93 protein-coding genes and 3 pseudogenes (2 of these 96 running past the window's edge) are annotated in these 115,343 nt (G+C 70.2%); 47 read left to right on the forward strand and 49 right to left on the reverse strand.

Annotation, left to right across the window (positions count from 1 at the left end; genetic code table 11):
- Nucleotides 1-1,215 carry the 3' portion of an aromatic acid/H+ symport family MFS transporter gene (locus tag PV396_RS11770; RefSeq protein WP_319203388.1) on the forward strand. Its footprint begins 174 nt before the window's first position, so only the last 1,215 of its 1,389 coding nucleotides appear in the window; the start codon falls outside the window, past its left edge; its stop codon occupies nucleotides 1,213-1,215.
- A 436-nt stretch (nucleotides 1,216-1,651) separates the two neighbouring features.
- Here PV396_RS11770 and PV396_RS11775 read toward each other — a convergent pair whose 3' ends face one another.
- The gene (locus tag PV396_RS11775; RefSeq protein WP_319203390.1) at nucleotides 1,652-2,011 is read right to left on the reverse strand and encodes a hypothetical protein; all 360 of its coding nucleotides are present in this window, start codon (nucleotides 2,009-2,011) and stop codon (nucleotides 1,652-1,654) included.
- 48 nt (nucleotides 2,012-2,059) lie between these two features.
- Here PV396_RS11775 and PV396_RS11780 point away from each other — a divergent pair, with 48 nt between their 5' ends.
- From PV396_RS11780 to PV396_RS11815, 8 genes are all read left to right on the forward strand, one after another.
- Entirely contained in the window at nucleotides 2,060-2,500 is a 441-nt protein-coding gene (locus PV396_RS11780; RefSeq protein ID WP_319203392.1) for an Lrp/AsnC family transcriptional regulator, read from the forward strand.
- A gap of 77 nt (nucleotides 2,501-2,577) precedes the next feature.
- Nucleotides 2,578-5,550 (forward strand): aminotransferase, encoded by a 2,973-nt coding sequence (locus PV396_RS11785; protein ID WP_319203394.1) that lies wholly within the window; start codon nucleotides 2,578-2,580, stop codon nucleotides 5,548-5,550.
- 111 nt (nucleotides 5,551-5,661) lie between these two features.
- Nucleotides 5,662-6,954, forward strand: a complete 1,293-nt coding sequence (locus tag PV396_RS11790) for a helix-turn-helix transcriptional regulator (RefSeq protein WP_319203396.1) — start codon at nucleotides 5,662-5,664, stop codon at nucleotides 6,952-6,954.
- Nucleotides 6,955-7,080: 126 nt separating this feature from the next.
- Entirely contained in the window at nucleotides 7,081-8,493 is a 1,413-nt protein-coding gene (locus PV396_RS11795) for a WD40 repeat domain-containing protein (RefSeq protein WP_319203398.1), read from the forward strand.
- Nucleotides 8,439-8,822 carry an alpha-L-fucosidase gene (locus PV396_RS11800; RefSeq protein ID WP_319204075.1) on the forward strand — a complete coding sequence of 128 codons (384 nt, stop codon included), beginning with the start codon at nucleotides 8,439-8,441 and terminating at the stop codon, nucleotides 8,820-8,822. The genes PV396_RS11795 and PV396_RS11800 overlap by 55 nt, the downstream gene beginning before the upstream one ends.
- Complete coding sequence (locus PV396_RS11805; protein ID WP_319203400.1) at nucleotides 8,800-10,215, forward strand: RICIN domain-containing protein; 1,416 nt, start codon at nucleotides 8,800-8,802, stop codon at nucleotides 10,213-10,215. The genes PV396_RS11800 and PV396_RS11805 overlap by 23 nt, the downstream gene beginning before the upstream one ends.
- 253 nt (nucleotides 10,216-10,468) lie before the next feature.
- Complete coding sequence (locus PV396_RS11810; protein WP_319203402.1) at nucleotides 10,469-12,079, forward strand: hypothetical protein; 1,611 nt, start codon at nucleotides 10,469-10,471, stop codon at nucleotides 12,077-12,079.
- A gap of 226 nt (nucleotides 12,080-12,305) precedes the next feature.
- The gene (locus PV396_RS11815; protein WP_319203404.1) at nucleotides 12,306-12,965 is read left to right on the forward strand and encodes a ribosome-inactivating family protein; all 660 of its coding nucleotides are present in this window, start codon (nucleotides 12,306-12,308) and stop codon (nucleotides 12,963-12,965) included.
- A 52-nt stretch (nucleotides 12,966-13,017) separates the two neighbouring features.
- Here PV396_RS11815 and PV396_RS11820 read toward each other — a convergent pair whose 3' ends face one another.
- On the reverse strand, nucleotides 13,018-13,992 hold the full coding sequence (locus tag PV396_RS11820) for an alpha/beta hydrolase (RefSeq protein WP_319203406.1): 975 nt from the start codon (nucleotides 13,990-13,992) through the stop codon (nucleotides 13,018-13,020).
- A gap of 158 nt (nucleotides 13,993-14,150) precedes the next feature.
- Between PV396_RS11820 and PV396_RS11825 the strand changes: the two genes are divergently transcribed.
- Complete coding sequence (locus tag PV396_RS11825) at nucleotides 14,151-14,636, forward strand: MarR family winged helix-turn-helix transcriptional regulator (RefSeq protein ID WP_416071380.1); 486 nt, start codon at nucleotides 14,151-14,153, stop codon at nucleotides 14,634-14,636.
- A gap of 205 nt (nucleotides 14,637-14,841) precedes the next feature.
- On the opposite strand, the gene PV396_RS11830 is transcribed toward PV396_RS11825, so the two are convergent.
- A complete protein-coding gene (locus PV396_RS11830; protein WP_319203409.1) occupies nucleotides 14,842-15,510 on the reverse strand; it encodes a hypothetical protein in 669 nt (222 codons plus the stop codon).
- On the reverse strand, nucleotides 15,507-15,896 hold the full coding sequence (locus PV396_RS11835; protein WP_319203411.1) for a hypothetical protein: 390 nt from the start codon (nucleotides 15,894-15,896) through the stop codon (nucleotides 15,507-15,509). Before PV396_RS11835 ends, PV396_RS11830 begins: the two co-directional genes overlap by 4 nt.
- 135 nt (nucleotides 15,897-16,031) lie before the next feature.
- On the opposite strand from PV396_RS11835, the gene PV396_RS11840 reads away from it, so the two are divergent.
- The 8 genes from PV396_RS11840 (at nucleotide 16,032) to PV396_RS11875 (ending at nucleotide 24,916) form a co-directional block, all read left to right on the forward strand.
- Nucleotides 16,032-18,176 carry a tetratricopeptide repeat protein gene (locus PV396_RS11840; RefSeq protein WP_319203413.1) on the forward strand — a complete coding sequence of 715 codons (2,145 nt, stop codon included), beginning with the start codon at nucleotides 16,032-16,034 and terminating at the stop codon, nucleotides 18,174-18,176.
- Complete coding sequence (locus PV396_RS11845; RefSeq protein ID WP_319203416.1) at nucleotides 18,161-18,604, forward strand: CHAT domain-containing protein; 444 nt, start codon at nucleotides 18,161-18,163, stop codon at nucleotides 18,602-18,604. Before PV396_RS11840 ends, PV396_RS11845 begins: the two co-directional genes overlap by 16 nt.
- Nucleotides 18,605-18,629: 25 nt before the next feature.
- Entirely contained in the window at nucleotides 18,630-19,223 is a 594-nt protein-coding gene (locus PV396_RS11850) for a tetratricopeptide repeat protein (protein ID WP_319203418.1), read from the forward strand.
- A 335-nt stretch (nucleotides 19,224-19,558) separates the two neighbouring features.
- Nucleotides 19,559-20,968 (forward strand): family 2B encapsulin nanocompartment shell protein, encoded by a 1,410-nt coding sequence (locus PV396_RS11855; RefSeq protein WP_319203420.1) that lies wholly within the window; start codon nucleotides 19,559-19,561, stop codon nucleotides 20,966-20,968.
- Nucleotides 20,969-21,011: 43 nt separating this feature from the next.
- Complete coding sequence (locus PV396_RS11860; protein WP_319203422.1) at nucleotides 21,012-22,331, forward strand: family 2 encapsulin nanocompartment cargo protein terpene cyclase; 1,320 nt, start codon at nucleotides 21,012-21,014, stop codon at nucleotides 22,329-22,331.
- Nucleotides 22,332-22,336: 5 nt separating this feature from the next.
- Complete coding sequence (locus PV396_RS11865) at nucleotides 22,337-23,239, forward strand: geranyl diphosphate 2-C-methyltransferase (RefSeq protein ID WP_319203424.1); 903 nt, start codon at nucleotides 22,337-22,339, stop codon at nucleotides 23,237-23,239.
- 546 nt (nucleotides 23,240-23,785) lie between these two features.
- Entirely contained in the window at nucleotides 23,786-24,451 is a 666-nt protein-coding gene (locus tag PV396_RS11870) for a Crp/Fnr family transcriptional regulator (RefSeq protein WP_319203426.1), read from the forward strand.
- A 141-nt stretch (nucleotides 24,452-24,592) separates the two neighbouring features.
- Nucleotides 24,593-24,916: a hypothetical protein gene (locus PV396_RS11875; protein WP_319203428.1), complete on the forward strand. Its 324-nt coding sequence runs from the start codon at nucleotides 24,593-24,595 to the stop codon at nucleotides 24,914-24,916.
- A 619-nt stretch (nucleotides 24,917-25,535) separates the two neighbouring features.
- Here the strand turns inward: PV396_RS11875 and PV396_RS11880 are convergent.
- Complete coding sequence (locus PV396_RS11880) at nucleotides 25,536-27,590, reverse strand: alpha-L-fucosidase (RefSeq protein WP_319203430.1); 2,055 nt, start codon at nucleotides 27,588-27,590, stop codon at nucleotides 25,536-25,538.
- Between the two features lie 385 nt (nucleotides 27,591-27,975).
- Here PV396_RS11880 and PV396_RS11885 point away from each other — a divergent pair, with 385 nt between their 5' ends.
- Nucleotides 27,976-29,847 (forward strand): alkyl/aryl-sulfatase, encoded by a 1,872-nt coding sequence (locus tag PV396_RS11885; RefSeq protein ID WP_319204078.1) that lies wholly within the window; start codon nucleotides 27,976-27,978, stop codon nucleotides 29,845-29,847.
- Here the strand turns inward: PV396_RS11885 and PV396_RS11890 are convergent.
- Nucleotides 29,837-31,060 carry a helix-turn-helix domain-containing protein gene (locus PV396_RS11890; RefSeq protein WP_319203432.1) on the reverse strand — a complete coding sequence of 408 codons (1,224 nt, stop codon included), beginning with the start codon at nucleotides 31,058-31,060 and terminating at the stop codon, nucleotides 29,837-29,839. The genes PV396_RS11885 and PV396_RS11890 overlap by 11 nt on opposite strands.
- 142 nt (nucleotides 31,061-31,202) lie before the next feature.
- On the opposite strand from PV396_RS11890, the gene PV396_RS11895 reads away from it, so the two are divergent.
- Nucleotides 31,203-32,576 carry an MFS transporter gene (locus PV396_RS11895; protein ID WP_319203434.1) on the forward strand — a complete coding sequence of 458 codons (1,374 nt, stop codon included), beginning with the start codon at nucleotides 31,203-31,205 and terminating at the stop codon, nucleotides 32,574-32,576.
- A gap of 35 nt (nucleotides 32,577-32,611) precedes the next feature.
- Here PV396_RS11895 and PV396_RS11900 read toward each other — a convergent pair whose 3' ends face one another.
- The gene (locus PV396_RS11900) at nucleotides 32,612-35,821 is read right to left on the reverse strand and encodes a glycosyl hydrolase family 95 catalytic domain-containing protein (protein ID WP_319203436.1); all 3,210 of its coding nucleotides are present in this window, start codon (nucleotides 35,819-35,821) and stop codon (nucleotides 32,612-32,614) included.
- Nucleotides 35,822-36,064: 243 nt separating this feature from the next.
- Between PV396_RS11900 and PV396_RS11905 the strand changes: the two genes are divergently transcribed.
- On the forward strand, nucleotides 36,065-36,817 hold the full coding sequence (locus PV396_RS11905; RefSeq protein WP_319203438.1) for a sulfite exporter TauE/SafE family protein: 753 nt from the start codon (nucleotides 36,065-36,067) through the stop codon (nucleotides 36,815-36,817).
- A gap of 122 nt (nucleotides 36,818-36,939) precedes the next feature.
- On the opposite strand, the gene PV396_RS11910 is transcribed toward PV396_RS11905, so the two are convergent.
- The gene (locus PV396_RS11910; protein WP_319203440.1) at nucleotides 36,940-37,932 is read right to left on the reverse strand and encodes an aldo/keto reductase; all 993 of its coding nucleotides are present in this window, start codon (nucleotides 37,930-37,932) and stop codon (nucleotides 36,940-36,942) included.
- 120 nt (nucleotides 37,933-38,052) lie between these two features.
- Between PV396_RS11910 and PV396_RS11915 the strand changes: the two genes are divergently transcribed.
- Nucleotides 38,053-38,688, forward strand: a complete 636-nt coding sequence (locus tag PV396_RS11915) for a TetR family transcriptional regulator (protein ID WP_319203442.1) — start codon at nucleotides 38,053-38,055, stop codon at nucleotides 38,686-38,688.
- Nucleotides 38,689-38,877: 189 nt separating this feature from the next.
- Here PV396_RS11915 and PV396_RS11920 read toward each other — a convergent pair whose 3' ends face one another.
- From PV396_RS11920 to PV396_RS11975, 12 genes are all read right to left on the reverse strand, one after another.
- On the reverse strand, nucleotides 38,878-40,347 hold the full coding sequence (locus PV396_RS11920; RefSeq protein WP_319203444.1) for a CoA transferase: 1,470 nt from the start codon (nucleotides 40,345-40,347) through the stop codon (nucleotides 38,878-38,880).
- A complete protein-coding gene (locus PV396_RS11925) occupies nucleotides 40,344-41,795 on the reverse strand; it encodes an aldehyde dehydrogenase family protein (RefSeq protein ID WP_319204080.1) in 1,452 nt (483 codons plus the stop codon). Before PV396_RS11925 ends, PV396_RS11920 begins: the two co-directional genes overlap by 4 nt.
- A gap of 33 nt (nucleotides 41,796-41,828) precedes the next feature.
- Nucleotides 41,829-43,364 carry an aldehyde dehydrogenase gene (locus PV396_RS11930; RefSeq protein ID WP_319203446.1) on the reverse strand — a complete coding sequence of 512 codons (1,536 nt, stop codon included), beginning with the start codon at nucleotides 43,362-43,364 and terminating at the stop codon, nucleotides 41,829-41,831.
- A 24-nt stretch (nucleotides 43,365-43,388) separates the two neighbouring features.
- Nucleotides 43,389-44,633, reverse strand: a complete 1,245-nt coding sequence (locus PV396_RS11935; RefSeq protein WP_319203448.1) for an NAD(P)/FAD-dependent oxidoreductase — start codon at nucleotides 44,631-44,633, stop codon at nucleotides 43,389-43,391.
- A gap of 19 nt (nucleotides 44,634-44,652) precedes the next feature.
- Nucleotides 44,653-44,976 carry a 2Fe-2S iron-sulfur cluster-binding protein gene (locus PV396_RS11940; protein WP_319203450.1) on the reverse strand — a complete coding sequence of 108 codons (324 nt, stop codon included), beginning with the start codon at nucleotides 44,974-44,976 and terminating at the stop codon, nucleotides 44,653-44,655.
- Nucleotides 44,977-45,041: 65 nt separating this feature from the next.
- On the reverse strand, nucleotides 45,042-47,336 hold the full coding sequence (locus tag PV396_RS11945; protein WP_319203452.1) for a CoA transferase: 2,295 nt from the start codon (nucleotides 47,334-47,336) through the stop codon (nucleotides 45,042-45,044).
- Complete coding sequence (locus tag PV396_RS11950; protein ID WP_319203455.1) at nucleotides 47,336-48,139, reverse strand: enoyl-CoA hydratase/isomerase family protein; 804 nt, start codon at nucleotides 48,137-48,139, stop codon at nucleotides 47,336-47,338. The genes PV396_RS11945 and PV396_RS11950 overlap by 1 nt, the downstream gene beginning before the upstream one ends.
- On the reverse strand, nucleotides 48,136-48,549 hold the full coding sequence (locus PV396_RS11955; RefSeq protein ID WP_319203457.1) for an OB-fold domain-containing protein: 414 nt from the start codon (nucleotides 48,547-48,549) through the stop codon (nucleotides 48,136-48,138). Before PV396_RS11955 ends, PV396_RS11950 begins: the two co-directional genes overlap by 4 nt.
- Nucleotides 48,550-48,556: 7 nt before the next feature.
- Nucleotides 48,557-49,693 (reverse strand): thiolase family protein, encoded by a 1,137-nt coding sequence (locus PV396_RS11960; RefSeq protein ID WP_319203460.1) that lies wholly within the window; start codon nucleotides 49,691-49,693, stop codon nucleotides 48,557-48,559.
- A gap of 204 nt (nucleotides 49,694-49,897) precedes the next feature.
- On the reverse strand, nucleotides 49,898-50,758 hold the full coding sequence (locus tag PV396_RS11965; RefSeq protein WP_319203462.1) for an SDR family NAD(P)-dependent oxidoreductase: 861 nt from the start codon (nucleotides 50,756-50,758) through the stop codon (nucleotides 49,898-49,900).
- Nucleotides 50,755-52,002 (reverse strand): cytochrome P450, encoded by a 1,248-nt coding sequence (locus tag PV396_RS11970; protein WP_319203464.1) that lies wholly within the window; start codon nucleotides 52,000-52,002, stop codon nucleotides 50,755-50,757. Before PV396_RS11970 ends, PV396_RS11965 begins: the two co-directional genes overlap by 4 nt.
- Nucleotides 52,003-52,049: 47 nt before the next feature.
- On the reverse strand, nucleotides 52,050-52,718 hold the full coding sequence (locus PV396_RS11975; protein ID WP_319203467.1) for a GntR family transcriptional regulator: 669 nt from the start codon (nucleotides 52,716-52,718) through the stop codon (nucleotides 52,050-52,052).
- A 193-nt stretch (nucleotides 52,719-52,911) separates the two neighbouring features.
- Here PV396_RS11975 and PV396_RS11980 point away from each other — a divergent pair, with 193 nt between their 5' ends.
- Together PV396_RS11980 and PV396_RS11985 are read left to right on the forward strand one after the other, a co-directional pair.
- The gene (locus tag PV396_RS11980) at nucleotides 52,912-53,874 is read left to right on the forward strand and encodes an NADPH:quinone oxidoreductase family protein (protein ID WP_319203470.1); all 963 of its coding nucleotides are present in this window, start codon (nucleotides 52,912-52,914) and stop codon (nucleotides 53,872-53,874) included.
- Nucleotides 53,875-54,221: 347 nt separating this feature from the next.
- Nucleotides 54,222-54,809: a 3'-5' exonuclease gene (locus PV396_RS11985; RefSeq protein ID WP_319203472.1), complete on the forward strand. Its 588-nt coding sequence runs from the start codon at nucleotides 54,222-54,224 to the stop codon at nucleotides 54,807-54,809.
- Nucleotides 54,810-54,891: 82 nt separating this feature from the next.
- On the opposite strand, the gene PV396_RS11990 is transcribed toward PV396_RS11985, so the two are convergent.
- Both PV396_RS11990 and PV396_RS11995 read right to left on the reverse strand, forming a co-directional pair.
- A complete protein-coding gene (locus PV396_RS11990; RefSeq protein WP_319203474.1) occupies nucleotides 54,892-56,751 on the reverse strand; it encodes a ricin-type beta-trefoil lectin domain protein in 1,860 nt (619 codons plus the stop codon).
- Between the two features lie 90 nt (nucleotides 56,752-56,841).
- Nucleotides 56,842-59,073, reverse strand: a complete 2,232-nt coding sequence (locus PV396_RS11995) for an alpha-L-fucosidase (RefSeq protein WP_319203476.1) — start codon at nucleotides 59,071-59,073, stop codon at nucleotides 56,842-56,844.
- A 666-nt stretch (nucleotides 59,074-59,739) separates the two neighbouring features.
- Between PV396_RS11995 and PV396_RS12000 the strand changes: the two genes are divergently transcribed.
- Nucleotides 59,740-60,621 carry an amidohydrolase family protein gene (locus PV396_RS12000; RefSeq protein WP_319203478.1) on the forward strand — a complete coding sequence of 294 codons (882 nt, stop codon included), beginning with the start codon at nucleotides 59,740-59,742 and terminating at the stop codon, nucleotides 60,619-60,621.
- 220 nt (nucleotides 60,622-60,841) lie between these two features.
- On the opposite strand, the gene PV396_RS12005 is transcribed toward PV396_RS12000, so the two are convergent.
- The 11 genes and pseudogenes from PV396_RS12005 to PV396_RS12050 form a co-directional block, all read right to left on the reverse strand.
- Nucleotides 60,842-63,073: a beta-galactosidase gene (locus PV396_RS12005; protein ID WP_319203480.1), complete on the reverse strand. Its 2,232-nt coding sequence runs from the start codon at nucleotides 63,071-63,073 to the stop codon at nucleotides 60,842-60,844.
- Nucleotides 63,070-64,617 carry a glycoside hydrolase family 43 protein gene (locus PV396_RS12010; protein ID WP_319203482.1) on the reverse strand — a complete coding sequence of 516 codons (1,548 nt, stop codon included), beginning with the start codon at nucleotides 64,615-64,617 and terminating at the stop codon, nucleotides 63,070-63,072. The genes PV396_RS12005 and PV396_RS12010 overlap by 4 nt, the downstream gene beginning before the upstream one ends.
- A gap of 108 nt (nucleotides 64,618-64,725) precedes the next feature.
- Nucleotides 64,726-66,780 carry a PKD domain-containing protein gene (locus PV396_RS12015; RefSeq protein WP_319203484.1) on the reverse strand — a complete coding sequence of 685 codons (2,055 nt, stop codon included), beginning with the start codon at nucleotides 66,778-66,780 and terminating at the stop codon, nucleotides 64,726-64,728.
- Nucleotides 66,781-66,955: 175 nt separating this feature from the next.
- Entirely contained in the window at nucleotides 66,956-67,825 is an 870-nt protein-coding gene (locus tag PV396_RS12020; protein ID WP_319203486.1) for an ATP-binding cassette domain-containing protein, read from the reverse strand.
- Entirely contained in the window at nucleotides 67,822-69,588 is a 1,767-nt protein-coding gene (locus PV396_RS12025) for a dipeptide/oligopeptide/nickel ABC transporter permease/ATP-binding protein (RefSeq protein ID WP_319203488.1), read from the reverse strand. Before PV396_RS12025 ends, PV396_RS12020 begins: the two co-directional genes overlap by 4 nt.
- Nucleotides 69,585-70,526 (reverse strand): ABC transporter permease, encoded by a 942-nt coding sequence (locus tag PV396_RS12030; protein ID WP_319203490.1) that lies wholly within the window; start codon nucleotides 70,524-70,526, stop codon nucleotides 69,585-69,587. Before PV396_RS12030 ends, PV396_RS12025 begins: the two co-directional genes overlap by 4 nt.
- A gap of 66 nt (nucleotides 70,527-70,592) precedes the next feature.
- A complete protein-coding gene (locus tag PV396_RS12035; protein ID WP_319203492.1) occupies nucleotides 70,593-72,107 on the reverse strand; it encodes an ABC transporter substrate-binding protein in 1,515 nt (504 codons plus the stop codon).
- A 395-nt stretch (nucleotides 72,108-72,502) separates the two neighbouring features.
- Entirely contained in the window at nucleotides 72,503-72,955 is a 453-nt protein-coding gene (locus tag PV396_RS45085) for an alpha-L-rhamnosidase C-terminal domain-containing protein (RefSeq protein WP_416071381.1), read from the reverse strand.
- Nucleotides 72,956-72,991: 36 nt separating this feature from the next.
- Nucleotides 72,992-73,264, reverse strand: a complete 273-nt coding sequence (locus PV396_RS12040; protein WP_319204082.1) for an alpha-L-rhamnosidase C-terminal domain-containing protein — start codon at nucleotides 73,262-73,264, stop codon at nucleotides 72,992-72,994.
- A pseudogene (locus PV396_RS12045) lies at nucleotides 73,250-73,924 on the reverse strand (hypothetical protein); the annotation flags it as partial. The gene PV396_RS12040 and the pseudogene PV396_RS12045, both read right to left, overlap by 15 nt.
- 228 nt (nucleotides 73,925-74,152) lie before the next feature.
- The gene (locus tag PV396_RS12050) at nucleotides 74,153-75,226 is read right to left on the reverse strand and encodes a LacI family DNA-binding transcriptional regulator (RefSeq protein WP_319203494.1); all 1,074 of its coding nucleotides are present in this window, start codon (nucleotides 75,224-75,226) and stop codon (nucleotides 74,153-74,155) included.
- A gap of 147 nt (nucleotides 75,227-75,373) precedes the next feature.
- Between PV396_RS12050 and PV396_RS12055 the strand changes: the two genes are divergently transcribed.
- The 5 genes from PV396_RS12055 to PV396_RS12075 all read left to right on the forward strand — a co-directional run bounded on the left by PV396_RS12055 (nucleotide 75,374) and on the right by PV396_RS12075 (nucleotide 83,806).
- Nucleotides 75,374-76,420, forward strand: a complete 1,047-nt coding sequence (locus tag PV396_RS12055; RefSeq protein ID WP_319203496.1) for a LacI family DNA-binding transcriptional regulator — start codon at nucleotides 75,374-75,376, stop codon at nucleotides 76,418-76,420.
- Between the two features lie 297 nt (nucleotides 76,421-76,717).
- Nucleotides 76,718-79,531: a glycoside hydrolase family 78 protein gene (locus tag PV396_RS12060; protein WP_319203498.1), complete on the forward strand. Its 2,814-nt coding sequence runs from the start codon at nucleotides 76,718-76,720 to the stop codon at nucleotides 79,529-79,531.
- A 31-nt stretch (nucleotides 79,532-79,562) separates the two neighbouring features.
- On the forward strand, nucleotides 79,563-81,962 hold the full coding sequence (locus PV396_RS12065; protein ID WP_319203500.1) for a glycoside hydrolase family 3 N-terminal domain-containing protein: 2,400 nt from the start codon (nucleotides 79,563-79,565) through the stop codon (nucleotides 81,960-81,962).
- Nucleotides 81,955-83,022: a family 43 glycosylhydrolase gene (locus tag PV396_RS12070; protein ID WP_319203502.1), complete on the forward strand. Its 1,068-nt coding sequence runs from the start codon at nucleotides 81,955-81,957 to the stop codon at nucleotides 83,020-83,022. The genes PV396_RS12065 and PV396_RS12070 overlap by 8 nt, the downstream gene beginning before the upstream one ends.
- A gap of 88 nt (nucleotides 83,023-83,110) precedes the next feature.
- Nucleotides 83,111-83,806, forward strand: a complete 696-nt coding sequence (locus PV396_RS12075) for a type 1 glutamine amidotransferase domain-containing protein (RefSeq protein ID WP_319203505.1) — start codon at nucleotides 83,111-83,113, stop codon at nucleotides 83,804-83,806.
- Nucleotides 83,807-83,917: 111 nt separating this feature from the next.
- On the opposite strand, the gene PV396_RS12080 is transcribed toward PV396_RS12075, so the two are convergent.
- Together PV396_RS12080 and PV396_RS12085 are read right to left on the reverse strand one after the other, a co-directional pair.
- Nucleotides 83,918-85,672 (reverse strand): DUF5605 domain-containing protein, encoded by a 1,755-nt coding sequence (locus PV396_RS12080; RefSeq protein WP_319203507.1) that lies wholly within the window; start codon nucleotides 85,670-85,672, stop codon nucleotides 83,918-83,920.
- Nucleotides 85,673-85,745: 73 nt separating this feature from the next.
- The gene (locus tag PV396_RS12085; RefSeq protein WP_319203509.1) at nucleotides 85,746-86,735 is read right to left on the reverse strand and encodes a sugar phosphate isomerase/epimerase family protein; all 990 of its coding nucleotides are present in this window, start codon (nucleotides 86,733-86,735) and stop codon (nucleotides 85,746-85,748) included.
- Between the two features lie 166 nt (nucleotides 86,736-86,901).
- Between PV396_RS12085 and PV396_RS12090 the strand changes: the two genes are divergently transcribed.
- The 5 genes from PV396_RS12090 (at nucleotide 86,902) to PV396_RS12110 (ending at nucleotide 91,679) form a co-directional block, all read left to right on the forward strand.
- A complete protein-coding gene (locus PV396_RS12090; protein WP_319203511.1) occupies nucleotides 86,902-87,783 on the forward strand; it encodes a transketolase in 882 nt (293 codons plus the stop codon).
- Nucleotides 87,780-88,808, forward strand: a complete 1,029-nt coding sequence (locus PV396_RS12095; protein WP_319203513.1) for a transketolase family protein — start codon at nucleotides 87,780-87,782, stop codon at nucleotides 88,806-88,808. Before PV396_RS12090 ends, PV396_RS12095 begins: the two co-directional genes overlap by 4 nt.
- Nucleotides 88,805-90,304, forward strand: coding sequence for an FGGY family carbohydrate kinase (locus PV396_RS12100; protein ID WP_319203515.1), 1,500 nt, complete (start codon nucleotides 88,805-88,807; stop codon nucleotides 90,302-90,304). The genes PV396_RS12095 and PV396_RS12100 overlap by 4 nt, the downstream gene beginning before the upstream one ends.
- Nucleotides 90,305-90,345: 41 nt before the next feature.
- Complete coding sequence (locus PV396_RS12105; protein WP_319203517.1) at nucleotides 90,346-91,335, forward strand: sugar-binding transcriptional regulator; 990 nt, start codon at nucleotides 90,346-90,348, stop codon at nucleotides 91,333-91,335.
- 170 nt (nucleotides 91,336-91,505) lie between these two features.
- On the forward strand, nucleotides 91,506-91,679 hold the full coding sequence (locus tag PV396_RS12110) for a hypothetical protein (RefSeq protein WP_319203519.1): 174 nt from the start codon (nucleotides 91,506-91,508) through the stop codon (nucleotides 91,677-91,679).
- Nucleotides 91,680-91,713: 34 nt separating this feature from the next.
- On the opposite strand, the gene PV396_RS12115 is transcribed toward PV396_RS12110, so the two are convergent.
- Entirely contained in the window at nucleotides 91,714-92,664 is a 951-nt protein-coding gene (locus tag PV396_RS12115) for an AraC family transcriptional regulator (RefSeq protein WP_319203521.1), read from the reverse strand.
- Between the two features lie 117 nt (nucleotides 92,665-92,781).
- Here PV396_RS12115 and PV396_RS12120 point away from each other — a divergent pair, with 117 nt between their 5' ends.
- The 4 genes from PV396_RS12120 to PV396_RS12135 all read left to right on the forward strand — a co-directional run bounded on the left by PV396_RS12120 (nucleotide 92,782) and on the right by PV396_RS12135 (nucleotide 96,624).
- The gene (locus tag PV396_RS12120; RefSeq protein ID WP_319203523.1) at nucleotides 92,782-93,672 is read left to right on the forward strand and encodes an NAD-dependent protein deacetylase of SIR2 family; all 891 of its coding nucleotides are present in this window, start codon (nucleotides 92,782-92,784) and stop codon (nucleotides 93,670-93,672) included.
- 48 nt (nucleotides 93,673-93,720) lie between these two features.
- Nucleotides 93,721-94,590 (forward strand): SDR family oxidoreductase, encoded by an 870-nt coding sequence (locus tag PV396_RS12125; RefSeq protein WP_319203525.1) that lies wholly within the window; start codon nucleotides 93,721-93,723, stop codon nucleotides 94,588-94,590.
- Between the two features lie 84 nt (nucleotides 94,591-94,674).
- A complete protein-coding gene (locus PV396_RS12130) occupies nucleotides 94,675-95,436 on the forward strand; it encodes a nuclear transport factor 2 family protein (protein ID WP_319203527.1) in 762 nt (253 codons plus the stop codon).
- Between the two features lie 162 nt (nucleotides 95,437-95,598).
- The gene (locus PV396_RS12135; protein ID WP_319203529.1) at nucleotides 95,599-96,624 is read left to right on the forward strand and encodes a macro domain-containing protein; all 1,026 of its coding nucleotides are present in this window, start codon (nucleotides 95,599-95,601) and stop codon (nucleotides 96,622-96,624) included.
- 138 nt (nucleotides 96,625-96,762) lie between these two features.
- On the opposite strand, the pseudogene PV396_RS12140 reads toward PV396_RS12135, so the two are convergent.
- A pseudogene (locus tag PV396_RS12140) lies at nucleotides 96,763-96,858 on the reverse strand (GntR family transcriptional regulator); the annotation flags it as partial.
- A 229-nt stretch (nucleotides 96,859-97,087) separates the two neighbouring features.
- Here PV396_RS12140 and hisC point away from each other — a divergent pair.
- Both hisC and PV396_RS12150 read left to right on the forward strand, forming a co-directional pair.
- Entirely contained in the window at nucleotides 97,088-98,134 is a 1,047-nt protein-coding gene (hisC, locus tag PV396_RS12145; RefSeq protein WP_319203532.1) for a histidinol-phosphate transaminase, read from the forward strand.
- 5 nt (nucleotides 98,135-98,139) lie between these two features.
- Nucleotides 98,140-99,837, forward strand: coding sequence for an aldehyde dehydrogenase family protein (locus PV396_RS12150; RefSeq protein ID WP_319203535.1), 1,698 nt, complete (start codon nucleotides 98,140-98,142; stop codon nucleotides 99,835-99,837).
- Between the two features lie 12 nt (nucleotides 99,838-99,849).
- Here PV396_RS12150 and PV396_RS12155 read toward each other — a convergent pair whose 3' ends face one another.
- Nucleotides 99,850-100,350, reverse strand: coding sequence for an Lrp/AsnC family transcriptional regulator (locus tag PV396_RS12155; protein WP_319203538.1), 501 nt, complete (start codon nucleotides 100,348-100,350; stop codon nucleotides 99,850-99,852).
- Nucleotides 100,351-100,470: 120 nt separating this feature from the next.
- Here PV396_RS12155 and pdhA point away from each other — a divergent pair, with 120 nt between their 5' ends.
- The 6 genes from pdhA (at nucleotide 100,471) to PV396_RS12185 (ending at nucleotide 106,900) form a co-directional block, all read left to right on the forward strand.
- Nucleotides 100,471-101,592: a pyruvate dehydrogenase (acetyl-transferring) E1 component subunit alpha gene (pdhA, locus tag PV396_RS12160; RefSeq protein WP_319203540.1), complete on the forward strand. Its 1,122-nt coding sequence runs from the start codon at nucleotides 100,471-100,473 to the stop codon at nucleotides 101,590-101,592.
- Nucleotides 101,593-101,597: 5 nt separating this feature from the next.
- The gene (locus tag PV396_RS12165; RefSeq protein WP_319203542.1) at nucleotides 101,598-102,617 is read left to right on the forward strand and encodes an alpha-ketoacid dehydrogenase subunit beta; all 1,020 of its coding nucleotides are present in this window, start codon (nucleotides 101,598-101,600) and stop codon (nucleotides 102,615-102,617) included.
- Nucleotides 102,614-103,987 carry a dihydrolipoamide acetyltransferase family protein gene (locus tag PV396_RS12170; RefSeq protein WP_319203544.1) on the forward strand — a complete coding sequence of 458 codons (1,374 nt, stop codon included), beginning with the start codon at nucleotides 102,614-102,616 and terminating at the stop codon, nucleotides 103,985-103,987. The genes PV396_RS12165 and PV396_RS12170 overlap by 4 nt, the downstream gene beginning before the upstream one ends.
- 95 nt (nucleotides 103,988-104,082) lie before the next feature.
- Nucleotides 104,083-105,264 (forward strand): acetyl-CoA C-acyltransferase, encoded by a 1,182-nt coding sequence (locus PV396_RS12175; RefSeq protein WP_319203546.1) that lies wholly within the window; start codon nucleotides 104,083-104,085, stop codon nucleotides 105,262-105,264.
- Entirely contained in the window at nucleotides 105,261-106,037 is a 777-nt protein-coding gene (locus tag PV396_RS12180; protein WP_319203548.1) for an enoyl-CoA hydratase/isomerase family protein, read from the forward strand. The genes PV396_RS12175 and PV396_RS12180 overlap by 4 nt, the downstream gene beginning before the upstream one ends.
- Nucleotides 106,034-106,900: a 3-hydroxyacyl-CoA dehydrogenase family protein gene (locus PV396_RS12185; RefSeq protein WP_319203550.1), complete on the forward strand. Its 867-nt coding sequence runs from the start codon at nucleotides 106,034-106,036 to the stop codon at nucleotides 106,898-106,900. Before PV396_RS12180 ends, PV396_RS12185 begins: the two co-directional genes overlap by 4 nt.
- 18 nt (nucleotides 106,901-106,918) lie before the next feature.
- Here the strand turns inward: PV396_RS12185 and PV396_RS12190 are convergent, their stop codons facing one another.
- From PV396_RS12190 to PV396_RS12235, 11 genes and pseudogenes are all read right to left on the reverse strand, one after another.
- Complete coding sequence (locus PV396_RS12190; protein WP_319203552.1) at nucleotides 106,919-107,440, reverse strand: NADase-type glycan-binding domain-containing protein; 522 nt, start codon at nucleotides 107,438-107,440, stop codon at nucleotides 106,919-106,921.
- A 108-nt stretch (nucleotides 107,441-107,548) separates the two neighbouring features.
- Nucleotides 107,549-107,785 (reverse strand): annotated as a pseudogene (locus tag PV396_RS45090) (zinc ribbon domain-containing protein); the annotation flags it as partial.
- Nucleotides 107,786-108,269: 484 nt separating this feature from the next.
- Nucleotides 108,270-108,593 (reverse strand): hypothetical protein, encoded by a 324-nt coding sequence (locus PV396_RS12195; protein ID WP_319203554.1) that lies wholly within the window; start codon nucleotides 108,591-108,593, stop codon nucleotides 108,270-108,272.
- 80 nt (nucleotides 108,594-108,673) lie between these two features.
- Nucleotides 108,674-109,237: a phage tail protein gene (locus tag PV396_RS12200; protein ID WP_319203556.1), complete on the reverse strand. Its 564-nt coding sequence runs from the start codon at nucleotides 109,235-109,237 to the stop codon at nucleotides 108,674-108,676.
- Nucleotides 109,234-111,204: a putative baseplate assembly protein gene (locus tag PV396_RS12205; RefSeq protein WP_319203559.1), complete on the reverse strand. Its 1,971-nt coding sequence runs from the start codon at nucleotides 111,202-111,204 to the stop codon at nucleotides 109,234-109,236. Before PV396_RS12205 ends, PV396_RS12200 begins: the two co-directional genes overlap by 4 nt.
- Nucleotides 111,204-111,626 carry a GPW/gp25 family protein gene (locus PV396_RS12210; RefSeq protein ID WP_319203561.1) on the reverse strand — a complete coding sequence of 141 codons (423 nt, stop codon included), beginning with the start codon at nucleotides 111,624-111,626 and terminating at the stop codon, nucleotides 111,204-111,206. The genes PV396_RS12205 and PV396_RS12210 overlap by 1 nt, the downstream gene beginning before the upstream one ends.
- 46 nt (nucleotides 111,627-111,672) lie before the next feature.
- On the reverse strand, nucleotides 111,673-111,990 hold the full coding sequence (locus PV396_RS12215; protein ID WP_319203564.1) for a PAAR domain-containing protein: 318 nt from the start codon (nucleotides 111,988-111,990) through the stop codon (nucleotides 111,673-111,675).
- Nucleotides 111,991-112,056: 66 nt separating this feature from the next.
- A complete protein-coding gene (locus PV396_RS12220) occupies nucleotides 112,057-113,889 on the reverse strand; it encodes a VgrG-related protein (protein WP_319203567.1) in 1,833 nt (610 codons plus the stop codon).
- A 42-nt stretch (nucleotides 113,890-113,931) separates the two neighbouring features.
- Nucleotides 113,932-114,654: a LysM peptidoglycan-binding domain-containing protein gene (locus PV396_RS12225; RefSeq protein WP_319203569.1), complete on the reverse strand. Its 723-nt coding sequence runs from the start codon at nucleotides 114,652-114,654 to the stop codon at nucleotides 113,932-113,934.
- Between the two features lie 85 nt (nucleotides 114,655-114,739).
- Nucleotides 114,740-115,165: a phage tail protein gene (locus PV396_RS12230; RefSeq protein ID WP_319203572.1), complete on the reverse strand. Its 426-nt coding sequence runs from the start codon at nucleotides 115,163-115,165 to the stop codon at nucleotides 114,740-114,742.
- A 48-nt stretch (nucleotides 115,166-115,213) separates the two neighbouring features.
- A protein-coding gene (locus PV396_RS12235) for a hypothetical protein (RefSeq protein WP_319203574.1) crosses the window boundary here: on the reverse strand, nucleotides 115,214-115,343 show its end. The gene runs 179 nt beyond the window's last position; 130 of the gene's 309 nt are visible here — the last part of the coding sequence; its start codon lies off the right edge, out of view; the stop codon is at nucleotides 115,214-115,216.

The raw sequence follows: 115,343 nt of genomic DNA on the forward strand, positions 1-115,343 counted from the left end.
GGTGCCGGTCTGATCGGTTCCTTCGCTCTCATCGGCATGCTCATAGGGGCCACGACCGTGGGCACGCTCACCGACATACTGGGCCGGCGCAGGATGCTGATCAGCTGTCTGGCCTGGTTCTCGGTGATGACCGGCCTGTGCGCGACCGCCACCTCCCCGGAGGTGTTCGGCATCTTCCGGTTCCTCGCCGGCCTGGGCCTCGGTGGCGTACTGCCGACCGCCTCCGCGCTCAGCGGTGAGTACTCGCACCCCAAGGCACGCAACCTGGTCTTCGCGATCATCTTCAGCGGCTTTCCCGTGGGCGGCATCATCGCCGCCTTCACCGGGATGTTCGTGATACCCCGGTTCGGTTGGCAGGCGATGTTCCTGCTCGGCCTCGTCCCGCTCGTCCTGATCGTGCCGGTGGCCCTGAAGTTCCTGCCCGAGTCGATCGCCTTCCTCCAGGCGAAGGGCAGGCACGCCGAAGCGGAGAAGACAGCCCGGCGCTGGAACATCCCTGTGGGAGACACCCAGAAGGCAGTTCCCGCGTCGGCGCAGGCTCCCACCGGAACCGACTCGGACGGCATGTCGCCGGTGAAGGCCCTGCTCTCACGCAACTACATTCTGGCGACCCTGTGTTTCCTGGTGATGTCCTGCCTGTGCCTGTTCATGATCTACGGATACAACACCTGGCTGCCGGAGATCATGCGCCGGGCCGGCTACTCCTCCGGTTCCGCACTCGGCTTCCTGCTCATGTTCAACCTCGGCGCTGTCGTCGGCCAACTCCTCATCTCCCTGGCCGCCGACCGGCTGGGCTCGAAGCCGATCATCGTCACGACCTATCTCCTGGCCGGCGTGGCCGTGATTCTGCTCAGCCTGCGGCTGCCCACGGCGGTGCTGTACGCGGCCGTCGCGCTGGGCGGTGTCGGGGCCATGGGGACGCAGACGTTCGTCCTCGCCTACGTCTCCAAGTACTACCCGGTGCGGATGGGCGCCACCGCGATGGGCTGGGCGCTCGGTTTCGGCCGCATCGGCTCGATGCTCGCCCCGCCCCTGCTCGGGCTCATCATCGGGGCGGGAGTGGCGCTCCAGTGGAACTTCTACGCCCTCGCCGTCCCCGGCATCCTCGGTGCCGCACTGATCGGACTGGTTCCCCAGGCCCCCGGCGACGGAGCTCCGGTGGCAGCATCGCGCGCGGACGAGACGACGGTGCGCTCCCTGCCTGAGCCGACCTGAGCAGCGGACTCAAGTCCGTGAGGCGCTCGTAGTCGAACCAGTCGAAGGGAACGGTTCCAGCCGAGGTCCACGGACCGATGAGCCGCCGGTGAAGCCGCCGACGACCACCTCCGTGGACAGGCACCGGCCGTCGAGCGACGACGAGCTCGACGAACGTGCCCTCGGGTCGTCGAGCGGCTCTTCGCTCGCTGGTCAACTGCGTGCGAGCCGTGTACCACCAGCAGACGAAGAACCTGCTGGTGTCGTACTCGCCGAAGAAGCTGGGCTTCTTCCAGAGGCACGAAAAAAGGCGCCTGAACTGGGCTTTTGCCCACCAGGCGCCTTCCTCTCGGCCCACCCAGAGCACGGACCGACCTACGCCATAACTCCCAGTTCCTCCCACCGCTGTCCCGCTCCTGACCAGTACTTCCGGACCAGTCACGGACCAAACCCCGCCTCACCCTTCAGACTCCGCGCTCTGGCTGACGCGGTCCCACTCCTGCATGGACTCCTCAATGAGGCGGTTGGCCTGCTCTCGAACGCCGTCCCGGAACGTGGCGTAGTGGCGGAAGAGGACCTCGATACCCTGGCCCGCGCGACGAGCGCACTCGGCAGGGTCCACACAGGCGGCCGCTTCCACAAGCGCCCGCAACGCGAGGTGTACGAGCGTCCGTTCGCCCCGGCGGAACAGGCGTCCACCGCCTGACCCGCCGCACGGCAACCTGCGGCCGGCCAACAATGGATCGAGCCTGCCCACCCACGCGTGATTCAACATCCAGAACACGCGTTTCGAGTGCTGCGGGAAGTCATTGCGCACGATTCCATCGCATGGTTTGCTGCTTGAGCACATCGGGAGGTGAGGACTGTGGACGAAATCGACGGGGCGATCCTTCGGGAGTTGCAGGCGGACGGGCGGATCCCGTACGCCGACCTCGGGCCGAAGGTCGGGCTGTCGCCCTCGGCTGCGCGCCAGCGGCTGCAGCGGATGATCGACGCCAAGGTGGTGCAGGTCGTCGGGGTCACCGACCCGATGAGCATGGGCGGGCAGGCCATGGCCCTGCTCGGCCTACGCGTGGACGGTGATCCCCGTGCGGTGGCCGACGAGCTCTCACGCCATGACGAGGTCGTCTACGCCGTGCTCACTTCCGGCACCTTCGACCTGTTCGCGGAGGTCGTGTGCCGCCGTCCGCATGACCTGCTGGACTTCGTCAACGACGTCGTGCGCCCCGTCGAGGGCATCGCGGCGGTGGAGAGCTTCCCGTACTTCGGGATCCACACCCACCGTTTCCTGTGGGACGTCACCTGAGCACGTCGGCCTGATGTCACGAGTGGCCGGCCGTCATGCATTCATCCCCTCTCCTTCCCAACAGCCGAGGATCCGGCATGACGTACGACAAGTCACCCACCGTCGATTTCTTCACCCACGAGGCCCTGCCGGCCCCGCGGCTGACGGCCGACGAGGCCGGCCGGATCGCCGCCGAGCACTTCGGTCTCACGGTCCGGGCCGAGTCACTGGGCAGCCAGCAGGACGCCAACTTCCTGCTGACCGCACAGGGGACGCCCGTAGCGGTTCTCAAGATCGCGAACCCGGCTTTCACCGCGACCGAGATCGACGCCCAGGACATGGCCGCCGACCTGATCGCCGACAGTCAACCCGGTCTGCGCCTGGCGACCGTACTGCGCGACGCAGGGGGCAAACGCCGGATCGCCCTCGTGCCGGCCGACGGCGGCCCGGTCACTGCCCGCCTTCTGCGGTACCTGCCCGGTGGGACACTCTCGGGCCCGCGCCATCTGTCTCCCCGGACGGTTGCGGCCATGGGCCGCGTCGCGGGCCAGGTGAGCAACGCCCTCCGGTCCTTCGAGCATCCGGGGCTGGAGCGGGTCCTGCAGTGGGACCCCCGCCACGCGGACCGAGTGGTCGCGCGACTCCTGGACCACGTCGCAGAGGCCGAGCGCAGGTCTGCCGTACTGGCGGCGACCACGGATGCCTGGGCCGCTGTGGTGGAGGTCGCCGACCGGCTCCCTCGCCAGGCCGTGCATCTGGACCTCACCGACGACAACCTGGTCCGCTCCCCCGACAGCACCCTGCCGCTGCCCGACGGGATCATCGACCTGGGTGACTTGACGGACAGTTGGGCCGTGTGCGAGCTGGCTGTATCGCTGTCCTCGGTTCTCCACCACGACGGCGTGCAACCGCACAACGTCCTGCCCGCAGTCCGCGCCTTCCACGAGATCCGCCCGCTCTCCACCTTCGAGGTCGCCGCTCTGTGGCCCCTGGTCGTACTCCGGGCGGCCACCCTTGTGGTCAGCGGCCGTCACCAGGCCGCCGTCGACGGCGACAACGCCTACGTCCATGCCGCCCTCGACCGGGAGTGGCGCATCTTCCAGCAGGCCACCGCCGTACCGACCGCGGTGATGACCCACCTGATCACCGAGGCGCTCGGCCTGATCCACGACCGGGTCACCCCGGCAGAGCCCGCACTTCCTGTGCTGGCCGAACTGGACCCCGCGGGTATCGCAGTGCTCGACCTGTCCGTCGGGTCCGACACCACGGACCACGGCGCCTGGCTGGCCGAAGCAGCCGACGACCACCTCGCAGCTGCCCTGCTCTCCGAGGGCGCTGCCACCGTCGCCACCCACTACGGCCAGGCGCGGCTCACCGCGGCCCCGGCCCTGTCCACCGCCTCACCCGCCACCATCGCCACCGGTGTCGACCTGTGGCTCGACGGCCCCGCCGTCCTGCAGGCGCCAGGCGACGGCGAGTTGCTCGCGGCAGTGCCCGGCCACGCGGCCGTCACGTTCGGCCCCCACGTGCTGCACCTGTCCTTCCCCGACACCGTCGCCCCCATCCCGCCCACTGACATTCCCCTGCGCGCAGGTGAACCGCTGGTCGCCCTGCCCGCAGGCGCCCGTGTCCACGTCTCGCTGCAGGAGCCCGGCGCACCCACGGTCCCGGCGCTCGTGCGGCCCGAGTACGCCGCCGGCTGGCTCGCGCTCACCGCCGATCCCACCCCGCTCATCGGGTTGCCCGCCGCCGGTAGCGCGCCGGATGGCGACCTGCTCGCGCGGCGCGACGCCGTATTCGCCACGGTCCAGGAGCACTACTACGACAACCCGCCGCGCATCGAACGCGGCTGGCGGCACCACCTGGTCTCCACCGAGGGCCGCTCATATCTGGACATGGTCAACAACGTCACCCCGCTCGGCCACGCCCACCCCCGCATCGAACAGGCGGTCGCGCGGCAAGTGCGCAAGCTCAACACCAACTCCCGCTTCCACTACGCCGCCGTCGTGGAATTCGCCGAGCGCCTCGCCGCGCTGCTGCCCGACCCACTGGACACGGTGTTCCTGGTCAACTCGGGCTCCGAGGCGGTCGACCTGGCGATTCGGCTCGCCATCGGCGCGACCGGGCAGCACGAGGTCGTCGCCCTGCGAGAGGCCTACCACGGCTGGACCTACGCTTCCGACGCCGTCTCCACCTCCCTCCAGGACAACCCCAACGCACTCGCCACCCGCCCGCGCTGGGTCCACACCGTCGACTCGCCCAACTCCTACCGGGGGCGTTGGCGCGACGAACAGGCCGGCAACTACGCCCCCGAGGCTGTCCAGGTGATCGACAGGATGGCCGCCTCCGGTCACCCGGCGGGCGCCTTCCTCAGTGAGTCCTTCTACGGCAACGCCGGCGGCGTCGCCCTGCCCGACGGCTACCTCCAGCAGGTGTACGCGGCGGTGCGGCGACATGGGGGACTCGCCATCGCCGACGAGATCCAAGTCGGTTACGGCCGCCTGGGCAGCTGGTTCTGGGGCTTCGAGCAGCAGCAGGTCGTCCCCGACGTCGTCTGCGTCGCCAAGGCCATGGGCAACGGCCATCCCCTCGGCGCCGTCATCACTACCCGCGCCATCGCCGACCGCTATCGCGACCAGGGCTACTTCTTCTCCTCCACCGGCGGCAGCCCCGTCTCCAGCATCGCCGGCCTCACCGTCCTGGACACCCTCCGGGACGAGGACCTCCAAGGCAACGCCGTGCGCACCGGCGCCCGGCTCAAGGACGGGCTCCAGGCTCTCGCGACCCGCCACGGAATCATCGGCGCCGTCCACGGCTCCGGTCTCTACCTCGGTCTCGAACTCGTCCGTGACCACACCACTCTGGAACCCGCCACCGAGGAGACCGCCGAACTCTGCGACCGCATGCTCGACCTCGGTGTCATCGTCCAGCCCACCGGCGACCACCTCAACATCCTCAAGATCAAGCCGCCGTTGTGCATCGACCCCACCGCCGTCGACTTCTTCACCCACACCCTCGACCGTGCCCTCACCGAACTCGCCCACGACGGCACAAGTGAGCACACCCCCTGAGCGACACCGGAGTTCCTCGCTTCCGCGTCGGGGGCCGAGGATGCCTGCCTAGCGCGAGCCATCTTGGACCGCTGATCAGCATGTTTTCTTGTAGGTGAAAGAGGCTTCGCGATGGGACGTCCCGAACTACCGGTCGACCCGGCAGCCGGTCCCGTGCAGCGACTGGCCCACGATCTTCGGGAGCTGCGTTCCTCGGCGGGGGGCGTGTCGTATCGGACCATGGCGAAGAAGGCCGGCTTCTCGGTGACGACCCTGGCGAAAGCGGCGAGCGGCGAGCGACTGCCGTCGTTGGCTGTGTTCCAGGCGTACGTCCGGGCATGCGGGGTGGATCCCGCTCCGTGGGAGGCACGGTGGGCGGAGGCCGAGGCGCTGGTTGGAGAGGGAAGGCAGGAGGATGCCGACGCCGCACCGCCCTTCCGTGGCCTCGCACGTTTCGAGCCGGACGACCACGCGCTGTTCTTCGGCCGGGACCGACTGATCGACGAGCTGAGAGAGCCGGGGTGCGGGTCCCGTTTCGCCGTGGTGTTCGGGGCGTCCGGCAGCGGCAAGTCCTCTCTGCTGCGGGCCGGTCTGATCCCCCTGCTGCGGGAGAAGACCGCGCAGGAGGGGAATCAGGCGGTGCTGCGGATCCTCACCCCGGGAGCTCGGCCCGCTACGACCTACGGACATCTGCTGACGCCGAAGGCCGACGATCCGGAGAGCTGGGTGGTGGTGGATCAGTTCGAGGAAGTCTTCACTCTCTGCCGCGAACGCGCCGAGCGGGACCGCTTCCTCGACCTTCTGCTCACCGCGCGCGACCCGGAAAGCCGACTGCGCGTGCTCATCGCCGTACGTTCCGACTTCTATGCGCGGTGCGCCGAGCACCCGCGACTGGCGGAGGCGCTGCACGGGAGCGGGCTTATGGTCAGGTCCATGACCGCCGACGAACTGCGCGAAGCGGTGATCGGTCCCGCGCAGGCGGCCGGGCTCATCGTGGAGCGGACACTGACCGCACGGATCGTCGAGGACGTTCTCGACGAGCCCGGCGGACTGCCGATGCTGTCCCACGCCCTGTTGGAGACCTGGCGGCGGCGCAAGGGACGGATGCTGACCCTGGCCGCGTACGAAGCGGCCGGCGGGGTGCGCGGCGCGATCGCGGTCAGCGCCGAGGAGGCGTACGGAGAACTCTCACCGGCGCAGGCGCACGCTGCCCGGCACCTGCTCCTGCGGATGGTCGAGCCCGGCCAGGGCAACGCCGACACGCGCCGCCCGCTCAGCTGGGAGGAGATGGCGGGATGGGAGGACCCCGAAGTACGAGCCGTCACCCGGCGGCTGACCCAGGCGCGGCTGCTGACCAGCGACGACGGCGGAGTGCAGCTCGCCCACGAGGCGCTCATCACTGGCTGGCCGCGGCTGCGCGAGTAGATCGACACGGACCGGGAGCGGCTGCGCCACCACCGGCAGCTGACCGATGCCGCCCGCACCTGGCTGGAGCACGACCGCGACCCGGGCACGCTCTACCGGGGCACCCGCCTGGCGCGGGCCGAGGAAGTGTTCGCGGGCGACGGACGCGGCTACGACGGTCTGACGTCCGAGGAGACGGCTTTCCTCGTCACCGCGGCGGAGCAGCGGACGACGGAGGAGCGGGCCGCCACCCGGGCCCGGCGCCGGAGCCGCACACTCACGGCCTCGCTCTGCGCCGTGCTGGCGGTGGCCCTGGTCGTCGGCCTGATCGCCGTGCGACTGCGTCAGGACAGTGAGAGGCAGACCACCGACACGGCGGCCCGCCGGGTGGCCGCGGTCGCTGACGCGCTGCGTACCACCGACCCGCGCACCGCGATGCTGCTCGGTGTCGCCGCATGGCGCGTTTCTCCGCTGCCGGAGTCCCGCCGCGGCCTGCTGGGCGCACTGGCCCAGCCCGAACTGGACAACTTCACCGACCCGGCGCCCGGTGACACCCCGAGTCGGTTCCTCGACTCATCCGGGCGCACCCTGCTCAGTACCAGCGACAACAGCACCTGGCGGACGTGGGATGTGGGCACCCATCGCCGTATCGCCTCGGGGCCGGTACCGCACGGGGCGATACTCGCCGCGGGGCCGGGCAACCGGGTGCTCGTCATCCAGGGCGCCGACAGGACCCAGCGGCTGTGGAACACCCGAACGAGGCGCTGGATCGGGGATCCCCTGCCGCCCATGTACACCGTGAGCTTCGGGGCGAGTGGCCGCACCTACCTGGCGAAGAACCTGGTCGACGGCCGGGTTGAGGTGTACTCCGTCGCCGACGGCCAACTGGTCTTCCGGACGCCGTCGGCCGGCGGTGCGCGGCGGCTCGCCGACGCGGCGGGCGACGGCGACCGGCTGCTGGCCGTCTGCCTGCGCGGCCGGTCCCCGCAGCTCTGGGACACCTCCACGGGCAGGGTGCGTCCCGGTGCCTGGTCGAGCGCTCGCGGCGTCTGTGGTGACAGCACCAGCCTCAGCCTCAGCCTCTGCAGCGGCCGGCTCGTCGCTCTCACCGAGGGCCGCCGCGCGCGTGTCTGGGACACCACGTCGGGGCGAGAGCTCGCCGACGTCGCCCACCCGGGTGTCCTCGGGGCTGTCGTGAGCTCGGACGGCTCGTTCCTGGCGACCGGCGGCGGCCAGGACATCAGAGTCTGGCGTCTGCCCAGCGGCGGCGCCCCCGTTTTCCGGCACTCCCTGGACAACGAACTGCTCTCCGGTCTCGCCTTCGACTCCTCGCGGCCCCTGCTGCGATATCTCGAAGGGGGCACGGTCCACACCCTCGACCTCGCCTCGACGCTCACCCGCGCCTGGCGCACGAATCCGCTCGCCGGGGTCCTGACCAACCCCGATGGCACAACGCTCGCCACCGCCGAACCCACCCGAACGCCTGGCACGCCGGGCAGGCCCCCCTGCAGAAGGACTTCGTCGGCCAGTACGTCACCGCCGTACGCGATGCCGGACTGAAGGTGGGCCTGTACTTCTCCCCCCTGAACTGGCGCTACCCCGGCTACTACGACGTCCGCGGCACCAACTGCCTGCCCAACGCCTGGGGTTACACCACCGATCCCGCACACAAGGAGAACGCGCGGATCATGAAGAACGAGGTGTACCAGCAGGTCAAGGAGCTGGTCACCCAGTACGGCAAGATCGACGACATCTGGTGGGACGGCGGCTGGCTGGGCCAGCAGGGCTCCGATGCGGACGCCGCCTTCTTCTGGGAGCCCGGCAAGTTCCGCGACATGGCCAACGAGTGGCGATGCCGTCACCACTATGCGCGCGGGCTGGATCGGTGACTTCGCCAGCGAGGAGGGCCCCTCCGTCCCGAGCGGCGCCATTCGCACCGGCAAGGTGTCGGAGAAGACGTTCACCATCGGCGGCGCCTGGGGCTACCGGGCCGGCTCCGGCGTCATGAGCTTCGGCAACGCCATGAACATCCTGGTCAACGCCTGGGTGCGTAACATGACGTGCCTGGTCAACATCGGCCCGGACCGCACGGGCGCCGTCCCCAGTGCCCAGCAGTCCCTGGTACGGCAGATCGGTTCCTTCCTGACCACGTGCGGGGCGGCCGTGTACGGCACCCGCGGCGGCCCGTGGAACCCGGTCGACGGCCAGTACGGCTACACATACAAGGACAAGACCTTCTACGTCCACCTGCTGCCCGGCTACAGCGGCACTTCCTTCACCACCCCTCAGATCGGCGACGCGACGGTCACCCGGGTCTTCGACGTGGCGTCGGGCACCGACCTGCCGTTCAGCGTGGACGGCAGCGGCAAGGTGACCGTCACCGGCATCAACCGCACCCGCATCCCCGAGGACAGCGTCGTCGGTGTCACCCTGGACCGGACGGTCCAGCCGGCCGACATCGCCGCCGGCAGGACCGCCACAGCGAGCAGCGAGGAGACCTCCAAGGGCAATACGGCTGCCAAGGCGGTCGACGGCTCCACCTCGAGCCGCTGGTGCGCGGGCAACGGCAACACCGGGAACTGGCTCAAGGTGGACCTGGGGGCGACCAGGTCGCTCACCGGCGCCCGGATCGCCTGGGAACTGGACGCCACCAACTACCGGTACAGGATCGAGGGCTCCACCGACAACAGCAACTGGTCCATGCTGGCCGACCGAACCGGCACCACCAGCACCAGCCAGGTCCAGGTCGCCATGTTCAGCGCCTCGGCACGGTACATACGGGTGACCGTCACCGGGCTGCCCTCCGGGGCCTGGGCCTCCATCCGCAACCTCGAGGTCCACGACCGGCCCTTCGCCGCGGACCTGGGCACGTTCAAGGTGGTCAACCGCAAGAGCGGCAAGGTACTGGACGTCAACGGAGCCTCCAGCGCCGACGGGGCGGCCGTCATCCAGTGGCCCTCGACCGGCGGCACCAACCAGCAGTGGAAGCTGCTGGCCAACACCGACGGCTCCTACCGGCTGTCCAACGTCCGCAGCGGCAAGGTCCTGGACAGTCCCGGCGGCTCCGCCCAGGGCGCGGCCCTCGACCAGCCGAGCGACACCGACTCCGGCAACCAGTGGTGGAACCTGGTCCCCGCGACCAGCGGCTACTACCGCCTGGTCAACGTCGGCAACGGCTGGTGCGCCGACGTCAAGGACGCCTCCACCGCGGACGGCGCCGCGATCGTCCAGTGGCCCAACACGGGCGGGACCAACCAGGAATGGCAGGTCGTCGCCCTGTAGCCGGCGATGTGCGAAAGGGCCGGTGTCACAGCGCACCGGCCCTCAACCTCCCCAACGCGGAACGCAGCAGAACAGCCACCACGACAGCCGCGTGGACACTCTGTGTGACCAGCATCAGAGGTGGGTCGCTAACCGAGAACCGTCCACAGGATTGTCTGACCTGGTAAAAGAGGGGTGCCAAACAACTTTCCGGTTGCCAGTGTCGGTGCGGTCAGGCCGGATCCCGGCACTCTGAGCCACCGAGGAAAAGCGTATGTCCTCCCCCGAAGCGATGATCTCCGCAGCGGAAACGCAACAGCCACCACCCGGCCCGGCCGACGGGCCGGGCCGGATGAACACGGATCGCGCGGTGGCCTCGGCGCAGCGGATGCTGTGGATCGTGGCCGCCGGGTTCTGTCTGCTGTCGGCCGTCCTCGTGCCGCTCACACTGCGGCTCGGCTGGGACGAGCTCGTGTACGCCAGCCGCTTCGGACCGTACGGTCCCGCGACCCCCTTCAGCGCCCCGCGTACCCGCGGGGTCCCCCTGCTGCTTGCTCCGATCGCCTCGTGGAGCAACTCGACGGTGCTGCTCAGGGTGTGGCTGCTTCTGCTGGCCGGCGGAGCACTCTGGCTGGGATTCCGGCCCTGGCTGCGGATCGTGCGTCGCCCGGCGGCGGTGTGGGTGGCGGCCGGACTGTACGGCAGCCTGTGGATCACCTTGTTCTACGCCGGTTCCGCGATGCCCAACCACTACACCGCGACGGGTGCCACCGCCGCGGTGGGCTGTTTCCTCGCGCCGCGCCCCCGGTACGCGGGTGTCGCGGCAGGCCTGGCGATGGTGACCCTGATGCGACCCAATGACGGGGTGGCCGTCGCCGTGCCGCTGCTCCTGGCAGCCCTGCTGATGCCCACACTGCGCGGCCACGGCCGCCTCCGGGGGCGTCTGTCAGCCGTGGCGGCCGGACTCGTGGCAGGTGCGCTGCCATGGATCGTCGAGGCGGAGGTGCGGTTCGGCGGAGTGCGGAACCGGCTCGCGGAGGCCGACGAGGTCCAGGGCGGCCTGCGGGCCGTCTTCACCCTGGGCGCCCATCTCACCGCGCTGGACGGCCCGCTGCTGTGTCGCCCCTGCACGGGCGACAGCGTACGGCTGCCTGTGACGGAGTGGTGGGTGCTGCTGCCGCTGCTGGTCGGCCTGGGACTGTGGGCGGAGCGCCGGGCGCGCCGGTCCACCGCGCCGCTGTGGCTGGCGGTGGCGGTCGCGGTGGCCGCGGCGGCGCCGTATCTCTTCCTCGTCCCCTACGCGGCGCCACGGTTCCTGCTGCCGGCCTACGCCCTGCTGGCGCTTCCCGCCGCTGTCGGGCTCCTCGCCGTCGTCCGCCGGGCCCGCGCCCGCCGCTCGCTGCCGACAGCCGCGGTGCTCACCCTGGCACTCCTCGGGCATGTGGGCATCCAGGTCGATCTCGTCCACACTCATGCGAGCATCCAGCAGCGGGCCCGCGGCGACTGGAAGAGGATCGCCGCCGTGCTGCGCGAACACGGGGTTCACCCGCCATGTGTCCTCGCAGGGAACACCTCGACGATTCCCATCGCCCACACCGCGGGCTGCACTGTCTCTGAGACGGTTTCCCCGGCGCGACCCAGTGCGCTGGTCCTCCGCTTGGGGAAGCCACCGCGCTGGGCGCGCGACTGGCAACGTTTCCCGGTGCCGAACTCCTACAGCCCCGGATGGATGGTCGTCGTTCCACGACAGCCGACCATGCGCCCCGGGACCGGTAGGGCGATACGGCCCCCGAGATCCATCGCGGCGCGGACGGCTCCCGAGGTGCCTTCGCGTCCGGGCCCGGGTATGGAGCGCGCGTGGCTCGACCTGCTGCCGCGCGAGTGACTCCTACACCCTGCTTCACCCTGCCGTGGCCTGACCGCCGCCGTCGCTCCGCGAAACGTGCGCGGCGAGCCGCGACGTGAAGCAGCTGCCGCCCTAGATTCGGGCAAATGGCCCCTAAACCGGCTTCTTTATTTGTACGCGGCGGCAACAGGGGCCTGCCAAACAACCTTTCGGCGGTGAGTGTCGGTCGTGACACCCCAGCGCGTCGAACAACCCGGAGCACTCCATGCCCACCAGCGTCCTCATCACGGTCGCCTTGTCCGTCCTGCTCGGATTCCTGGTGATGGCGCTGCCGACCGGGGGTACCGAGACCGTCGCCGGCAGGAAACGCGTCAACTTCCCACAGGTCTGCTGGGACATCAACCGCGGCTCGGACACCTATCTGACAATGCTCGACCAACTGCGGAACCTCGCCGAGACCTCGACCGACGGCCGCGGTTTCGCCGACATCGTGATCAGCAGCGGCAACACGGTCCCGACTCTGCACGCGACCGTACGGCTCAGCGACTTCCGCGTCGTGCGGTTCGTCTCCAGCGACACCCCGCACGACTTCGCCCTGAACCTCGTCTCCGACGTCCCCGACAAGGAGGACGTCACCGACGACAACTGGTTTCTCGGCAAGCAGGGCTACGACGCTCTCGCCCGCGTCGCGAACCAGTCGCTGACCGCCGTCGACCTGAGCGGGTCCGGCCTCGAGGAGAGCCTCAGGGACCTCGGCGTCCGCGGCACCGACCGCACCGCCCAGGCGCGCGGCATGCTGCGCTTCGTCATCGCCATCACCGAGGCCTCCCGGTTCCGCCCCATCGCCCACCACATCATGACCGGCATGGACAGCGGGTCCGACCTCTTCCTCACCGCACAGCAGGTCGGTCTGATGCGTCCCTAGATGTCCTGCCCAGGCAGCCGGAGCGGCCGCCATACCTGCGATTCGCGGTGGTTCACATCCGGCCGGTGGTACCGAAGGCCGTGCGCAAGGTGAGGATCGCCTGGTTGATCGCGGCCTCGGCGGCCTGGGTCTCGCGCAGGGCGTTGAGCATGACGAAGTCGTGGATGATGCCCTGGTAGCGGACCGCGGTGACGGGTACGCCGGCCTGGCGGAGCTTGTTGGCGTAGGCCTCGCCCTCGTCGCGCAGGACGTCGGCCTCGGCAGTGATCACGAGGGCCGGGGGCAGCTCGCGCAGCTGCTCGGCGGAGGCTCGCAGAGGGCTCGCGGTGATCTCGTCGCGCTGCTTCTCGTCGGACGTGTACTGGTCCCAGAACCACTGCATGGCGTCGCGCCGCAGGAAGTAGCCCTCGGCGAACTGGTGATAGGAGGGCGTGTCGAAGGCCGCGTCGGTAACCGGGTAGAACAGCACCTGCTGTACCAGTGGGACGTCACCCCGCTCCTTGGCCATGAGCGTGAGCGCGGCGCTCATATTGCCGCCGACCGAGTCTCCGGCCACGGCGATACGGGTGGCGTCGAGGCCCTTGGCGGCTCCGTCGGTGACGATCCAGCGGGCGACTGCGTAGTTCTGCTCGATGGCGACCGGGTAGCGGGCCTCGGGCGAGAGGTCGTACTCGGGGAAGACCACGGCCGCGCCCGCGCCGACGGCGAGTTCACGCACCAGGCGGTCGTGGGTGTGCGCGTTGCCGAAGACCCAGCCCGCGCCATGGATGTAGAGGATCACCGGGAGAGTGCCGGTGGCTCCGGCCGGGCGGACGACACGGGCGCGGACCCGGCCGGTCGGCCCCCCGGAGACGGTGACCCACTCCTCGTCGACGTCCGGCTTGGCGATGTCACCGGACTGGACCTCGTCGACGGTCTTGCGGCCCTCGACCGGACCGAGGTCGAACAGGTACGGCGGGTTCGCGGTGGCCTCGACGAAGGACTGGGCGGCGGGTTCGAGCACGGGACGGGCGTTGGTGTCGGTCATGGCGACCTCCTGGGTACGGGTGCCGCGGAGCACTCCCGACGGTAGTCCCGGTCGGAAGCGGTGGCACAAGCAGAAGAGTAGCGAGCCATTAGATCGTGCGCAACTTATTAGGGCTCGATATAATCGAGGAGACTTGGACGGTAACGTGGTCGACGTCGATGATCAGCACGGACACCAGGAGCCGCATCGTGGAACAAACCGCCGCAGAACGGCCCGAGGGGTCGCTGATCCTGGACGACCAGGTGTGCTTCGCCCTGTACGCCGCCTCCCGGGCGGTCACCGCCCGCTACCGGCCTCTGCTCGACACGCTCGGACTGACCTACCCGCAGTACCTGGTGATGCTCGTCCTCTGGGAACAGGACTCGATCTCGGTGAGCAGCCTGGGGGCGGCCCTCCAACTCGAGTCCAGCACACTGTCACCGCTCCTGAAGCGCCTCGAGGCGGCGGGCCTGCTGCGACGCGAGCGGCGTCCCGATGATGAGCGTTCTGTCGCCATCCACCTCACCGAGGCCGGTATCGAACTCCGGGACAGGGCCCGCACGGTTCCTGTCGCGATCGGTGACGCGATGGGCCTGAGCGCAGAGCAGGACGCCACCATCAAGCAACTGCTCCGAATGGTCACCGCCAACGTGACCGGCCAATGATCACGCGGTCGACTCCCCGCCGAGAGAGGCTGACCGGCAGGCTGAGTGCGGCCCGGTGAGGGCTGGTCGCGCAGTTCCCCGCGCCCCCAAGAGCAGGGGCTGCGCCCCGTGCTCTTGTCTTTCAGGGGCGCGGGGAACTGCGCGACCAGCCACAACGCACTCTGCGGCGATCGACGCTGTCCTGCTCGTCGTCGGACTGGCCTCCTCAGCCGCAGGCAGTCACCACGGACAAGTTGCTCACCTGCGCCATCGGGATGACGGCGGCGATGTGCCTTCCCGCCACCGTCAGGCGGAGCATCCCGCCGTCGGCCGATCTCAGGACGCCGCAGGTTGCCGTGGAGCCGTGTTCGACCTTCAGGTAGGAGGGCGGGGAGGCGGCGGCCGTGGGTGCGGGGGCCCACCATGTCAGGCCGACCCCTGCCAACAGGCACACCAGGCCCACGGCCACGGCGGCACGGGCGACGTCGAGCCTGGCCCCGGCGCGGCGGGCGGCGGCGACCCGGAGGGCCCGGACCGATCCGTACCGTTCGTGGACATCGGCCAGGGTCAGCGTCAGCCAGCGACCGCCCGCCTGGGCGGCCAGCGCCTGCCACAGCCCGATCACGCTGGCGGCGAGGCCGAGCGCGACCAGCGTCGTGATGGCGATCCGCCAGCCGACGGGCATGTCGCCGACCACGTCCCGTCCCTTGATGACAAAACCGGTGGTCACCAGGGTGATGAACGCGGCAAGGCCGTTGCGCCACTTCTCCGCGCTGTCCTGCACCCGAGGCAGTGAGTCGTCGATGAGCCGCTCGAACTCGGCCCGTTCGGTCAGATCGGAGGGCGTGGGCGGGCGGTCGGGCAGCAGGGCCCGGTAGCGCGGCGGCATGCTCATGGGGCCGCCTCGTCCGGATCGTCCGCGTCGAGCACCAACTGGACCCGGAAGGCGACGCCGCATCCCGTGACCTGCTCGGGTGCGCCTTCGTGGGGCTCGCCGCAGCCACAACTGACGTCGATGACCACTGTCGGCGGCAGGGGCTCCGTGCCGTGTCCGCCCCTCACCGGGGTGACCGCCTGGCCGACCTGCCGGTCGACGAACTGATGCCCGCACCGTGGGCACGGGCCACCGACGGTCGCCGTCACCACTCCCCCGCCGACGACCACGCCGGCCCGCATCCCTCCCGACTCGATCAGGCGGAAAGCACGTTCGGTCCACCGGTACGCCGTGCTCACCTGGTAGGGCACATCGACTGTCTCGGCGGCGGCCGGCTCGCTCGGCATCAACCTCGTCCTCCCCCGCATACGTGGAACTTCACCAGTGTAGTAACGGATGATGGCAATATGATCGGTGTGCGCGACTGGGTGGCACGACTGACTGGGCGGCCACGCGCGGGAGTTGAGGCGCGCGAGTCGTCTGTGGCATCGCGGCCGGTCGTCGATCCGGCCCGACTCGACGAGTTCGTGGCACGGCAGCGAGCACTGAGCGCGGGCCCGGCCGCCGGCCCCACCGACATGATGCGCCTCGCCGAGGCTCTGGTCACGCGGTTCGAACTCGCCGGGCGGCCCGAGGACCTCGACGACGCCATAGCCGCCGGCCGACGGGCCCAGCCGGGCTTCCCCGCCGACCACCCGCGCTGGGCCGAAGTCACCGGCAGGCTGCGGCAGTTGCTGTCGGTCCGCCACCGGCTGCGCGGCACGCCCGAGGACCTCGACGAGACGATCGCGCTCACCCGCCTGCTGATCACCGCACGTCCGGCCCGCGTGGAACTGGCGAGCCTGCTCGACGACTTGAGCGGGTTACTGACCACGCGGTACGAACGAGCAGGTGCGATCACCGACCTGGACGAGATACTGAAGGCGAGCAGGCAGGCGGTCAACAAGACCGCCACCCACGATCCGGACTGGGCGAGCCGGATGGCGAACCTCGCCATGGCCCTGCGCCTGCACTTCCTCCGGACCGACAAGGACGCCGACCTCGACCTGGCCATCCACACCGCCGAAGTGTCCGTCGAACATCTGGACCCTGGCCGCTCCGCATACGGGCCCGTCCGCTCGAACCTCGGAGTCCTCCTGCACGCACGCTTCGAACGGTCCGGCGACCGAGATGATCTCGACGGAGCCATCCGGCTCTACAGGGAGGCCGTCGAGCGTGACGCGGGGGATCCGCTGGGCCGGTCCGTCGTGCTGTCCAACCTCGCGTCCGCCCTGCACGACCGGTTCGAACACGCCGGGAACGACGCCGACTTGGACGAGGCGATCACCCTGGTGCGCCGTGCGGTCGACCTCACCCCGCCGCACGATCCGGCGATGGGACGGCATCTGACCAATCTCAGCAACATCCTGCTGCGCAGGCACGACCGCGACGGCGCTGACGCCGACCTGGCCGAGGCCCTCGAAGTGCTCCGCGCCGTCGTCTTCTCGACCACGGCGGCGCCGAGGCTGCGGCTGACGACGGCGCTCGTCTGGGCGGGGACGGCCGAACGCCGGGGCGATGCCGACGCGGCCCTGACCGCGTTGCACACCGCGGTCGACCTGCTGCAGGTCATCGCCTGGCACGGCCTGGACCGGGTCAGCCGCGAATCGGCACTGGAGAACGTGCGCGGCCTGGCGAGCGTGGCAGCGGCCGTCGCGGTACGCCTGGGCAGGCTGGAAAACGCTGTCGAAATGCTCGAACAGGGCACTTCGGTGCTCTGGGGCCAGAGCCTGCGTCTGCGGTCCGACCTGTCGGAACTGGCAGTGACCGCACCTGAGTTGGTGGACCGACTGCACGCCGCGCGCCGGGGACTGGACGGCGACACCGCGGACGACGAGGAGCGGACGCGGCTGAGCAGGCTCTGGGACGTGACGGTGCAGGAGGTGCGCGGCCTCCCCGGCTGGACGGACTTCCTGACCCCCGTGCCCTTCGACCGGCTGCGCCACGCCTCCGACGAGGGCCCCGTTGTCTGGCTCAACGTCGCCGAGGACCGCTGCGACGCGCTGGTGGTGGCGGACGGGCAGGTGACCCTGGTGCCCCTGATCGGGCTGAGCCACGAGTCCGCGCTGGAGAGGTGCAACACCTATCTGGAGTCCCTGTCCTACGCGGCTCAGTTCAGGGGTCCGAAGGACTTCCTCGTGCGCGAGCGCTTCCGCGAGGAACTGGTGGACATGCTGGCCTGGCTGTGGGACACGGTCACCGAGCCCGTGCTCGACGCACTCGGGTTCACCGGCACGCCGGCGGAACCACTGCCACGCCTGTGGTGGTGCCCGACGGGACCGCTGACCTTCCTGCCGGTGCACGCGGCCGGTCACTACGGTTCCGGCGCGGATCCGACCCGGTCGGTGCCCGGACGGGTCGTGCCCTCCTATGTCTCCGGGCTCAGCGCGCTGCTGCGTGCCCGGCACAACCCGGACACGGCACCCGCCCGTGTGCTTGCCGTCGGGGTGGCCGAGGGAGACGGGCGGCAGCCCACGCTGCCCGAGGTACGCCAGGAGCTCGCCGGGCTCACCGCCGTGGTGCCGCCCGAGCGGCTGACGTCCGGACGGGGTCACAAGCCACCCGCACCGCGGTGTTGCGGGCGCTGACCGAGCACTCGTGGCTGCACCTGGCCGGGCACACACAGCCTGATCCCGAGCGGCCCCTGCACACCGGGATCGTGCTGTCGGATGGTCCGCTCACCGTTCTCGATCTCGCCGACCGGCGCCTGGAGGGGGCGCAGTTGGCGTACCTGTCCGCGTGCATGACGACGTTGGGCAGCGGCCGGCTCATCGATGAGGCACTGCACCTGTCGGCGGTCCTCCAACTCGTCGGCTACCGGCACGTGGTCGCGACCCAGTGGCACATCGAGGACCGGTACGCCGCGCAGATGGCCGAGGCGGTCTACTCCCGGCTTTCCCGCAGCGGCGAACTGGACGCCGACAGCGCGGCGCGCGCTCTGCACGAGACGCTCGACGAGCTGCGTGAGCGGGCCCACCCTGTGGACTGGGCAGCGTATGTGCACCGAGGACCGTGAGAGCCGGAGACCGACAGGGGGATGAATGAACAGGAAACTGCGCAAGGAAGTCAGAGACATCGAGAAGCTGATCGTGGACAGCGGGCGCCGCGCCGCGGCAGATCCGGCGCGGCTGGCCGACCATGCCGATGTCCTCGTGCGCGCCGGGGACGTCTATCGGTCGGCGGACCGGCTGCCGGAGGCGTACGCCGTCCTGACCGAGGCTCTTGACGGATACCGGCGACTCGATGACCTGTCCGGCGAGATGCGCGTCCTGTCCGGTATGTCGTTCGTCCTGCGCGCCCAGGACCGGTTCGCCGAGGCCGCGGAGTGCTGTCGCCGCTCGCTCGACATCGCGACAGGTCTGGGCTGGGAGGAGGTGCGGGACGCGCTCCAGTGGCGGATCGCCGCGATGGAGGCGGCCGACCGGGCGGGCATCGACGTGCCTGACGAACTGGTCAAGGCAGCCCTGCACGGCGAGCCCGGCGAGGACTGGGTCTACGAGATCGACGGGAAACGGGTCAACGGCGACCACGCACCCCCGGAAGCCATCATCCGGGCCTGGCAGGTCGGCCCCGACCGACTGCTCACCGGTGTGGTCATCCCCAACGCCGACTACCGACCCGGCAAGAAGCGGTAGGAGCCGACGCCCGAGCGTTCAAGACGGCCTGGGGGTACGGAACTTCCGCGGCACCTCGACACGCGGTCCCCAGCGTTGCAGCCGACCGGCCGCTCGCCGGGGCCACGCCGCCCGTCACGTCGGCCGAACCCTGTCGACGGCCGGGCAAACATCGTGCGGGGCGCGATCATCGTATCGAGTTAACGTCGCCCGCTTTCCTTGGTCCACAGGACGAAGTGGCCACTACTGTTCACCTGGATCTGGACGGATTCCCCCTTGAATACCCCCTTTTCTCCTGTTGGTCCGACGAGCCCATACAGGTGCCCTCACCGCCCTGAGCAAGGAGAGCTCGCCCGATGACTGTTGACTCGAGCCCGGAAGCGCAACTGGAGCCGCCCCGGCAATCCCTGGGCACGGCGGCCGCCCGCAACCTCGCCACCACCACCAAGTCCGCCCCGCAGATGCAGGAGATCACCTCTCGCTGGCTGCTGCGGATGCTCCCCTGGGTGGAGGCCAAGGGCGGGGCCTACCGGGTGAACCGTCGCCTGACCTACACCGTCGGCGACGGGAGCGTGGAGTTCGTCCAGGACGGCGCCGATGTCCGGGTGATTCCTCGTGAACTCGGTGAACTGGCCATGCTGCGCGGCTTCGACGACGTGGAGGTACTGACCGCCCTCGCCGATCGGTGCGTCCAACGGGACTTCCGGGTCGGCGAGACGCTGGTGGAGCGCGGCGCCCCCGCGGACCGACTCCACCTGATCGCCCACGGCCGCATCAGCCGGACCTCCGTCGGTGGGTACGGCGACGAGGTCGCCCTGGACGTACTCGCCAATGGTGACCGGTTCGGCGACCACGCCCTGCTGGACGGGCACGCCCCCTGGGAGCACACCGCCACCGCCGTGACCTCGGGCACCCTGCTCACCCTGTCGCGCGCCGACTTCGAGGCCGTGCTGTCCATGGCGCCGGCCCTCCGGGACCACATCGAGAGGTTCAGGTCCCTTCCCCGCCAACGGCAGAACCACCGCGGCGAGGCGGAGATCGCGATGTCGGCCGGCCACACCGGCGAGCACGATCTGCCCGGCACGTTCGTCGACTACGAGGTGAAACCCCGCGAGTACGAACTCTCGGTCGCGCAGACCATCCTGCGGATCCACACGAGGGTCTCCGACCTCTACAACGAGCCGATGAACCAGACCAAGGAGCAACTCAGGCTCACCGTCGAGGCGTTGCGCGAGCGCCAGGAGCACGAGCTGATCAACAACAGGGAGTTCGGTCTGCTCCACAACGCCGACTTCAAGCAACGTATTCAGACGCGCTCCGGCCCGCCGACCCCGGACGACATGGACGAGCTGCTCTGCCGCCGTCGCGGGTCGAAGTTCTATCTCGCGCACCCCAGGACCATCGCGGCGATCGGGCGTGAGTTCAACGCGCGCGGGCTCTATCCGGACCACGTCGACCTCGGTGGTCAGCAGGTCCCGGCCTGGCGCGGGGTGCCCATCCTTCCCTGCAACAAGATTCCCATCACGAGGGAGATGACGAGCTCGATCCTCTGTATGCGTACCGGCGAGGACAACCAGGGTGTCATCGGGCTTCATCAGACGGGTCTGCCGGACGAGTACGAACCGGGCCTGTCGGTGCGGTTCATGGGCGTCAACGAGCAGGCGATCACCTCCTACCTCGTCAGCGCCTACTACTCCGCCGCCATCCTCGTCCCGGACGCGGTCGGCGTCCTGGAGGACGTGCAGATCGCCCGCCGGCCCAGGTAGCGGGCCCGACACCCCAGGACAGACGCCAACAAAGGAGCCATCGATGCCCGCGCCCGAGCCGACCCCTCCGCAGTCGAGCCTGCCGGTGGCCGCTGCCGACTTCGGGGCTCATGTCCTCGCTCAAGCCGCGGCCCGTGCCTGCGATGTCAAGGCGGCCACCGGCGAGTCGCCCGGTGCGCCGGCCCTGCCCGCTGCGCCGGCTGCACCCGCGCTCACCGTGCCGGCACCGCTGCCCCCCGACGCTCCGACAGCCGAGGTGCCGCCACCGATCCCCGGCCTGGAACGGATCCTGCGCGGCCCCAGCGGCCTGGGCACGGCGGGCCTGCGGCTGATCCCGCGGGAGCAGCCGCCGACGCCTTCGGAGCCGTCGGCGGCCACGGCGAAGGGCAGGCCGATCCCCGGTCTCTACCACCATCAGGTGGCCGAGCCCGACCCGAAGCGGGTCGAAGAGGTCAGCCGAAGGATCAAGTCCTGGGCGTTGGACGAGGTCTCCCTGTATCCCAAGGATCTGGAGGAGCAGTTCGACGGCTTCTCCGTGGGCCGCTACATGGTCGGCTGCCATCCGGACGCACCCACCGTCGACCACCTGATGATCGCCACCCGTCTGATGGTGGCCGAGAACGCGGTGGACGACTACTACTGCGAGGACCACGGGGGTTCGCCCGTCGGCCTCGGCGAACGCCTTCTGCTGGCGCACACGGCACTCGACCCCGTGTACACGACGGGGGAGTACCAGGGGCAGTGGGCGAAGTCGCTCGAGGCGGACGCGCCCCGGCGCGCCTACCGCTCCGCCATGAGCTACTTCTCCCAGGCGGCCACCCCTTCCCAGAGCGACCGGTTCCGGCACGACATGGCCCGGCTGCACATGGGGTATCTCGCCGAAGCCGCCTGGGCACAGCTGGACCACGTACCCGAGGTGTGGGAGTACCTGGCGATGCGCCAGTTCAACAACTTCCGCCCCTGCCCCACCATCACCGACACCGTCGGCGGCTACGAACTGCCGATGGACCTGCACGCCCAGGGCGACATGCAGAAGGTCATCGCGCTCGCGGGGAACGCGACGACCATCGTGAACGACCTGTACTCGTACACCAAGGAACTCGACGCTCCGGGCCGGCACCTGAACCTGCCCGTCGTGATCGCCGAACGTGAGGGCCTCTCCGACCGGGACGCCTATCTGAAGTCGGTCGAGGTCCACAACGACCTCATGCGCGCCTTCGAGGCCGAAGCCGCAGCCCTGACCGCCAACTGTCCCGTCCCGAGTGTGCAGCGCTTCCTGCGAGGCGTGGCCGCGTGGGTCGACGGCAACCACCACTGGCACCAGACCAACACCTATCGATACAGCCTGCCCGATTTCTGGTAGCAAGAATGGATTCCTCTGTGAGCAGCACGACCAGCACCGAACTCACCGCCACCGACGCTCCTGTGCGTATCCCCGGCCCGGCGTCTCCCTACCAGGGAGACATCGCCCGCTACTGGGACGGGGAGGCCAGGCCCGTCAACCTGCGTCTCGGCGATGTCGACGGTCTCTACCACCACCACTACGGCATCGGCGAGGTCGACCACTCCGCGCTCGGCGACGCCGAGGACAGCGAGAGCGAGAAGAAGCTGATCGCCGAGCTCCACCGCCTGGAGTCGGCGCAGGCGGATCTCCTCCTGGGGCACCTCGGCGACATCGGGAGCGACGACACTCTCGTGGACGCCGGCTGCGGGCGCGGTGGGTCGATGGTGATGGCGCACCGACGCTTCGGATGCAAGGTCGAAGGGGTCACGCTGTCGGCCAAGCAGGCCGACTTCGCCAACCGGCGTGCCCGGGAACTCCGTATCCAGGACCATGTCCGCGCCCGGGTCTGCAACATGCTCTCCACACCCTTCGAGACCGGTCAGGCCGCGGCCTCGTGGAACAACGAGTCCAGCATGTACGTCGACCTGCAGGACCTCTTCGCGGAACACTCCCGCATCCTCGAGGTCGGCGGCCGCTATGTGACCATCACCGGCTGCTGGAACCCCCGTTACGGCCAGCCTTCGAAGTGGGTCTCACAGATCAACGCGCACTTCGAGTGCAACATCCACTCGCGCAGGGAGTACCTGCGTGCCATGGCCGACAATCGCCTGGTCCCCCAGTCGGTCATCGATCTCACGCCCGACACCCTGCCCTACTGGGAGCTGCGGGCAACGTCTTCGCTGGTCACGGGAATCGAGGACGCGTTCATCAACTCGTACAAGGACGGCTCCTTCCAGTACCTCCTCATCGCCGCCGACCGAGTCTGAATCTCTGCTACGCGGGGGCCTGTGCTTCAGGGAACAGGCCCCCGCGTGCAAGGCCGACGAACGGCAGCGGCGCGCCCGAGAGGGTTGATCGTCACCGACACCCTCGGTCTATTACTGGCCGTGCACGTGGTCGCGGCGAGCGTCCAGGAGCGCGACGGCGGCCGTGGATCGCCGGTGTGGACCGATTCGGCCACCCGCACGTCAGAAGATATGGACAGATCAGCGCTCTGCCGAACGTTTCGTCGACTGGACCGCCACGATGCTCGGCCGCGAGCTGGAGATCGTCCGCGAAGACCCCGGTCAGCTGGGCTTGCAGATGCCACCGAAGCGGTGGGCAGTCGAGCGCACATTTTCCCTCGATCACCGCCCACCATCGCCTCGCCCGCTCCGAGACGACAATCCGCTGGGCGATGGCCGGCATCATGGTGCGCCGCCTGGCACGCGGTCGCCGGAGCCCTGTCGGCGGCAGGCCATGCCCGACGCGGGCACTGATCTCAGCATTGGGTATTTCGGAACATTCCTCTGCGCAGAACTACACTCACCGGCATGACTAGTGACGTGATCGCGGCGATGACAACAGAGCAGCGACAGGAACTGGAAGCGCTGGGAGTCAGGGTCCAGTTCCCCGCGAAGCACGTCATCTTCTGGGAGGGGCAGCCCTCCCGTTCCATCCTGATCCTTCAGGAAGGGAATGTCGCGGTAATGCAGGAGGCCGAAGACGGCTCTGAAGTGCTGCTGGCTGTCCGCGGACCTGGCGAGTTGATGGGTGACGAGGGCGCTTTGACGGGTGAGCCACGATCAGCCACCGTCAAAGCGGTCAGCAGCGTCGTAGGCCTGGACGTCACGGCTGAAGATCTCGTCCAGCTCGTTGACAAGTACCATCTCTGGCCCCAAATGTATCGAAGCGCCATCCTGCGCCGACGCGAGTCGGACGACGAGCGGGCTTCGCTCGCCCGTCTCGACGTCACACACCGTTTCGCACGCATGCTGCTTGGCCTGGTCGTGGAGGCCGGCCAGGAAGTTGACGGGCGCTGGGAGATCGATGTGGCGCTGTCCCAACAGGATCTGGCAAGCCGAGTTGGCGCCTCCCGCGAAGCGGTAGCCCTCGTACTGCGGAATCTCCGTAAGCAAGGGCTGGTCGCTACGGGGCGGCAGGAGATCACCGTGCTTGACCTTGATGGATTGCGCAGACTTGCATCCTCGAGCCAGTAGACACCCACAGATCTCTGTGTACCATTACACAGAAGGGTCGCCGTGCAGCCGCTGGCTGCTGTGTGCTCACTTCATGCCCCCTGCTACTGGGGCACCTTAGGAGTTGGCAAAGGCGCACGGCAGACACTGGGAGGTCGCGGGATGTCGGATGAGTTGGGGCCGTTTCAGGGGGTCTGGGACGCCTGGGTCGAAGCGCAGGACGAGATCAGCCGTAAGCCGATCTCCCACTTCGAGCAAGCAATCCAGATCCAGTTCGACGAGCTCAGGGTTCACCTGGCCGCTGGCGACCGCGAGGCTGCCGCGCGCGAGATGGTGGACGTGGTCAGCATTGCCCTGAACGCCCTGCGCAAGCTGGGGTTCTCGCCCAAGGAAATCGCGGAGATCGCCCGCGCCCGCGCTGAGAACCGGATGGCCGGTCAGGCACACGAAATCTTGGACAAGTACCAGACGGTCCATCAGATCTGAAGCGTCAAAGCATAGTTGCCTACACGGGGGTTGATCGAGGCTGCTACGCACCCGATCCGGCCCAGGACAGGGAAGGTATGGATCGGTGGACGGTGCGGCGATCCTTTTAGTTCTCGCCATCACAGGCGTGCTCTCGGTGGTGCTCTTCGCCTTGAAGGGGCTACTGGACCAGGTCCCCGACGTAATCGATTCCGCCGGACGAGCGCGCGATGCGTGGCGGCGATTTCGCGGCCCCGAAGATTCGGTGGCAGCAGGCGAGGAGCCGCCAGCGGCTTCGTAGGCCAGTCGGCCTGACAACGGCAACCTGCTGTCCGGCGGCGCTCCCTTCAGCACCGCCGCATCTGATGTGACCGCGAAGCTGTGCTCTTGAGCCGCTTGCGCAGCTACCGGCCGTTTGGGGCACCTGCCCGCCCCTTCTCCTCGCCCGGCACGCCGCCGGCCGGGCATCCGCGATCGCAGCGATCTCCCGAGCGGGAGCTTGCGCCATCGCGAGGTGAGGCCCTCAGCGCGCCGGTATTGTCTCGCGCGATCTCGCACTGCCCGTGCCACTGCGGGCGCCTACCGGCTCGTAAGCGCCCGCCGACGCACAACCCAGGCGTGCCCCCCGGGGTGGCACCAGTCAGCTGACTGGGCTGATCGTCCACAGCAGGTTGGTGCTCTGCTGCCACGTCCACTGCTTGGTCACGGCCCCTGCGGCGACCATTCCTCCGCCGTCCAGGACCAGGCCCGTGCTGCGGTTGGCGATGGAGTACTGGCCTTGGCCTCGGTGGACTATCTGCCATTGCTGGGTGTTGCCGCCGTCCCAGGCCTTCTGCCGGGCCGGGTCGCCGTTGGCGGTGGCGCCCCAGCCGTCGGCGACCATGCCGTTGGTGCGGTTGACGAGCCTGTAGTAGCCGTTCCCGAGTTCGATGGCCTGCCACTGGAGATTGGCGTTGTTTACCGAATCCCACTGCTTCAGGTTCGAACCGCTCGCGACATTGCCGCCGCTGTCCAGCACCAGGTGGTTCGTGACGTTGGCCAGGCGGAGGTATTTGTCGGGCCTGAACGTCACCTTCAGCGAGGCGACGACGTCGTTGTTGCCGGTCACCCGGAGGTCCGGCGTGTTCGAGGTGAACGTCCAGGCGGTGCCGGTGAAGTTGTCACCGGAGTAGCCCGTCACCTGGTAGCCGTCGGGCACCAGGAGGGAGGAGATCATGGCAGGTCCCAGGCCTGCGGCGGACAGCTGGGAGGAGGTGTAGCCGCCCAGCTGCAGGACGGCCCGGGCACCGTCGTAGTTGACGTTCTGGAACACCGTCGCCGAGACCCGCACGGGCATGCCCTGCACCTCGACGCACACCACGGAGTCGATGGCGTTCGGCGCGGCGGCTGGGACGGTGACATTGATCTGGTCGGTGACCGTGTACGGGAGCGAGACCGAGGGGTTGTTCAGCAGGTAGACGCGGCTGACCGTGTTGTCGATCGCCGGGATTCGCAACTGCCCGTTCGTGGGCCAGGTGAAGACGTGGGCGAAGAGCTTGCCGTTCTTCTTGGTGACCGTCCCCCAGGCGGGGTCCGCGGCGAACGGGCTGCCGCTGGTGCCGTGAATGCTGTCGCTGTACGTCGACATCCACGAGGCCAGGCCGGTCAGGACGGTCTGGGTTCCCGCGCTGACCGAACCGTCGCCCTTGGGGCCGATGTTCAGCAGGTGGTTGCCGTCCCGGGAGACGACCGTCACGAGCTCCCGAACGATGTCCGTGACCGATCTGTAGGAGTTCTCCTTCGACGCGTCGTAACCCCAGGCGCCGTTCATGGTGGCGCACCGCTCCCAGGGCCGGCCCATCGGCGTGCTGGGCACCCCGAACTCCGCGACCGCGTAGTCTCCCAGGCCGTGGTCCCGCTTGACCCGCTCGTTGACGATGAGGCCGGGCTTGCGGGCGATCAGCCAGTCGTAGAGGTCCTTGCCGTCCGACGTCAGCCACCAGTCCTCCAGGGTGGGGCCGGCGGGCTCGTCGAACCAGTCACCGTCGAACCACAGCAGGGCCGGGTCGTAGCGGTCCAGCAGTTCCTGCAGCTGCGCCTTCAGGTCGGCGATGTAGGCGGTGCGGGCCGTCTGCGAGGACATCGTGGTGAGACCGCCCTCGTGACGGTCCGTCTGGGACGGGTGGTTCCAGTCGAGGATCGAGTAGTACAGGCAGAACTTGATGCCACGGCTCTCGCACTCTGTCTTGAGGTCCATGAGCAGGTCGTTCTGGACGCCGGTGTAGTCGTGCAGGTTGTACGGCTTGGTGCCCGTGGTGTCGGTGAAGCCGGGCACGTTGGAATCCCACATCGCGAAGCCCTCGTGGTGCTTCGCGGTGATCACGAGGTACTTCATGCCGGCGTTCTTGGCCAGTTCGGCGATGGTGGCGGCGTTGAACCGGGTCGGGGCGAAGTTCTGGGTGACCCGGGTCTGGTAGTCCGCCTTGCTCCACTGCTGGTTGTCGAACGCCCACTCGCCCTGGCCGAGGTACGAGTACGACCCGAAGTGGATGAACATCCCGAACCTCGCCTGGTACCACCAGTCCATCTTCGAGGGGACGGTGTACGCCTCGGCGGTGGAGGGCCACAGGACCTGCGGCAGGCCGAAGGCCGCGACTCCTCCGGCAAGGGCGGCGGCCTTCATCACAGAGCGTCTGCTGAGGGAGTCGGAGGACATGGTGCGGCTCCATGTGTCGAGTGTGTCGAGCGGAGGGGTGACAGGACGTCAGGAACGGCATGCCGACGTGGCGGCCGCGCTCCGCGCTGCCCCGAAGAAGACATCGGATGGATTTATAGGAGCACGAGGGTGGCCGCGTCTATAGCTGAGACGAGATTCAAGCAAAACAGCACAGCAAGCTGGCATTTCCAAGGGTCACACCAAGCCTGGAGATCACTTTCACCCTCCGAAAACCCCTACACGTAGGATCTCTTGAGAGTGGATCTTCCGCCTGCCGTACCCGCTGCTCGTTGTGACGCGTCAGCGGATTTTCTGTGATGTGTCATCAGGCACCGTCCGCCCGGGACTGTGAGGATCGATGACCATGACGAGCAGCGAGACGACCATGACCGGCAGCGCGCACGAGCCCTGGGGCGGTGGCCTGGCCTGGGACGACGAACGGGACTTCGCCGACGCTGACCGGGGGTTCATCGCCCGGCTGGAGCCCGGCGTAGTGCGGGCCGCGGACGGCCGGGTCGTGTGGGACGCGGACGCGTACGGATTCCTGGACGGGGAGTGTCCGCCGACCGCGCATCCCTCGCTGTGGCGGCAGAGCGGGCTCGTGGCGCGGCAGGGGCTGTACGAGGTCGTGCCGGGGATCTACCAGGTGCGCGGCCTGGACCTGTCGAACGTGACCTTTGTGGAGGGCGAGCGCGGTGTCGTCGTCATCGACCCGCTGATCAGCGCCGAGGTGGCCGCTGCCGCCCTGGCGCTGTACCGGGAGCACCGCGGCGAGCGGCCCGTGACGGGAGTGATCTACACCCACTCGCATGTCGACCACTTCGGCGGTGTCCGCGGCGTCGTCGATCCGGCCGAGGTCGCGGCCGGGCGGGTGCCGGTCCTCGCCCCGTCCGGGTTCCTGGAGCATGCCGCCGCCGAGAACGTCTTCACCGGAACGGCGATGGCCCGCAGGTCGGGTTACATGTACGGGGCCGCGCTGCCGAAGGGGCCGGCCGGGCAGATCGGCTGCGGGCTCGGGCAGACGACGTCGACCGGCAGCGTCGGCCTGATCGCGCCGACGGTCGACATCACCCGTACCGGGCAGGTGGAGACCGTCGACGGGGTACGGATGGTCTTCCAGCTCACGCCGGGCACGGAGGCTCCGGCGGAGATGAACTTCCACTTCCCCGATCTGGGGGTGCTGTGCGTCGCGGAGAACGCCTGCCACACCCTGCACAACGTGCTCACCCTGCGCGGGGCGCTGGTGCGCGACCCCAGCGCCTGGGCGCGGTATCTGACGGAGACGGTACGGCTGTTCGCCGACGACACCCGCGTTGTCTTCGCCTCCCACCACTGGCCCATCTGGGGCCAGGAGCGCGCGATCCGCTTCCTGGAGGAGCAGCGCGACGCCTACGCCTATCTGCACGACCAGTCCGTCCGGCTGATCAACTCCGGGTACACCGGGGCCGAGATCGCCGAGGAACTGTCCTTCCCGCCCGCGCTCGCCCGTGCGTGGCACGCGCGCGGCTACTACGGCACGCTCAGCCACAACGCCAAGGCCGTCTACCAGCGCTACATGGGCTGGTTCGACGGCAACCCGGCCCACCTGTGGCAGCACCCGCCCACCGAAGCCGCCGTACGGTACGTGGAGTTCATGGGCGGAGCGGACGCGGTGGTCGCCAAGGCGCGCGCGTCGTACGAGGCCGGGGACCTTCGGTGGGTCGCGGAGGTGCTCGCCCATGTCCTGTTCGCCGAACCCGGGCATCACGAGGCTCGCGCCTTGCAGGCCGACACCTTCGAGCGGCTCGGGCACGGCTCCGAGTCCGGGCCGTGGCGCAACTTCTACCTGATGGGCGCCGCCGAGCTGCGCGACGGCATCCTCGGGACGCCGACGCCCAACGCGCCCGATGTCCTGGCCGCACTGACCGCCGAGCAGGTCTTCCAGTCCATGGCCGTACGCATCGACGGGCCTCGCGCGGCCGAGGCCGGACGCCTGCTGCTGCGCTGGGAGTTCACCGACACCGGCGAGGTGTGGACGCTGCTGCTGTCCAACGGGGCGCTCACCCCGATGCGCGGGGACGCCCCGCGCGGCGAGCGGCCCGCCGTGGTACTGCGGCTGGCCCGCACCACCCTGAACGCGGTCCTCGGCGGGGCGACGACCTTCGCCGACGAGATCATGGGCGGGGCCGTGGCACTCGACGGCGACGCCCACGTTCTGATCATGTTCGGCTCCCTGCTGGAGTCACCCGACCCGGACTTCGCCCTCGTCACTCCGTGACACCGGGGTCGGCGTCACGCAGCAGCAGGGCCGCGAGCGCCAGGGCCACATCCCGGGGGTCGGCGAGGTCCAGCCCGGTCAGGTCCTGGATCCGGGCGAGCCGGTTGTCCACGGAGTTGGGGTGCAGGTTGAGCAGGCGGGCGGTGGCCCGGCGGTCCTGACGCTGTTCCAGGTGGGTGCGCAGGGTCTCGACGAGCTCGGGGCGGTCGGCGAGGGGGGCGAGCATGGCGACAATGCGGGCGCTGCCCTCACTCGGGCGGGAGAGGTGGTACTCCAGCAGCACGTCCTCGAGCCGGTGCACTCCGGGCCGCACACCGCAGGCGGCCGCGACCCTGATCACCTCGGAGGTCAGTCGTGCGGCGCGCGGGATGTCGCCGACCGTCGTCGCGACAGCGGCTGCCAGCCGTAGCTCCGGTCCTGCCGTCTCACGCAGCAACTCCCTCAGCCGACCGGGTGGTTCGGTCACTCCCGGTACGACGACATGCCCGCCGTCACCGTCGAGCACGGCGAGCACCTCCGTGCCGAAGGCGCGGTCGAACGCCCCCTGAACGCGCCGAAGCCGTCGCCGGACGGTGACGGGGGAAGGCCGGCCCATGACCCCCGAAGTGCCGAAACGCAGGCACAGGACCAGCACAGATCCGTCCGGCATGGGCGCGCCGATGACCGGCCTGCCGTCCAGCAGGGCCCGGGCGAGCGTGCGGCGCTGCTCGTGGCGTTCGGCGGCGAGGGCGACCTGCTCATCGAGGTAGCTCTCCGCCACGGCGCCCACGACTCGGTCCGCGGCCGTGAACAGCGCCTCGGTCAGCTCGGCCAGGGCCTGTTGCTCGCCGGGACCGGCCACCTCTCGCAGGGCCCGCCACAGTTCCCGTGCGCCCAGGGTGTAGGTGCGCAGCAGAAGGTGGAGCGGCATGCCCTCCTCGGCGCGCTGGGCGGCGCGTTCCTGGAAGTACTCCAGCGAGTCCCACTCGGACGCCTCGGCGGCGCCGCGCAGGAACAGTCGTACGGCGTGCCGAGCCGTCGCGGCGATCTCCACGTCCTTGACGTCACCCGGCAGCTCGGCATAGCCGCTCAGTTGCTCGAACACGCCTCGGGCCATGCGCCGGGCGAGCTCGTTGACCTGCGACTCGCAGCGGGCGGCGAGCGCCGCCGCTGCGGGGGACAGTTGCTGCGGGCGGCCGTCGGACGCCGGTTCGGAGTGTTCGTCATGCGTCATGGCCCACCTCACCGCTGATTGTGATCCGTCACAGTAGTGGGCTCGTACGACTGTGATGCCCAGGGGTGTCCTCATGGGCCTGCGGCCTGCAGGATCGGCGTCACGGCGGTGACACGACTGCGCGAAGGAGCCTCGTCCCCCTATGACACAGCACACCACGGCCTGGCGCACGACCTGGGCCCTGCTCGGCTTCATGCTGGTCAACTTCGCCGACAAGGCCGTGATGGGCCTGGCCGCGCAGCCGATCATGGACGATCTCGGGCTGACCCGCGAGGAGTTCGGCACAGCCTCGGCGGCCTTCTTCGCCCTGTTCAGCGTGTCGGCTCTGGCGATGTCGTACCTGACGCGGAAGGTCCCGACGACCGTGCTGCTGCTCGTCCTGGCACTGCTGTGGGCGGCCGCCCAACTGCCGATGCTGTGGTCGGCGGCCGGATTCGGCACGCTGGTGGCCACCCGTGTACTGCTCGGAGCCGCCGAGGGACCGGCCACACCATTGGCCACCCATCATCTGCACGGCTGGTTCGAGCAGCGCGAGCGCACCCTGCCCACCGCCGTGCTGCTGACCGGCGCCGCCGCCGGGGTGGCTGTCGCCGCGCCCACGCTCACCCTGGTCATCGACCGCTTCGGCTGGCGGTGGGCCTTCGGCGTGGTCGGGCTGTCGGGCCTGGTGTGGGCCGGGTACTGGGCTCTGCGCGGCGCCGAGGGCCCGTACGCGCCGGGCTCGCCGGGCTCGCCGGAGAGCAAAGACGCGGGCACGGTCCTCGTCCCCTACCGGCGCATCCTGCTGTCGGGCACCTGGCTCAGCGCGGCACTCGGCGCGTTCGCCGCGTACTGGATGCTCAGCGCCGGCCTGACCTGGATGCCGGACTATCTGGAGGAGGTCGCCGGTCTGAGCCTGCACCAGGCCGGAACCGTGGTGACCCTCGCGGCACTGGCCAACGGCGTGGTCCTGGTGGGCCACGGACTGCTGGCCCGTCGCAGGACCCGGCCACCACTCGGCGCGGGCACCGGAGCGCTGATGTGCCTGGCCGCCGGCGCGGTGGCCCTGTTCGCCCTCACCGACGCCGTCTGGCTCAAGGTGCTGCTGATGCTCGGCCCCATGGCGCTGGCCAACGTCATCATGACCGTGGCCCAGACCGCCTGCGCCCGGATCACACCCGCACCCCAGCGCGGCGCCGTGCTCGGCGCACTGGCCTTCGTCTACGCCCTCGCCGGAGTGCTGTCACCCCTGACCGTCGGCCGGATCGTCGACACCGCCGCCACCGTGGAAGCCGGGTACCGGGCCGCGTTCCTGGTGACAGCCGCACTGCTCGCCGTCACCGGACTGCTGGCCGTATGGCGGCTGCGCCCCGAACGCGAGGACGGCGGCTGGCGGACGGAAGACCCGACGCGGACCGGCCGTCCTGGACCCTCGACGCGGCTCCAGAGGCCACGAGCGGATCAGGAACGGCCCGCTGAACGACAGCACAACAGACGCCGGCGCCCACCAGGAAACCGCCGCCGCGAGGCGTCATGACCCCGTGGCTGCCGCCTGCCTCCCCTTTGCCGCCGTCAGGACTTGATCGGCTTCACCTTCCTGTCCACGCCGTTCACCCGCACGGTGATGTCCCCTCTCTTCCGCGCCCGGTCTGCGACGATCCTGTAGGACGTGACCTTCCCGTCCCGCCATGCACAGCTGACCTCGTAGCCGCCGCGGGCGCGGAGCCCAGTGAAGGAACCCTTGGCCTTCCAGGCGTCGGGCAGGGCCGGCAGCAGGTGGACGACGTCGTCGTGGCTCTGCAGGAGCATCTCGGTCACGGCGCCGGAGATGCCGAAGTTGCCGTCCATCTGGAAGGGCGGGTGGTTGCAGAACAGGTTGGGCAGCGTGTTGTACGTCAGCAGTCCGCGCAGCATGATCTGGGCGCGTTGCCCGTCGCCGAGGCGGGCGAAGAGGGCCGCCCGCCAGGGCCAGGTCCACGAGCGGCGACTGTCACCCGACACCGTCGCGGCCGTGAACGGAACACCTTCCTTCTCGCCGCACCGGGCCTTGAGCGAGACGAGGGCGGCGGCCGCGAAGTCGGGTGTCTTCGGTGTGATCTGGCGACCCGGGTAGACCGCGAAGAGGTGTGAGGTATGGCGATGGATGTCGGTCGGGCTGTCGATGTCCTCCTGCCACTCCTGCAACTGGCCCCACTTGCCGATCTTGTTCGGCGCGAGTCGTTCCTGCATGTCCGCGACCCTGGCGCGGTAGGCGGGATCGGTCCTGAGCACCGCCTCGCAGTCGAGGTAGTTCTGGAACAGGTCCCAGATGATCTGCTGGTCGTACATGACGCCGTCCTCGCGCGGCCCGTGCTCGGGGGACCAGCCGTTCGGCGCGACGAGCAGTCCGTCCTCGCGCTCCTTGAGGTGGTCCTCCCAGAACTCGCAGATCTCCTTGATCATCGGATACGCGACGGTACGGAGGTATTTCTTGTCCTGGGTGAACGCCCAGTGTTCGTAGAGGTGTTGTGCGTACCAGGCGCTCGCGACGGTGTTCCACTCCCACGAATTGCCGCCGAAGATGCTCTGGCTGGTGCGGGCGGTCCAGCCGCGTGTGTCCTTTCCGAAGGCGTTGCGGGTCGCCACGCGGCTGGGCACCGCCACCTGCTTGATGAACTCGACGAGTGCTTCGTGGGACTCCGGCAGGTTCGTCGTCTCGGCGCCCCAGTAGTTCATCTGGATGTTGATGTTGGTGTGGTAGTCGGAGGCCCAGGCCGGTGAGTTGCTGTCGTTCCACAGGCCCTGGAGGTTGGCGGGCAGGCCGCCCGGGCGCGAGGAACTGATCAGCAGGTATCGGCCGTAGTCGAACATCGCCTGTTCGAGGGTCGGGTCCTCCGCACCCGACGCGTAGCGCGCGAGCCGGGAGTCGGTGGGCAGGGCGATGACGGCGTCGTCGGATGTGCCCCAGTCGACGGAGACGCGGTTCATGAGCGCACGTGTCTCTGCGGTGTGCTTCTCGCGCAGTTTCCGGTAGGACTGGGCGCTCGCCTTGTCGAGTGTCCTGGCGATGACCGGTTCGGGATCGGTGCCGCGCCATCCGGCGGCGGCGTCGAGCCTGTAGTCGGTGCGGGCGTCGAGCAGCAGGGTCAGGCTTGTGCAGCCGCTGAACCGGAGGGCCGGTCCGTCGGCGCGGAAGTCGCCGTCGGTGTCCACGACCTGGACGGTGCACGCGTGCTTGAGGCCGTTGCCCATGACTCCGCTGAAGGCGATCCGCCGGGCGTCGGCGTCGACGGCCGTCGGAGCACCCTGTTGTGCGGATGTCAGGGAGATGGCGCCGGAGAGTCCCTTTTCGGTGTCCGACGTGTACCGGAAGACGATGACGTCTGCGGACCGGCTGGCGAAGGCCTCCCGCCGGACGCGCCGCCCCGGCGTCCCGAAGCGGGTGACATGGACGCCCTTTTGGAAGTCCAGGGAGCGCTGGTAGTCGACGAACGTGCGCTGCGTTCGCGTGTCGAACCCCCTGCCTTCCAGTACGACTTCGGCGATCTGGAAACCGGTGGACGCCTCGCCGGGAGTGAACGTGAGCCGGTAGGCGCGGTAGGCGGTGCTGTTGGTGATGCGGAACGTCCGGCTCTCACCGCGGCCGGCGAAGGGCGCGCCGGGGTTCTGCGTGTCGAGCGTCACCCAGGCCTGCCCGTCCTGCGACGCGTCGAGCGTCCATTGGCGTGGGTCGTCCTGCGGACGGTCCGGGGCGGCAGTCAGCGTGTACGAGGTGACGGCGACCGCGCGGGGCAGGTCGGCCTGCCAGACGACGGCGGGTGCGGCGTCGGCGACCCGCCAGACGGTGGCCGGATCGCTGTCCGCCGAGGAGGAGATGTCAGTGGCCCGGGATCCGGCCCCGGCCCGCGATCCCTCGGAGTGCCCGCTCGGCGACGACAGGTACAGCGCGCCGCCGCCGAGGTCGACGCCGGTCAGACCGATCTCGCTCACCTGGAAGTGGCTGACGCCTGCCTTGGGGACGAAGTCGAACCGGTAGAAGCGGTACGACCCGCTGGTGGCGCAGGTGAACTCCTTCGTCTGGAAACGGCTCTCGAAGGGCGCCGCCAAGGTCCGGCTGTCCAGCGCGGTCCAGTCGGCGCCGTCGGCGGAACCGGACAGGGTCCACTCCTGCGGGTCGCGCTGCGGCACATCGTTGGCGCTCGTCAGACGGTAGGAGGCGACCGCGACGGGCTCGGGAAGCTCGACCTGCCATTGCACCCTCGAACCGGGCCCGTCGATGCACCACTTGGTGCTCGCGCTGCCGTCGTACGACATCTCCACGCCCTCCGATCCGGAGGTGCGGTACGGCCCACCGGGAGCGGTGACCTTCGCACGGTCGGCGAACGTGACGACGACGTCGCCGAAGTTCAGGTACGAGCCGAAGCCGGTCATACCGGTGTCGAAGTCACTGTCGGGCTTGCCCGCGAGCGCGTTGTCGTAGTTGTTGACCCCGCCCCACAGACTCTGCTCGTTGAACTGGATGCGCTCCTGGTCGGGGTCGGCGAACAGCATGGCGCCGAGACGGCCGTTGCCGATCGGCAGGGCCTGGGACTGCCAGTCCAGCGCGGGGACCGAGTACTTCAGCGCCTTGCGCGAGAGGGTCGGCCACCGGCCTGCCGCCGACGCGGCCGAAGCGGCCGAAGCGGCGGCGAAGGCCGGCCCCGCAGGGGTGCCGCCGGCCGGCTGAGTGATCAGGGGCGCGAAGGCGAGGGCGCCACCGAACTTCAGGACGCTTCTACGCTGCGGGTGGGACGCATGGGGCACGGCAAGATCTCCCAGCCATGGGTGTCGACACAGGGGAAGTGGAACCTCTTCGAGTCCTCCGAGGAACACGTCATCTTTGCCGCGACATAGATGGGATGTCTATAGGGCTACAGCGTCAACTCACGCAGTTTTTCCCGGAGTAGACGGCAGAGAAGGGAGCGGATCTCTCAATACATCGGATGTTGAGCCATTTTGGCTGACTGGGGGCGCATACTTCAGGCCGAACGGATGGAAGGACGAGGCGTGGACATCTGGCAGGCCGTGGCCATCACGGTGGCCGCCATAGCGGCTGGGGCCCTCAATGCGGTGGTCGGTTCGGGGACTCTCATCACCTTCCCGACCCTGCTCGCCTTCGGATACCCGCCCGTCCTGGCCAACGTGTCGAACAACCTCGGCCTCATCCCCGGCGTCCTGAGTGCCGCCTACGGCTATCGCCGCGAGCTCGAGGGCCAACGGCGCCGTCTGGTCCGCCTCGGTCTCGCCTCGGCCACCGGCGGACTGCTGGGGGCGCTGTTGCTGCTGGAACTCCCGGCCGACGCCTTCGAGTCGGTGGTGCCGCTGCTCATCCTGGCCGCCTGTGTGCTGATCCTTCTCCAGCCCCGCCTCAACCGCCGACTGCGCGAGAAGCCCTCCGACCGAGAGAACGGCGGCCCGGCGGTATGGCTGGGTGTAGCGGCGACGGGCGTCTACGGAGGCTATTTCGGCGCCGCCCAAGGTGTCCTGCTGATAGGCCTGCTCGGCAGCTTCCTGCACGACAGCCTGCGGCGGCTCAACGCCACCAAGACCGTGCTCGCGGCGATCGTCAACAGTGTCGCCGCCCTCGTGTTCCTGACGGCGACCGACATCGACTGGACCGTTGCCGGTCTGATCGCCGTCGGCTCGACACTGGGCGGAGTGCTCGGCGCCCGACTGGGCCGCAGGCTGCCTCCGACCGCGCTGCGCGTCATCATCCTCACCGTCGGCATCACCGCGGCCGTAGCCATGACGGTGCGCTGACTCCCCGTCGGATCGTCTCGTCCACGCGGGATTCGCCGCCGTGACGAGGCTGTGTCGGGATCCGCTGAGGGGCGTCGGAAACACTGACGGCCGAACGCCCCTCCGGCAGGTTCGACTCGGAGTCAGTCGGTCGACATCGTGGCCAGCATGGCGGCCGGGTACCGGCTTCCCGCCGACCCCTGGGGAAGGATCTGCCTGATCTGCTCGAGGTCGGCGTCGGTGAGTTCGACGTCGGCCGCGGCGGCGTTCTCCGCCAGGCGGTCGGCGTTGCGGGTGCCGGGGATCGGGACCACGTCGTCGCCCTGGGCGAGCAGCCAGGCCAGCGCGAGCTGGGCGGCGGTGATGCCCTTGGCCGCGGCGAGCTTCTGGAGCTGCTCGGTGGCGTTCAGGTTGTACGTGAAGTTGTCGCCCTGCCAGCGCTCGTCCCAGCTGCGCATGTCGTCCGCCGAGTACTCGGCGGCGGGCTTGACCACGCCGGTCAGGAAGCCGCGGCCCAGCGGGGAGTACGGCACCAGGCCGATGCCCAGCTCCCGCACGACCGGCAGGATCTTCTCCTCCACTCCCCGTTCGAAGAGCGAGTACTCGGACTGCAGGGCCGTGACCGGGGTGACGGCGTGGGCACGGCGGATGTACTGCGGGCCGACGTTGCTCAGACCGAAGTACTTCACCTTGCCCTCGGCGATCAGCTCGCCGACCACGCCCGCGACCTCGTCGGCCGGCACGTCGGGGTCGGCCGCGTGCTGGTAGAAGAGGTCGATGTAGTCGGTCCGGAGATAGCGCAGGCTGTTCTCGGCGACCTTGCGGATGTTCTCCGGGCGGCTGTCGAAGCCGGCGCCGATCTGCTGCGCGGTCATGTCGAAGCCGAACTTGGTGGCCAGGACCACCTCGTCGCGGAAGCCCCTCACGGCGTTGCCGAGCAGGATCTCGTTGCTGCCGGTGCCGAGGCCGTACAACTCGGCGGTGTCGAAGAAGTCGATGCCGAGTTCATGGGCGCGGCGGATGGTGGCGGTGCTCTCGTCGTCGTTCGAGGAGCCGTAGGCGACGGTCATTCCCATGGTGCCGAGGCCGAGCGCGGAGACGCGCAGGCCCTGGGAGCCGAGGTCGCGGTGCTGCATGAGTTTTCTCCAGACATGAGTGCCAGCCCGGCAGCGATCCAAACCGAACTGTTTGGTTTGAGCCTAGACCTCGGTCGCCATAATTCCAAACCAAACAGTTCGGCCCCTTATCCTGGCCGTATGCCTCGTTCGACCTCGACCGACTCGACCTCCGAGCCCGCCGCTCCGGACAGTGCCGACTCCACCCGTGAGCGGATCGTCGCCGCCGCCACGGACGAGTTCGCCCGCCACGGAATCGCCGGTGCCCGGGTGGACCGCATCGCCAAGCAGGCCAATACCAGCAAGGAACGCGTCTACGCGTACTTCCGAGGCAAGGAGGCGCTCTACGCCCATGTCTCCCTGCGCGAACTGATCCGGGTCGCGGAGGCCACCCGCATGGACCCGGCCGATCTGCCGGGCTACGCGGGTCGCATGTTCGACCACTTCACCGTCACCCGCCCCGACCACCACCGTCTGATCACCTGGGGGCGCCTCGAACTCGCCGACACCGACGCCCCGTCCGGCGCCGAAACCATCCGGGAGACCGTCGCCCGCAAGATCGACCAGTTGCGCGAGGCACAGCGGGCGGGGCAGCTCGCTCCGGAGTGGGACCCGGTCGACGTCCTCGCCCTGGTCAACCAGATCGCCACCACCTGGGCGGCCCAGACCGAGATCGGCGCCGTAGCGGCGGAACAGGCGGCGGATCCGTCCCTCGCCGCTCGCCGCGCCGCCCTGGTCGCCGCCGTCGAACGTCTCTTCCCCCGCGTCACGCGGTGAGGCGACCCGTGCCCGTGACAGCCCCCGCGACAGCGTGCACGCGGCGACGGGCGCCCGGAGGCACGTGCCACGCTCCGCGCGGAAGCCGCGGCGGGCCCCCGAGGGGTGCCGTGAAGGCGGCGGCGCCGGGCCCGCCGTGGCCCGCTTTCACGCCCGTCCAGCCGTCGGACGAGCGCGAGCGAACCGGGATCAACCCGTGGTGCACCACACAGGCGCGGAAGAGCCTGCCGCTTCGAACGGGCGCTCCCAGAACAGCGGGGTCTCCTCGACCGCCACGGGGAACCGGAGCCGCTTCACCGGACGGCCGTCACCACTGACCTGGACGCGGTCCTCGTACGGCCCGTCGAGCGGCAGCCGGATCTCCGGTTCCTCCGCGACGTGGCCCGCGCCGACCAGCATCGCGGCGGTCCGGGCGAGGGAGAGCCGGGAGACGGAGCCCTCACCTGTTGCCACTCTCCGCGTCAGGCCCCGGATCGCGGCTGCGGCGATCTGGTAGCCGGTGGCGAAGTCGAGTGCCTCGACGGGCAGATGACGGGGACGGTCGGCGTCGACCAGCCGGCCGAGCGCGTTGATCGGCGTCCTGTGCTCCGGGTCGGCGAGAGCCCAGGCCGTCGTCGCGTCGGCGAGGCCGCTGCTGTACTGCACCAGGGTGTCGAAGCCTCTGCGGTCCTTCCAGGGGCCCGTCCAGCCGTACGCGTTGAGCGCCACTTCCACCAGGCCGGGCCGTACGGCGGCCCTGACCGCGGGGGCGACCAGGCTGTCCAGTCCGCCGGGGCGGTATCCGTGGACGAGCACGTCCGCCTCAGCCAGGAGTTCGAGGAACCGCTCCCGGCCGTCCGGGGTCCGCACGTCGAGGAGCGCCCACCGCTTGCCCAGCATGATGTCGCTGCCCCGCCCGAAGACCCCGCTGCTCTCGTCCGAGCCGGGACGGTCGAGACGCAGCACCTCGGCGCCGCAGGCCGCCAGGAACCGGGTCCCCATGGGTCCGGAGATGACCCGGGTCAGGTCGAGCACACGGATGCCGGCCAGGGGGCGTCCCGGCGTCGGCTTCCAGGTGTCGTCGCCCGTGTCGCCGCTCTCGATGCGCACGACGGGCTCCGTGGCCACAGCGCGACCCTGGGCGTGGCCGCGCCATTCCTCGACCGAGCGACTGACGGCGACAGCGGCGCCCGCGTCGACCAGGAACCGCTCGATGTCCTCGGCGGGGTGCCTGCGGATCTCCGCCTCGAACGCGGCCGTGTCCTCAGCCGTGCCGAGTGCTCGCGCGATACGTGCACGCAGGGTCGGGAACGTCGCCTGCACGCGCAGCCACCGGTCGTCGGCCGTCTGGAACTCGCACATCCAGGTGTGCGGAACGCCTTGCCGGGCCGACGGATCGAGGGGCTGGGAAGGACCGACCGGCAAATCGAACCAACCGCTGGCGAGGGCTCGGTCCACCCGAACTTCCGGTCCCCCGGCGCCAGTTGTGGCGACGAGTTCGCTGAGGGCCAGTCCGGCGGCGGCGAACGACGCCGCGGCCAGGTCGGTGACCGCGAAGGGGGACCGCAGCGCGCCCTGTCCCTCGAAACGGACACGGTCCAGCGCCTCCTTCTCTCCGCCGAGCGAGTCCCAGATGTCCGCGAGGAGACTCCGCGCGACCGGGAAGTCAGGAACGTTCATGGCGTCGCCCTTCCTGTTGCCGCCGGCGCCGGAAGGTGCAGCGCCTTCGCCTGGAGGAACTCCTCCAGACCATGGACGCCCAGTTCACGGCCGTTGCCGGACTGCTTGTACCCGCCGAAGGGAGCGATCAGGTTCAGTCGGGCGCCGTTGATGTGGACCATCCCGGTGTCCAGACGGCGAGCGAAGGCCACGGCCCTTTCCTCACTGGCCGAGAACACCGCTCCCGACAGGCCGTACAGCGAGTTGTTCGCGATCCGCAGGGCGTCCTCCTCGTCCGCGTACGGCAAGAGGACGATGACCGGGCCGAAGATCTCCTCCCGGGCGATGGTCATGTCCTCGGTGACGTCGGCGAAGACGGTGGGGCGGACGTAGTAGCCGGTGGGCAGGCCGTCCGGCGGTTCGACGCCGCCGGTCACCAGCCGGGCGCCCTGGTCGATGCCCTCGGCGATGTGGGCGCGGACCCGGTCGCGCTGGGCCGCGGAGGCGACCGGGCCGACCTGGGTCCGCTCGTCGGCGGGATCGCCGACCACGGTGCTCTCGGCCGCCTCGCGGGCCACTTCCACGGCACGCTCGTAGGAGTCCCTGTGGACGAGCATCCGGGTCCATGCCGTGCAGGTCTGGCCCGAGTTGCTCAGGACGTTGGCCACGCCCGCGCGGACCGCGGAGTCCAGGTCGGCGTCCGGCAGGATGACGTTGGCGGACTTGCCGCCGAGTTCCAGGGCGACCTTCTTGACGGTGGCCGCCGCGAGTTCGCCGATGCGCTTGCCGGCGCGGGTCGACCCGGTGAACGAGACCATGTCGACGTCCGGGTGGGCGACCAGTGCCTCCCCGACGACGGAGCCGGTGCCGGGCACGAGGTTGAAGACACCCGCGGGGAGACCGGCCGCGTCGAGGACCTCGGTGAGGAGGTAGGCGTCGAGCGGGGTCACCTCGGACGGCTTGAGCACGACGGTGCACCCAGCGGCCAGCGCCGCCGCCACCTTGGCGACGACCTGGTGCAGCGGGTAGTTCCAGGGGGTGATGGCGGCGACGACGCCGACCGGTTCCTTGACGACCAGCGAGGTGGTGACGCGCTCCTCGAACTCGTACGTCTCCAGCAGCCGTACGTACGATTCGGCGACCGCGACGGGCAGTCCCGCCTGGACCCGCTCCGCGAGTCGCCGGGGTGCGCCCATCTCCGCGGTGACGGTGGTGGCGATCTCGTCGGCCCGCTCCACCAGACCTCGGTGGAGCCGGTCCAGGAAGACCCCGCGCTCGGCCGGGGTCGTACGGGACCAGGCGGGCAGTGCCGCGCGGGCGGCGGCGACGGCGGCATCGACGTCCTTGGCCGTGGCGGCCGGCACGGTGGCGACGACCTGTTCGGTGGCCGGGTTGACCACCTCGGTCACCTGGTCGTCGGAAGGGCTGCGCCAGGCGCCGTCGATGTAGATGTGCTGGTGTTCGAGCACGGTGATCAAGCTCTCTTTCTCCGGTGCCACGGCTCAGTGGCGGCCGAACAGCTGCGGGTTGCCCTCGTCGATCCAGACGGACTTGGTCTCGGTGTAGTCGTCGAGCGCGTCTGGGCCGAGTTCGCGGCCGATGCCGGACTGCTTGAACCCGCCGAAGGGCACCGCGTAGTGGACGACGCGGTAGGCGTTGACCCAGACCGTGCCCGCGCGCAGCCGCCTCACCATGCGGTGGGCGCGGCCGACGTCCCGGGTCCACACGGCGGCCGCGAGACCGAAGTCGACGTCGTTGGCGAGCCGCGCCGCGTCGTCCTCGCCGCTGAACCGCACGACACCGGCGACGGGCCCGAAGATCTCCTCCTGGGCGAGCCGCGAGGAGTTGTCGACTCCGGCGAAGACGGTCGGCCGGACGAACAGGCCGCGCGCCAGTTCCGTGGTGGAGGTGTCCCGTACGCCACCCGCCGCCAGCCGGGCACCCTCGGACTGCCCGATGCCGACGTAGTCGAGGACCTTGTCGAACTGGTTGCGGCAGGCGAGCGGGCCCACGTCGGTCGCCGGGTCGAGCGGGTCGCCGAGGACCAGCTTGTCCGCGGCGGCCGACAGGGCGTCGACGAACTCTTCGTACACGGCGTCCTCGACCAGCACCCGGGAGCCGGCCATACAGGTCTGCCCGGTCGCCGCGAAGATGCCGCCCATGACGCCGTGCACGGCGTTGTCGAGGTCGGCGTCGGCGAAGACGATGTTGGGTGACTTCCCGCCCAGTTCCAGGGTGACCCGCCCGACCCGGGGGGCGGCGGCGCTGAGCATGGCCTTGCCCGCCGCCGTGGAGCCGGTGAACGCGATCTTGTCGACGCCGGGGTGTCCGGCCAGCGCGGCGCCGGTCGGCTGCCCGAAGCCGGTCACGACGTTGACGACCCCCTTGGGGAAGCCGGCCCGCTCGCAGAGTTCGGCCAGCCGGAGGGTGGACGTGGGGGTCACCTCGGACGGCTTGATGACGAGGGTGCAGCCAGCCGCGAGCGCTGGGAACAGCTTCCACGACAGCAGGGTCAGGGGTGAGTTCCACGGGGTGATCGCCGCGACGACGCCGACCGGTTCGGGCACGGTGTACGCGGTGAAGCCGGGGTGGGCGGGGAGGGTGGCGCCGTGGTGGTTCTCCGCGAGGCCCGCCACGTAGCGGGCGTGGGCCGCCATCGCGCGCGCACCCGGCAGCATCTCGCTGAGGAGCTTGCCGTTCTCGTGGACCTGGGCGACCGCCAGCTCCTCGGCGTGCTCCTCGACGAGGTCGGCGAGCCTGCGCAGCAGTCCGGCGCGGAGCGAGGCGGGGGTGCGGGACCAGCCGTCCTCGTCGAAGGCCCGGCGGGCCGCGCGTACGGCCCGGTCGACGTCCTCGGCGGTGGCGGCGGGGACGCGGCCCCAGGAACGGTTCTCGTAGGGGTCGACGCAGGAGAAGGTCTCGCCGCCGGAGGCGGGGACCCACTCGCCGTCGATGAGCATCAGGTAGTCGCGGTCCAGCCCGGCCGGAAAGCGCTCCGGGCCCGAGGAGGCCGCCGGGGCCGCCGTCTGGTCTGTCATGTCTCGGTTTCCCATCTGAGTGGTTCAGAGCAGTTGCTTGAGGGGGACCGACATGTCCCGGAGTGCCTCCGGGGCGACCCGCGCACGTGCCGCGACCAGCTTTCTGGCGGCGGTGAAGTCCCGTGGGCTGCCGATCACGTCCGCGGCGCGGACCTGGCCGTCCTTGAGGTAGAAGGCCGCGAAAGAACGTCCGGCCTCGGTGGTGCCGCGCACGACGACGTCGTCATAGCCGGTGGACAGGCCCGTGGTCTGCAGTTTGACGTCGTACTGGTCGGACCAGAACCACGGGACGGCGGTGTACGGCTGTGGGTTCCCGGTCACGGTGGCGGCGGCGGTCCGCGCCTGTTCGGAGGCGTTGGGCACCGACTCCAGCCGTCGGCGTCCGCCGTGCTCGCCACAGGGGTGGCTGGTGCAGTCGCCGATGGCGAGGACGGCGGGATCCTCGGTACGGCAGTGCTCGTCGACGACGATGCCGTTGTCGACGGCGAGGCCCGCCCGCTCGGCGAGTTCGGTGGCGGGGACCAGGCCGATCCCGACGAGGACGATGTCGGTGTCGATCCGCTCGCCGCTCTTCAGCTCCACGGCGGCCACCGAGCCGTCGGGGGCGAAGGCGAAGCCGGTCACCGCGGTGTCGACGCGGATGTCCACGCCCTCCTCGGTGTGCACCCGCTGGTAGAACGCGGAGACCTGAGGCGCGGTCACCCGGGCCAGGACGCGGGGCAGTGCTTCGAGGACCGTCACGTCCAGACCGAGCCGGCGGGCGACCGCGGCCACTTCGAGGCCGACGTAGCCGCCGCCGACGACGGCCAGCCGTGCGCCCGGCACGAAACGGGGCCGCATGGCGGTGACGTCGGCGAGGGTCCTGAGGTAGTGGACGTTGGGCGCGTCGTCGAGTCCGGGGACGGGCAGTCTGCGCGCCCGTCCGCCGGTGGCGAGCACCAGGTGTCCGTACGGCAGCCGCTCGCCGTCGGCGAGGACCACCTGGCGGGCGGCCCGGTCGATCGCGGTGACCCGGGTGCCGGTGCGCAGGTCGATGCCCTGCTGCTCGTACATGGCGGGCGGCCGGATGTACAGGTCCTCGGCTGTGGCCTTGCCGGAGAGGTACGCCTTGGACAGCGGCGGGCGGGCGTACGGGTGTCCGGGTTCCTCGCCGAGGAGGGTCACCGGGCCCTGGTGGCCGGCCATGCGCAGGGCGGCGACGAAGTCCGCGCCGGCCTGACCGGCGCCGACCACGACCACGCGGTCGTTCGCGATGGGTTCTGTCTGCATGATGTGCTCCGACCGGGTGCTACTTCTGGGTCCTGGGGACGTGGACGACGATGCCGTCCAGCGAGGCGTCCAGCGTGATCTGGCAGCACAGTCGGCTGGCGTCGGTGGGTTCCTCGGAGGTCGCCTCCAGCATGTCCTCCTCGTCCTGCGACCGCGCGGGCAGCGCCCCGAGCCACTGCTCGTCGACGAAGACATGGCAGGTGGCACAGGACAGCTCGCCACCGCATTCGGCGACGATTCCCGGGACCAGGCCGGCGGTGGCGGCCTGCATGACGGTGGCTCCGTCGGCGGCTTCGGTCTCCTGCTTGGTTCCGTCCGGGCGGACGAACACGACACGGGGCATGGCGGTCTCCTGAGCGGGGTGTGGGTACGGGGTACGGGGTGCGGGAGGGGGGAGGGCGGGGAGGGTCAGCGGGGGGACGGCGGTCGCGCGGTGCCGGCCACGAGTTCGTCGAGGGCGTCGTCCGTCAGATGCCCGGCGTTCTCGCCGAGCGCCGGGGCGTGTGCCGGGTCGGGCGGGGTGTGGCCGTGCAGGATCAGGGGGAATCCCTTCAGCCACTCCGGGGCGCGCAGTGCCGCTCGGCGCTCGCGGTAGCGGGGGTCGCGTGCGCGGTCCGCGGCACTGTTCACGGGTACGGCCGGGACACCCGCGCGGCGGAGTTCCGCCACGGCCGTGTCCCGGGGGCGCCGGGCAGTCCACTCCGAGATCACGGCATCGACGGTGTCCTGGTGGTTCAGCCACCAGTCCTCCGGCTCATGTCCGGGCAGTGCGGTGATCACCTCGGCCAGCGCCCGCCGATGACCGGCGTTCGTGCAGGCGATCGCCAGCCAGCTGTCGGGCTCCGCTGTGGGGTAGGTGTCGTGCGGAGTGGCGCCGGGTCGGCGGTTGCCGTCCGGTGCGGGCGTACGGCCCGTCCAGACGTACTCGCCGAGCTGGTCGGCCAGGGTCCAGGCGACGGCCTCCCGCTGCGAGATGTCCAGATGGATGCCGCGCCGGCCGCTGGTGACGGCGTCCGCGACCAGGGCGGCGCCGATGAACGACACCACCTGGTCCGGGTAGTTGACGTCGCCACCCGACCACATGGGCCGCTCCCCCGGGTAACCCGTGACGGCCGCGAGCCCGGAGAGCAGATCCAGCGTCGAGCCGAAGGAGCCGTACGCGGCCTCGGGTCCGAAGACGCCCTGGCTCGAGAGGGAGAGATAGACCAGGTCGGGGTTGAGCCGATGGACGGTTTCGTAGTCGATGCCCATCCGGGCCGTCACGCCCACACGGAAGTTCTCCACGAGGACATCGGCCCTGCGGATGAGCTCGTGGGCCGTGGCCCGGCCCGCTGCCGTCTTCAGGTCGAGGCTCAGGCCGCGCTTGCCCGCGTTGTTGGAGGCGAACATCGGGGACGGCGGGGGCGGACCGCCGTCCGCCTGTTCGGCGCTGCCCGGCATCACCCATTTACGGAACGGGTCCGGGCGGCCGTGCGACTCGATCTTGATGACGGTCGCCCCGTAGTCGGCGAGCAGCCGACTGGTGGCCGCCCCGGCGGTGATGGTGCCGAAGTCGAGGACGACCAGGCCGTCCAGGGGCAACGCGGCTGGGGCCGGGAGCGGTGTGCGTACCGGGGCCGGTCGCGGCGGGACGGTGAGGCTGCCGTCGTGTTCGCCCAGCCGGGGTGCCGGCGCCGGGGTCGGGGACACGCCGGGCACGGTCCACGGAAGGCCGACCACGGGAGCGTCCCTGCGCCGACTGCCGGGCGGGAGGACGAAGCCCCGGGCGCGGAGCTGTTCGTCGGCCAGCAGGTCCTCGGCGTCGGCGGCATGGCCGAAGGGCAGTCCGAGGCGCTGGGCCTCGGTGTAGAGCTCCACGGCCTCGCGACTCGCGGCCGCTTCGGCGATCACGCCCCACCATTCCTCGGAGCGGCCGGCGCGCTGCTCGGGGTCGTCGAGGCCGGGTGCGCTCAGGCGCGGATCGCCGAAGAGCTCGACGACAGCCGGCCACTGCTGCGCCTGGAAGATCACTCCGACCCAGCCGTCCTTGGCCCGCACCACGCGCCAGCCGCCCTGTGAGGAGCCCGCGCGCTTCGGGACTCCCCCGCCGAGGTCGTGGAGGACGTCGCTCTTCCAGTCCATGTAGGCGGCGACATCGCTGAGAGCGACCTCGACGAGGTCCCCGCGTCCGGTGCGGTCGCGGTCGCGGAGGGCGAGCATGGCGCCGTACAGGCCGACGAACGCGGCCGAGTGGGCGGCCTGTTCACCGCCGAGGCCGAGCGGACGCCGGTCCGGCTCACCGATCATGGTGGCGAGTCCGCCGTACGCCTCCGCCAGGAGGCTGTCACCCACGCTCTCGGCGTACTCCCCCGTCAGCCCGAAGGCGGTGAGCGAGACGATGACCAGCCGGGGGAACCGTTGCCGAAGGCTGTCGACGTCCAGTCCCTGCGCGGCGGCCGCGGCCGGTGAGAGGTCGGTGATCAGCACGTCGGCGTCGGTCAGCGGGCTTGTCTCGCCGGCCGTGAGCTGCTCGGTCCTCAGTACGGCGCTGCGCTTTCCGGCGCCCAGAGCCGCGAAGGTGAACTCCCTGGCCCGCAACGGCGCCCCGGTGGGTGGCTCGCACAGCAGTACGTCGTGTCCGAGGGCGGCGAGCAGGCGTCCGCACGCCGCTCCCGCGACCGACTCGGTGACCTCGACCACCCGGAAGGTGCGCTGCCCGGACATCAGCCCTGCCCCGGGTTGCGCTCGCCGGCCCGGAACCGGCCCAGGCCCTCGGCCAACGCGGTGCTGCGGGACCGCAGTTCGGCGGCGACCTCATGGCCGTAGGCGATGGCCTCGGTCCACTCGGAGATCTCGCCGGGGATCTTCCACAGGGCCTTCTTCGACCATTCCAGCGCGGTGGCGTCGAAGGAGGCGACACGTTCGGCGAGAGCCGTGACCGCGGTGTCGAGTTCCGTCAGGGGAACGGAGAGATTGACCAGGCCCCACTCGGCCGCGGTGGTGCCGTTCACGCGTTCGGCGGTGAGCACCAGCCAGGCCGCGTGCTTCGGCTGCAGCCGCAGTTGGGCGGCGGGCCCGGCGAGGGTCGGGTAGAGGCCGAAGCCGATCTCCGGCATCCCGATCAGGGCCTCGTCGGCCGCGACGGCCAGATCGGCGACGTTGATCAGGGTCGAACCGCCGCCGAGGGCGGTGCCGTTGACCGCGGCGATGACGACGGCGGGGTGGTCGCGGATCTCCTCCTGTACGGCCGCCCACTCGCTGCGCCGGTCGAGTTCCGCGTCCCCGGTGCTGACATCGCCCTCCTTGAGGTCGACGCCGGCGCAGAAGGCGGGGCCGTTGCCGGTCATGACGATCACCTTGGACCGGCCACGGCACTCGTCGAGGGCGCGCACGATGCCGACGCGTGCGGCACGGTTCATGGCGTTGCGCTTGGCGGGACGGTTGAAGGTGATGCGGGAGACGCCGTTGTCCTGGTGCTCGAGCAGGACGACCTCTTCGGTCGCGGGGGCGGTCATGGGAGCGGTCATGGGGTGACCACCTTGAACTTCGGGATGGCCCGGTCGTCGGAGAGCTGCTCGAAGACGACCTCGAGGGGCATCCCGCACTCCAGGTTCTCGGGCGGGTCGACGAGGGTGGTCATCAGGTACGGCCCTTCCTCCAACCGCACGAAGGCCACCAGGTAGGGCACCTCGTCGGCGAAGGCGGGGAAGTACTTCTGGTGCATGACGATCCAGGACCACAACGTGGCCCTGCCGCCGGCCGCGCGCCACTCGAAGTCCGTGCCGAGGGTCACCGGGTCGACCGGGGCCTCGGGGAAGCGAGGGGTGCCGGATTCGCCGTACTGGAGGCGGAGTTCACCCGCGAGGGTGCCTTCCCAGAAGCCGCGGTTGGCGTCTGTGACCGGCGGGAGCATCTCGAGGAGTTTCTGGTTGTCCATGGGTGGCTCACTCCCCGACCAGGACGTGTGAGGTGACGATGGGTGAGGCGCAGATGTACTGGGCGACGTCGCAGTCCGGCACCTGGCGGGGGCCGGCCTCGCCACGGATCTGGCGTACGGCCTCGACGTGGTGGCCCCAGCCCTGCATGTAGCTCTCGCCGGTGTGCCCGCCGGCCGTGTTGACCGGCATCTCGCCGTCGCGGGCGATACGGTCCGGGCTCGCCCACTTCCAGGCCTCGCCGCGCGGCGCGTGGTCGAAGCCCTCCAGGCTGAACAGGACGGTGGGGGTGAAGTTGTCGTAGATCTGCAGGCAGTCCATGTCCTGCGGGCCGTAGCCCGACTCCGCGTACACCCGGCGGGCGACGTCCTGGGAGGCGGAGTGGAAGAAGTCCGTGCTGGTGTAGAAGTTGCCGACGCTGGCCCGCGCCGCGGTGGCCGCCACCCGTACCGGGCGTTTGGCCAGGTCACGGGCCTTGTCCACGGTGGTGAGGATCAGCGCGACACCGCCGTCGTTGATGATGCAGTAGTCGTAGAGGCGCAACGGGTCGGCGATGTGGCGGGAGCCCAGGTACTGCTCCTCGGTGATCTCCTCGCGCATCACGGCCACCGGGTTCAGGGCGGCGTTACGGCGGTTGTTGATGGCGATCGGGGCGAGGGCGCCGTCGGGCACGCCGTAGTCGTGCATGTATCGGCGGTACATCATGGCGACGTACGCGCCCGGGGAGGTCATGCCGTACATCGCGTCGTAGCGGGTGGTGGGGCTGTCGGTGTAGGCGCCGCCGTAAGTCATCTTCACGGAGCGGCCGTTGTTGCCGTACACGCACGCCACCACGTCGGCCTGGCCGGTCTCGATCAGGGAGACGGCGTGCTGGACGGCGACGCCGCTCATCCGGCCCGATCCCTCAAGGGCGTTGATGACACGGGGAGTCGGGATGCCGAGCACATGGGCGCCGTGCTCGTAGTGGATGCGGGCGGTGAGGAGGCCGTCGACCTCGTCCTTGCGCAGGCCGGCGTCGTCGAGGGCGAGGCGCAGGGCCTCGGCGCCGAGGGCGTAGGCGTCTCGTTGGGCGTCCTTGTTGGCATAGAGGGCGCCGAAGTCGGTCTGGCCGACGCCGACGATCGCAACTTGCCTTCGTTCAGGCATGGTTCGGTCCTGGGTTGTGGTCATCCGAGGGAATGACGGGCTGACGCGAGGGGCCGTGAGGCGCGGGTTTCCGCTGCCCGGCCGCCGATCGCGGGAGGGTGAAGGGTGATGCGGAGAAACGAAATGGGGGTGTGCTCGAGCGCCGACTCTCACGCGTCCAGTGGTCTCACGCGTCCAGTGGCGCGGGCGGCGAAGGAGTGCTGCTCAGCCCTGCGAGAAGGGGCACTTCGACGCGTCGCCGGTGCCGTCGTGGGCGTGGTCGTCCGGGCCGTCCAGGAGGGGAAGTGCCTGGATGTCGGCCATGAGGTCGCGCGCGTGCTCCATGGCGAAGGCGCGGCTGTGCGGGTTGGTGGCGATGACCGCGGTGCCCTTGAGCAGACCGTCGAAGGCTGCCGCGGCCACCTCGGCGGGCTCCTGGGCGAAGGGTTCGATGGCGGCCGCCGCGTGGGGATCGGCGGCGACGAGCGCGCTGATCCGCTCGGTACGGACCCAGCCGGGGGTGAGGAGGGAGACGCCGACGCCGAAGTCCTTCAGGTCGCGGCGCGCGGTGTCGGTGAGGCCGAGCGCGGCGTACTTCGACGTGGTGTACGTGCTCATGGGCATCACATGGGGCGGGACGCCGAGGGAGTGCTCGGAGCCGGTGTTGAGGATGTACGCCGGCCCGCCTCGCGCGGCCGCGTCCTTCAGCAGCGGGGCGAAGGCGTGGACGACGTGGAACATGCCCAGCACGTTCACTTCGAAGGTACGTTTCGCCTGCGCCGGGTCCACGTCCTGAAGCGCACCGGCAACACCGATACCGGCGTTGTTGCACACGACGTTGACCGCGCCGAACCGATCGACAGTGGCCTCAGTCAACTTCTTGACCTGCGAATAGTCCGTGGTGTCGGTCCGCAGCCACTCCGCTGTGGCACCGTCGGCCCGCAGGCTCTCCACCGCCGCGCTCGCGTCCTCGACGTCGGCGATCATCACCCGGGCACCGCGGGCCGCGGCTTCTCGGGCGAGGGCCAGGCCGACGCCGGTGGCGCCGCCGGTCACGACGACGACGGCGTCCGTCAGGGTGCTCATGAGCGGGCCTCCTGCGGGTCGGCCGTGGCGACGGTGACGGTGACGGGCATGGACAGGAGCTTGTTGATGAAGGTGCTCCAGCCGCGTCTGGGCTCGCCGTTCGGGGCGCAGCTGATGCCTCGGCGGTGCATCTCCTCGAAGAGGATCCTGAGTTCGAGCTTGGCGAGGTTCTTGCCGATGCAGTGGTGAGGGCCGTTGCCGAAGGCCATGTGCTCGTTCGCGGTCCGCCGCGGGTCGAAGCGGTGCGGGTCCGTGAAGACCTCCGGGTCACGGTTGGCGGCGGTGAAGAACATCTGGACCAGGTCGCCCTCACGCATCGGCGTGCCGTGGAAGTCGGTGTCCCGGGTCACCGTGCGGGCCATGTTCATGGCCGGGGTGACGAACCGCAGGAACTCGTCGACCAGCCCGTTGAGGTTGCCGACGTCGACGGCCTCGCGGGTGGCGTCGGCGATCCGCGGGTCCTCCAGGATCAGCCGCATCGACTGGGCGATCACCGTGTGCGTCGTCTCGAACCCGGCGACGAGGAGCAGGCTGAGGTAGTGCAGGAACTCGGGATGGCTGATCTCGCCCCGCTCTACGCACTGGGCGAGCACGGTGGCGAAGTCGTCCTGGGGAGCCCGCAGCTTGTCCGTTCGCAGCTGGTCCAGATAGGCGAAGACCTCCGGAAGCAGCGCCATGGTGGACGCGCCGCCGTCGGGCTGCTCCGCGGCGTCGAAGATCGCGAGCGTCCAGTCCACGATGCGCTGACGGTCCTCGTACGGGACTCCCATCACGCGTGCGATGACGCGGGAGGGGATGACGGCCGCCACGTCGTCCACCCAGTTGACGTCGCCGCGGGCGGCGATGTCCTCCAGCACCTCCACGACGATCTCGCGCACCCAGCCGTCGAAGTTGGCGATGACCCGGGGGCCGAAGGACCGGGCGGCGGCCCGGCGCAGCCGGCTGTGCACGGGCGGGTCGTTGTACATGATGTTGTGCCGGAACTCGGTCTCCGACGAGGGAAGACTCGGGAAGAACGGACCCCACCGGGAGCTGAAGAGCTCGGGGTTCCGTTCGACCTCGGCGATGTCCGCGTGCCGGGTGAGGCACCAGAACCCGCCGTTACGGGTGCCCGCCTTCGCGGGCTGCCAGTACAGCCCCGGGAGCTGCCTGACCGCGTCGAACGTCTCATGGGGCACCCGGGAGGCGAAGGTCGCCGGGTCCGACAGGTCCGGTATCGCCGGGGCGACGGTGTCCATACTCATTGCTGCACTTCCTTGTACTCTCGGCCTTTTCGCCGACCCTCGAAGCTTCAGTCGGCGTCCTGCTCCAGCAGAGTCATCGCGACCTTCGCGGACGCCCTGGCCGCGGCGACGTGCCGACGGGCCACCTCCGCCGCGTCGGCGGCGGAACCGCGCCGGATCGCCTCGACGAGATCGGCGTACTCCTGTTTGGTGACGCTCATCCGGCCCGGGGTGGCGGCCGAGACCCGACGCAGGGCGTGGATGCGGCTGTAGAGGCCGCCGAGCAGCTCCGCCAGCATGGGGTTGCGGCAGCCGTCGAGCAGGATCTTGTCGAAACGGTCCAGCACGTCCTTGTTGCCGTCGCCACCCGGGGTCACCTCGTGAGCGACGGAGCCCAGCGCGTCCACCTCCTCCTGAGAGGCCCGCTCGACGAACAGACGCACCGCCAGCGGCTCCAGCTCGGCGCGGATCTCGTAGATCTGCTCGATCTCCTCCTCGCTCGGGATACTCACCCGCAGACCTCGGCTCGGCGACTCCTCGACCAGTCCCTCGGCCTGCAGCCGCCTCAGCGCCTCGCGCACAGACGTACGACTCACGCCGGTCAGCTCGGTGAGCTCCCGCTCGGTGAGTCTGCGGCCAGGCTGCAAGGCGCCGTCCAGGATGGCCGCGCGCAGCGCGTCGACCACCTTGTCCCGTACGAGCTTGTCCTGCTTCACCCGAAGGTCGAGCCCGGCCACGTCACACCTCTGCTTCTTGGGGATGAACTTTGTATGACGGAATACAGAGTGCCGCCGACCGGGTACCGGCGTCAATGGGTCGAAGAGGTCGATGTTCCGCCGCGTCTCAAAACACTCCACCCGCTTTGTCACCACGGTGCCCTTCTGCGACTCTGGCCGACCGATGCGGAAGGTGCGGTTCCGGGAGGTCTCCATGCAGGCATGGCACGTAAGCGTGAGTGGTGAGCCGAGCGATGTGATGCGGCTCGTGGAGGTCGAAAGGCCGGTCCCGGGTGCCGGGCAGGTGCTGCTGAAGGTGCGCGCCGCGAACGTCAACTTCCCCGACGCTCTGCTGTGCCGTGGCCAGTACCAGATCAAGCCACCGTTGCCGTTCACGCCTGGCCTGGAGTTCTGCGGCGAGACCGAGGACGGACGGCGGGTCATCGCCACCCCGGCGCTGCCGCACGGCGCGTTCGCCGAGTACGCGCTCGCCGAGGCCGTCGACGTGTTGCCCGCGCCCGACGCGCTCGACGACGCCGAGGCCGCGGCGCTGCACGTCGGCTATCAGACAGGCTGGTTCGCGCTGCACCGGCGGGCCCGGCTCCGGGCGGGGGAAACCCTGCTGGTCCACGCCGCCGCCGGAGGGGTCGGCAGCGCCGCGGTACAGCTCGGCAAGGCCGCGGGGGCCAGGGTCATCGGCGTCGCGGGCGGGCCGCGGAAGGTCGCCGCAGCGCGGGAACTGGGGTGCGACGTCGTCATCGACCGACTGACAGAGGACGTCGTCGCAGCCGTTCGGGAGGCCACGGGCGGCCAGAGCGCGGACGTGATCTACGACCCGGTAGGCGGCGAGGCGTACGCGCAGTCCACCAAGGTCGTCGCCTTCGAAGGCCGCATCGTGATCGTGGGCTTCGCCGGCGGAACCGTCCCGCGCCCCGCCCTGAACCACGCCCTGGTAAAGAACTACTCCATCCTCGGCCTCTACACCGGCCGCTACCGGACCGAGAACCCCGAACTGGTCCAGCACTGCCACGACCAGCTCACCGAGTTGGCCGCGCGGGGAGCGATCAGGCCGATGGTCAGTGAACGCGTGCCACTGGACGGGGCGGCGGACGCGGTGCAGCGCGTCGCCGACGGCTTGACGGTCGGCCGGTCGGTCGTGCTGACCGGGGATCAGTAGGGTTCAGTCGTGATGGGCGTGACGTCAGTGCTGGGAGGTCGCCGTGTTGTTCGGGTCCCGGACAGGATTCGCTGTGGAGTTCCACGTCGAACACGACCCTCAACTGCTGTGTGTCGACAGCCGACGGGGTTCACCACGCCGTCCGAGGCGTTGCCTTCCGCAGTACCGAGAGTTGGGTGTACGACGACGCCAGTACGGGTACCGCGCCCAGAGCCGAAGCGGCACTCGCACAGTGCGTGTTCCGGGAGTGGGGGGAGTGCACCGACGAGGTGACGGCGTTCGCGTTCTCGCCGCCATCAGGGAGTAATTGAGGTGCCGTACCCGGCTCGTATCCCTACTCTCGGCCCATGCTCCACGAATCCGCCCTGTTGAACGTCATCGATGTGGAAGCCACCTGCTGGGACGGACCGCCGCCGCCCGGGTCGGTCAACGAGATCATCGAGATCGGCCTCACCGTCGTGGACATGACGGCACGGCGCCGGGTGTCCCGGCACCGTGTCCTGGTCCGCCCTTCCCGGTCGGCGGTGAGCGAGTTCTGCACCGAACTGACAGGACTGACCCAAGCCGAGGTGGAACAGGGCGTCACCTTCGCCGAGGCCTGCCGGATCCTCGTCGAGGAGCACGGGGCCGGGGAGCGCCCCTGGGCGAGTTGGGGCGAGTACGACCGTCGGCAGTTCGCCCGGCAGAGCCAGGCCGACGGGGTGGCCTACCCGTTCGGCTACCCGACGGAACGCACCCACACCAACGCCAAGGCCGTGTTCACCACGGCCTACGGGCTGCGCAGGAAACCCGGCATGAGCCACGCCCTGCAGATCGCCGGACTACCGCTCGAGGGACGCCATCACCGGGGCGAGGACGACGCGTGGAACATCGCCGCACTCGTCCTCGATCTGCTGGACCGCGGGGCATGGCCGCTCGCGGCCACCGTCGTATAGAGAGTGTTGCGTATCGTCGGTCACGGCGGACGCCCGGCTGGGCAGCAGGTCCACCCCGCGGCCCAGCCTCGCTTCGTTCGGCTCAACCCCCGCTGGAGGCCGACCACTTCTGGTTAGTGGCGCCCGTGCAGGTCCACAGCTGGACCTTGGACCCGTTCGTCGTGGCCGTGCCGGTCACGTCGAGGCAGAGGCCGGACAGGTCGTTGGTGACGCTGCCGTCCGCGTGGAAGGTCCATTTCTGACTGGCGCCGCCGTTGCAGTCCCAGGTGACGACCTTGGTGCCGTTCGCCGTGCCGTTGCCGAACGCGCCCAGGCACTTGCCCGCGACCTGCAGCTCACGGCTCGCCGAGTACGTGTACTGCTGGTTGGCGCTGCCCGACGTGCAGTCCCAGATGTTCTGCTGGATGCCGTTGGCCGGGTTGCCGGTGTCGTCCAGGCACCGGTTCGAACCCTGGCCGACGATCTGTCCTGCGGCCGTCTGCGCGCCCCGGGTGAAGGTGACCGTGGCGTGGGAGGGCAGCGTGTAGGAGAACGATCCGGCGTTGTTCCACGTGGTGGTGAACGTGGTGGCGGAGGAGTTGTTGTTGTAGGCGACCAGCACCTGGCCGCCGTCGGGGTTCTGGTAGGCCTGCGCCCAGATGCCGCCGCCGTCGCTGTAGCCGATCCGGGTCGCGCCGGGGACGACGAACTTCGAGAACTGGCCGAGCTGGTAGTAGTTGTCGGTGTACGTGGCCTTGCCGGTGGCCTGGTCGACGGTGACCAGGCCGGTGCAGTTGGTGCAGCCGACGCCCATCTTCGGGCCGCCGTTGGTGTCGAGGGCCAGGTTCCACAGCAGGGCGCCGTTGGCCCAGTTGAAGGTGGACTCCAGGGCGAGCTGGGCGGCGTTCATCGGCGCGATGCCGGGGCCGGTGGAGCACTCGCTCTCGTAGAGCCGCTTGTCCGGGTAGGAGTTGTGGATGGTGGTCATCTTGCCGAGGTCGTTCTGGTAGCAGTGCCACGCGGTGCCGTAGATCGCGTCGCGGGCCGCCTGGTTGCCCATCAGCGTGTTGGCGTAGTTGGTGTCCACGTGGTCGGCGTCCCCGGCGAGGATCCTCGTGCCGGAGAGGCCCGCCTGCTGGAGTGCCGGGGCGAGGTTGTCGGCGATGAAGGTCGCCTCGTTGCCCGCGGGCCACAGCATCGCCGAGTACGTGGACGGTGAGATCGTCGGCTCGTTCTGCGGGGTGACGCCCCAGACGTCGACGCCCTTGGCCTTGTACTCCTGGAGGAACTTGACGTAGTACTGCGCGAGCGGGCCGTACATGTCGGAGCGCAGGGTGCCGTTGTTCGTGCCCAGCATCGTGTTCGTGGTCTTCATCCAGGCCGGCGGGCTCCAGTTGTTGGCGAAGAGCTTCATCGACGGGTTGAGCGCCTGGGCCTGCTTGATGATGGGGATGACGTAGGCGTCGTCGTGTGCGGTGGAGAAGTTCGCCAGAGTCGGGTCGGCCACGCCGCCGTTGTCGTCGTAGGAGTAGGTGCCGGGGCTGCCCGCGGGTGTGGCCGTGTAGTCGGAGGAGCCCATCGGTGTCCGCATGAGGGACAGTCCGATGCCGGAGCCGCGGGTGAACAGATCACGCATCACCCGGTCGCGGGTGGTGGCGTTGAGCTTGTTCTGCAGAAGGTACGCGGAGGTGTCGGTGAAGGCGGCGCCGAAGCCGTCGATGGTCTGGAACGACTGGGTGTCGTCCACCTTCAGGTTCACACTGCCCGACGACACCGGCCCGAGGGCGATGCCCGGTTGCGGAGTCAGTGCCTGGCTCAGGTCGGACGTCGTCAGGGTCACACCGATCGTGCTGCTCGCGGCCTGCGCGGGCGCCGCGGCGAGGACCGCCACCCCGCCCGTGACGGCCAGCGTCAGTGCGACGGCCTGAGCGCTCAGTCGGCGCAGCGGTTGTCTCATGGTCATGGAGGTATCCCTGTTCACTTGTTATCGGGGTCGTCTGCCTGCGGCGCGGGCCGGAGTTCGACACCGCGCCGGGTCATGAGGGGGGAGGGATCAGACGGGGCTGATGGTCCACTGCAGGTTGGTGCTGTTGCCCCAGGCCCACATCTTGGTGACGGAGCCCTCGGGCACGTTGCCGCCGCCGTCCAGGAGCTTGCCCGTGGTGCGGTTGACGATGTTGTACTGGCCGTCGCCGCGGTGCGTGATCTTCCACTGCTGGTTGGTGTGGCCGTTCCAGGCCAGCTGCTTGCAGGTGGCGCCGTTGGTGGTGGCGCCCCAGCTGTCGGCGACCATGCCGTTGGTCCGGTTGACCAGCTTGTAGTAGCCGCCTCCGACCTCGACCGCCTGCCACTGGAGGTTGCCGCTGTCGAACCAGTGCCACTGCTTGAGGGCGGATCCGTCGGCGACGTTGCCGCCGCTGTCCAGGGCGAGCCCGTCGGTGTAGTTGATGATCTTGAGGTAGGTCGCGGGGTTGAACTGCACCTTCAGTGAGGTGATCCGGTCGTTCTGGCCGGTGACCCGCAGGTCGGCATTGTCCGCGGTGAAGGTCCACTGGGTGCCGGTGAAGTTGTCGCCGGAGTAGGCGACGATCTGCTGGCCCGGCGCGAGCTTCAGCGAGGAGATGGAGAGCGCGGGCACCCCGTGCAGGTCGAGCTGGTCGGCGGTGTAGTCGCCCAGGCCGAGCGTGGCGGAGGTGCCGCCGTAGTTGACGTCCGTGAAGACCAGGGCGCCGTCGACCGGCCGCAGGGTGGGGATCTGGCCGGAGAAGGTCAGCTTCAGTACGTACATGGGTGCGGAGTACGGCGCCGACGACGGCAGGGTCACCTTGAGCCCGGTGGCGTCCTGGGTGCGGTTGGGGAGGTCGATGTAGGTACCGGCCGTGCTGTCCAGCAGCTTCACCGAGGTCAGCGAGCCCAGGTCGATACGGCTGGAGCTGAGCGTCTTGACGGTCAGTGAGCTGCCGGGGTAGCCGAGCACCGTGGCGTACAGGACGGTGTTCGCCTTGTTGCGGGTGAAGCGGATGTCCTGCGCTGTGCCGGCGCTCGGGTTCATGAAGGTGCCGCCGCCCATCTTGGTCGGCCCTTCCCCGTACGCGGTCCAGGCCCGGGTCGAGTACACCGACTCACCGAAGCGCTTCAGGTAGTCGCCGATGCCCACCAGGATGTCGCGCTGGCCCTGGGGGATGGTGCCGTCGGCCTTGGGCGCGATGTTGAGCAGGACGGTGCCGTTCTTGCTGATCCGGTCGATCATGGCGTGCAGCAGCAACTGGGCCGTGTAGTAGCCGATGCCCTCGGTGTAGCACCAACTGGAGCTGGAGACGCTGTCGTCGGTCAGCCAGTAGGGAGACGTGATGTCGGCGGGGCCGCCGCGCTCGTAGTCGAAGACCTCGCCGTGGCCGTTGAAGGCGTCCTTGTAGGTGGCGATGACCTCGCGGCCCCAGGAGTTGGCCTGGTTGTAGTAGTAGGAGAGGAAGTTCAGCAGCTGCGTCTCGGCGATCTGGTCCAGGTGGACGTCCTGGTAGATGATGTCCGGCTCGGCCAGGTCGATGACCTCCTTGAGCTTGTCGTACCAGAGCTGGTCCTCCGTGGCCTTGTCCAGCTGCCCGTAGAGCTTCTTCAGGCTGGGGTCGGACTGCGCCGGGACGGCCTGGAAGTAGCCGAGGTAGTTGTAGGCGTGGTGCATCGACACGAGCAGCTTGAGGTTCTTCGCGCGGACGGCGTCGGTGAACAGTTTCAGCAGGTTGAGCTGTGGGCCCTTGTCGACCGAGTTCCACTCGTTGACCTGGCTGTCCCACATGGAGAAACCGTCATGGTGCTCGGCGACCGGCCCGGCGAACCGCGCCCCGGCGTCCACGAACAGCTGCGCCCACTCGTCGGGGTCGAAGTTGCCGCCGGCCGACTTCAGCCTGGGCGCGAACTGGGTGAAGTTGCCCGCCTTGTCGTTCGCCCCGTCGATGAAGTTGTGGTACGGCCACGCGGACGGGGTGCCGTAGGTGGCGACGTGGTGCTTGTTGACCCCGCTGTTGTTGAAGTACATGTTGCGCGGGTACCACTCGCTGTCGTATGCGGGAACGCTGAAGACACCCCAGTGGAAGTAGATGCCGAACTTGGCGTCCTGGAACCACTCGGGAGCCGCCGGGTGCTGGTTCACCGAGGCCCACGTGGGCGTGTAGGTGGCCGGTGCCGCGAGGGCGCGGCCGGAGCCGAAGACGCCGCCCGCGACCGCGGCCGCCGCGACGGCGGTGGTGCCGGCCAGAAACTGCCGTCTGTTGATCGCTCTCGACATGACGAGACCTCCAGGGCAACTGATGTGCCGAACGGTTGACGGGAGAGAGCGCGAGAGCGAGGGCTTCGACGCCTACCGACCTCCGATTGCTGGGATGTTTCCCGAGCTGCGAGGACGTTACGGCGACATGACAGGAAATGACAAGAGTCCTTTCGTCGCGATTCTTCCGGCAGGGGACTCGAGAGCCCGGGAAAGGGACGCGGCCCCGCCCGGACCGGTGACGACGCCAGCCCGTTGAACTCCGCTTTCTCTAGTTACCCGTACGTAGCAGGGGTGTTAGCGATAACCGGAGATTCCGCAACGCGGATTTCGGGTGCCTCACCCACGTCTTCCATGACTCGCCGGAGAGTCGCGTCTCGTGGCTCTGGGGCACCCTTCGGACACCTGACATACGTCGTCGACAGTGGACAGGGGCAAGCGTGAGCCCACCTCATACATCCCAGCAATGAGTTGCCAGCTCGACCGATGCCGTCTACAGTCACCGCAGCACCAGCCCCGCGATCACTCCGCGACTCGCGCCGACGCCGTGCGGCTCGCGAGGCAACTGGTACCCCTTCGGACGTTCCTTCAGGAGTGCCGTAATGTCGTCCTCCGCGCGCTCGACAGCTCGCCTCGCCGCCTCCGTCGGCGCTCTCCGCAACGACTGCGACGACGCGGGCGCGGCCCGTGTCTGACCGCCCGTGCTACGGCCTCGTCGACGCCCACCACCATGTGTGGAATCTCGACCGGCGGCCCCAGCCCTGGCTGGACGAAACGACACACGGGCCGATCCGCCGGTCCTTCGGCATGACTGACCTGCGGATGACCGCCACCCGGACGATCTCGGGCCGGCGCCTGGAGCGGACCGTGGTCGTCCAGTGTGTGGCGTCCCTGCCCGAGACACGCGAGCTGTTGGCCCTGGCCGAGCGGGACCCGTTGATCGGCGGTGTCGTCGGCTGGGTGGACCTGACCTCGCTGGCCATCGGCGACATGCTCGACACACTGCGCGCCGGGCCCGGCGGCTCCTGTCTGCGCGCCGTGCGCCACATCGTCCAGGGCGAGCCCGACCCCGGCTGGCTGCAACGGCCCGTCGTGGAATCGGGGTTGCGCACAGTACGTGACCAGGGCCTCGGCTACGACGTGTTGATCAGCGCCCACCAACTGCCCCAGGCGATCAGGCTCGCCGAGCGCGTTCCCGGCCTGCCGCTGGTCCTCGACCACGCGGGCAAGCCGCCCATCGCCGACGGCGACCTCACCGACTGGGAGCGGCAGATCCGTCTGCTGGCCGGCCACCCGCAGGTCCGGTGCAAGATGTCGGGGCTGGTCACCGAGGCCGACCATGAGAAGTGGGAGATCGGGGACATCCGGCCTGTGTGGGACGTCCTGCTCTCCGCGTTCGGCCCGAAGCGGCTCATGTTCGGCTCCGACTGGCCGGTCTGCCGACTCGCCGGCGGTTGGAACGCCTGGGCGGCCACCGTCGAGGAGTTGCTGCACGACTGCTCCGGGACGGAGACCCGGGCGATCCTCGCCGACACGGCGACCGAGTTCTACCGACTGAGTCCCCGGTGACGACACGGCCCGGGGCGAGACGCGCCCGCTCGTCGGTCTCCAGGGCGCCGGGTTCCGGCCGCCTACGGCGGGTGCCGGGGCACCCCGGCCGACCCCGTCGCCGGACCTGCTCGGGCCGCCGTGCGTGAACGGCCCACCACGGCACACACGGCTCCCTACGCCTTCACCCGCGCCAAGGTCTTCGAGAACGAGTCCCTGCCGCGCCGACATGACGCTCACCTCAAGTCCGGTGACTGGATCCATCACGCTCCTTCTGGCGACGGGAGGTGGGAATCGGCCCGGGGGGCAGCCCGAAGCGAGGCCCGTTCGAAAGGGACTGGCGAGCCGGCTGTCGCTGCGGTCCCGTCCCGGGTGTGCCCTCGCCGCTCTCCACAAGGACTCGTACGTCCCATGGCCCCAGTCCGAGGGACTCGCCCTCCCCGCAGGGCCGACCGCTGACGACATCCCGGAACTCCCGGGGAAGCCGTACGGGCTCCGGTGTCCAGGACCAGTTGTGCAGGAAGTGGACGCGACGGCCGTCGGGCGCCGTCGCGCTCGTGCGGGTCACGCTCGCGGGCAGGCCGGACCAGGCGTCGAGGGACGACGGACACGCCCACGCCAGCAGCGCCTGGGCCAGATTCTCGTCGGGCACGGTGCCGACGCAGGTGATGCGCCCCTCACCGACCCTGCGTGTGGTGATGGCCGGCCACCGGCCCAGATGGGGGTGGTCGTACCGCGCCAGGACGGTGGCGTCGTCCACGACGAGGCTGTCGGCCCATCGGGTGGCCGCGATCGGTTCACCGGTCGCCAGCGCCGCGTGGGCGGCGAGGACGGGCACCGCCTCGTTCAGATTGCCGAACTCCGCGTAGTGCACGCCCGCTGCTGTGGCCAGCCGGGCCGGCATGACGTCGGTGCGGGCGCGGCCCTCCTCGTCGCCGTACCCGGTGCGCGGCCCCAGGACGAGGTGGCCGCCCGCCTCGGCGTAGGCCCCGAGCCAGTCCAGCGTCCGGTCGTCGGTGAGGTACAGGCCGGACACGACCAACACCCGGTGCTGCCGCGCCGTCTGCTCGGGAGGCGTGTCGGCGAGTTCCCGGGCGTGCACGACGCGCGCCTGGAGCCGGGCGTCGAACGCGCCTCGGTGGAAGGGGTCGAACAGGGCGTCGTACGCGTCGGGGTCGGGGCTGCCGTCCGGGTGGGCGAGCGGCGGGTACTTCTCCATCAGCCACTTGGTGGGGCGTGAGTAGACCAGGGTGACGTCCGCGTCCGGGACCAGGTCCACCACCAGGTCTCCCGCCGCCTCCAACTCGGCGCCGATGCGGGCCACTTCCGCGTGGATCCGGCCGGGCCGGCCACTGTGCGGCAGCACACCGCCCCAGTAGGTCTCGCCGCCGAAGTGCAGGGTGCGCCAGTGCCAGTACTCGATCATCCGCGCTCCCCGGGACACGAACGCCCAAGCGGCCTGGCGCAGTTGCCCGTCGTACGGCGGACGGTTCTCGAACGGGCCGCCCACGCCGCCCGCGTTCGTCTCGGTGACGAGGAAGGGCTCCTGGCGGGAGGAGTACATGCGGTCGGCCCTCAGGTACAGCCCGCGCGGGCCCATGGCCTTCCACGGGTGCCGGACGGGGACGTCCGTGCCGGGGAGTGCCAGCGCGTCCTGTGTCTCGTAGTAGGCGTTGCCCGAGGAGACGTCGAGGGCGTCGGTCATCGTGTCGTCGTCGACCGCCGGGCGACCGTAGTCGATGCAGGTGGTGACGAACTGCTCCGGGCGCGCGTACTCCCGCACGATTCCGGCCTGCCAGGCGATGTACTCGTTCACCTGCCGGGCCTGGAACTCCCGCCACGCGATGTCGTACTGAGGCTGTGCGTTGCCGTCGGGCGTCCACAGGTCGGCCCAGGTGGCCAGCCGGTGCGACCAGTAGACCAGGCCCCATGCGCGGTTGAGGTTCTCCACGTCGCCGTACTTCGCCCGTAGATGGTCGACGAAGCGCTGGAACACACCGTGGTTGTACAGGAGTTCGTTGCCCGGTTCGTTGTCGACCTGGAATCCGATGACCGCTGGGTGGCCGGCGTACCGTTCGAGGATTCTGCGGATCACCCGCTCGGCGTGGAAGCGGAAAGCCGGGTGGGTGATGTCGGCCTCCTGCCGGGCGCCCCAGGGGATGCGCCGGCCAGTGCTCCGCTCCCCCGCGATCTCCGGGTACTGCCGGGCGAGCCACGGCGGCACCGCGTAGGTCGGGGTCCCCAGGAGGACGGAGATGCCGCGCTCGTGGGCGCCGTCCAGGACGGGCTGGAGCCAGTCGAGGTCGAAGTGGCCGTTCTCCGGTTCCCAGGTGGACCAGACTGACTCGCCGACCCGGATGACGGTGAAGTGGGCCTCGGCCATCAGATCGAGGTCGTCCTTGAGACGGTCGTACGGCTGGTACTCGTGGTAGTAGGCCGCGCCGAACAGGACGCGGCGCGGCGGCGGGGTCATGACGAACCCTCTCCGTGGTAGCGGAAGTCGGTGAAGTGGACGGTGCCGTGCTCGGCGAACACGCCGGTCACGCGGCCGGTGAAGGGGGACGCCAGTTCGACGGACCAGAAGCGGCCGTCCAGTTCGGCGAGTGTTGTCTCGGTGCCGGACTCGTCCACGACGGCGAGCCTGATCGTGTCGCCCGGCGGGAGCCAGGGCACCTTGTGCGGTTCGGGGATACGGGTCTCGAGCCGCAGGAGCACCTGGTGGCCCGGCACCTCGGTGGTCCAGGTCTGGGTCAGCGAGGGCAGGCTGCCTCGTGCCGTGACCAGGAGGCCGACGCCGGACGGTGCCCGCTCGGCGACCAGCGTGACCGTGTACCGCTCGTCGAAGCGCAGGCCGAGGCCGCCCCTGCCGTCCGCCGGGTCGACGCAGGCGTCGAACACGCTGCTCAGATGGCGTTGACGGCGGCCGACGAAGTCGGGCCTGAAGGTGTCCAGGCCGCCTGAGCCCGCGCTCACGGTCAGGTGACCGGGTCGTGCGTCGAGGGAGGCGACGTCGGCGGGGGCCCGGCCCACCGCCAGCCAGCCGGGGTCGGACAGGGAGGTCGGGTCGGCGAACTCGAAATACTCGTCCAGTGGTTCCGGGCGCGGGTTCACCTCCACGGGCGCCGGGTACGGCCAGTCGTCGACCCACTCCACGCCGGTGACGTACGTTTCCCGTCCCAGGGGCGAGGCCTTGCCGGCCAGGCGTGTGCCGAGCAGCACCAGGACGTCCTCGCCGTGCGGGCCCCGGACCAGGTCGGCGTGGCCGGTGCACTGGACTGAGCGGTCGGTGCCCGAGGCGCACAGCACCGGATTGCCCGGGGCGCCTTCGAACGGCCCCTCGATGCTCGTCCCCCGGGCGACGCTCACCGCGTGGCCGTACCCGGTGCCGCCCTCCGCGATCATCAGGTACCAGTGGTCGCCGCGCCGGAACAGGTGCGGTGCCTCGGGCGCGACCAGTCCCGTGCCGGACCACAGCTCCCGGGGTTCCTCCAGCGCCCGTCCCTCGGCGAGGTCGACCCTGGCCTGGAGGATGCCGCGGTTCTCGACGACCGTCGTCCCGTCCAGGTGCAGGCCGCTGTAGGTGACGTAGGCGGCGCCGGTCTCGTCCCAGGCCAGATCGGGATCGATGCCGAGGATTCCGTCGAGGGTGGTGCCGTCGCTCCAGGGACCGGCCGGGTCGGCGGCTGTGAACACGACGCAGCCGCGTGGACTGGTGGCCACCGTGACGATCACATGGAAGAGGCCGTCGTGGTGACGGATGGTCGGGGCCCACACTCCCCCGGAGTCCGGCACGTTCGCGACGCCGACCTGTTCCTCGCGGGTCGCCACGTTGCCGATGTGTTCCCAGGTGACGAAGTCGGTGCTGCGGTAGACAGGCAGCGCCGGCAGATACTCGAACGACGAGGTGACCAGGTACCAGTTGCCGTCGACGAGGACACAGCTGGGGTCCGGGTTGAAGCCGGGGATCAGCGGGTTCGGCAGCAGCGGTGCGGCCGGGTGCGGGTTCGGAGCTGTCATGGCTGGTCCTGACTTCTCGAGGATGCGAGGGTGCGAGGGTGCGAGGGGCACGGGATCGCCCGGGTGTGTGCGCGGCAACTGGCAGGAGCCCCGGCATGAGCACCCGGGTCAGCGCACGACGACCCGTACCCGGCCCAGGTTGCGCACCCTGGCGAACGGCGTGTGCGCGTCGCCCTCGCGTTGAGCGGTGGCGCGCAGTGCCACGAAGTACGTGCCAGGCTTGTCATAGGTGAAGGCGGCCTGTACCTCCACGGTCTCCCGCGCGGGGCCGCAGGTGCGTGCGGTGAAGGTTCCGGATCCGGTGAAGTCCCATTCGGTGGACACGATCCGGCCGGCCTTCGGGGGCGCCTCGATCCTGGCCCGGAAGACGACCGGCCGTCCGGCGGCGACCTCGATCCGGTCCCGGCCGTGCACCGTGAGGTCGACGACGGGCTGGACACCCAGCCGGGCGCGGGCCCGCGACGGCACGGCGATCTGGCTGTCGCTCATGCGGTAGGAGGTGGTCCGCGCCGGTGGCTTGCCCTGTTCCACCCAGGCGCTCAGGTCGCGGAGCGCGTGCTCCAGGATGCCGTTCCAATCGACCAGCCGGGTCGCGCGTGCCCCCGTGGTGGGACCCTCCAGGTGGTCGGCGCTGTCGTTGTACCAGAGCCGGTAGGTGTCGTCGAAGCGGTCGCCCATGGCCTGCTTCACCTGGGCGCCGTACCAGTCGGCGGGCACGGGGCACGCATCGCAGTCCAGCAGGTTGGCGACCACGATGACCTTGCCGTTCACCTTGCCGGTGTGCGTGCCGCCGTCGCTGGTGCTCTTGGAGATGAGCGGGCCGATCTGTATCGCCCGCTGCGGGTACAGGGGCTGTCCGTCCGGTCCTCGGTACTGGTCGAAGGTGTGGAAACCGGGCCGGGTCGGGACCTGATGCCGGTGGTAGGCGTGGAAGGCGAGGAACCAGCGGTTGTCGGACTGGAACCTGCCACCGGCGGCGAGGGCGTCGAGGACGTTCGCGCTGTTTCCGTCCGCGAGGGTGAACACCTTGGCGGTGACGTCCAGCGAACCTGTCAGCGTGCCGATGTTCGTCGTGCCATCCGCACCGCGGACCGTGAAGTCGAGGGGTGTCCTGATCGGTGTGGACGGCACGCTGTCGAGGAGCAGAGCTGTCGGCACGTTGTCCGCGTCACGGCGCACCTCGGTGATGGTGGCTGTGTGATCGATCCGCGCGGCACGGACCAGGTCGCCGAGGGGTGACCGCTCAGTGCCCAGGTAGCCCGGCTTCGACCAGAAGTCGTCTGCGTACGTGGGATCGATGTTGCGCACGACGGCCACGAACCCCAACAGATTGTCGGGGTCCACCGGCAGTTTGAGTACGTAGGAGTAGTCCTCCCACGTCCGGAGCGGAACACCCATGCTCGACACCTCGCGCAGCATGGCGCGCTCGACGCCGTTGAGCCCGGCGTAGGGATCGCCCGAGCCGCCGGGGGCGACCGCGTCAGCGATGCGGGCGGCCTTCTCCCGCAGCACGAGTCTGGCCAGGGCGCGCACGGTGAAGCTGTTCGGGATGGACACCGGGCTGCCTGGTATGAACGGCACTGCTCCGTCCCACACGCCCACGGTGTTCTCGATGGCGCCGATGGTCTGGTAGGAGCCGCCGCTGCCGCCGTAGAGGTATCCGTAGATCCGCCGGCTGGAACGGTAGTACTTCGCCGCGACCGTCCTGGAGAACTTGGCCGCCGCCGCCTCGACGCGGTAACCGATGCCTCCGTTGGTCTGGACGACGTACCCGCCGCTGGCCGCGCCGAAGGCGACGACGTCGTCGGGGGCCTGCTCGTCCTGGGTGGGGTACACCTTCTGGAAGAACCTCCCCTGCCACTGCTTCTTGGGCGGCAGGTAGATGGTGAACTTCTTGGACGTGCCCTCGAAGTGGCCGGACACCTTGCGGTGCCGGACGGGGGAGGTCAGGTCCTCCTCGCTGTCGATGACGGGCCGGTTGTACGTCGGGTCGTCGCAGTCGGGTGTGATCTGCAAGGGGCCGCCGGGGCCGCTCGCCGCGCACACCGGGCGTGCCTCGGCCGAGGCGGGGGTACTGAGCAGCGGGGTCGCTCCCAGCACGACGGCGGTGCCTGCCGCCGAGGTGCGGACGAAATCACGTCGGGAGGGTCGTCGTACGGTCATGTGCTTCTCCTGGGAGGGGAGGTGCTGCGCTGGTTCGTTGGAGGCTGATGTGGGTTCCGCGCCGTGCGGGGCATGGCGGGTCTCCGGCGGATACCGGGCACCCCCGTCAGTGACAGGACATGCCGGGGAGCCGCCGGTACTCAGGGGTACGCGGGCCGTCGGGCACGGCGGTGTGTCAGCAGGCGTCCGTCGTCTCGGGCACGCCGGTGCCCTCGTCGGTGGCGAGACTCAGCCGCTTCGCCCGGCGGAGGCGTTGTCGCTTCGGGTCCGCGACCGGTGCCGCCATCTGGAGCTTGCGGGTGTAGGGGTGGACCGGCGCCGTCGCGACCTGGGCGGACTCCCCCAGCTCGACGATCCTGCCCCCGTCCAGGACTGCGGTGCGGTCGCTGATGTCGTTGACGACTCCGAGGTCATGGCTGATGAAGATGTACGCGACGCCGGTTTCGTCCTGGATCTTCTTCAGCAGGGTCAGAACCTTGGCCTGGGTGGTGACGTCCAGGGCGCTGGTCGGTTCGTCGCAGATGATGACCGACGGGGCGAGGGCCAGGGCACGGGCGATGGCGACGCGCTGGCGCTGGCCGCCGGAGAACTCGCGCGGGTAGCGCCGGGCGGCGTCGGCGGGGAGGCCGACCGCGTCGAGGAGTTCACGGATCCTGGCCGCTCCGCCCTCGACGCCGGCCGCGTCGAGGGGTTCGACCAGGATGCTGCCCACGGTCATGGCGGGGTTGAGCGACGAGTACGGGTCCTGGAAGACCACCTGGATATCGCTGGCGATCTTCCGCCGGCGGGCGCGCGAGACGTTGCTGATGACCTCGCCGCGGAAGGTGATCTCGCCGCCGCTGACCGGGGTGAGGCCCAGGATCGCGCGGCCGATGGTGGTCTTGCCGGAGCCGGACTCGCCGACCAGGCCCAGGGTTTCACAGGGGGCGATGTCGAAGCTGACACCGTCGATGACCGTCTTGCCACGGCCCCGGCGATCGGCGAAACGGACCACCAGATCCTCGACCCTGAGGAGCGGTGCGGTGTCGGATACGGGCTCGGTCACGGGGTCTCGATCTCCATCAGCTCGACGCGGCGGGAGGCGGAAAGGAGTTCCTTGGTGTACGGCTCGCGCGGCGACTCGAACAGGTCGTCCACTGCGGCCTGTTCGACGATCCGTCCGTCCTTCATGACGCTGACGGTGTCGCACAGGTCGGCGACCACGCCCAGGTTGTGGGTGACAATGATCATGGCGAGGCCGCGTTCGCGCGCCAACTCACGCATCAGTTCCAGGACTTCGGCCTGAACCGTGACGTCGAGCGCGGTGGTCGGCTCATCGGCGACGATCACTTCGGGCTCGGAGGCGATCGCGCCGCAGATCAGAACACGCTGGGCCATACCACCGGAAATCTGGTGCGGATACAGACCCATCACACGCTCGGGATCCTTGATGCCGACCCGCGTGAGCAGGGCGACGATCCGTTCCCGGGCCTCTTCGATCCCGAGGTCGCTGGACGCACGCAGCCAGTACAGGAGTTGGCGGCCGATGGTGAAACAGGGGTCGAGGTTGGACATCGGCTCCTGGGGGACGTACGCGATACGGCGGCCGCGGGCCGCGCGCATCCGGCCTTCGTCGGCGAGCAGGTCCACGCCGTCGAGGTGGACGCTTCCGGCGAGGGTGAGGGCCTCGCGCGGCAGGATGCCGAGCACGGAGAAAACGATCTGGGACTTGCCCGAGCCGGACTCGCCGACCAGGCCGTGGATCTCGCCGCGCCGCACATCCAGGTCGACGCCGTGCACCACCTCGCGGATCTCGTCGCCCTGCGGGTAGGCGATGCGGATGCCGCGCAGGGACAGGAGTGCGTCGTCCGCGGGCTTGCCCACGGCGATCCCCCCGACGGCGAGCGCCGCCCTGCGCTGCCGCGCCGTCACCGGCTTGCTGCGGGCCGATGCCTGCAGGACGTCGCTGAGAGCGTTGCCGAGCAGGATCAGCGCGAGGATGGTGAGGCTGATCAGCAGGGCCGGCCAGACGATCCCCAGCGGGTTGTTGTAGATGTCCTCGAAGGCCTTCTGCAGCACCACACCCCACGAGCCCGCGTTGCTGTCGCCGAGGCCGAGGAAGGTGACACCGGCCTCGATACCGATGCCCGCGGCGAGGACGAAGGAGCTCTGGATGACGATCGGCACCCGCACCGCCCACAGCACATGGCGGCCGACGATGCGCAGGTCGGAGAGGCCGACGACCCGGGCGGCATCCACGTACAGCTCTCCGCGTACGCCGAGGACGACACCGCGCACCAGACGGTAGTAGCCGGGAGCGACCAGGAGGCCGAACACGGCCATCGCGACGGGGATGTCCGGACCGGTCAGGGAGTAGAGGGCGATGAGCAGGACAACGCCGGGCAGCGACATGACGACGTCGGTGGCGAAGCCGGAGACGGTCTCGAAGCGACCCCGGTAGTAGCCCGCGACCAGACCGCTGACCGCCCCGACGGCGAGCGAGACACCGAGGACGATGAGGCTTGCGAGCCCGCTCTGCCGGGTGCCCCAGATGAGGCGGGACAGCACATCGCGCCCGGCCGCGTCACCACCGAGAACGTGCCCCGTGCTGAAGGCGGGGGCGCCCACGGCCTCGAGGTCGGTGTAGGTGGCGCTGTACGGGGCGAGAAGCGGTGCGAAGATCGCCACGAACGCGATGAGGACGACGAAGGTGAGACAGATCGCCGCCTGCGGATTGCGCAACAGCCGTACGAACAGGGAGCGTTCCGCGGAGGCGACGGAGGAAGCCGCGGTGCCGGCGTCGGGCACCGGGACGTCGGGCACGGTCATCGGATCCTCGCCTTCGGGTTCAGGAGCATGGTGGCCAGGTCACCGAGGATGTTGACGACGATCACGATCGCGATGGTGACAAGGACCGTGCCCATCACCATGGGAACGTCGCCGGCCTGGGCGGAGAGGTTGCCGAGCTGGCCCATGCCCGGCAGGGCGAAGATCTGCTCGACGAAGACGGCGCCACCGAGGGTGCCGATGAGCTGCAGGTTGAGCACGGTGAGACCGGGGCCGCCCGCGTTGCGCAGGACGTGGCGGAAGAGCACCCCGCGTTCGGGGACGCCTCGGGCTCGCAGCGTACGGACGTAGTCCCGCCCCAGGTTGTCGAGGAACGCCGCCCGGAACTGGACCGCGGCACTCGCCACGGACCCGATGAGCAGGGCGAGCACCGGCAGCGTCACGGAGGAGATCCACCCGCCGAAGCTGATCTCGGGCGAGGTGTATCCGGTGGCCGGGAAGGCTCTGAAGTGCACGGCGAAGGTGAATACCAGCACGATCGCGATGATGAAGGAGGGAACTGCCGTACCGAGCACCGAGAGGAACTGCACCATCCGGTCCACCCAGCCGCCCCGCACCGCCGCCGCCACGCCGAGGACCACGCTGATGACGGCGGTGAGGACCAGGGTGATCAGAGTGAGGGCGAGGGTGACCGGGACACGGACCTGCAGCGCCCCGGCCACGGACTGACCAGTGAGGTAGGACTGCCCGAAGTCACCGGTGAAGACCCCGCCGAGCCAGTCACCGAACTGCACCAGGAGCGGCCGGTCCAGGCCGAGCTCGACCATCCGACGATGGACGTCGGAGGCGGACGCGCTCATGCCGAGCGTGGCTCTGGCGACGCCCTCTCCGTTGCCGTACATCAGGCAGAAGGTGGAGAAGGTCACCAGCAGGAAGATGCCGGAGGCGCGCGCCAGGTGTCTCAGGAGCAGTGCGGGCATGACAGGGTCCGTTCCTCGTCCTCTTCGGGTTCTGTTCGGCCGCTTCGGGCTGTAACGGGGTGTCGATCACTTGAAGTCGCGCAGGATCGGGTGCGCGTCGTTCGGGTCGGTGGACTCGGGGATCTTGACGCTGTCGGAGTACGCGTAGAAGACCTGCGGGTTGACCAGCGGGACGTACCACGCGTTGTCCAGGACGTACTTGCCGATGGCCTGCTGAGCAGCCTTCGACTCACTGTCGCTGCCGTTGACGATGGTCTTCCAGTACTTCTCGACCGTGGCGTCGGGCTGGTGGGAGACGTTCCAGTAGCCGGCCGGGATGACGCCGATGGAGATGTCCTGGATGGAGTCGGCGTTGGCGCCGACCGTCCACATCGGGGCCGGGTAGTCACCGCTGAGCAGGTTGGTGATGGCGTCGGCGCCGGTGAGGGTCTTGGTCTCCACCTTGATGTTCAGTTCGGCGAGCTGCTGGGTGACGTACGGCAGCAGCACCGTCCACGCCTGGCCCTCCATGGTGGGCAGGGTGAGGGTGAACCCCTTCTCCTGGCCGGCCTCCTTCATCAGCTTCTTGGCTTCGGCAACGTTGTACGGGTACGGGTCACTGCCCTTCACATAGGCCGCGCCCTGCTTGTTGAAGAACTGGTAGGTCGGCGACGCCAGGCCCTTGTAGAGCTTCGAGGCGATGAGTCCACGGTCGAAGACCATGTTCATGGCCTTGCGCACGCGGATGTCCTTGAGGGCCGGGATCTTCTTGCCCTCGTGGTCGGTGAGCATCATCGCGGTGACGCCCGACTCGAGCGCCAGCACGTTGACGTTCGGCGTCTTCTTGGCCTCGTTGTACGTGTCGGCCGTGACGACCGTGCCGTCGATCTGCCCAGTCTTCAGCGCGCTCAGGGCGGCGGTGGCGCTGCTCAGGACGCGCAGTTCAAGGGTCTTGTACGGGTACTTCTTGGCGTCGTAGAAGTCCGGGTTCTTCCGGAGAACGTAGACCGAGCCGGCGGTGGACGCCTTGGCGTCGTAGGTGTACGGGCCCGAGCCGACCGGGGCGGTGTTCCTGCTCTTGGAGGCGAGGTACTTCGCCGAGACCAGCTCGATGGTGCAGATCCGGGTGCTCATCAGGGGCTGGGGGTCGGGCCAGGTGATGGTGACGGTCCGCGGGTCGGGGATGTCGAACTTGATGCCGCCGTAGCGGTCCGAGGCCGTCTTGGCCAGCGGCGTGAAGGATTCCTTCACCGTTTCGGCGGTGACCGGGGTGCCGTCGGAGAACTTCATGCCCGACCGCAGGTGGGCGGTGAAGGACTTCTTGTCGGCGCTGATCTCCCAGCTCGTCGCGGCGGCCGGTGCGAGGCTCCCGTCCTTGTTGCACTCCGTCAGGGTGTCGTAGGCCGCCTCGTACCCCCACGCCTGGTAGTCGGGCGCGGTGGACGGGTCCCAGCCGGTCATGTCGGCGGTCAGGCCGAGGACCAGCTTGTCCTTGCCGGTTCCGCCGGAGCCCGCATCGCCGCCGCCGCTGCTGCTGGACTGACCCGTGCAGGCGGTGAGCAGGAGGGCCGCCGCGGCCAGCGGAGCAACGGTCTTGGTCACGAGAGGAAGTGTGCGTCTCATTGATGACCCCTTAGGGCAAAGTGATGCGAGAAGGGTAGCTGTGGAGGAAGTAGACACCGCACAGCGTGTGCAACGTTTTACGAACGGGACCGTAACTCTGGCAAACTCGAGCGTCAATAGACTGCGCAGGGCGAGAAGTCACGTTTCGGGAACGAGGACGCGCACCCCTGGTGCGCTCCGAACCGGCGCGCACCTCGGGTTTCATGGTGCGCGGACGCGGGGCGGTATGCGGGGAAAAGGCGCCTTGCCGGGGTCTCCAAAACGGCCCTGGGGCTCTCCTGATGGATCTGCGGGGGAGAACGAGCGACGTCCGGTGCGTGCGCTCGGCGTGCCGCGTGAGTACGTGCCGGACGCCGTCACGCCGCGGAGATCCGTCAATTGAGCCCCAGTCGCCGAGGTCGGCGGCGATCCGGGCTTCCAGCTCGGCAGGGAGCCGAAGCTCTCCGGCGGAGCCAGTGCCTGGGCGATGGATGGACGAGGCCGGGCGTCGAGATACGGCCTGACCTTGCCCGCGGCCTCTGCCTCGCCCTGCGGCGTGACCCCGGTGACCACGGCCACCGCGACGATCGCCGGCCGACGCCTGGCCCGGCACCGGCCCCGACGGGAACCTCCACATGGAGCCGGAACCGTCCGTCCTCGCGTCTCCAGGACACGGCCGTCGGCCCGTACGGGGTGTCATGGCCGTTGGCGGTACGGACGGGGCGGCGCACTCGGCGGCGGTTGGACGATGCGCCGGTGGCCGGGCACGGTCGGCTGTCCGAGGCCGGGTCGACCGCGGCGACGCAGGAACGATCCCAGGCGCTCGAACGGCGTGGGGGCTCGTGCACACTGCGTACACGAGCCTCGAATTCTTCTCGGACCGACTACCGGATCACCTCATGGCTGCCCGCACCGAGTTCGACCGGCTCGTGCCCCGGCAGCCGTACGGTGGCGAGCGTCCCGGCGGGCACGGTGACATGGACTGCCCACCGCTCCCCCGCCCGCCGCCAGGCGGGGCGGACTTCGCCGTGCGGAGTGCGATGCGTGGTGTCGGCCCGGGTGACGCGGTCGTCGCGCAGCGGGCTCACGTCGAACGTTTGCCACCCGGCGGCGGTGGCGGTCAGGCCTCCCACACGCTGCTGGATCCAGGCGGACACGGATCCGAGGAAGAAGTGGTTGCGGGAGCGGGCATCGAGGTCCCACGCCTCCCACAGGGTGTCGCTGCCCGCCTGTCGCCACACGTCCCAGCCGGGCCGGCCAGAGCGCGTCAGGACAGTGACGGCGAGGTCGTCCCGGCCGTGTGCGCTGAGCACCTGCGGTAGTTACTTCACGCCGATGGCCCCGCAGTCGAGGTGCCCGTCCGTGCGCTGCTCCAGGTCCTCGGCGAGAGACCGGAACACCGTCGTGACGTGCTCGGCCGGCACGGCGCCGAAGGCGAGCGGCAGGATGTTCAGGGTCTGCCGGTATCCCACACCGGGCACCGCGTAACAGCCGCTCCCGGTGTCGAAGTAGGCCGCGTGATAGGCCCGGGCGAGGGCGCGCGAGGCGGCCTCGTACGTCGACCGGGCGGGTTCCTCCCCGAGTTCGGCGCTGTTCAGAGCCATCCGGTCGGCGAGGTGCTTGACCATCATGGTCCCGGTCGGCGCCGCCCCCTCGGGGGCGAAGGCATGGCCGGGGGCCAGCCAGTCGGTCCAGCTGTGCAGGGGCCACAGCCATCCGGCACCCTCGGCGATCGCAAGGGCGTGGTCGGCGTACGCGCGCAGTGCGGGGAACTGACGGCTCAGGAGGCGAGGGTCGCCGTACTCCCGAGGTTCCACGGGACGAGCACCGTCGAGGCGCTGGTACGGGCCTGGCGATCCACTGGGCGGTCCAGTGCGGGAGGCTTTGGTCGCGAGGGCTGTGCGGCGCGCGGGTCACGGCTTCCTCAAGGATGTAGGCACAGGATGTGCAACGTTTCACGTTCACGCTAGGAAGACCCCCACACCCGTGTCAACGAAGGCGGTGATACTCCCGGGACGGTTTACCGAAGGCTCCCTGGCGCCTGCTCAGGGCTCCACAGCCTGCGGGGCCGCCACCGTGGAGCGGGACTCGAGCCGTGGCGCGATGACGTAGTGCACGGGCCTCTTGCGGCCCTGGATGCGCTCGAGCAGCAGTCGGGCGCTCACCGATCCGGTCAGCGGCCCCGACTGGTCCACCGTGGTCAAGGAGATCCGCCCGATCCGACTGGGCATGATGTTGTCGTAGCCGACGATCGACACGTCACCGGGGACGGACAGGCCTCGCTCCTCGGCCGCGCGCAGGACGCCCAGCGCGGCGACGTCGGCACCGGCCAGGATCGCGGTCGGCGGTTCGACGCGGGCGAACAGCTCCTGGGCGGCCTGATGTCCGCCTTCCTCGCTGTACGACGTGACGACGACCTCGGGTTCCAGGTCGCGTCGGCGCATCTCCGTCTCGTAACTGCGCCGACGCGCCGTGTGGGAGAGCATGAACGGCTCACGGAACGGGCCGTCGGGCATGGCGGTGTGGGCGATCCGCCGATGGCCGAGCGCGGCCAGATGGTCGACGAGCAGGGCCACGCCCAACCGGTCGTCGTTGATCACGGTGTCGAAGTTCCCCGGGGCTCCGTGCAGGGCGACGGCCACGACCGGGATGCGGACGGCCAGTTCCTCGATCCATGCCAGCTCGAGCCAGGGCGCGACCAGGACCAGACCGTCGACATGGCGGTCCACCAGCGCCTCTATGGCCCTGCGCTGTGTCTCGGGCTCGACGCCGCCCAGCGCGATGATCTCCTGGAAGGGCGTGTCACCCAGTTCCCGGCTCACGCCATGGGCGACTTCCGTGGGGAACGGCGAGGAAAGGTCCGGAAGCACCATGCCCACCGTGAACGTGCTGCCACGCATCGCCCGCGCCCCGGCATGCGGACGATAACCCAGCCGCCCGATCGCCGAGTTGACACGCTCCCGCATCTCCGCGCTCACGCCGTAGGCGTCGCGCACCACCTTGGAGACCGCGGACACGGAGACACCCGCCTCGCGCGCCACATCCTGCATCGTCACTCGCCGAGTGCGGGCCGGTGCCTGGGCCTGTGTGACGGAGCCCCCGCCCCTCGCAGTGCTCATGGGACGCATCCTAAGCGAGTGTTGGCGAACGTTCTACCAGCCGGACCGCGCCACGTCTCCTCGCCCGAACGGCTCCGCTGCGGGTACGCATCGCGGTCCTGTGACGTCGCGTTCCCGTACGGCGCGGGCTGAAATAGGATGCCCCGCATGACCGACGCGCAGCCGGGACGCAAGCAGGCGCTCGCCCGCGCCACGATCAAGGACGTGGCGCGGGAAGCCGGGGTCTCGATCTCGGCCGTCTCCAAGGTTTTGCGCGACGCGTACGGCGTCAGTGCGGAGATGCGCGAGAAGGTCACCGCGGCGATCACTCGCCTCGACTACCGGCCGCACGCCGGGGCGCGGGCCATGCGAGGCAAGTCCTTCACCGTCGGTGTCGTCCTGACCGACCTGTCCTCACCGTTCCAGACCGAGGTCGCCCAGTCGATCAGTTCGGCGCTGGGTGAAGGCCCCTTCCAAGAGATCATCGCGATCGGCGGAACCGAGCCGACGCGGCAGCGCCACTGTGTGGAAGCGCTGGTGGACCGCCAGGTCGACGGGCTCATCCTGATCGCCCCCTGGGTGGAGGTGGACTGGCTGGAACAGCTCGCCGGCCGCATCCCGACGGTCGCGGTGGCCCTGCACGGCGCCCCCGAGAACATGGACACCGTGACCAACGACGACCGTCTCGGCGCCGCGTTCATGGTGGACCACCTGGTGAGACTCGGCCACCGCCGCATCGCGCACACGGCGATGCCCGACGGCCCGTTCCAGGAGCCCTATGTGCTCTCGCACACCGCCCGCCGGCACGGCTATGAGAAGGCCATGCGGCGCCACGGTCTCGAGCCGGACGTCGTCATGACCTCGTACTCGGAAGTCGGTGGCCACGAGGCAGCGACCGAACTCCTTGCGCGACGGCAACCGCCGACCGCGATCTTCGCCGGCGCCGACACAGCGGCCCTCGGAGTGCTGCGGGCCGCGGCGGACAAGGGCCTCAGTGTCCCCGCCGACCTGACGGTCGTCGGCTACGACGACATCTTCGCCGCCCGCATAAGCCGCGTCTCACTGACGACGGTCGACCAGTCCGGCGAGCTCACCGGCTCCGTCAGCGCACAGCTCCTCCTCGAACGCATCGAGGGACGCGGCAAGTCCGTGCACTACGTCGTCGCACCTCGCGTGGTGGCACGCGACACGGCTGCGGCACCATCCGCGTTCTGACGGCCGCACGACGATCGCGCTCCACCGTCCGAGCCCACCCTTCTTGACCCCCGTCAGCAGAGCTGGTGTGGATGCGCGCCATGCTACAAGCGCCGCCTTTGCCGACTGCCCCATCGATCGACGTCCTCCCTCGTCCTTGACACGCCCGAGCAGCGCTCCCTACGCTGCACGCGTAGAACGTTATACGACACCGGCCCGCCACACAGCGCTCAGCACCGCGCGCGGGCGTTCCTGGGCAAGGCCGCGAAGCCTGCTCCAGGCCCGGTCACCGACTGCCTGAAAAGTCTGGAGACTTGCATGGCCGTGGCAGCCGCTCCCCACGCACCCCACTTCGAGCACCTCACCGACCCCTCTCCGCTGCGGGGCATCGGCACGGGCTCACCCCGACTTTCCTGGACGATCCCGCACGCCGACGCGGGTTACCGCCAGACCGCCTACGAGGTGGAGATCTCGCGCGGCGGAAACACCGAGCACCACCGGGTCGACAGCGCCGACCAGGTGCTGGTGCCCTGGCCCGCCGCACCGCTGAGATCCCGTGAGTTCGCCTCGGTCCGCGTACGCGTGGCCCACGACTCCCACTGGAGCGAGTGGAGCGAGCGTTCGGTCGTGGAGGCCGGACTGCTCGACGCCGCCGACTGGTCCGCGTCCTTCGTCAGCCCGGTGGACATCGGCGGCCTGCGCATGCCGGCACCGGTGCTCCACGGGGCCCTGCACGTGCCGGGCGAGGTGCGCAAGGCCCGCCTCTACGCCACCGCGCACGGCCTGTACACCGCCACCCTCAACGGTCACCGCGTCGGCGACCAGGTCCTCGCACCCGGCTGGACCGCGTACGAACACCGGCTGCGCTACCAGACGTACGACGTCACGGACCTGGTGCGCGAGGGTGACAACGAGCTGAACGTGCTGCTGGGCAACGGCTGGTACCGCGGGCGCCTGGGCTTCAACGCCGAACGCGCCCTGTACGGCGACCGGCTCGCCCTGCTGGCGCAGCTCGAGGTCACCACGACCGACGGCCAGGTGCACGTACTCGCCACCGACGGCACCTGGACCGCGCGGGAGAGCGAGGTGCTCGCCGACGACCTCTACGACGGCCAGCGCACCGACCTGCGCCGGCGCGAAGCACGCTGGTACACGACCGCGAGCGCCGTGGAGGTGGTGCCGGGCGACCTCGGACGCCTCGTCGCCCCGGAGGGGCCGCCCGTCCGGGTCGGCTGCCTCCTGCCCGCGGAGAAGGTGTGGACGTCACCCAGTGGCCGCACCCTGGTCGACTTCGGCCAGAACGCGGTGGGTTGGGTGCGGTTGCGCGTGCGCGGTCTGGCCTCCGGCACCGAGGTCGTGGTCCGGCACGCGGAGGTCCTGGAGAACGGTGAACTCGCCACCCTCCCCCTGCGCTCGGCCGAGGCGACCGACAGCTACCTCGTCACCGGCGCCAGCGAGGAGACTCTGGAGCCCTCCCTCACCTTCCACGGCTTCCGGTACGCGGAGGTGTCGGGCGTACCCGGTCTGCGCGCGGAGGACGTGGACGCCGTGGTGATCGGCTCCGATCTGCGCCGCGCGGGCTGGTTCAGCTCCTCCCACGCCCTGTTGGACCGCTTCCACGAGAACGTGGTGTGGAGCATGCGCGGAAACTTCGTCGACATCCCCACGGACTGCCCGCAGCGCGACGAACGGCTCGGCTGGACCGGGGACATCCAGGTGTTCGCACCCACGGCCATGTTCCTGTTCGACAGCGCGGGATTCCTCAGCTCATGGCTCGCGGACCTGGTCGCCGAGCAACAGCCCGACGGGTCGGTGCCGTACGTGGTGCCCGATGTGATCCGGACCCCGTCGCCCGCCGCGACGGCCTGGGGCGACGCCGCCGCACTGGTCCCCTGGACGCTGTATCTGCGTACCGGCGACCGGGGGCTCCTGGAGCGTCAACTGCCCAGCATGCGCGCCTGGGTCGACCATGTGGCAGGTCTGGCCGGCCCCGACCGCCTCTGGTCGGGCGGCTTCCAGTTCGGCGACTGGCTGGACCCGACGGCTCCCGCGGAGGACGCCGCCCGCGCCAAGGCGGACCCGGACGTCGTGGCCACCGCACACCTGGCCCGCTCGGCGGAGGTCGTGGCCGAGGCCGCGCGCGTGCTCGGCCGCACGGCCGAGGCCGACCGGTACGCCGCCCTGGCGGCCGAGGTGCGTACGGCGTTCGCCCACGCGTATGTCACCCGGACCGGCCGGATCCTCTCCGACGCCCCGACGGTGTACGCCCTCGCCGTCCAGTGGGCGCTGCTGCCCGGCGCCGAGCAACGCGAGCACGCCGGGCGGCGGCTGGCGGACCTGGTGCGGGCGAACGCGTTCCGGATCAGCACCGGCTTCGTGGGAACGCCGCTGGTGACCGACGCGCTCGTGGCCACGGGACACGTCGACGTCGCCTACCGCCTGCTGTTGCAGACCCAGTGCCCTTCGTGGCTGTATCCGGTGACGATGGGTGCCACGACGGTCTGGGAGCGCTGGGACAGCATGATGCCCGACGGCAGTGTCAACACCGGTGGGATGACGTCGTTCAACCACTACGCGCTCGGCGCCGTCGCGGACTGGCTCCACCGCACGGTCGCCGGACTGGCGCCCGCCGCGCCCGGTTACCGCGAGATCCTCGTCCAGCCGCGCCCCTCCGCCGACCTGACGTCCGCGTCGGCGCGTCACATCACTCCGTACGGCGAGGCCCATGTCGCCTGGGAGAGGGCCGCGGGAACGTTCCGTCTTACCGTCCGCGTCCCGGTCGGGGCCACCGCGCACGTGCATCTGCCCGGCGCCGACGGGCCCCTGACCGTCGAACACGGTGACCACCGTTGGGACGCGCCCGATCCTGTGGTCGGTGACACAGGGTCCGGCGCCGTGGCCACGGTCCGCGACCTGCTCGACGACGCGGGCATGTGGTCCCAGGTCGTGGCGTCGGCCGTCGACACCGGTGTCGTCCCGGGCGGCGAGCCGGACGTCGCCTCCCGTCTCGCTCCGTACTTCGACTCGCCGGTGGCCGTGCTCCCGAAGGCCCTCGCGCCGCACGAGGTCAACTCCGCGACCAGGGCACTGGAACAGCGGCTGGACTCGATCCTCGGCCTGCGCCCCGCCTGACACCGATCCGCACCACAGGAAGAACACGCACATGTCCAGCAACGATCACCGCGACGTGCGCCTGCCCGCCGGCGAACGCGCCACCCTGCTGCTGCGGGAGCTGACGGTCGAGGAGAAGTGCCACCAACTCGTCTCCGTCATGCCGTGGACCCTGGTCCGCGCCGACGGTTCGGACTCCGACGAGGCCGAACAGTGGCTGCGGAACCCGCCGGGGCATGTCGCGCAGCTCATCACCGACGACCCCGCGAAGCTCGCGCAGTTGGTCGGGAGCATGCAGCGGCAGGCCGTCGAGCGGACCCGGCTCGGGATTCCCCTCCTGTTCCACCAGGAGGCGCTCAGCGGGTTCCTCGCCGGCGGACACATGTCCTTCCCGACCGGTACGGGCCTGGCGGCGGCCTGGAGCCCCGATCTGGTCCAGGAGATGACCGAGCTGATCCGCCGCCAGATGATCCGCACGGGCATGCGGCACGCGCTGTCCCCCGTGATGGACGTGGCGCTCGACCCCCGCTGGGGCCGGGTCCACGAGACCTACGGCGAGGACCCCTACCTGGCCGCCGCCCTCAGTGTCGCCTTCACCCGCGGTCTGCAGGGCGACGACCTGAGCCAGGGCGTCCTCGCCACCGGCAAGCACTTCCTCGGCTACGCCCTGCCGGTCGGCGGCGTCAACACCTCGGCGTACGAAGGGGGCGCGCGGCAGACCAGGGACCTGTTCGCGTACCCCTTCGAGGCCGCGATCCAGCTCGCCGGTCTGCGGTCGGTGATGAACTCCTACGGAGACGTGGACGGCATCCCCGTGGGCGCCTCGCGGGAGGTGCTCACCGACCTGCTGCGCGGGGTCCTCGGCTTCGACGGCTTCGTGTCGTCGGACTACATGACCCTGGACCAGCTGGTCGAGCGCCAGCGGGTGGCGGACACCCCCGCGGAGGCCGCCTGCCTCGCCATCACGGCCGGACTCGACGTCGAGATGCCCAAGCCGTACGGCTACGGCCAGGTGCTCGCCGAGGAGGTCAGGCGGGGCAACGCGGACATCGCCGACGTCGACACCAGCGTGTGGCGGGTGCTGCGGGCCAAGTTCGAGCTCGGGCTGTTCGAGAACCCGTATCCGGCGGAGCGCATCGACGTGGCGGCCGTCGCGGCCGAGGGCACGGAACTGTCGCGGGAGCTGGCCCGGCGGTCGGTGGTCCTCGCGAAGAACGACGGCATCCTCCCCCTGTCCGGCGGGGTGAAGGTCGCCGTGGTCGGTCCGCACGCGGACTCGGCGAAGCTCCAGTTCGCCACCTACACCTACGCGGCTTGGCGGGAGGCGACGGACGCCGTGCTGAGCGGGGAGCTCGGCAACATGCTCGGCTCCGACGACGTCACCGACCCCTGGTACAAGGCTCTCGTGACACCCACCGACCCCGAACAGCTGGTCCACGACCGGTTCGGCGCCCGCTCGATCGCGGAGGAGATCTCCGACTTCGCCGGGCAGGTGCGGACCGAGCAGGGCAGCACGCTGACCCGGTCGCTGGGGGACGACGCGGTCGCACGGGCGGTGAAGGCCGCCCAGGACGCGGACGTGGTGGTGCTCGCCCTGGGCGGTGCGAGTCTGTGGTTCACCGGCGAGCGCACCGAGGGGGAGGCCAGCGACACGGCGGACATCTCGCTGCCGGCCGCGCAGACGCGGCTCGCGGAGGCCGTCGCCGCCACCGGCAAGCCCCTGGTGGTGGTCCTGGTGCAGGGCCGTGCCTACGCGCTGCCCGAGGTGATCCGCGACGCTCCGGCGATCGTCATGGCGTCCTACGCGGGCCCGTTCGGGCCGAAGGCGATCGCCGAGGTCCTCTTCGGCGCGACGAACCCCAGCGGCAAGCTGCCGTACAGCATCCCCCGGCACTCCGGTCAGGTCCCGGTCCACCACCACCAGAAGGCCGGCTCCGGCTACCGCAACCCGCTGCCCCCGAGCGTCGACCGGCACTACCTCGACCTGGAGGCCACGCCGCTCTACCCCTTCGCGCACGGCCTGAGCTACACCGACTTCACTCTCGGCGACCTGTCGCACGACACACAGGCCGACACCGACGGGACGATCCGGATCACCACCACGGTCACCAACACCGGCCCGGTGACGGGTGCCACCGTCGTGCAGCTCTATGTCCGGGTGAACAGCAAGGGCGGTGTCACCCGGCCCGCGCAGCAACTGGCGGGCTTCCAGCGGATCGAGGCGGCGCCGGGCGACTCCCACCGGGTCACCTTCCGCGTCACCGCGTCCCAGTTGGGCCACACCAACGCCGCCCGCGTGTTCGCGGTCGGACCCGCGCAGGTCGACTTCTTCCTCGGCTTCGACTCCGACGACCAGCGGCTCACGGGCTCCCTCGACCTGGTGGGCGAGCCGCTTGAACTCACCAGCGCCCAGCGGGCCTTCCTCTCCGAGACGGTGACCGAACGTGCCTGAGACCTACGACTCCATCCGCCCGGGCCGGCTCTGGCTCGACACCGACGGCAAGCGCATCCAGGCACACGGCGGTTCGCTTCTGTTCGAGTACGGCACCTACTACTGGTACGGCGAGAACAAGGAACACTCCAAGCCGGGCAGTGACGTCTGGACCTGGGGCATCCGCTGCTACTCGTCGACTGACCTCTACAACTGGGAGGACCGCGGTCTGATCATCCCCCCGGTCCTCGACGACCCGTCGTCGCCGCTGCACCCGTCGCAGTTCGTCGACCGGCCGCACATCGTCCGCCACCCGCGCACCGGGAAGTACGTCTGCTGGCTCAAGATCATGGGCAAGGACGGCAGCCAGCGCTCCACGGTCCTCACCGCCGACTCGCTTCTCGGCCCCTACGAGATCGTCCGCACCGGCATCCGGCCGCTCAGCATGGACGCAGGCGACTTCGACCTGGTCGTCGACCCCGTGGACGGCAAGGGCTACTACTACTTCGAGCGCGTGCACAGCGAGCTGGTGTGTGCCGACCTCACCGAGGAGTACACCGACGTCACCGGCTACTACTCGACGCACTTCCCCCACCGGCACCCACCGATGGTGCGCGAGGCGCCCGCGTACTTCCGGCGCGACGGCAGGCACTACCTGATCACCTCCGGTACGTCGGGCTACTTCCCGAACCGCTCCGAGGTCGCGGTGGCGGACACCTACCACGGGCCGTACACGGTGGTCGGGGACCCGCATCCCTCGGATGCGAGCGGCACGTCGTTCCGGTCGCAGATCAGCTCCGTCTTCAGGCATCCGGCGCACCCGGACCTCTACATCGCGATCGCCGACCGATGGCTGCCCCATCTGTCGGAGGAGGAGTCCGACCAGACCGAGGCGTTCCACCGGTACTTCGGCGATAAGGAGCGCGGCGGGGCGGAAGTGTCCCTCCCGCCGCAGGAGTTCGACACGTCGGTGGCCGACCATGTCTGGCTTCCGCTGCGTTTCGACGGGGACATGCCGGTGATCGAGTGGCGGGAAGAGTGGCGGATCGAGGACGTCACGGGACATGGACGTCCGGCCTGAGATCACACCTCGCGCTTATCCCCTTCTGATTAGACTCACACACCCCCTGTCCCGCCCCTCCCCCTCCCCCTCCCCCACAGAAGGATTCATGTCCGGCACCAAGCGCGTTCTGGCCATCGTCACCAGCATCGGCGAGTACGAGACCGTCGGCTACCGCACCGGCCTCTGGCTGGGCGAACTGACCCATTTCTACGATGTCGCCGAAGAGGCCGGCTTCGAGGTCACCATCGCGAGCATCGAAGGCGGCCCCGTTCCGCTCGACCCGGAGAGCCTCGCCCACAACGTCCTCAGCGATCTCGGAACCGACAAGCGGTACACCGACCGCGCGTTCATGAACAAGCTGAAGCAGACCATCTCCGTGTCCGAAGCCGAGGTCGACGACTACGACGCCATCTATCTGACCGGCGGTCACGGCGTGATGTTCGACTTCCACCAGAGCTCGGCCCTGGAAACACTCATCGCGCGGTTCTACGAGACCGGCCGTATCGTCTCGGCCGTCTGCCACGGGCCGTGCGGCCTGCTCGACGTCACACTGAGCAATGGAGAGCCTCTGGTCAGGGGCAAGAACGTGACCGGTTTCTCCTGGCGTGAGGAAGAACTCGCCCAGCGTGCGGACGCCGTCCCCTACAGCCTTGAGGACCGGCTGAAGGAACTGGGGGCGTCCTACAGCACGGCCGAAAAGCCGTTCGACACCTATGTCGTGGAGGACTCCCGACTGATCACCGGTCAGAACCCCGGCAGTGCCAGGGCGGTCGCCGAGGCAGTGGTCCGACAGCTGGCCTGAGCCTGAGAGGCGGCCGCCGGCGAGCGGCCGTCAGCGGGAAGCATGGGTGTGGGGCGACGCGGTGTCATACCGGTCGCCCCACACATGTGTGTACGGGCCCGCTCTGGATGCTCAGTCCTCCACGGCCCGCAGCCGGACCGCGATGTACGGCCGGCCGGGCAGCGGCAGCGTGAACTCCCCTTCGTACGTACCGGGAAGCTCGCTGACCGTCATGTTCCACGTGTCGAGGACGTCGGCCCGGTAGCGGACGCCGGGACGAAGCAGGAAGGTCCGTCGGCGGGGTTGCCCGGTGCCGAAGTAGGCGAGCAGTCGGCGCCCCTCGACGCCACCGAACGGGAAGTCGAAGGGCGACGGCAGCGGTTGGATGCCGGGCAGGTCGGCAGGGAGTTCCTCGAGGACGCCGCGCAGGAACCCCAGGCGTGCCGCGCTCTCGCCCTTGAGGGCGCCGCCCTTCGCCCACCACAGCACGTCGTCGTCGGCCAGCCAGCATTCCCCGTGGGTGACGTATCCACCCCGGACCACGCCCTCCCAGCAGCGGCGGACCAGTTCCTGAGGGGTGAGGTTCCCCCAGCCCTGTTCGATGTCGCCCTCGTAGCCCAGTTCGTCGAGCACCACCGGCTTCCCCCACTGGGAACGCCAGTCCGCCGTTCCCGCCGGGGGCTTCTGGATGCTGCAGTGGGTGACCCACTCGGCGTCGTTGTCCCAGATCTCGATGCAGTCGTGCACGCTGATCAGGTGTCCGTGCGGGTCGTGCGCCCGGATCACGGCCGCGATCCGGTGCCAGTCCTCGGTGTTCTTGGACCACAGCAGGTCGTACTCGTTGGCCAGCGACCACCAGACGTTGGGCAGCGCGGCGAGCCGGGAGACCAGGTAGCGCACATAACGCGCGTCGGCGACCGGGCTCATGTCGGAGAAGCCCCAGCGGTCGTACGCGTGGAAGAGGATGAGGTCGGCCTCGATGTCCAGCTCGCCGAGCTGGACGATCCGCTCCTCCAGGTGCCGGAAGTAGGCGGGGTTCGGCCGGCGGAAGTCCCAGCCGGACTCGGGTGAGCCCTCGAAGGGGTACAGGGGCGGTTCGTTGCTGTTGAAGAGGTACGACTTCGGGAAGACGCACATCCGGATCTTGTTGAAGGGGGAGTCGGCGAGGGTCCGGAGGGTCTGCTCCTCCAGTTCGGCGCCCTGGTGGGTCCAGGCGTACGCGGTGGTCCCGACCGGGAAGTAACGGGTGCCGTCGGCGTGGTGGAAGTGGAATTGTTCGTGCACCCGTACCGGACCGTGGTCGTGCGGACGGGCCGGGCCGCAGGGGAAAGTGCCCTCTACCGAGTCCAGGGAGCGGGCGTTGCTCGCGGTACGGAAGGTCCAGGTTCCCTCCTCGTCCGGCAGGAACCGGATGCGGTAGGTGCCCGCGCCGTCGTAGAAGCCGTGCGCGGTCAGCGTGCGGTCTCCGAGGCGGAACTCCGCCCTGAGTTCGACGTCCGTGAAGGGGTTGCCGTGCTCGGGCCCGTGCAGTTCCAGTTCGAACGGCTGCCACCGCGTCGCGGCTTCCTGTCGCACGCACCGGGCGCTGCCGACGGGGACCTCGGCCGACTCGTAATCGGGAGACGGGACGACGTCGGCCTCGCCGGCCGTGGACGTCGGTTCGACGACCGTCTCGGGGACGGCGGCGAGTTCGGCGTAGAGAGCGGCCTGGGCTTCGGGGTCGGTCCGCAGCCGCTCGATGAAGAACGAGAGCTGCCGCAGCGTTCCGTATCTGAACTGGACCGTCGTCAGCTCGTCGTCGAGGCGGGGCACGTACTTGCGCACCACGGCTTCGGCCTGCTTGTCGCGCAGGACGTCGCCGAGGACGGATTCGGGGCCGTAGGGCATTCCTGATTCCTTGAAAACGTGGAGGTGTACGGAGGAGACGAGGGTGGGACGACCGGTCGACTGCCGGGCCGGGTCAGCCGAGCAGGGCCGTGCGGACGATGCGCTGGACGGCCATGGCGTCGTGCGCGGACTGTGCGGCACGCAGTTCGGGCAGCGGCAGACGGGCCGCCTTGTCCTCCAGCGCGCGCAGGGTGGCGACGGATTCGCGGACGGCGTCCGCCGGGTCCTCGCGGTAGGGGAAGAGGTCCAGTTTCAGCGGCTGGTCCCAGCCGATCTGCCGGACCACGTGCAGGAACTCCAGGGTCTCCACGAGGTGGAGTGCTCCGGCGGTCAGATCGTCGTCCCACTCCCGGTAGTTGTCATCCAGCTCGATGTCGACAAGACGGCCCATGGAGTGGGCGAGCGTGAGGACTTCGGCGGGATTCTCCTTGGCGAAGAGCGAGTGGCCGAAGTCCACGACCAGGCCGACGTTGTCCACGCCCATCTGCTCGATGGCTAGCAGGCTGGTGGCGGCCGTCGACCAGAAAAGACGGTTGCGGGGTTCCTTGAGCTTGTACTCGATGGCGAAGGTGACGTCGGGGAAGTTCCGGGCGACGTCCCGGATCCCCTCGATCGCGTGACGGCGCAGTTCGGCGTAGTCGACCTGGAAGGGGTAGTCGTAACCGTCCTGACCGGGCCAGAACTTCACGTAGCGGGCTCCGAGCCGGGCGGCCACCTCGACCGACTCGTGGGCGAGTTCGACGGCACGTGTGCGGGCGGAGGCGTCGGCGCTGGTGAACGAGCCGCTGCGGAAGCCGCGGTCGTAGATCACCGGCGTGATGTTGACCGCCGACAGACCGTGCGCGGTGAGGGTCTTGGCGACGTCGTCGACGGTCACGTCCCCGTCGAAGGGGTAGTTGAGGTCCAGACCGACCAACTGGCCCGACGCGGCGGCCAGTTCGATGGCCCGCAAGGTCGGCACGGTCGGACCGTAGCCGTCGGTGGCGTAGCGGTCGATGATCCGGCCGAAGGTCCACATGCCGCCGGTGAACGTGCGGCCGACGGGAGCCGTCTCGGGCTTCATGTTCGACCTCCTGAATTTTTATTCACTCTATTTCCTTTCAGCTGACCGGACGCTAGGTCGGCACTCGACCGACTGTCAAGGCTTCCAACAGGGGGTTGACGGTCACGGCAGGCACCCTCCACCATCCGGGTGTAATAGATATCAATCACCGAATGGATATTCACAGATGTTGACCGCTGATCCAGGTGCGGCCGCGGAGTACCGCCGACTACGGCGCTCCCTCACCTTCGAGCGCCCTCACGAGACCGTCGAGCGACTGCGTGCCATGTCCGCCGAGATCCGCCTCATGGTTCTCGACATGATCGACAAGGCGGGGATGGGACACATCGGCGGCGACTTCTCCGTCACCGACATCCTCGCCACGCTCTTCGGAGCTGTCGTCGACGTCGATCCGGAGCGTCCCGACGCACCCGGACGCGACCGGTTCATCCTGAGCAAGGGCCACTCCGCCGCGGCCCTCTACGCCACGCTCGCCCACTGCGGATACTTCCCGCGCTCGGAACTCGCCGGCTTCGCCACCGCCGCGTCCGCGCTGAACGGGCACCCCAACCGCCGCAAGGTGCCCGGTGTCGAGACCAACACCGGCCCGCTCGGCCACGGCCTTCCCGTCGCGGTCGGCTGCGCTCTCGGCGCCCTGCTGCGGGGGGACGACAGCCGGACCGTGGTCGTCCTCGGTGACGGGGAACTGCAGGAGGGCAGCAACTGGGAGGCGGCGATGACCGCCGGACACCAGGAGCTGGCGGGGCTGTACGCCGTCGTCGACCGCAACCGGCTCCAGCAGGGAGCCCGGACGGAGGAGACCGTCGGCCTCGACCCGCTGGCGGAGAAGTGGGCCGCCTTCCGCTGGGAGGTGCGCGAGACGGACGGCCACGACCACGCGGCCCTGCTCGCTGCCTTCGCCCCCTCGACCAGCGGACGGCCCGTCGCCGTCATCGCCCACACCGTCAAGGGCAAGGGCGTCTCCTTCATCGAGGACCGCGCCGAATGGCACCACAAGGTGCCCGACCAGGACCAGGTACGCGCCGCCGTCGAGGAGCTGACCCGATGACCGAGACCACTTCCCCGGCGAGGACGGCCAGCCAGATGACCGACCCGACTGCCGAGACGGCCGACCACCCTCTCGCCGATGCGCCCGCCTACGACTGCCGGCAGGCCTTCGCCGAGGAGCTCATCGCGCTCGCCCGCGAGGACAGGCGTGTGGTCGTCGTGTGCAACGACTCGGTGGGCTCCAGCAACCTCGCCGGATTCCGCGACGAGTTCCCCGACCGCCTGATCAACGTCGGCATCGCGGAGCAGAACATGGTGGGCGTCGGGGCGGGCCTCGCCAACGCCGGCTACGTACCGTTCGTCTCCGCCGCCGGCCCCTTCCTGACCGGCCGCGCGCTGGAGCAGATCAAGGCCGACTGCGCCTACAGCGGGCACAAGGTGATCCTGTGCGGCCAGAGCCCCGGCATGGCGTACGGGGAACTCGGTCCCACGCACCACTCGGTGGAGGACCTGTCCTGGCTCCGCGCGGTCGCCGACCTCACCGTGGTCGTGCCCACCGACCGCGCCCAGACCCGCGCCGCCGTCCGTTGGGCCCACGCCCACGACGGGCCCAGCTATCTCCGGGTGCCCCGCTTCAAGGTGCCCGATGTGACCCCGTCCGGCGCCCCCTTCGCACCGGGGCGCGCGCTGACCCTGCGAGAGGGAAGCGACGTCACCCTCGTGGCCATCGGCACGATGGTCCCGCGCGCGCTGATCGCCGCCGACCGGCTGACCGCCGAGGGCATCTCGGCCCGGGTGCTCAACACCCCCTTCGTCGACCCCCTCGACGAGACCACGATCCTGCGGGCCGCCGCCGAGACCCGGGCCATCGTCACAGCCGAGGAGGCCACCGTCAGCGGCGGCCTCGGCGCGGCCGTGGCCTCGCTCACCGGCCAGCACTCCCCCGTCCCGCTGCGGCTGCTCGGCGTGTCCGGCTTCGCACCGACCGGCAGCCCCGAAGGACTGCTGGAGCACTTCGGACTGACCGCAGGCGCCATGCACCGTGCCGCGCGCGAAGCCCTCGGTCTGCCATCCTCGGCCTCATGACGTCCGCCCCGCTCCTCCTCGCCGTCGACCAGGGGACCTCCGCGACCAAGGCCCTGCTGATCGACGGCGCCGGCTCCGTCGTGGGCTCGGCGTCGGTGCCGATCGGCGCCGCACATCCGCGCCCCGGCTGGGTGGAGCAGTCCGCGGAGGAGATCTGGCGCAGCGTGACACGAGCCGTCGAGGCGTGCCTGGCCGGGCAGGACGGCGCACAGGTGGCCGGCATCGGAGTGTCCAGCCAGCGGGAGTCGTGCCTGCTCTGGGAACGGGCCACCGGGCAGCCGCTCGGGCCGGTCCTCGGCTGGCAGGACCGCCGTACGGCACCCGCCTGCGCCAAGCTGCTCGCCGACGGACTGGGCCCGCTGGTCCGTACGACGACCGGCCTGCCCCTGGACCCGATGTTCAGCGCCCTGAAGGCGCAGTGGCTCCTCGACACGTACGACCCGGACCGCGCCCGGTCCCGGCGCGGCGAGCTGTGCCTGGGCACCGTCGACTCCTGGCTGCTGTGGCAGCTGAGCGGGCGCACCAGCCACATCATCGAGATCGGCAACGCCTCCCGCACCCAGCTCCTCGACGTACGCACCCGGCACTGGGACGAAGGGCTCCTGGACGTCTTCGGCGTACCCCGTGAGGTACTGCCCCGGATCGTGGCCTCGACGGGCCCGTTCCCCGCCGTACGAGGGCTGTCGGCGGTGCCGGACGGCACCCCGGTCGGCGCCGTCCTGGGCGACTCCCATGCCGCCCTCTTCGGCCACGGCGTCTTCGCACCCGGCAGCGTGAAGGTGACGTACGGCACGGGCTCGTCCGTCATGGGCCTGATCGACACCCCGGCACAGGCGGAACACTCACCACTCTGCCTGACCATCGCCTGGGACGACGGCACTCCCTCCTACGCCCTTGAGGGAAACATCCGCTCCTCCGGCGCCACGCTGCGCTGGCTCGCCGGACTGTTCGGCACCGACGAGGGCGACCTCGCCGCGAGGGCGGCGCCTGATGCCGCAGGCGTGCACCTGGTCCCGGCCTTCGGCGGGCTCGGCGCGCCCTGGTGGGACAACGGGGCCGCCGGGCTCGTCTCCGGGCTCACCTTCGCGGCCGGTCTGCCTGAGCTCGCCCGGGCCGCCCTCGAATCGATCGCCTTCCAGGTCGAGGACGTCGTCGCCGGGCTCGACGCTCCGGGCACCCCGGTCGCCACCCTGCTCGCGGACGGTGGCCCCACCGACAACACGACGCTCATGCAACTGCAGGCGGACATCTCCGGGCGCACCCTGCGCCGCCCCCGCGCCCGTGCCATGTCCGCCCTGGGAGCGGCACACCTCGCGGGGTGCTCCCTCGGACTGTCCACCAAGGAGAGCCTGACCGCTACGACGGCTGCGGCGGACGTCTACCGCCCCGAGTGGTCGCCCGGGCGGCGCGCCCACCGTCTGGCTGCCTGGCACGAAGCGGTGTCACGGGCGAGGACGACGTCCACCGCGCCGCCGGGCCCGGCGATATCGACATGACGGCTCCGCCCCGGCGGCCGGAGATCAGTAGGGTGCGGGGTGTGTCCCAGCGTTCTGACCTCACCAGCGGCGAGTCCGTCGACAAAATGCGACTGATCGTGCGCGTGGCCCGCATGTACCACGAGCGCGGCATGCGCCAGGCCGACATCGCCGACGCTCTGGGCCTGTCCCAGGCCGGCGTCTCCCGGCTGCTCCGCTCCGCGGCGGACCAGGGCGTGGTCCGGACCGTCGTCGTCTCGCCGCCCGGCATCCACAGCGACGTGGAGGACGCCCTCGCCCAGCGCTACCACCTGACCGACGTCGTGGTCCTCGACGACGAGGACCAGCCGGAACACGCGCGTACGCTGCTGCGCGGGCTCGGATCGGCGGCCGCGACCCATCTGGAGACCGCCTTCCGCTCCGGCGACCTGATCGGGGTCTCGACCTGGAGCGAGACACTGCTGGCCGCAGTCGAGACCATGCAGCCCGCCAAGGCCCCCGGCGCCTCCCAGGTCGTCCAGCTGATGGGCGGTATCGGCGACCCCCGGAGTCAGGTGCAGGCGACCCGTCTGACCGCCCGCCTCGCCGAACTCACCGGCGCCACCCCGCTGTTCGTGCGCGCACCGGGACTCGTCGGCTCCGCGGAGGCCCGCCTCTCCCTGCTGCGGGACCCGGCGGTTGTGGAGGTGAGCCAGGCGTGGCAGCAACTCAGCGCCGTCCTGGTGGGCATCGGAAGCCTCGAACCCTCCCCCCTGCTCCAGCTCAGCGGCAACGCGGTCGCCGAGGAGGAGATCGCCCGGCTGCGTGCCCTGGGCGCGGTGGGCGACATCTGCCAGCGCTTCTTCGACGAGAACGGCGTCCATGTCGACGCGGGACTGGGCGAGCGGACCATCGGCATCTCCGTCGACCAACTGCGCACGGTCCCGCGCCGCATCGCCGTCGCGGGCGGTGAGCGCAAGTACACGGCCGTACGCGCGGCGGTACGCGGCCGCTGGATCACGGCGCTGATCACCGACATCGCCACGGCTCGGCATCTGCTCGAGGAGCCCTGAGGGACCGCGCCCGGAGTGCGCGGCAGGCGCCCTCGCCCGGCGTTGTACGGCAGTTGAGCGCCATCACGTCGGCCCATCGCGTCGTCAGGGCAATCGCCTTCGCGCGTAGGGGAGTTGGACGCGCGACGGGAGGTCGTCTCCAGGCCGGGCCTGTGTCATCCGCGCCGCCCGTGGCTGTGCGCGGAAGCAGCCGCGACCGTCCCGGAGCCCTGCCCGGGCCGGACCAGGTCTTCGCGCCGGTCTGCGTCACCGAGACGTTCGTCGACGACAACGACGCCGTGGCGGTAGCCAACGACACCGACAACGGCCTGACCTGCGGAATCAGGCGCCCTTCGGCGGTGTGAAGGCCTGACGGTTCTCACGAATCTGACGGCTGCCTCATCGCGGTGGTGCCGTGTCCGGACCCTCGCTCCGATGGTCCGGATGCGGCTCGCCCGTCGCCTGTCCCCGGATCCTTCTGCGGAAGTCGATCGGGGTCTGGTCCGTCCGCTGCATGAAGTACTTGCTGAACTGGGAGGCCGTGACGAAACCGAGGTGGTCCGAGATCTGTGCCGCGGTCTCGTCGCCGTGCGCCAGCAGACGCTTCGCCTCCAGCACGACCCGGCGGTCGATGAACTCCTTCGCGCTGAGCCCGGCGTTGGCCAGGGTCGCCCGGGCGAGGGTGCGTCCCGAATAGCCGAGCAGCTGCGCGTAGTCCTCCACCCGGCGGGTCGCCGTGAAGTGCCGTTCGACCGCGTCACGGAACCGCAGATAGGTCTCGTCGGGGTCCGGCGCGGGGCCGCCGACCGGGACGGTGAGGTGGGCAAGGCGCAGCAGGAGGACGGCCAGAAGGTGGCGCAGCGCCGCGATGTGCACGTCGAGCGGCAGCCGGCCGAGCGCCTGGAACTCACGGTTCAGGTGCTCCGCGGCCATGGTCACCGCCTCGGCGTCGGCGGTGACGGGGGTGGTGACGACGGGTGCGTGCGGGTCGTCGACACGGGCGGCCGTCGCCGTGGCCGGGTCCAGCACGTCCTGCCGGAAGAGGATGAGCGTGCCCTCGGCCTGGGTGATGTCGCCCCACTGATGCACCTGCCCCGGGCGCACCCACAGCCACGATCCCGGCCGCAGGGCGTAGCCGTTGAAGTCGACGACGTGCCGGAGGTCGCCCCCGGTGAGCGTGAGCAGGTGATGGAAGTCGGGGCGCTGCGGCCGGGTCAGGGCCTCGGCGGGGACGCGCCGTCGTAGCTCGGCCAGTGACATGACCTCGACCCCGGCGGGCGTACCCGCGGGTGCGGCGAACGGGATCTCCGGGATCTCGCGCGGCGATCCGTGTCGGTTTTTGGCCATCATCGGTCAGAAGTTTATCCGGCTTTCTCCCTGTGCTCTCCGTAGGTTGGTCGTGCCGCCGTGGAAGCGGAACGCGTCCCTGGCGGAAACAGGAAATCAACCGGAAAGGACCCGTGCGCCGTGAGCACCGTGGACGACGTTCCCGCCCCGGCGGCGAACAACACCGCCACGCCGGCCGCGTCGGCCTACGAGACCGTCCGTACCTGGCTGGAAGAGGCCGACCGCGTCCTGATCGCGGCCGGCGCGGGCCTGAGCGCCGCCGCCGGCTACGACTACGGCGACACCGACCGCTTCCGGGAACTGCTCCCGGCGCTGTACGGGCTCGGTCTGCGTTCGCGCTACCTGCTCGGAGCACCCCTGCCGACGGACATGATGTGGGGCTACTGGGCCGTCCACATCGACGACATCCGCTACAGCCCCGAGCCCAATCCCCTCTACCGGTCGCTCAGAAAACTGGTCGGCGACCGCGACCACTGGGTGATGACGTCCAACGTCGACGCCCTCTTCGCCCGCAACGGCTTCGAGGCGGACCGGGTCTTCACCCCGCAGGGAGACTACGGGCGCCTCCAGTGCACGGTCCCGTGCTCGCGGGAGACCTGGCCCAGCAGACCGTTCCTCGACGCGATCCTCGCCGCCTACGACCGCGACTCCGGCCGGGTTGCCGACCCGCAGGCCCTGCCCCGCTGTCCGCGCTGCGGGGCCGACGTCTTCCCCAACATCCGGGTCGGTCCGGAGTTCGTCGACGACTCCTACCTCCCCGCGGGGCACCGGCTGGGCCAGTGGCTCGACGACGCGCCCACGGACAGCGCCCTGCTCGTGCTGGAGATCGGGGCCGGTTTCAATACCCCCGGCGTGATCCGTCGGCCCATGGAGAACCTGGTACGCCACACCCCCCGGGGCCGGCTCGTCCGGATCAACCCCGGCCATCCCGAGGTCCCCGCCGATCTCGGACCACGGGCTCGGTCCGTCCCCCTCGGAGCGGACGAACTGCTCCACGGGCTCCGTCCCTGACACGCGGCGGCAGCGCACCCTCGTCACCACAGGAAGAGAAACAACGCCATGCCCGAGGCATCCGAGACACCCGCCCCCACGATCGCCGTCACCGGCTCCACCGGCCGGCTCGGCGGACGCGTCGCCCGGCGGCTGGCCGAGCGGGGTGTCCCGCAGAGACTCCTGGCCCGCAGTCCGGAACGGGCTCCACGGCTTCCCGGCGCGGTGGCCGTGCGAGCCGAGTACGCGGACCGGGACGCCGTGCGGGAGGCTCTCGTCGGCACCCGCACCGTGTTCATGGTCTCCGCCTCCGAGAGCGCCGACCGGCTCGCCCAGCACAAGGCGTTCGTGGACGCCGTCGCCGAGGCGGGTGTCCGGCACCTGGTGTACGTCTCGTTCTACGGCGCGGCACCCGACGCCACCTTCACCCTGGCGCGCGACCACTTCCACACCGAGCAGCACATCCGCGCGAGCGGCCTGGCGTACACCTTCCTCCGGGACAACTTCTACGCGGAGTTCGTCCCCGACCTCGTCGGCGAGGACGGCGTCATCCGCGGCCCGGCCGGGCGGGGGCGCGCCGCGTTCGTCGGCCAGGAGGACATCGCCGACGCCGCCGCAGCGGTGCTGCTCCGGCCGGCCGACCACGCGGGCACCGCCTACGACCTGACCGGGCCCGAGTCCCTCACTCTGGACGAGGCGGCCGTCATCCTGTCCGAACAGCTCGGACGCACCGTCACCTACCAGCAGGAGACGGTCGAGGAGGCCTACGCCTCCCGCGCCTCCTACGGCGCTCCGCCGTGGCAGCTGGACGCCTGGGTGTCCACGTACACGGCCATCGCCTCCGGAGAACTCGACGGCGTCAGCGACGCCGTTCCCCGTCTCACCGGCCGCCCGGCCATGCCCCTCGCGGACGTCATCAACAAGGATGTCGCTTTCTGACTATAGAAGGGCGCCATTCACCCCGATGAAGCAGGCATCGACGGCATATTTTGAATACACAGCCCCTTCACCAGGAAGACAGTCATGAGCAACGCGAAGAACATCGTCCTTCAGGCCGCCGGTGAACTGTTCGGCGACAAGGATCCCGCCGCCGTGGACCGCTGGGTGGCCGCGGACTACAAGCAGCACAGCGCGCTCGCCGCCGACGGCCCCGAGGCCCTCCGCGGGCTCGTCGGAAGCCTGGGCGGGGACTTCAGCTACGACGGTGCCCGGGTCGTCGCCGACGGTGACCTCGTCGCCCTGCACGGCACCTACCACGGCTTCGGTCCGGACCCTCTCGTCGGTTTCGACATCTTCCGGGTCGACGCCGACGGGAAGCTGGCCGAGCACTGGGACGCCCTGACCCCGCTGGTCAAGGACACCGTCTCCGGCCGCTCCCAGACCGACGGGCCCGCCGCCGTCACCGAGACCGACAAGACTGAAGCCAACCGCGCCCTGGTGGTCGCGTTCGCCGAGAAGGTCCTTGTCGGCGCCGACTACTCGGTGCTCACCGACTACATCTCCACCGAGACATACCACCAGCACAACACCGAGGCCGCCGACGGACTCGACGGTTTCGGGGCGGCCGCGGCCAAGTGGGCCGAGCAGGGCAAGAACCTCGTCTACAAGAAGGTCCACAGGGTCATCGCCGAGGGCGAGTTCGTCCTGACGCAGTCCGAGGGCGAGTTCGGCGTGACCGTCGCGTACTACGACCTCTTCCGTGTCTCGGACGGCAGGATCGTCGAGCACTGGGACGTCATCGCACCCGTCCCGGCCGAACTGCCGCACGGCAACGGCCTGTTCTGATCTCACCCGGCGCTACGAGGAGAAGTCACCTCGGCGCACTCGCAGAGATGTGAAACCGCTGGTGGCCCGGCCCCGTACACGTCTACGTGCGGGCGCCCGGCCATCGGTACCCTTCGTCCACCCGCCCCATACCTCGTCCACCCGCCTCACCCGGAGCCTGCGATGACCGCGAGCCGCGCCGAGACCGATGGCTCCGCCCCGACGGAGGCACCGATCAACGCACTGCCTCTGACCGCCTATCGGTCAGCCGTCGCCCTCGACGAGCCCTTCCACCCGACGGCGGCCCCGGCCGCGGCCGCCCGGGTGGACGCGCATGTGCGCTCGGCGCTGCGCCTGCTCAACACCGATCCAGCCGTGTCCCGGCTCGGGTTGGGCTCCGAGTCGCTGAGGAGCCTGGCCGATGCCGATGCCGGCTCCGATGACTTCGATGGGTTCGATGTCGGCGCGGCCGCGGCCCGCAAGGTGCTGCGCGCACTGCTGACTGTCCGTGATCCCGGTCCGCTGCCGGAAGGAGCGGACCGGGAACTGGACGCGCTCCTCGGTGCGGAGCGGCAGCTGCGGCCCGTCTTCTCGGCGCTTCGACTGCCCACGGTCGAGGAGGAGTTCCCCGGCACGACCTTCCGGGCCGCGACCGAGGTCGTGCTGTGGCGGGGTGACATCACCACGCTGGCCGCCGACGCCGTGGTCAACGCCGCCAACAGCCAACTGCTCGGCTGCTTCCGGCCGTTGCATCCCTGCATCGACAACGCCATTCACAGCGCCGCCGGACCTCGCCTCCGCGACGACTGCCAGATGATCGTCACGGCGCAGTGTGGCGCGGAACCCACCGGTACGGCCAAGATCACCCGGGGCTATCATCTGCCGGCGCGGTACGTCCTGCACACCGTCGGCCCTGTCGTCCAGGGGCAGCCACGCGCGCATGACGCGCGGGCTCTTGCCTCCTCGTACCGGGCGTGCCTGGATCTCGCGGCGCAGGTGGAGGCCATTCGTACCCTCGCCTTCTGTGCCGTCAGCACGGGCGTCTTCGGGTATCCCGTTGAGCAGGCCGCGCCGGTTGCGCTGCGTGCCGTCGCGGACTGGGTCTCGGCGCATCCGGGACGGTTCGACCGCGTGGTGTTCGTCGTGTTCGACGATGGCAACGAACGGGTGTACCGGCACGGTCTCGGCGCGCACCACCGGTACGTGTAGTTTTCGCCCCCGCCGCCCCTACCCGTCCCATCCCGTACCTGGGGGCTGCGCCCCCAGACCCCCCTACGGCCCTGAACGGGCCTTGTCCTCAAACGCCGGACGGGCTGGGGGGGGTGCGGTCGGGCGTTGAAGGTGCCGTCAGTAGTCCTCCAGGGTCCTGTCGAGGTGCACCCCGGTGGCCTGGGCCGCCTCGTCGGGCCGGCCGTCACGGATGGCCCGGGAGATCGCCTCGTATCCACGCCAAGGACCACTGAAGGGCGTGCCGTCCGTCTCGTGGCGGGGGCTCGGCGGGGCTCACGGGAAGACGGTTTGCCAGTCTGCCCTCCGGATTTCGGCGATTCGTAGCCGAATTTCCCAAACAGTTGAGCGCCTGTCGTCCGCTCCGCACGATTTGCCCTGTCAAGTGCCCGACGGCCGGGCCTCGCCAGGCCTCGGGTCCCAGCGCTGCAGAAGCGAGACCAGCATGGTGCGTGTCCGTGCGTCCCTGTCCCAGCTGCCCGCCTACGTCCCGGGCCGCAAACTGCCCGGCGCGGTCGTACTGGCCAGCAATGAATCGCCTTACGGGTTGCTGCCGGGGGTGGCCGAAACCCTCGCGGAGGCCGCGGGCGGCGTCTCGCGGTATCCCGATCTGCACGCAGCCTCGCTGGTCGAGGCCCTGGCGGCGCACCACGATGTCGAGCCGGACCGGATAGCGGTGGGCGCCGGTTCCTCCGAGGTGTGCGGGCAGTTGCTGCACACCGTCGTCGGGCCCGGTGACGAGGTCGTCTTCGGCTGGCGGTCGTTCGAGGCGTACCCGATCCTCACCGCCGTGGCGGGCGGTACGGCGGTACGGGTGCCCCTGCGCGACCACGCCCTCGACCTCGACGCGATGGCCGCGGCGATCACCGCCCGGACCCGGCTGGTCTTCGTGTGCAACCCCAACAACCCGACCTCCACGGCGGTCGGCGCGCGGGCCCTGACCGACTTCGCCGACCGGGTACCGCCGGACGTGCTGATCGTCGTCGACGAGGCCTACCGGGAGTACGCCGATCCCGACCTGGTCCCCGATGGTCTCGCCCTCCTCGGCGACCGGCCGAACGTGGTGGTGCTGCGGACCTTCTCGAAGGCGTACGGCCTGGCGGGGCTGCGGGTCGGCTACTGTGTCGCGCCGGCCGGGATCGCGGCGCATGTGCGCCGGACCCAGGTGCCGTTCAGTGTCAGCGCTCTCGCCCAGCGGGCGGCCGTGGTCGCACTCGGTGAGGGCGCGGAGGTCGCCCGGCGAGCCGCTCTCACGGTCGCCGAACGCGAGCGGGTCACCGAGCGGTTGCGGGCCCTGGGGCACGAGGTGCCCGACTCCGGGTCCAACTTCGTGTGGCTGCCGCTCGGTGAGGACAGCGTGAGCTTCGCCGAGCACTGTGCCGACGGGAAGGTGCTGGTCCGCCCGTTCCCCGGCGAGGGGGTCCGGGTGACGATCGGGCTGCCGGAGGAGAACGACGCCCTCCTCGCGCTCGCGGCGAGCCGACGAGGCTGACGGCCATGCGCGCCGGTCCCTACGAGCGTCACCGCGAGCTGCTGTCGAGCGTCGGTCGCGCGATCGCCGCCGGTGAGTCCCGTCGCCCCTTCACCGAGGCGACCTGCCGGGACGCGGCCGACGCGGGCATGAGGTCGGCCCGTACCGGGGGAAAGGTGTTCCGCTCACTGCTGGGGCGGCCCTTCGAGCTGGGGCAGCCCGGCGAACTCGGCCGGGTGCGCACGGAGTCTTCGCCGTACGGTCTCGCTCTGGCCATCGACTACCCGCGCTGCGATCCCGCGGAGCTGGTCGCGGCGGCCGGGAGCGCGGCGGCCGGGTGGCGGGCCGCCGGACCGTACGAGCGGGCCGGACTCGCGGTGGAGATCCTGCGCCGTCTCAACACGCGCAGCCATGAGCTGGCCCTCGCGGTGCATCACACCACGGGTCAGTCCCTCCAGGGCGCCTTGCGCGCCGCCGGGCCGCGCGCCCAGGACCGTGCCCTGGAGGTGGTGGCCCAGGCCTTCGCCGAGTCGGAACGCGTCCCCGCCGACCTGCGTTGGATGAGCGCCGAACGGGGCGGGCAGCCGCTGGAGGGCAGTTGCAGCCTGGTGCCACGTGGGGTGTCGCTGCTGGTCGGCTGTCCCGACTTCCCGCTCTGGAACGGGTATCCGGGCCTGTTCGCCAGTCTGGTGACCGGCAACCCGGTCGTCGTGGCTCCGCACCCGCGCTCCGTGCTGCCGCTGGCGATCACCGTGCGGGTCGCCCGGCAGGTGCTGGCGGAGGCCGGTCACTCCCCCGACCTCGTGACCCTGGCCGTGGCCGAACCCGAACGGCAGGTGCACCGGCGGCTGGCCACGGACCCCTCGGTGCGCATCGTCGACTACACAGGAACCGCCCGTTTCGCCGACTGGCTGGAGCAACACGCCCACCAGGCCACCGTGTTCGCCAACCGGACCGGACTGAACACCGTGGTCGTGGACTCGACCGACGACTACCGGGGCCTGGTGCGAGGTCTCGCCCGCGCCTCGTGCCGGTGCAGCGGAACGGTGCGCACCACTCCGCAGAACATCCTGGTCCCGGAGCGGGGCTTCAGCACCGACGAGGGGCACAAGACGCTGCGGGACCTCGGGGCCGACCTCGGCGACGCCGTGGACCGGCTGCTCGCACATCCCGCCCGCGCGGCAAGGGAGTTGGGCGCGATCAGCGCCGACGAGGTACGCGACGCCCTCACGGATGCCGCGCGGTACGGCCCTGTCCTGCACGCCTCCGGCCCCGTGGACCGTCCCGACCTCCCGTACGCCGACCTGCGCAGCCCGCTGCTGGTGCGGCTGCGCGCCTGCGACGAACGCGTGTACACGCACGAGTGGCCCGGGCTCGTCTCCTTCCTGGTGGGCACCGACTCGACCTCGCACAGCCTCGCGCTTCTCCGCCGAACCGTGGGGCGGCACGGCGCGCTGTACGCGTCGGTGCACTCCACCGACCCGCTGGTGCTGGCGGCGGCCGGGACGGCGGCGCTGGACGCGGGGGTGCATCTGGTGGAGAACCTCGACGACCTGCCCGCCGACCCGTCCTCGGCCCTCGCCGAACTGCCGGACTCCGGCGCCCACTTCGTCACCGGCCGGTTCCGTGTGGTGCGCTCCCGGCGCCACGCGACGCCGGTGACTCCCGTCCCGGCACCGGCACCGGTCCGGCTCGAGATCGCCGCCGACCTGGTCGACGTATGACCGCGCCGGTCGTCAGTCCGTCCAGACGGCGCCGCGCCCCCGCACCTCGTCGAAGACGAGCCAGGTCCGGGTGGAGCGCACCCCGGGGATCCCCTGGATCTTCTCCAGCACGACCTGGCGCAGTACGAGGTTGTCCGGGGCGCGGACGAGTACCAGGACGTCGAAGTCGCCGGTGACGAGGGAGATGTGTTCCACGTAGGGGATCTCGCGCAGCCCGCGTGAGATGTCGCGCCAGGCGTTCTGCTCGATGCTCATCGTCACGTAGGCGCTCGTGCCCAGGCCCGCCCGCTGGGCGTTGAGCTGCGCGGTGAAGCCCGTGATGACCTCCTCGGCCACCAGTCGGCCGATGCGGGTGTAGGCGTTGGCCCGGGAGATGTGCACCTGTTCGGCGAGGGCGCGGACCGAGATCCGGCCCTCCTGGAGGAGCCGGCTCAGGATCTCCCGGTCGATGTCGTCGAGCGGGACGGCATTTCGTCCGGCCACTGCCCCCGGCAGCGTGGTTTCCTCGGACACTTTGTCCTCCCAGGGGCTTCGATTCGGCAGTTCATCGCCGGTTTGGCCGAGCTATTGAACACATATTCCGCTATGGCCACCATTCTCCTGTCAAGTGTCCAGAGAAAGCGAGTGCCCTCCATGTCCGTGAAGAGCCTCCGCCAGACGGTCCAGGGCCTCCTGCCTTCCCTGACGCCGGTGCGGTTCGTGGCCGAGGACGGCACGCCGCTCGCCCGGCCTCCCGCTGACCACACCGCGCCTCCCGTCGAGGCCCTGCTCGAGGCCTGGCGGCGGATGGTCCTGGGCCGCCGGTTCGACACCCAGGCGACCGCCCTCACCAAGCAGGGCCGCCTCGCCGTCTACCCGTCCAGCCGCGGCCAGGAGGCCTGCCAGATCGCCGCCGCGCTCGCGCTGCGCCCCGACGACTGGCTGTTCCCCACGTACCGCGACTCCGTCGCCCTGGTCACCCGGGGCATCGACCCGGTCGAGGTACTGACGCTGCTGCGCGGCGACTGGCACTGCGGCTACGACCCCGCCGCCACCCGTACCGCGCCCCAGTGCACCCCGCTCGCCACCCAGGTGCTGCACGCGACCGGCATGGCCGAGGCCCTGCGCCGCAAGGGCGAGGACGGAGTGGCCATGGCGCTGGTCGGGGACGGTGCCACCAGCGAGGGCGACTTCCACGAGGCGCTGAACTTCGCGGCCGTCCTCCGCGCGCCGGTCGTCTTCTTCGTCCAGAACAACAAGTACGCGATCTCCGTACCGCTGGCCCGGCAGACCGCGGCGCCCGCCCTCGCGTACAAGGGCATCGGCTACGGGATGCGCTCCGAGCAGGTCGACGGCAACGACCTCGTCGCGGTGCTCGCGGTGCTGACCTCCGCGGTCGAACACGCCCGTGCCGGGCACGGTCCCGTCCTCGTCGAGGCGCACACCTACCGCATGGACGCCCACACCAACGCCGACGACGCCACCCGCTACCGAAAGGACGACGAGGTCGAGCAGTGGCGGGCCGCCGACCCGGTCGAGCGTCTGGAGAGCTACCTGCGCTCGCGCGGCGCGCTCACCGACGAGGTCGTGACGGCCGTACGGGAGGAAGCCGAGGAGCTGGCGGCGCGGGTGCGCGCCGGTCTGAACGCGGACTCGGCACTCGACCCGCTGGAGCTGTTCGAGCACGTCTTTGCCGAGCCCACCCCTCAACTGCGCGAGCAGCGTGCCCAGTTGGCGGCCGAGCTCGCCGACACCACCCAGGACCAGGAGGACTGACGACGATGGCCAAGGTCACGATGGCGCAGGCGCTCAACACCGCCCTGCGCGACGCACTGCGCGAGGACGAACGGGTCCTCGTCTTCGGTGAGGACGTCGGCCCGCTCGGCGGGGTCTTCCGTATCACCGACGGGCTGACCCGCGACTTCGGTGAGCAGCGCTGCTTCGACACCCCGCTCGCGGAGGCCGGAATCGTCGGCCTCGCGGTCGGCATGGCGATGGGCGGCTTCCGGCCGGTGGTGGAGATGCAGTTCGACGCCTTCGCCTATCCGGCGTTCGAGCAGATCGCCTCGCACGTCGCGAAGACCCGCAACCGCACCCGCGGCCGGATCGGCCTGCCGATGGTGATCCGCATCCCGTACGCGGGCGGGATCGGCGGGGTCGAGCACCACTGCGACTCCAGCGAGGCCTACTACGCCCACACCCCCGGCCTCAAGGTCGTCACCCCGGCCACGGCCGAGGACGCGTACTGGCTGCTGCGGGACGCGATCGCCGACCCCGACCCGGTGGTCTTCCTCGAGCCGAAGAAGCTGTACTGGTCGCGCGAGGAAGCCGACCTGACCACGCGCGGGGCGCTGCCGTTCGGGCGGGCGGCGATCCGGCGACCGGGGCGTGATGTCACGGTCGTCGCCTACGGCCCCTCGGTGCCGGTGGCCCTGGCCGCCGCCGAGGCCGCCGCCGAGGACGGGATCGAGCTGGAGGTCGTGGACCTGCGGACCCTGGTGCCCTTCGACGACGAGACGGTCACGGAGTCGGTCCGCAGGACGGGGCGCTGTGTGGTCGTGCAGGAGGCACAGGGCTTCGCCGGGGTCGGCGCGGAGATCGCCGCGCGGGTGCAGGAGCGCTGCTTCCACTCCCTCGCCGCGCCCGTCCTGCGGGTGGCCGGCTTCGACATCCCGTATCCGCCGCCGAAGCTGGAGCACGCGCATCTGCCCGGCGTCGACCGGGTCCTCGACGCCGTCGACCGTCTGCAGTTCGCCGACGAGCCCGACACCCGGCACCTGGTGAAGGGAGCGGTCGCATGACCACCGCGACGCTGAACGAACAGGTGTTCCGGCTGCCCGACCTCGGCGAGGGCCTGACCGACGCGGAGATCGTCGAGTGGAAGGTCGCCGTCGGCGACACCGTGACGATCGACCAGATCGTGGTCGAGGTGGAGACCGCCAAGGCGGCGGTGGAGGTGCCGGTGCCGTTCGCGGGCACCGTGCTGCGGCTGCACGCGGAGGCGGGCACGCCGCTGGGGGTGGGCGAGCCGCTGATCACGGTGGGCGCGACCGCACCGGCGGCACCGGAACCGGCCGTCGTCGACGCCATCGCCGGCGCCGCCGCCGAGCGGTACCGCGAGGAGGAACAGGCCGGTTCGGGCAACGTCCTGATCGGCTACGGCACCGGGCACGGACCCGCGCCGCGCCGTCGCCGCCGACGTACGGCCGCCGCCGCACCGGAGACGCCCGCACCGGCGCCGGTGGCGGAGGCGGAGACGGAAGGGCAGGAGGAGGCAGAGGCGCATGCTCCCCGCGTCATCTCGCCTCTCGTCCGGCGGGCGGCCCGCGAGCACGGGATCGACCTCGCCGCGCTGACGCCTTCGGGTCCGGCCGGGGTCGTTCTGCGACGGGACGTGGAACAGGCCGCCGCCCGACAGGCGCCGGCACCAGCACCAGCACCAGCCTCGACCCGGCCCACACCAACAGCTGCCGCCGACGGCATCGTCCGTATCCCCCTGCGCGGCGTACGCAAGGCCGTCGCGGACAAGTTGGCGCGCAGTCGGACCGAGATCCCCGACGCCACCACCTGGGTGGACGTCGACGCGACCGGTCTGCTCGAGGCCAAGAGGGCGCTGGAAGCCGCCCAACCCGGCCGCCGAGTCGGGCTGTTGGCCCTGCTCGCCCGCATCTGCGTGGCCGGTCTGCGCCGCTACCCCGAGCTCAACTCGACCGTCGACACCGAGCGTCGGGAGATCGTGCGCCTCGACGCGGTGCACATGGGCTTCGCCGCCCAGACCGACCGGGGTCTCGTCGTCCCCGTCGTGCGGGACGCCCACCGGCTCACGACCGTCCAACTGGCGGCGGAACTCGCCCGGTTGACCGAACTCGCCCGGACCGGCAGCCTGCCACCCGCCCTGCTGACCGGGGGCACCTTCACCCTCAACAACTACGGCGTGTTCGGCGTCGACGGATCCACGCCCATCATCAACCACCCGGAAGCGGCGATCCTCGGCATGGGCCGTGTCGTCGACAAACCCTGGGTCGTCGACGGCGCGCTCACCGTCCGCAAGGTCACTCAGCTCTCGCTCAGTTTCGACCACCGGGTCTGCGACGGCGGTACGGCCGGCGGCTTCCTGCGCTTCGTGGCCGACTGCGTGGAGCGCCCGGCGACCCTGCTCACCGACATCTGACCAGCCCTCCTACCTTCCCGTTTCGCCGCCCTCATGTCTGGGCGCCCGCCACCCGTCCACCGACCGAACGTCCGGCCCAACCGAGGAGCACACCGATGTCCGACGACGTCTACCTGATCGACGGAGCCCGTACCCCGCAGGGCCGTTACGGCGGGGCGCTGGCCTCCGTGCGCCCCGACGACCTGGCCGCGCTCGTCGTCGGCGAGGCCGTGCGCCGCGCCGGAGTACCGGCCGACGCCGTGGACGAGGTGATCCTCGGCGCCGCGAACCAGGCCGGCGAGGACAACCGGGACGTCGCGCGGATGGCCGTACTGCTGGCCGGACTTCCGCACACCGTGCCCGGGTACACCGTCAACCGGCTGTGCGCCTCGGGGCTTACGGCCGTCGCCTCGGCAGCGCAGTCGATACGTGGGGGCGAGGCCGACGTGGTCGTGGCCGGCGGGGTCGAGTCGATGACCCGTGCGCCGTGGGTGATGGCCAAGCCGGGCACACCCTGGGCGCGGCCCGGCGACGTCCACGACACCTCGCTCGGCTGGCGCTTCACCAACCCGCGCCTGCCCGCGACCACGACCGTGTCCATGGGCGAGACCGCGGAGAACCTCGCCGCCCTGGACGGCATCAGCCGTCTGGACTCGGACGCCTTCGCCCTGCGCAGCCACCGACGGGCGGTGGCCGCGCGGACGGCGGGCCGCTTCACGGCGGAGATCGTCCCCGTGCCGGTCGCGGGCGGTGAGGTGAGCGAGGACGAGGGGCCGCGCCCGACGACCACGTTGGAGCAGCTGAGCGGCCTGCGTACCGTCTTCCGCCAGGGCGGCATCGTCACCGCGGGCAACTCCTCACCGCTGTCCGACGGGGGTGCCGCCCTCGTGGTGGCGAGCGGACGGGCGGTGGTGCGCTACGGACTGACTCCCCGGGCCCGGGTCGTGACCGCCGCCTCGGCCGGGGTCGAGCCCCACCTGATGGGGCTCGGTCCCGTGCCGGCCACCACCACGGCCCTGGAACGGGCGCGCTGGAGCGCCGAGGACCTCGACGCGATCGAGCTCAACGAGGCCTTCGCCGCCCAGGCTTTGGCGGTCGTAGGACGGCTGAGACTCGACCCCGAGCGCGTCAACGCCGACGGTGGAGGCATCGCCCTCGGTCACCCGCTGGGCTGCTCCGGCGCCCGAATCCTCCTCACCCTGTTGGGCCGACTGGAACGGGAGGGCGGCCGACGGGGCCTCGCGACCCTCTGCGTCGGAGTCGGACAGGGCGTGGCGATGCTCGTGGAGCGGGTGTGAGCCCGCGCGGGAACGCGTCGTACGAGACGACGTCGTACGAGACGCTGACGGTCGAGGAGCGTGCCGACCGGGTGGTTGTCACCCTGCGCAGACCGGCCGCACGCAATGCCATCAACGGCCGGATGATCACCGAACTGCACCGGGTGTGCGAGGAGTTGGAGCGCACCCCGAGACTTCTGCTGCTCACCGGGCACGGCGGGGTCTTCGCCGGCGGGGCCGACATCGGTGAACTTCGGCGGCGCGGGCGGGACGAGGCGCTGGCGGGGATCAACAGCCGCCTGTTCGAGCGGGTACGCGGGCTGCCGCTGCCCACCGTGGCCGCCGTGCCCGGGTGGGCGTTGGGCGGGGGCGCCGAGCTGGCGTACGCCTGCGACCTCAGGATCGCCGGGACGGACGCGGTTTTCGGCAACCCCGAACCGGGCCTCGGCATCCTCGCCGCCGCCGGTGCGTGCTGGCGGCTGCGCGAGCTGGTGGGTGAGTCGGTGGCCAAGCAGGTTCTGCTTGCCGGACGCGTGCTCGACGCCCCCGCCGCGCTCGCCTGCGGGCTGGTCCTGGACGTCGTACCGGCGGACCGGCTGGTCGAGGAGGCGCATGCGCTGCTCGACCGGATGGCCCGCTCCTCGATGCTCGCGCTGCGGCTCACGAAGCTGGTCACAGACGCCGACGGGGCGCATCCACTGGCCGACGATCTCGCCCAGGCGGTGCTGTTCGAGAGTCCGGACAAGGAGGAGCGCATGACGCGTTTCCTGGAGAAGAAGGGAGGCCGGGCATGACCTCGGCAGCAGCACCACCCGCCGTGGTGGGAGTCATCGGCGGGGGTCGGATGGGCGCCGGTATCGCCCAGTCCTTCGCCGCCGCCGGGTCGCGGGTGGTCGTGGTGGAGCGCGACGGAGCCACGGCGGCAGCGGCAATGGAGCGGGTCACCAAGGGACTTCGGCAGGCGGCCGAGCGCGGAACGCTCGCCGGGCGGACTGATTTCGCGGTGCCGGACCTGGTGACCGTCGTCTCCTCGGTCACCCAACTGCCCCAGCACACGGACCTGGTCGTCGAAGCCGTCTTCGAAGACGCGGTTCTCAAGGGCGAGTTGCTCGCCGCCGCCGAGGATGTGGTGCACGACGGATGTGTGCTGGCCAGCAACACGAGCGCCCTGTCCGTCACCGAACTCGCGGCGGCCCTGAGGCGTCCCGGGCGGTTTCTGGGGATGCACTTCTTCAATCCCGTGCCCGTGTCCGCCCTCGTCGAGCTGGTTCTGGCGCCCGACACCGATGCGGCGACGCTGGCCGCCGCGGTCCGCTGGACGCACGCCCTCGGCAAACAGGACGTCGTCGTCAAGGACTCGCCCGGGTTCGCCAGCAGCCGCCTTGGCCTCGCCCTCGGTCTTGAGGCGATCCGCATGGTCGAGGAAGGCGTCGCCGACCCGGAGGCCATCGACACGGCCATGCGCCTCGGCTACCGGCACCCCATGGGCCCGCTGCGCCTCACCGACGTCGTGGGACTCGACGTACGACTCGCCATCGCCGAGCACCTGCACGCCACGCTCGGCGAGCGGTTCGCTCCGCCGCGCCTGCTGCGGGAGAAGGTCGCTCGCGGAGAGTTGGGCCGCAAGACCGGTCAGGGGTTCTACCGGTGGCAGTGAGCGAGAGCCCTGCGGCCCTCAGGATCGTTTGAAGAACTCCACCTCCGCCACGGCCAGTTGACGGCCCTGGGTGAGGCCCACCGGGGATTTGAGGGTGAGGCGGACTGTTTTCACGTCGCTGACGGCGGTGGGGAAGGTCTGGGGGCCAGGCTTGTCGTTGAGAGTCAGCTTCTTGGTCTGCTTTTCGCCGGAGGCGGTTGTCGTCTCGAGGTCCACCTCCAGAGCTCTGGCCTGGGGGGCGTACTCCTTCGGGGTGGCGCCCGCGCCATTGGTGATGATGACGTCCACCAGACGGAAGGGGGCGCGGAAGGTGTACGTGATCGAGGCGCCGGGGGACTTCGCCCCCCAGTAGCTGTTGCTCACTCCGTCCGACGTGTTCGCCGCCGGATGGTCGCGGGTTTCCGTGGTCGCCTTGATGTCCACCGGGGTGATGGGGATGGCCTTGCCCAGTTTGTCCCTGGTGTCCTCGAACAGGGCTCGGCCTGCGGGGAGGAAGAAGAAGGCTGCGGCGCACAGGGCGAGCACGACGGCAAGGATCACCAGGAGGCGCGTTCCCCGGCCTGAACTGGCTCGTACTCGGCGGGGGCGGAAGGGCCATACCGTTCGCCACCACGGGAGGGCTGCGGGGCGGGCGGTCGCCGTCAGCTCGGCCGCACAGCGGCGGCAGAAGCGGCGACCAGGGGGGTTGGGGGTGCCGCAGTTGGGACAGGGAGGGCCGGTCACCTCGTCCTGGGCCGGTACGGGGCGGAGCGTGGGGCGGGGGGCGGCTGCCTTTGCGGGGAGTACGGGCTGGATCGGGGCGGGGGGATCGGGCTCGGAGGTGGGCGTGGGGGTGGGGGTGGAGGTGGGGGTTCGCGGACCTGGGGCGCTGAGGGTGGGGCGCACGGGAGGTGGTGCCTGCGGGGGTTGTGCGGTGGGGGCAGGGGGTGCGGGAGTGGTGGGGGGTGTCGGTTCGGCGGGGGTGGGTGTCGTACTCCGCTCCGTGGCCCCGCCTCGGGTACGGCCCGTCAGGCGGGCGCGCAATGACGAGGTGCGGGGCGGAGTGACGGAGGTGGAGGTGGGGTCCTCTGCGGCCGGCGCCGGCGGCGGTGAGGCCGGTTCAGGGGACGGTGGTGTCGCGGGCGCCGGGGGTGTGGTCCGGGTCGGCGTCTGCGGGGTCGCTTCCCGGGACGGCTCCTCCGGATTCGGCGCGCTCGAGTCCGTCGTACTCGGAACGGGGGTGCGCGAAGCGGCAGTTCTCGAGGCGGGGGTGCTGGACGCCGGAGAACTGGAGGCCTGGGAGCTGAAGGGAAGTGCACTGGACGCCGGGCCGCTGGACGCTGAGGTACGCGAAGGTGAGCCACTCGAACCTGGGCCGCCCGACCGCGGCTCACTCGAAGCAGGGGTATCCGAACCCGACGTGCTCGGCCCCGACGTCCCTGAAGTCTGCGCCCCCGAACCCGAAGAACCCGAGGCCGACGTGTCCGGGTCCGCCGATCCCGATCCCGCGGACCCCGAGCTCGACGCATCCGAAGCCGCCGAACCCGAACCCGCGGACCCCGAGCCCGACGCATCCGAACCCGCCGAACCCGAACCCGCGGACCCCGAGCCTGAAGAACCCGAACCCGACGAACCCGAACCCGGAGACCCCGAACTCAACGCATCCGAGGTCGGCGACCCCGACCCGGAACCCCGTTCCGTACTCTCCGACCACCCCAGATACGCCCCGCAGTTGCCGCAGAAGTCATCCGTGGCCCCGTTGGACGCCCCGCACACGGGACACGCGCGCACGGGTCACCTCCCTTCGTCGGTGGGCGGGCCGGGGAGGATTTCCACCCGGCAGTTGGTGTGGACCGGACACATGGCCCGGACGATCGCGTGGACCCTGGCGGGGTCGATGTTCGCGTTCCCGTCCTGCCGGACGCGGACCAGGGGACCGTCCGCCGAGGCGGGCGGGAGGTCGGCGCCGGGGGACGACGACCAGGCCGCGCCACCGTCGCCGGTGACCTCCGCGTGGACGCCGAGGGTGAGTCGCAGGGCCTCGACGAGCCCACGTGCCGTACCGCGCCACCGGTGCAGTTCGACCGCGCGGGCGACCGCTTCCCGACGTAGGGCGAGCGGCCAGCGAGGGTCGTCCTCGGCGCCCACCCAGGACGCCAGCCAGACCACGAAGTCGCTGGGGGCGACCCGTGGATCGAAGTAGGCGGGGAGGTTGTCGAGGGTCGCGAAGACGGGGGCGAGGACGGTGTCGAGGCCCGAGGTGAAGCGCTGTGCGAAGTCGTCGTCGGCGTAGAGGGCGGGCAGTTGCCCGCCGATCGGGTACCGGCTCGGCAGGCCGGGGACGGCGGCGCGGGTCATCCGCCGACCCCCGGCTCCGACGCCGTCACGACCACCTGGTGCTGGTACGAGAACACCAGCGCCCCCGCCCCCACGTCGATCCGGTCCGTCGGGGTCCCACGTCGTCCGGTGATCGGGTCGGCCGCGAACAGCCGCACGTCCTCCACCAGCACATTGCCCGTTGCCTGTTGGAGGACGCCGAAGATCTCGCCGTACTGGACGGGCCGCCCGAACGGCCAGCCGGTGCCGTCGGGGCCGCCGGTCAGCGGGTTGAGGTACCGGAACAGGGCGTCGAGGGCCGACTCGCGGACCCGGTCGGTGTCCGACGCGGGCGCCGCGAACCGGGCCACCACCGTGACCCCCTGGTACACCGGCGGTTCCACCACCAACCGGGTGCCGATCAGGCGCCGCTCGTCGAGGGTCGTCGTGATCGCCGTCAACACCTGTTCGGAGGGGATGAGTTGCTCGAAGCGGAGCCGGTCGTCCCCCTCGTCGGCCACGGCGTCGGGCACGACCAGCACCCGTACCGCACCCGCTTCCCCGCCCGCCGGCAGGCAGCGCACGCGGCGTACCGAGGGTGCCGCCTGGCGGGCCAGGATCTCGTAGTCCTCGGCGGTCACCGCGCGTTCCTGCATGCGCAGCACTTCGGGCGCCCGGAGTTTCGCGTTGTCGATGGTCTCGCCCGCCACTCCGCCGCGTGCCGCCTCGCGGTTGATGACGCGTGCGACGTACGGAACGGAGCTGCGCAGGACGGAGATCGCGCCCCGGGCGACGTTCCCCGCCGGGCCACCACCCGTGCGGTAGCGCGCCACCCTGATCTGCGCCCCCTTGGACGGCACGGCGCCGCACTGGCGCAGGGTCCCGTCCGGTTCGCGGAGCGCGGGGGGAAACGTGAACTCGCCGGTGGTGGCGTCGACGCGGACGTGCCGGTCGTCGGGGCCGGAGCGGCCGAAGTGGTCGACCACGTCCCAGCGTTGCCAGCCGTCGGCCGAGGACACCTCCACGTCGGGCGGGTCGCCGTCGAGAAGTACGGGCGGTCGAGGGAGCCGGAACGACTGTCCCGCGACCCCCTCCGAGGTGCCGAGCGGCACATCGAGAACCGTCTCCGCGTGCTCGACGGTCATCGTGCCGCCGACGGTGAACACCTGTGCCTCGCGGACAGTCGGCGACTCGGAGTAGAAGGGCTGCCCGGGCTCGGGCTCCGTGACCCGGCACCGCAGCCAGCCCGCCCGTGTGCCGCCGATGACCGAGGCCGTGTGGCCTGCGGGGACGTGGAGGACCACCTCACCGGGGCGGTTGAGGCCGCCCGTGGTGTCGGAACCGGTCTCGCACTCCTGCCAACGCGCCCCGTCCCAGGCCTCCCAGACCAGCGGAGGCTGGCGCGGGTCCACGCCGATGCCCTCGACGCGGCTGTCCAGGTTGACGGCGACTATGCAGCGGGGGACGGCGGTCGGGAGGCCGAACAGCAGGGCGTCGCCCGGTTCCGGCGTCTGCTGGAAGGCGGGTACGTCGCCGCCCTCGTCGAGGGTGCGGGTCCGGTCGGTCTGCTCCCCGGTCCGGGGAGCCGTGACCAGACGGATCAACTCGCTTGGCACGATGGGGAGTTCGTGGGCGGTCGTGAAGACCACGGCGTCGTCGTCGGTGAAGGTCTCGCCGAGTGCCGTGGTCACCTCGGTGCCGGGGGGCAGGGTGACCGTGTCGGGCTGCGGGGCCGAGAGCCAGAAGTCGACCTCGGCGCCGGCGGCCGTCGGCGGGAAGAGCCGGATGTCCAACAGGTCCAGGAAAGCTGTGTAGTTCTTGTCCGGGACCCGGTTCAGCCGGTACAGCAACTGGTCCACGAGATACGCGAACGTCTCGATCAGGGTGACGCCCGGGTCGGAGACGTTGTGGTCGGTCCACTCGGGCGCGCGCTGCTGGACGTACCGCTTCGCCTCGTCGACGAGTTGCTGGAAACGCCGGTCGTCCAGGTTCGGGGAGGGCAGGGCCATCAGTCGGCGACCATTTCCTCGGCCCCCTCCTCGGAGGGGATCGTGTAGAAGGGAAAGACCAGGTTGCGCCGGTCGTTGGTGGAACGCACCGTGTAGTGCACGTCGATGTAGAGGGTCCCGGCCTCGACGGCGTCGTAGGCCACCACCACGTCCTCGACGGCGATGCGCGGTTCCCAGCGTTCCAGGGCCTCGCGGACCTGCTGGGCGATACGGCCGGCGGTGGCGCCGTCGCCGGGAGCGAAGACGTACTCGTGGATGCCACAGCCGAACTCGGGGCGCATGGGGCGTTCACCGGGCGCCGTGCCGAGGACCAGCCGGATCGCCTCCTCCAGCTCCCGGTCCTTCTCGACCATGGCGATGCCGCCGGTCGGGCCGACGCGCAGAGGGAAGGCCCAACCCCGGCCTATGAAGCGCTCGTTCACGACCCGTCTCCGTTCAGCACGTCCCGACGAACAGCACGATCGGGCATCACACGCCTCCGATCAGGACATTGGGTGCGCCGCTGACGATCATCGCCCCGCACGCCGTCTGGTCCCTGGCCCGCGCCGCCGGAAGTCCGCCGATGAGCACGACGCCCGAGGTGAGCCCGGCCGGGTTCGGCATGACCACGTTCGCGGGGCCCAACGCCAGGTGCGGCGGCATCGCGCAGGTGTGCACGCTCCCGATGACAGCGGCCGGCCGACCGCCGATGAGCACGGTCATCACGGCCCTCGCGGCAGCGGGCGGCGGTGTCGCGATCACTCCGCCGTGGTTGGTGGGGTCACCGGTGCGGGCTGCGGCAGGCATGTCACTCTCCTTGGGTACACACGCGACGTGCGCGCGGATTACGCGTGAAGTACACGCCGTACAGGGTCAGTTGATCCGGATCAGCTTGGCCTTGAGGACGCCGAGCAGCCCGCCGTCGACGGTGACGTTCGCCTTGCCCTTCACATTCACGTTCTGTCCGTCCACGCCCACGTTCCGCCCGCCGATCTTCACGTCGACCCGCCCCTGGATGTCCACGTTGCGCCCGGACACGCTCACGTCCCCGCGCCCGGCGTCGAGGGTGATGCCCTTCGTGTCGAGGACGACGGACGTCAACTGCCGTTTCCCGCGCGCGTAGACGGTCAGCTCGATCCGGTCGCGGCGGTCGTCGAGGAAGACCTCGAGCCGCTCGTCGGCGGTCCGCAGTCTGAGCCCGGACGGGCCCGGCGCCCGCGCGTCGAGCAGTTCGACCCGATGTCCCGAACGGGACACCACGGAACGCCGGTTGACCTTTCCGGTCGTCCCGTCGACGAGCGGGACGTCGTGCGGGGAGGGCTGGTCCACGCCGTTGTAGAGGCCCCCGATGACGTACGGGCTGTCCAGCAGCCCCTGTTCGAAGCCGACGAGCACCTCGTCGTTGACCTCGGGGCTCACCACCCCGCCGCCGCCCTTGCCGCCCCACTGCACGGTCCGTACCCAGTCGGTGACGTAAGTGTCGTCCAGCCAGGGGAACTTGAGCTTGACGGCGCCTCGCTGGCCGCCCGCCGGATCGCGCACGTCGGTGACGACCCCGATGGCGAGCCCGGGCATGCGCGGGCCGCGCGAGGGCGCGTTGGCGCCGGTGACCAGACCGGTGAGGGAGCGGTCGGGGCTGGCACTGACCCAGACCGTCGTACGGTAGCCGCCGTGCGGTTCGAGGACGTGCTGGACGGCGGTGGCCGTGTACTTCCCGGAGAACGCCTTGCCGACGTTGCCGAGCGCGACCGGTTTGCCCGCCCGCAGGAGTGGGTTGCCCTCGGCGACCACCTCCAACTCGGCGAAACCGGCGCTCACCTGGTCGGCGACGGCGTCGGCAACTGCCTTCGTCTCGGCGGCGGTTCGGTACGGGGTGTCGGTGACCGTCAGCTTCGACTTGCCGAACCTCGCGGCCAACTGCGCTGCCAGGCCCGGCAGTACGGTGTCGCTGACGACCGACGGCTTCGGGGACACCAGGGGTTTCTTGTTGGTGACGTCCCAGCCCCGCACCTCCACCTGGGCCGCGCCGTCGGCGGCCGACAGCGCGGCCCGCAGCGAGAGCAGGTTGCGGCCGTACTCCAGGACCATCGGGTCACGGACGGCCGATGTGGTCGGGGCCGGTGCGCCGGACGCCTTCTTCGGCTTGGTGAACTGGAGCAACCCCTTGTCGTCCACGCGGACTTGGGCTCCGCTCTCCCCGGCCAGGAACTGCAGGAAGTCCCAGTCGGAGACGTTCGCCTGGGAGAGCTGCTTGTAGGTGATCGGCGCGGCGTCGACCGTGCCGCAGGGCAGCCCGGCACCGGCGGCGACCTTGCGGACGATCGCCGACGCCGTCATGTTCCGGTACGCCACGACCTTGCGGCCCCGCTGGAGGCGGTGCGCCTTGGAATAGGCGCGGACGACGGTGAAGGAGCCGGTACGGTCCCGGTCGATCTCCAGGGCCGTCACCTCGCCGTTGAACAACCGCTCACGGGCCTGCCCGGAGACGGTCACGACCGACACCCGCAGAGGGGTGCCGATGGTGATGCCGGTCGCCGCGAGGAACTCGTGGTCGGGGTCGCGGAAGGTGATGACGGCCGCGTCCGGCAGGCCCACGTTCTCGTCGACGACACAACTCACCACCTGCGCGGCCCAGATGGGCGGCAGTTCGCCGGGCGTCTCGATGACGGGGTCGGCGGCGAAGGCCCGCCCACTGCGCTCAGCCACGACGCCCCCAAGAACCCGAAGAAGACCCTTCCACCGTCGCCCTCACCACTGTTCCTCCTCCGCCCCCGAGTCCCGCAGCCCCGGCACCACCAGTTCGGTGCCGGGTACGAGGGCCATCGGGTCGTCGATCCCGTTCGCCTCCGCGATGGCCCGCCAGGCCGTCGCGTCGCCGTACTCCCGCCAGGCCAGCATGGCGAGGCTGTCGCCCGCGACCACGGTGTGGGTGCTGCGGGCGGTACGCGCGCCGGACGTCGGGTTCTGGCCCGCCGGGTCGACGGTTGCCTCCTCGATCGTGAGCGAGCAGGTGGCCCGCAGGGGCCTGCCGTCCACGTCGAACAGCGTGTACGACACCGACAGGCTCGACAGCACCCCGTCGAACGACGTCGTGCGTGCCGTTCCCCACTCGAACCGCACCCACGGGCTCGCGGGCTTCTTGCGGCCCAGGCTGGTCGGGGTCGGCACGCAGGCCTTCATCAGCTTCTCCACCGCCTGCTCCACTGAGTTGTCGTGGGTGGCGGTGGCGTCCAGGAACACCTCGAGGCTGAGCGTGCGCGGGCCGCTGCCGACGAACTCGGGCAGCGCGGACTGGCCGGCCATCCGGGACGGGGTGCGCCGCCACTCGGTCGACTTGCTCAGTTGCAGGGTCGAGGGGTTGAACTGGAGGTCGAGGCGCGCGATCGTCCCACCGGGCTTCGCGCCGACGGACGGCGGCGGTTCTTTCAGCGTCAACTGGGCCCTGACGCGGCTGGAGCGGGCTGGCGACATGCCGGGACCTCCTTTCCTTCTAGCCTTGAGGCCGGTCTTTCCTGCGGTCGGTCTTTTTCTTGCGGTCTGTGCGGCGACGGTCGGTTCAGGAGGGCCGCAGCCCCTGGTGGGCGATCTCCAGCGTCTCCACCGCCGCCGACGAGTCCGCCGGGTCGAAGGACGGGCCCTGCCAGCGCACCGGCACGATCCCGAAGACCTGCCAGCTGATGATCTGGCTCAGGTCGGGCCGCAGCGCCACGATCTCGCCGTCCTTCGGCTCCACCCGCCGCAGCGTCTCGTCCAACCAGCGGGCGATCTTCGCCGTGTCGGCGGTGACCGGCCGGGTCAGCGTGATGTTCGACCAGGTCACCCGGCCCGGCAACTGCCAGGTGAAGTCGTTGTTGCCGCCCTCGGCGTACGTCTCCATCTCGACCTCGGCGCCCATCCCCGAGCAGGTGTGGAACGCGCCCAGGTCGTTGCCGCCGATCGCGAGCCGGAAGTACACGCTCGTCGCGAAAATGCTGTCGGTCATCGGTCTGTCATCCGTCCGTCTTTCCCGTCATCCGTTCTGTCCCGTGGCTCAGCGGCGGCCGTCGTAGGGGCGCCCCGTACGGTCCCGGCCGCGCCGCAGCTCGGTCCGCAGCAACCGGGACACCGGGTCGAGCAGCCGCCGCGCCAGGTCGTCCAGATCCGGGTCCGGCGGAGTGCCG

The sequence above is a fragment of the Streptomyces sp. ME02-8801-2C genome (assembly GCF_033793965.1).
GTDB lineage: Bacteria > Actinomycetota > Actinomycetes > Streptomycetales > Streptomycetaceae > Streptomyces.

Coding starts and splice junctions, on each gene's coding strand:
- PV396_RS12185 (WP_319203550.1), top strand. CDS start 106,034: ATGACCTCGGCAGCAGCACCACCCGCCGTGGTGGGAGTCATCGGCGGG.
- PV396_RS12050 (WP_319203494.1), bottom strand. CDS start 75,226: ATGAGCACTGCGAGGGGCGGGGGCTCCGTCACACAGGCCCAGGCACCG.
- PV396_RS12230 (WP_319203572.1), bottom strand. CDS start 115,165: ATGACCGACAGCATTTTCGCGACGAGCGTGTACTTCCGGCTCGCGATC.
- PV396_RS11785 (WP_319203394.1), top strand. CDS start 2,578: ATGACGTACGACAAGTCACCCACCGTCGATTTCTTCACCCACGAGGCC.
- PV396_RS11855 (WP_319203420.1), top strand. CDS start 19,559: ATGACTGTTGACTCGAGCCCGGAAGCGCAACTGGAGCCGCCCCGGCAA.
- PV396_RS11830 (WP_319203409.1), bottom strand. CDS start 15,510: ATGAGCATGCCGCCGCGCTACCGGGCCCTGCTGCCCGACCGCCCGCCC.
- PV396_RS11915 (WP_319203442.1), top strand. CDS start 38,053: ATGCCTCGTTCGACCTCGACCGACTCGACCTCCGAGCCCGCCGCTCCG.
- PV396_RS11995 (WP_319203476.1), bottom strand. CDS start 59,073: ATGTCGAGAGCGATCAACAGACGGCAGTTTCTGGCCGGCACCACCGCC.
- PV396_RS11960 (WP_319203460.1), bottom strand. CDS start 49,693: ATGCCTGAACGAAGGCAAGTTGCGATCGTCGGCGTCGGCCAGACCGAC.
- PV396_RS12015 (WP_319203484.1), bottom strand. CDS start 66,780: ATGACCGTACGACGACCCTCCCGACGTGATTTCGTCCGCACCTCGGCG.
- PV396_RS11950 (WP_319203455.1), bottom strand. CDS start 48,139: ATGACCGCTCCCATGACCGCCCCCGCGACCGAAGAGGTCGTCCTGCTC.
- PV396_RS11825 (WP_416071380.1), top strand. CDS start 14,151: ATGATCAGCACGGACACCAGGAGCCGCATCGTGGAACAAACCGCCGCA.
- PV396_RS11990 (WP_319203474.1), bottom strand. CDS start 56,751: ATGACCATGAGACAACCGCTGCGCCGACTGAGCGCTCAGGCCGTCGCA.
- PV396_RS11970 (WP_319203464.1), bottom strand. CDS start 52,002: ATGAGTATGGACACCGTCGCCCCGGCGATACCGGACCTGTCGGACCCG.
- PV396_RS12095 (WP_319203513.1), top strand. CDS start 87,780: ATGACCGAGACCACTTCCCCGGCGAGGACGGCCAGCCAGATGACCGAC.
- PV396_RS11930 (WP_319203446.1), bottom strand. CDS start 43,364: ATGACAGACCAGACGGCGGCCCCGGCGGCCTCCTCGGGCCCGGAGCGC.
- PV396_RS11810 (WP_319203402.1), top strand. CDS start 10,469: ATGTCCTCCCCCGAAGCGATGATCTCCGCAGCGGAAACGCAACAGCCA.
- PV396_RS11805 (WP_319203400.1), top strand. CDS start 8,800: ATGCGCGCGGGCTGGATCGGTGACTTCGCCAGCGAGGAGGGCCCCTCC.
- PV396_RS11790 (WP_319203396.1), top strand. CDS start 5,662: ATGGGACGTCCCGAACTACCGGTCGACCCGGCAGCCGGTCCCGTGCAG.
- PV396_RS11980 (WP_319203470.1), top strand. CDS start 52,912: ATGCAGGCATGGCACGTAAGCGTGAGTGGTGAGCCGAGCGATGTGATG.
- PV396_RS12025 (WP_319203488.1), bottom strand. CDS start 69,588: ATGACCGTGCCCGACGTCCCGGTGCCCGACGCCGGCACCGCGGCTTCC.
- PV396_RS11895 (WP_319203434.1), top strand. CDS start 31,203: ATGACACAGCACACCACGGCCTGGCGCACGACCTGGGCCCTGCTCGGC.
- PV396_RS12060 (WP_319203498.1), top strand. CDS start 76,718: ATGGCCGTGGCAGCCGCTCCCCACGCACCCCACTTCGAGCACCTCACC.
- PV396_RS11870 (WP_319203426.1), top strand. CDS start 23,786: ATGACTAGTGACGTGATCGCGGCGATGACAACAGAGCAGCGACAGGAA.
- PV396_RS12085 (WP_319203509.1), bottom strand. CDS start 86,735: ATGAAGCCCGAGACGGCTCCCGTCGGCCGCACGTTCACCGGCGGCATG.
- PV396_RS11885 (WP_319204078.1), top strand. CDS start 27,976: ATGACCGGCAGCGCGCACGAGCCCTGGGGCGGTGGCCTGGCCTGGGAC.
- PV396_RS12215 (WP_319203564.1), bottom strand. CDS start 111,990: ATGCCTGCCGCAGCCCGCACCGGTGACCCCACCAACCACGGCGGAGTG.
- PV396_RS12055 (WP_319203496.1), top strand. CDS start 75,374: ATGACCGACGCGCAGCCGGGACGCAAGCAGGCGCTCGCCCGCGCCACG.
- PV396_RS12010 (WP_319203482.1), bottom strand. CDS start 64,617: ATGACAGCTCCGAACCCGCACCCGGCCGCACCGCTGCTGCCGAACCCG.
- PV396_RS11985 (WP_319203472.1), top strand. CDS start 54,222: ATGCTCCACGAATCCGCCCTGTTGAACGTCATCGATGTGGAAGCCACC.
- PV396_RS12115 (WP_319203521.1), bottom strand. CDS start 92,664: ATGATGGCCAAAAACCGACACGGATCGCCGCGCGAGATCCCGGAGATC.
- PV396_RS12065 (WP_319203500.1), top strand. CDS start 79,563: ATGTCCAGCAACGATCACCGCGACGTGCGCCTGCCCGCCGGCGAACGC.
- PV396_RS11875 (WP_319203428.1), top strand. CDS start 24,593: ATGTCGGATGAGTTGGGGCCGTTTCAGGGGGTCTGGGACGCCTGGGTC.
- PV396_RS12100 (WP_319203515.1), top strand. CDS start 88,805: ATGACGTCCGCCCCGCTCCTCCTCGCCGTCGACCAGGGGACCTCCGCG.
- PV396_RS12030 (WP_319203490.1), bottom strand. CDS start 70,526: ATGCCCGCACTGCTCCTGAGACACCTGGCGCGCGCCTCCGGCATCTTC.
- PV396_RS11820 (WP_319203406.1), bottom strand. CDS start 13,992: ATGACCGACACCAACGCCCGTCCCGTGCTCGAACCCGCCGCCCAGTCC.
- PV396_RS12080 (WP_319203507.1), bottom strand. CDS start 85,672: ATGCCCTACGGCCCCGAATCCGTCCTCGGCGACGTCCTGCGCGACAAG.
- PV396_RS11955 (WP_319203457.1), bottom strand. CDS start 48,549: ATGGACAACCAGAAACTCCTCGAGATGCTCCCGCCGGTCACAGACGCC.
- PV396_RS12170 (WP_319203544.1), top strand. CDS start 102,614: ATGACCACCGCGACGCTGAACGAACAGGTGTTCCGGCTGCCCGACCTC.
- PV396_RS12075 (WP_319203505.1), top strand. CDS start 83,111: ATGTCCGGCACCAAGCGCGTTCTGGCCATCGTCACCAGCATCGGCGAG.
- PV396_RS12135 (WP_319203529.1), top strand. CDS start 95,599: ATGACCGCGAGCCGCGCCGAGACCGATGGCTCCGCCCCGACGGAGGCA.
- PV396_RS12150 (WP_319203535.1), top strand. CDS start 98,140: ATGCGCGCCGGTCCCTACGAGCGTCACCGCGAGCTGCTGTCGAGCGTC.
- PV396_RS12090 (WP_319203511.1), top strand. CDS start 86,902: ATGTTGACCGCTGATCCAGGTGCGGCCGCGGAGTACCGCCGACTACGG.
- PV396_RS11815 (WP_319203404.1), top strand. CDS start 12,306: ATGCCCACCAGCGTCCTCATCACGGTCGCCTTGTCCGTCCTGCTCGGA.
- PV396_RS12125 (WP_319203525.1), top strand. CDS start 93,721: ATGCCCGAGGCATCCGAGACACCCGCCCCCACGATCGCCGTCACCGGC.
- PV396_RS11910 (WP_319203440.1), bottom strand. CDS start 37,932: ATGCAGCACCGCGACCTCGGCTCCCAGGGCCTGCGCGTCTCCGCGCTC.
- PV396_RS11920 (WP_319203444.1), bottom strand. CDS start 40,347: ATGAACGTTCCTGACTTCCCGGTCGCGCGGAGTCTCCTCGCGGACATC.
- PV396_RS11835 (WP_319203411.1), bottom strand. CDS start 15,896: ATGCCGAGCGAGCCGGCCGCCGCCGAGACAGTCGATGTGCCCTACCAG.
- PV396_RS11860 (WP_319203422.1), top strand. CDS start 21,012: ATGCCCGCGCCCGAGCCGACCCCTCCGCAGTCGAGCCTGCCGGTGGCC.
- hisC (WP_319203532.1), top strand. CDS start 97,088: ATGGTGCGTGTCCGTGCGTCCCTGTCCCAGCTGCCCGCCTACGTCCCG.
- PV396_RS11890 (WP_319203432.1), bottom strand. CDS start 31,060: ATGACGCATGACGAACACTCCGAACCGGCGTCCGACGGCCGCCCGCAG.
- PV396_RS11965 (WP_319203462.1), bottom strand. CDS start 50,758: ATGAGCACCCTGACGGACGCCGTCGTCGTCGTGACCGGCGGCGCCACC.
- PV396_RS11880 (WP_319203430.1), bottom strand. CDS start 27,590: ATGTCCTCCGACTCCCTCAGCAGACGCTCTGTGATGAAGGCCGCCGCC.
- PV396_RS12130 (WP_319203527.1), top strand. CDS start 94,675: ATGAGCAACGCGAAGAACATCGTCCTTCAGGCCGCCGGTGAACTGTTC.
- PV396_RS11945 (WP_319203452.1), bottom strand. CDS start 47,336: ATGTCCGGGCAGCGCACCTTCCGGGTGGTCGAGGTCACCGAGTCGGTC.
- PV396_RS11850 (WP_319203418.1), top strand. CDS start 18,630: ATGAACAGGAAACTGCGCAAGGAAGTCAGAGACATCGAGAAGCTGATC.
- PV396_RS11935 (WP_319203448.1), bottom strand. CDS start 44,633: ATGCAGACAGAACCCATCGCGAACGACCGCGTGGTCGTGGTCGGCGCC.
- pdhA (WP_319203540.1), top strand. CDS start 100,471: ATGTCCGTGAAGAGCCTCCGCCAGACGGTCCAGGGCCTCCTGCCTTCC.
- PV396_RS12200 (WP_319203556.1), bottom strand. CDS start 109,237: ATGACCCGCGCCGCCGTCCCCGGCCTGCCGAGCCGGTACCCGATCGGC.
- PV396_RS12165 (WP_319203542.1), top strand. CDS start 101,598: ATGGCCAAGGTCACGATGGCGCAGGCGCTCAACACCGCCCTGCGCGAC.
- PV396_RS12175 (WP_319203546.1), top strand. CDS start 104,083: ATGTCCGACGACGTCTACCTGATCGACGGAGCCCGTACCCCGCAGGGC.
- PV396_RS12205 (WP_319203559.1), bottom strand. CDS start 111,204: ATGGCCCTGCCCTCCCCGAACCTGGACGACCGGCGTTTCCAGCAACTC.
- PV396_RS11940 (WP_319203450.1), bottom strand. CDS start 44,976: ATGCCCCGTGTCGTGTTCGTCCGCCCGGACGGAACCAAGCAGGAGACC.
- PV396_RS11865 (WP_319203424.1), top strand. CDS start 22,337: ATGGATTCCTCTGTGAGCAGCACGACCAGCACCGAACTCACCGCCACC.
- PV396_RS12005 (WP_319203480.1), bottom strand. CDS start 63,073: ATGACCCCGCCGCCGCGCCGCGTCCTGTTCGGCGCGGCCTACTACCAC.
- PV396_RS12225 (WP_319203569.1), bottom strand. CDS start 114,654: ATGTCGCCAGCCCGCTCCAGCCGCGTCAGGGCCCAGTTGACGCTGAAA.